Source organism: Arthrobacter sp. NPDC080082, assembly GCF_040686595.1.
Taxonomy (GTDB): Bacteria; Actinomycetota; Actinomycetes; order Actinomycetales; family Micrococcaceae; genus Arthrobacter.
In genome coordinates, this window is the sequence record NZ_JBFBKQ010000001.1 from 451,663 (window position 1) to 563,233 (window position 111,571).

Annotated in this window: 102 protein-coding genes and 1 pseudogene (1 of these 103 cut by a window edge); 37 read left to right on the forward strand and 66 right to left on the reverse strand. The window is 69.7% G+C overall.

The window, feature by feature from the left end; genetic code table 11:
• Window positions 1-9: 9 nt before the first annotated feature.
• The 5 genes from AB0O44_RS02095 to AB0O44_RS02115 form a co-directional block, all read right to left on the reverse strand.
• The gene (locus tag AB0O44_RS02095) at window positions 10-1,440 is read right to left on the reverse strand and encodes a GTP-binding protein (protein WP_364133606.1); all 1,431 of its coding nucleotides are present in this window, start codon (window positions 1,438-1,440) and stop codon (window positions 10-12) included.
• Window positions 1,440-2,351, reverse strand: a complete 912-nt coding sequence (gene cysD / locus AB0O44_RS02100; RefSeq protein WP_364134655.1) for a sulfate adenylyltransferase subunit CysD — start codon at window positions 2,349-2,351, stop codon at window positions 1,440-1,442. The genes AB0O44_RS02095 and cysD overlap by 1 nt, the downstream gene beginning before the upstream one ends.
• Window positions 2,352-2,623: 272 nt before the next feature.
• A complete protein-coding gene (locus tag AB0O44_RS02105) occupies window positions 2,624-3,448 on the reverse strand; it encodes a phosphoadenylyl-sulfate reductase (protein WP_364133609.1) in 825 nt (274 codons plus the stop codon).
• The gene (locus tag AB0O44_RS02110) at window positions 3,445-5,199 is read right to left on the reverse strand and encodes a nitrite/sulfite reductase (RefSeq protein ID WP_364133612.1); all 1,755 of its coding nucleotides are present in this window, start codon (window positions 5,197-5,199) and stop codon (window positions 3,445-3,447) included. The genes AB0O44_RS02105 and AB0O44_RS02110 overlap by 4 nt, the downstream gene beginning before the upstream one ends.
• A gap of 87 nt (window positions 5,200-5,286) precedes the next feature.
• Window positions 5,287-6,018 (reverse strand): CbiX/SirB N-terminal domain-containing protein, encoded by a 732-nt coding sequence (locus AB0O44_RS02115; RefSeq protein WP_364133615.1) that lies wholly within the window; start codon window positions 6,016-6,018, stop codon window positions 5,287-5,289.
• A 57-nt stretch (window positions 6,019-6,075) separates the two neighbouring features.
• On the opposite strand from AB0O44_RS02115, the gene AB0O44_RS02120 reads away from it, so the two are divergent.
• Window positions 6,076-6,747, forward strand: coding sequence for a trimeric intracellular cation channel family protein (locus AB0O44_RS02120; protein ID WP_290256051.1), 672 nt, complete (start codon window positions 6,076-6,078; stop codon window positions 6,745-6,747).
• 14 nt (window positions 6,748-6,761) lie between these two features.
• Window positions 6,762-7,190, forward strand: coding sequence for a hypothetical protein (locus tag AB0O44_RS02125; RefSeq protein ID WP_290256052.1), 429 nt, complete (start codon window positions 6,762-6,764; stop codon window positions 7,188-7,190).
• Window positions 7,191-7,319: 129 nt separating this feature from the next.
• Here AB0O44_RS02125 and AB0O44_RS02130 read toward each other — a convergent pair whose 3' ends face one another.
• The 4 genes from AB0O44_RS02130 to AB0O44_RS02145 form a co-directional block, all read right to left on the reverse strand.
• Window positions 7,320-8,141: a DUF559 domain-containing protein gene (locus AB0O44_RS02130; protein WP_364133619.1), complete on the reverse strand. Its 822-nt coding sequence runs from the start codon at window positions 8,139-8,141 to the stop codon at window positions 7,320-7,322.
• Between the two features lie 417 nt (window positions 8,142-8,558).
• Window positions 8,559-9,659, reverse strand: coding sequence for a polyprenyl synthetase family protein (locus AB0O44_RS02135; RefSeq protein ID WP_364133622.1), 1,101 nt, complete (start codon window positions 9,657-9,659; stop codon window positions 8,559-8,561).
• Window positions 9,656-10,996: a geranylgeranyl reductase family protein gene (locus AB0O44_RS02140; protein ID WP_364133625.1), complete on the reverse strand. Its 1,341-nt coding sequence runs from the start codon at window positions 10,994-10,996 to the stop codon at window positions 9,656-9,658. The genes AB0O44_RS02135 and AB0O44_RS02140 overlap by 4 nt, the downstream gene beginning before the upstream one ends.
• Window positions 10,997-11,008: 12 nt before the next feature.
• The gene (locus AB0O44_RS02145; RefSeq protein ID WP_364133627.1) at window positions 11,009-11,800 is read right to left on the reverse strand and encodes a demethylmenaquinone methyltransferase; all 792 of its coding nucleotides are present in this window, start codon (window positions 11,798-11,800) and stop codon (window positions 11,009-11,011) included.
• Window positions 11,801-11,886: 86 nt separating this feature from the next.
• Between AB0O44_RS02145 and AB0O44_RS02150 the strand changes: the two genes are divergently transcribed.
• From AB0O44_RS02150 to AB0O44_RS02165, 4 genes are all read left to right on the forward strand, one after another.
• On the forward strand, window positions 11,887-13,206 hold the full coding sequence (locus tag AB0O44_RS02150; protein WP_364133630.1) for an isochorismate synthase: 1,320 nt from the start codon (window positions 11,887-11,889) through the stop codon (window positions 13,204-13,206).
• Between the two features lie 297 nt (window positions 13,207-13,503).
• Window positions 13,504-14,460: an ABC transporter substrate-binding protein gene (locus AB0O44_RS02155; protein ID WP_364133632.1), complete on the forward strand. Its 957-nt coding sequence runs from the start codon at window positions 13,504-13,506 to the stop codon at window positions 14,458-14,460.
• 26 nt (window positions 14,461-14,486) lie between these two features.
• Complete coding sequence (locus tag AB0O44_RS02160) at window positions 14,487-15,452, forward strand: amino acid ABC transporter permease (RefSeq protein WP_364133635.1); 966 nt, start codon at window positions 14,487-14,489, stop codon at window positions 15,450-15,452.
• The gene (locus AB0O44_RS02165) at window positions 15,449-16,225 is read left to right on the forward strand and encodes an amino acid ABC transporter ATP-binding protein (protein WP_290256060.1); all 777 of its coding nucleotides are present in this window, start codon (window positions 15,449-15,451) and stop codon (window positions 16,223-16,225) included. Before AB0O44_RS02160 ends, AB0O44_RS02165 begins: the two co-directional genes overlap by 4 nt.
• A gap of 116 nt (window positions 16,226-16,341) precedes the next feature.
• On the opposite strand, the gene menD is transcribed toward AB0O44_RS02165, so the two are convergent.
• The 4 genes from menD to AB0O44_RS02185 form a co-directional block, all read right to left on the reverse strand.
• Window positions 16,342-18,006 carry a 2-succinyl-5-enolpyruvyl-6-hydroxy-3-cyclohexene-1-carboxylic-acid synthase gene (gene menD / locus AB0O44_RS02170; RefSeq protein ID WP_364134658.1) on the reverse strand — a complete coding sequence of 555 codons (1,665 nt, stop codon included), beginning with the start codon at window positions 18,004-18,006 and terminating at the stop codon, window positions 16,342-16,344.
• A gap of 38 nt (window positions 18,007-18,044) precedes the next feature.
• Window positions 18,045-19,790 (reverse strand): arginine--tRNA ligase, encoded by a 1,746-nt coding sequence (gene argS / locus AB0O44_RS02175; RefSeq protein ID WP_364133638.1) that lies wholly within the window; start codon window positions 19,788-19,790, stop codon window positions 18,045-18,047.
• Window positions 19,791-19,969: 179 nt separating this feature from the next.
• Window positions 19,970-22,042 carry a PhoX family phosphatase gene (locus AB0O44_RS02180; protein WP_364133640.1) on the reverse strand — a complete coding sequence of 691 codons (2,073 nt, stop codon included), beginning with the start codon at window positions 22,040-22,042 and terminating at the stop codon, window positions 19,970-19,972.
• 132 nt (window positions 22,043-22,174) lie between these two features.
• A complete protein-coding gene (locus tag AB0O44_RS02185; protein ID WP_364133643.1) occupies window positions 22,175-23,203 on the reverse strand; it encodes an o-succinylbenzoate synthase in 1,029 nt (342 codons plus the stop codon).
• A 97-nt stretch (window positions 23,204-23,300) separates the two neighbouring features.
• On the opposite strand from AB0O44_RS02185, the gene AB0O44_RS02190 reads away from it, so the two are divergent.
• On the forward strand, window positions 23,301-24,236 hold the full coding sequence (locus AB0O44_RS02190) for a phosphatase PAP2 family protein (RefSeq protein WP_364133645.1): 936 nt from the start codon (window positions 23,301-23,303) through the stop codon (window positions 24,234-24,236).
• Here AB0O44_RS02190 and AB0O44_RS02195 read toward each other — a convergent pair.
• The 7 genes from AB0O44_RS02195 to pdhA all read right to left on the reverse strand — a co-directional run bounded on the left by AB0O44_RS02195 (window position 24,230) and on the right by pdhA (window position 32,722).
• A complete protein-coding gene (locus AB0O44_RS02195) occupies window positions 24,230-25,444 on the reverse strand; it encodes an MFS transporter (protein WP_364133648.1) in 1,215 nt (404 codons plus the stop codon). The two genes, AB0O44_RS02190 and AB0O44_RS02195, sit on opposite strands and share 7 nt — an antisense overlap.
• Window positions 25,445-25,534: 90 nt before the next feature.
• The gene (locus tag AB0O44_RS02200; RefSeq protein WP_364133653.1) at window positions 25,535-26,269 is read right to left on the reverse strand and encodes a GAF and ANTAR domain-containing protein; all 735 of its coding nucleotides are present in this window, start codon (window positions 26,267-26,269) and stop codon (window positions 25,535-25,537) included.
• Between the two features lie 16 nt (window positions 26,270-26,285).
• Complete coding sequence (locus AB0O44_RS02205) at window positions 26,286-27,650, reverse strand: MinD/ParA family protein (protein WP_364133656.1); 1,365 nt, start codon at window positions 27,648-27,650, stop codon at window positions 26,286-26,288.
• Between the two features lie 264 nt (window positions 27,651-27,914).
• The gene (locus tag AB0O44_RS02210; protein ID WP_290256069.1) at window positions 27,915-28,730 is read right to left on the reverse strand and encodes an MBL fold metallo-hydrolase; all 816 of its coding nucleotides are present in this window, start codon (window positions 28,728-28,730) and stop codon (window positions 27,915-27,917) included.
• 73 nt (window positions 28,731-28,803) lie between these two features.
• Complete coding sequence (locus AB0O44_RS02215) at window positions 28,804-30,393, reverse strand: dihydrolipoamide acetyltransferase family protein (RefSeq protein ID WP_364133659.1); 1,590 nt, start codon at window positions 30,391-30,393, stop codon at window positions 28,804-28,806.
• Between the two features lie 2 nt (window positions 30,394-30,395).
• Window positions 30,396-31,508 carry an alpha-ketoacid dehydrogenase subunit beta gene (locus AB0O44_RS02220; RefSeq protein ID WP_290256071.1) on the reverse strand — a complete coding sequence of 371 codons (1,113 nt, stop codon included), beginning with the start codon at window positions 31,506-31,508 and terminating at the stop codon, window positions 30,396-30,398.
• Window positions 31,505-32,722 carry a pyruvate dehydrogenase (acetyl-transferring) E1 component subunit alpha gene (gene pdhA / locus AB0O44_RS02225; protein WP_364133662.1) on the reverse strand — a complete coding sequence of 406 codons (1,218 nt, stop codon included), beginning with the start codon at window positions 32,720-32,722 and terminating at the stop codon, window positions 31,505-31,507. Before pdhA ends, AB0O44_RS02220 begins: the two co-directional genes overlap by 4 nt.
• A gap of 159 nt (window positions 32,723-32,881) precedes the next feature.
• Between pdhA and AB0O44_RS02230 the strand changes: the two genes are divergently transcribed.
• Window positions 32,882-33,343, forward strand: a complete 462-nt coding sequence (locus AB0O44_RS02230; RefSeq protein WP_290256073.1) for an Lrp/AsnC family transcriptional regulator — start codon at window positions 32,882-32,884, stop codon at window positions 33,341-33,343.
• A gap of 34 nt (window positions 33,344-33,377) precedes the next feature.
• Here AB0O44_RS02230 and AB0O44_RS02235 read toward each other — a convergent pair whose 3' ends face one another.
• The 6 genes from AB0O44_RS02235 to paaA are packed head-to-tail and all read right to left on the reverse strand — an operon-like array spanning window position 33,378 to window position 38,326.
• A complete protein-coding gene (locus AB0O44_RS02235; protein ID WP_364133664.1) occupies window positions 33,378-34,157 on the reverse strand; it encodes an enoyl-CoA hydratase/isomerase family protein in 780 nt (259 codons plus the stop codon).
• A gap of 44 nt (window positions 34,158-34,201) precedes the next feature.
• The gene (gene paaE / locus AB0O44_RS02240; protein WP_290256075.1) at window positions 34,202-35,434 is read right to left on the reverse strand and encodes a 1,2-phenylacetyl-CoA epoxidase subunit PaaE; all 1,233 of its coding nucleotides are present in this window, start codon (window positions 35,432-35,434) and stop codon (window positions 34,202-34,204) included.
• Between the two features lie 15 nt (window positions 35,435-35,449).
• Entirely contained in the window at window positions 35,450-36,022 is a 573-nt protein-coding gene (paaD, locus tag AB0O44_RS02245) for a 1,2-phenylacetyl-CoA epoxidase subunit PaaD (RefSeq protein ID WP_290256076.1), read from the reverse strand.
• Between the two features lie 2 nt (window positions 36,023-36,024).
• The gene (paaC, locus tag AB0O44_RS02250) at window positions 36,025-36,942 is read right to left on the reverse strand and encodes a 1,2-phenylacetyl-CoA epoxidase subunit PaaC (RefSeq protein WP_364134661.1); all 918 of its coding nucleotides are present in this window, start codon (window positions 36,940-36,942) and stop codon (window positions 36,025-36,027) included.
• Between the two features lie 26 nt (window positions 36,943-36,968).
• The gene (paaB, locus tag AB0O44_RS02255; RefSeq protein ID WP_290256078.1) at window positions 36,969-37,274 is read right to left on the reverse strand and encodes a 1,2-phenylacetyl-CoA epoxidase subunit PaaB; all 306 of its coding nucleotides are present in this window, start codon (window positions 37,272-37,274) and stop codon (window positions 36,969-36,971) included.
• The gene (gene paaA / locus AB0O44_RS02260) at window positions 37,271-38,326 is read right to left on the reverse strand and encodes a 1,2-phenylacetyl-CoA epoxidase subunit PaaA (protein ID WP_364133669.1); all 1,056 of its coding nucleotides are present in this window, start codon (window positions 38,324-38,326) and stop codon (window positions 37,271-37,273) included. Before paaA ends, paaB begins: the two co-directional genes overlap by 4 nt.
• Before the next feature lie 219 nt (window positions 38,327-38,545).
• Here paaA and AB0O44_RS02265 point away from each other — a divergent pair, with 219 nt between their 5' ends.
• The 4 genes from AB0O44_RS02265 (at window position 38,546) to AB0O44_RS02280 (ending at window position 45,113) form a co-directional block, all read left to right on the forward strand.
• Window positions 38,546-39,658 (forward strand): LCP family protein, encoded by a 1,113-nt coding sequence (locus AB0O44_RS02265; protein WP_364133672.1) that lies wholly within the window; start codon window positions 38,546-38,548, stop codon window positions 39,656-39,658.
• A gap of 25 nt (window positions 39,659-39,683) precedes the next feature.
• The gene (locus tag AB0O44_RS02270; RefSeq protein ID WP_364133675.1) at window positions 39,684-41,924 is read left to right on the forward strand and encodes a S9 family peptidase; all 2,241 of its coding nucleotides are present in this window, start codon (window positions 39,684-39,686) and stop codon (window positions 41,922-41,924) included.
• A gap of 122 nt (window positions 41,925-42,046) precedes the next feature.
• A complete protein-coding gene (locus AB0O44_RS02275; RefSeq protein WP_364134664.1) occupies window positions 42,047-42,682 on the forward strand; it encodes a peptidoglycan-binding protein in 636 nt (211 codons plus the stop codon).
• Between the two features lie 7 nt (window positions 42,683-42,689).
• On the forward strand, window positions 42,690-45,113 hold the full coding sequence (locus AB0O44_RS02280; RefSeq protein WP_364133677.1) for a hypothetical protein: 2,424 nt from the start codon (window positions 42,690-42,692) through the stop codon (window positions 45,111-45,113).
• Window positions 45,114-45,241: 128 nt separating this feature from the next.
• Here AB0O44_RS02280 and AB0O44_RS02285 read toward each other — a convergent pair whose 3' ends face one another.
• Both AB0O44_RS02285 and pta read right to left on the reverse strand, forming a co-directional pair.
• On the reverse strand, window positions 45,242-46,402 hold the full coding sequence (locus tag AB0O44_RS02285; RefSeq protein WP_364133679.1) for an acetate kinase: 1,161 nt from the start codon (window positions 46,400-46,402) through the stop codon (window positions 45,242-45,244).
• 10 nt (window positions 46,403-46,412) lie between these two features.
• Window positions 46,413-48,539, reverse strand: coding sequence for a phosphate acetyltransferase (gene pta / locus AB0O44_RS02290; protein WP_364133682.1), 2,127 nt, complete (start codon window positions 48,537-48,539; stop codon window positions 46,413-46,415).
• Between the two features lie 91 nt (window positions 48,540-48,630).
• On the opposite strand from pta, the gene AB0O44_RS02295 reads away from it, so the two are divergent.
• The 3 genes from AB0O44_RS02295 to AB0O44_RS02305 all read left to right on the forward strand — a co-directional run bounded on the left by AB0O44_RS02295 (window position 48,631) and on the right by AB0O44_RS02305 (window position 51,165).
• Window positions 48,631-49,113, forward strand: a complete 483-nt coding sequence (locus AB0O44_RS02295; protein WP_364133684.1) for a hotdog fold thioesterase — start codon at window positions 48,631-48,633, stop codon at window positions 49,111-49,113.
• 15 nt (window positions 49,114-49,128) lie between these two features.
• Entirely contained in the window at window positions 49,129-50,478 is a 1,350-nt protein-coding gene (paaK, locus tag AB0O44_RS02300; protein WP_364133687.1) for a phenylacetate--CoA ligase PaaK, read from the forward strand.
• Between the two features lie 84 nt (window positions 50,479-50,562).
• A complete protein-coding gene (locus AB0O44_RS02305) occupies window positions 50,563-51,165 on the forward strand; it encodes a TetR/AcrR family transcriptional regulator (RefSeq protein WP_364133690.1) in 603 nt (200 codons plus the stop codon).
• Window positions 51,166-51,186: 21 nt separating this feature from the next.
• Here AB0O44_RS02305 and AB0O44_RS02310 read toward each other — a convergent pair whose 3' ends face one another.
• The 3 genes from AB0O44_RS02310 to paaZ all read right to left on the reverse strand — a co-directional run bounded on the left by AB0O44_RS02310 (window position 51,187) and on the right by paaZ (window position 54,489).
• Entirely contained in the window at window positions 51,187-51,498 is a 312-nt protein-coding gene (locus tag AB0O44_RS02310) for a hypothetical protein (RefSeq protein ID WP_364133693.1), read from the reverse strand.
• Between the two features lie 109 nt (window positions 51,499-51,607).
• Window positions 51,608-52,015: a VOC family protein gene (locus AB0O44_RS02315; RefSeq protein ID WP_364133696.1), complete on the reverse strand. Its 408-nt coding sequence runs from the start codon at window positions 52,013-52,015 to the stop codon at window positions 51,608-51,610.
• 362 nt (window positions 52,016-52,377) lie between these two features.
• Window positions 52,378-54,489, reverse strand: a complete 2,112-nt coding sequence (gene paaZ / locus AB0O44_RS02320) for a phenylacetic acid degradation bifunctional protein PaaZ (protein WP_364133698.1) — start codon at window positions 54,487-54,489, stop codon at window positions 52,378-52,380.
• A 186-nt stretch (window positions 54,490-54,675) separates the two neighbouring features.
• Here paaZ and AB0O44_RS02325 point away from each other — a divergent pair, with 186 nt between their 5' ends.
• Entirely contained in the window at window positions 54,676-55,092 is a 417-nt protein-coding gene (locus AB0O44_RS02325; protein WP_290256092.1) for a hotdog fold thioesterase, read from the forward strand.
• Between the two features lie 57 nt (window positions 55,093-55,149).
• Here AB0O44_RS02325 and AB0O44_RS02330 read toward each other — a convergent pair whose 3' ends face one another.
• Genes AB0O44_RS02330 through AB0O44_RS02350 form a run of 5 tightly spaced genes read right to left on the reverse strand, consistent with a single transcriptional unit; the run spans window position 55,150 to window position 60,939 of the window.
• Complete coding sequence (locus AB0O44_RS02330; protein WP_364133702.1) at window positions 55,150-56,208, reverse strand: LacI family DNA-binding transcriptional regulator; 1,059 nt, start codon at window positions 56,206-56,208, stop codon at window positions 55,150-55,152.
• Entirely contained in the window at window positions 56,208-57,704 is a 1,497-nt protein-coding gene (locus AB0O44_RS02335) for a family 1 glycosylhydrolase (RefSeq protein WP_364133705.1), read from the reverse strand. Before AB0O44_RS02335 ends, AB0O44_RS02330 begins: the two co-directional genes overlap by 1 nt.
• Window positions 57,701-58,657, reverse strand: a complete 957-nt coding sequence (locus AB0O44_RS02340; RefSeq protein WP_364133707.1) for a carbohydrate ABC transporter permease — start codon at window positions 58,655-58,657, stop codon at window positions 57,701-57,703. The genes AB0O44_RS02335 and AB0O44_RS02340 overlap by 4 nt, the downstream gene beginning before the upstream one ends.
• Complete coding sequence (locus tag AB0O44_RS02345) at window positions 58,654-59,643, reverse strand: sugar ABC transporter permease (RefSeq protein WP_364133710.1); 990 nt, start codon at window positions 59,641-59,643, stop codon at window positions 58,654-58,656. Before AB0O44_RS02345 ends, AB0O44_RS02340 begins: the two co-directional genes overlap by 4 nt.
• 3 nt (window positions 59,644-59,646) lie before the next feature.
• Window positions 59,647-60,939, reverse strand: a complete 1,293-nt coding sequence (locus tag AB0O44_RS02350; RefSeq protein ID WP_364133713.1) for an extracellular solute-binding protein — start codon at window positions 60,937-60,939, stop codon at window positions 59,647-59,649.
• Between the two features lie 264 nt (window positions 60,940-61,203).
• Between AB0O44_RS02350 and AB0O44_RS02355 the strand changes: the two genes are divergently transcribed.
• A complete protein-coding gene (locus AB0O44_RS02355; RefSeq protein WP_364133716.1) occupies window positions 61,204-63,201 on the forward strand; it encodes an adenylyl cyclase in 1,998 nt (665 codons plus the stop codon).
• Between the two features lie 146 nt (window positions 63,202-63,347).
• Here AB0O44_RS02355 and AB0O44_RS02360 read toward each other — a convergent pair whose 3' ends face one another.
• From AB0O44_RS02360 to AB0O44_RS02370, 3 genes are read right to left on the reverse strand one after another with little or no spacing between them, the layout of a single operon-like run.
• On the reverse strand, window positions 63,348-66,023 hold the full coding sequence (locus AB0O44_RS02360) for a S1 family peptidase (protein ID WP_364133719.1): 2,676 nt from the start codon (window positions 66,021-66,023) through the stop codon (window positions 63,348-63,350).
• 9 nt (window positions 66,024-66,032) lie between these two features.
• Window positions 66,033-66,743: a tyrosine-protein phosphatase gene (locus AB0O44_RS02365; RefSeq protein ID WP_364133722.1), complete on the reverse strand. Its 711-nt coding sequence runs from the start codon at window positions 66,741-66,743 to the stop codon at window positions 66,033-66,035.
• Window positions 66,740-67,369 (reverse strand): GNAT family protein, encoded by a 630-nt coding sequence (locus tag AB0O44_RS02370; RefSeq protein ID WP_364133725.1) that lies wholly within the window; start codon window positions 67,367-67,369, stop codon window positions 66,740-66,742. Before AB0O44_RS02370 ends, AB0O44_RS02365 begins: the two co-directional genes overlap by 4 nt.
• Before the next feature lie 82 nt (window positions 67,370-67,451).
• Between AB0O44_RS02370 and AB0O44_RS02375 the strand changes: the two genes are divergently transcribed.
• Window positions 67,452-67,898: an SRPBCC family protein gene (locus AB0O44_RS02375; RefSeq protein WP_364133728.1), complete on the forward strand. Its 447-nt coding sequence runs from the start codon at window positions 67,452-67,454 to the stop codon at window positions 67,896-67,898.
• Between the two features lie 47 nt (window positions 67,899-67,945).
• Here the strand turns inward: AB0O44_RS02375 and AB0O44_RS02380 are convergent, their stop codons facing one another.
• The 4 genes from AB0O44_RS02380 to AB0O44_RS02395 all read right to left on the reverse strand — a co-directional run bounded on the left by AB0O44_RS02380 (window position 67,946) and on the right by AB0O44_RS02395 (window position 71,673).
• Entirely contained in the window at window positions 67,946-68,833 is an 888-nt protein-coding gene (locus tag AB0O44_RS02380; protein WP_364133731.1) for a 3-hydroxyacyl-CoA dehydrogenase family protein, read from the reverse strand.
• A 2-nt stretch (window positions 68,834-68,835) separates the two neighbouring features.
• A complete protein-coding gene (locus AB0O44_RS02385) occupies window positions 68,836-69,666 on the reverse strand; it encodes an enoyl-CoA hydratase/isomerase family protein (protein ID WP_364133733.1) in 831 nt (276 codons plus the stop codon).
• Window positions 69,666-70,877: an acetyl-CoA C-acyltransferase gene (locus AB0O44_RS02390; RefSeq protein WP_364133736.1), complete on the reverse strand. Its 1,212-nt coding sequence runs from the start codon at window positions 70,875-70,877 to the stop codon at window positions 69,666-69,668. Before AB0O44_RS02390 ends, AB0O44_RS02385 begins: the two co-directional genes overlap by 1 nt.
• Before the next feature lie 133 nt (window positions 70,878-71,010).
• Window positions 71,011-71,673 (reverse strand): pentapeptide repeat-containing protein, encoded by a 663-nt coding sequence (locus AB0O44_RS02395; RefSeq protein ID WP_364133738.1) that lies wholly within the window; start codon window positions 71,671-71,673, stop codon window positions 71,011-71,013.
• Between the two features lie 100 nt (window positions 71,674-71,773).
• Between AB0O44_RS02395 and AB0O44_RS02400 the strand changes: the two genes are divergently transcribed.
• Both AB0O44_RS02400 and AB0O44_RS02405 read left to right on the forward strand, forming a co-directional pair.
• The gene (locus AB0O44_RS02400; RefSeq protein ID WP_364133741.1) at window positions 71,774-71,950 is read left to right on the forward strand and encodes a CsbD family protein; all 177 of its coding nucleotides are present in this window, start codon (window positions 71,774-71,776) and stop codon (window positions 71,948-71,950) included.
• A gap of 159 nt (window positions 71,951-72,109) precedes the next feature.
• Complete coding sequence (locus tag AB0O44_RS02405) at window positions 72,110-72,829, forward strand: dienelactone hydrolase family protein (RefSeq protein ID WP_364134667.1); 720 nt, start codon at window positions 72,110-72,112, stop codon at window positions 72,827-72,829.
• Between the two features lie 99 nt (window positions 72,830-72,928).
• Here AB0O44_RS02405 and AB0O44_RS02410 read toward each other — a convergent pair whose 3' ends face one another.
• Window positions 72,929-74,389 (reverse strand): amino acid permease, encoded by a 1,461-nt coding sequence (locus AB0O44_RS02410; RefSeq protein WP_364133744.1) that lies wholly within the window; start codon window positions 74,387-74,389, stop codon window positions 72,929-72,931.
• A 203-nt stretch (window positions 74,390-74,592) separates the two neighbouring features.
• Here AB0O44_RS02410 and AB0O44_RS02415 point away from each other — a divergent pair, with 203 nt between their 5' ends.
• The 5 genes from AB0O44_RS02415 to AB0O44_RS02435 all read left to right on the forward strand — a co-directional run bounded on the left by AB0O44_RS02415 (window position 74,593) and on the right by AB0O44_RS02435 (window position 78,947).
• Window positions 74,593-75,342, forward strand: a complete 750-nt coding sequence (locus tag AB0O44_RS02415) for a lysostaphin resistance A-like protein (protein ID WP_364133746.1) — start codon at window positions 74,593-74,595, stop codon at window positions 75,340-75,342.
• 60 nt (window positions 75,343-75,402) lie between these two features.
• Complete coding sequence (locus AB0O44_RS02420) at window positions 75,403-75,843, forward strand: VOC family protein (RefSeq protein ID WP_290256106.1); 441 nt, start codon at window positions 75,403-75,405, stop codon at window positions 75,841-75,843.
• Between the two features lie 21 nt (window positions 75,844-75,864).
• Entirely contained in the window at window positions 75,865-76,830 is a 966-nt protein-coding gene (locus AB0O44_RS02425; protein ID WP_364133748.1) for a 1,4-dihydroxy-2-naphthoyl-CoA synthase, read from the forward strand.
• Between the two features lie 7 nt (window positions 76,831-76,837).
• Window positions 76,838-78,001, forward strand: coding sequence for an AMP-binding protein (locus tag AB0O44_RS02430; protein WP_364133751.1), 1,164 nt, complete (start codon window positions 76,838-76,840; stop codon window positions 77,999-78,001).
• 64 nt (window positions 78,002-78,065) lie between these two features.
• Window positions 78,066-78,947 carry a 1,4-dihydroxy-2-naphthoate polyprenyltransferase gene (locus AB0O44_RS02435; RefSeq protein WP_290256109.1) on the forward strand — a complete coding sequence of 294 codons (882 nt, stop codon included), beginning with the start codon at window positions 78,066-78,068 and terminating at the stop codon, window positions 78,945-78,947.
• A gap of 72 nt (window positions 78,948-79,019) precedes the next feature.
• Here the strand turns inward: AB0O44_RS02435 and AB0O44_RS02440 are convergent, their stop codons facing one another.
• Window positions 79,020-79,334 carry a DUF4229 domain-containing protein gene (locus AB0O44_RS02440; protein ID WP_364133754.1) on the reverse strand — a complete coding sequence of 105 codons (315 nt, stop codon included), beginning with the start codon at window positions 79,332-79,334 and terminating at the stop codon, window positions 79,020-79,022.
• A 130-nt stretch (window positions 79,335-79,464) separates the two neighbouring features.
• Here AB0O44_RS02440 and AB0O44_RS02445 point away from each other — a divergent pair, with 130 nt between their 5' ends.
• Together AB0O44_RS02445 and AB0O44_RS02450 are read left to right on the forward strand one after the other, a co-directional pair.
• The gene (locus AB0O44_RS02445) at window positions 79,465-79,872 is read left to right on the forward strand and encodes a PLD nuclease N-terminal domain-containing protein (protein ID WP_364133756.1); all 408 of its coding nucleotides are present in this window, start codon (window positions 79,465-79,467) and stop codon (window positions 79,870-79,872) included.
• A 608-nt stretch (window positions 79,873-80,480) separates the two neighbouring features.
• Entirely contained in the window at window positions 80,481-81,155 is a 675-nt protein-coding gene (locus tag AB0O44_RS02450; RefSeq protein WP_364133758.1) for a hypothetical protein, read from the forward strand.
• A gap of 108 nt (window positions 81,156-81,263) precedes the next feature.
• Here the strand turns inward: AB0O44_RS02450 and ccsB are convergent, their stop codons facing one another.
• The 5 genes from ccsB to AB0O44_RS02475 are packed head-to-tail and all read right to left on the reverse strand — an operon-like array spanning window position 81,264 to window position 86,277.
• Window positions 81,264-82,373 carry a c-type cytochrome biogenesis protein CcsB gene (ccsB, locus tag AB0O44_RS02455; RefSeq protein WP_290256113.1) on the reverse strand — a complete coding sequence of 370 codons (1,110 nt, stop codon included), beginning with the start codon at window positions 82,371-82,373 and terminating at the stop codon, window positions 81,264-81,266.
• A complete protein-coding gene (locus AB0O44_RS02460) occupies window positions 82,373-84,226 on the reverse strand; it encodes a cytochrome c biogenesis protein ResB (protein ID WP_290256114.1) in 1,854 nt (617 codons plus the stop codon). Before AB0O44_RS02460 ends, ccsB begins: the two co-directional genes overlap by 1 nt.
• Window positions 84,226-84,981: a cytochrome c biogenesis protein CcdA gene (locus tag AB0O44_RS02465; RefSeq protein ID WP_290256115.1), complete on the reverse strand. Its 756-nt coding sequence runs from the start codon at window positions 84,979-84,981 to the stop codon at window positions 84,226-84,228. The genes AB0O44_RS02460 and AB0O44_RS02465 overlap by 1 nt, the downstream gene beginning before the upstream one ends.
• A gap of 16 nt (window positions 84,982-84,997) precedes the next feature.
• Window positions 84,998-85,609 carry a TlpA disulfide reductase family protein gene (locus tag AB0O44_RS02470; RefSeq protein ID WP_364133762.1) on the reverse strand — a complete coding sequence of 204 codons (612 nt, stop codon included), beginning with the start codon at window positions 85,607-85,609 and terminating at the stop codon, window positions 84,998-85,000.
• 2 nt (window positions 85,610-85,611) lie between these two features.
• Entirely contained in the window at window positions 85,612-86,277 is a 666-nt protein-coding gene (locus AB0O44_RS02475) for a histidine phosphatase family protein (RefSeq protein WP_364133764.1), read from the reverse strand.
• 213 nt (window positions 86,278-86,490) lie between these two features.
• Between AB0O44_RS02475 and AB0O44_RS02480 the strand changes: the two genes are divergently transcribed.
• From AB0O44_RS02480 to AB0O44_RS02490, 3 genes are all read left to right on the forward strand, one after another.
• Complete coding sequence (locus AB0O44_RS02480; RefSeq protein WP_290256118.1) at window positions 86,491-87,039, forward strand: YceI family protein; 549 nt, start codon at window positions 86,491-86,493, stop codon at window positions 87,037-87,039.
• Window positions 87,040-87,193: 154 nt separating this feature from the next.
• Window positions 87,194-87,715 carry a hypothetical protein gene (locus AB0O44_RS02485; RefSeq protein ID WP_364133767.1) on the forward strand — a complete coding sequence of 174 codons (522 nt, stop codon included), beginning with the start codon at window positions 87,194-87,196 and terminating at the stop codon, window positions 87,713-87,715.
• 140 nt (window positions 87,716-87,855) lie between these two features.
• The gene (locus AB0O44_RS02490) at window positions 87,856-88,608 is read left to right on the forward strand and encodes a hypothetical protein (RefSeq protein ID WP_364133770.1); all 753 of its coding nucleotides are present in this window, start codon (window positions 87,856-87,858) and stop codon (window positions 88,606-88,608) included.
• Between the two features lie 47 nt (window positions 88,609-88,655).
• On the opposite strand, the gene AB0O44_RS02495 is transcribed toward AB0O44_RS02490, so the two are convergent.
• Together AB0O44_RS02495 and AB0O44_RS02500 are read right to left on the reverse strand one after the other, a co-directional pair.
• Window positions 88,656-89,363, reverse strand: a complete 708-nt coding sequence (locus tag AB0O44_RS02495; RefSeq protein ID WP_364133773.1) for a redox-sensing transcriptional repressor Rex — start codon at window positions 89,361-89,363, stop codon at window positions 88,656-88,658.
• Between the two features lie 96 nt (window positions 89,364-89,459).
• Window positions 89,460-89,744: a glutaredoxin family protein gene (locus AB0O44_RS02500; protein WP_364133776.1), complete on the reverse strand. Its 285-nt coding sequence runs from the start codon at window positions 89,742-89,744 to the stop codon at window positions 89,460-89,462.
• Window positions 89,745-89,917: 173 nt separating this feature from the next.
• On the opposite strand from AB0O44_RS02500, the gene AB0O44_RS02505 reads away from it, so the two are divergent.
• Window positions 89,918-90,736: an HAD-IB family hydrolase gene (locus AB0O44_RS02505; protein ID WP_364133778.1), complete on the forward strand. Its 819-nt coding sequence runs from the start codon at window positions 89,918-89,920 to the stop codon at window positions 90,734-90,736.
• 283 nt (window positions 90,737-91,019) lie between these two features.
• On the opposite strand, the gene AB0O44_RS02510 is transcribed toward AB0O44_RS02505, so the two are convergent.
• The 3 genes from AB0O44_RS02510 to AB0O44_RS02520 form a co-directional block, all read right to left on the reverse strand.
• Entirely contained in the window at window positions 91,020-91,118 is a 99-nt protein-coding gene (locus tag AB0O44_RS02510; protein WP_003792170.1) for an AURKAIP1/COX24 domain-containing protein, read from the reverse strand.
• Window positions 91,119-91,311: 193 nt separating this feature from the next.
• Window positions 91,312-91,524, reverse strand: coding sequence for a helix-turn-helix domain-containing protein (locus tag AB0O44_RS02515; RefSeq protein ID WP_290256124.1), 213 nt, complete (start codon window positions 91,522-91,524; stop codon window positions 91,312-91,314).
• A gap of 148 nt (window positions 91,525-91,672) precedes the next feature.
• Entirely contained in the window at window positions 91,673-92,794 is a 1,122-nt protein-coding gene (locus AB0O44_RS02520) for a 3-deoxy-7-phosphoheptulonate synthase (RefSeq protein ID WP_364133782.1), read from the reverse strand.
• A gap of 387 nt (window positions 92,795-93,181) precedes the next feature.
• Here AB0O44_RS02520 and AB0O44_RS02525 point away from each other — a divergent pair, with 387 nt between their 5' ends.
• Window positions 93,182-94,576, forward strand: coding sequence for an alpha-hydroxy-acid oxidizing protein (locus tag AB0O44_RS02525; RefSeq protein WP_290256126.1), 1,395 nt, complete (start codon window positions 93,182-93,184; stop codon window positions 94,574-94,576).
• A gap of 101 nt (window positions 94,577-94,677) precedes the next feature.
• Here the strand turns inward: AB0O44_RS02525 and AB0O44_RS02530 are convergent, their stop codons facing one another.
• On the reverse strand, window positions 94,678-95,271 hold the full coding sequence (locus AB0O44_RS02530; RefSeq protein ID WP_364133785.1) for a metalloregulator ArsR/SmtB family transcription factor: 594 nt from the start codon (window positions 95,269-95,271) through the stop codon (window positions 94,678-94,680).
• Window positions 95,272-95,326: 55 nt separating this feature from the next.
• Window positions 95,327-96,550, reverse strand: a complete 1,224-nt coding sequence (locus AB0O44_RS02535) for an acetoin utilization protein AcuC (RefSeq protein ID WP_364133788.1) — start codon at window positions 96,548-96,550, stop codon at window positions 95,327-95,329.
• Window positions 96,551-96,648: 98 nt separating this feature from the next.
• On the opposite strand from AB0O44_RS02535, the gene AB0O44_RS02540 reads away from it, so the two are divergent.
• The gene (locus AB0O44_RS02540) at window positions 96,649-98,082 is read left to right on the forward strand and encodes a potassium transporter TrkG (protein WP_364133791.1); all 1,434 of its coding nucleotides are present in this window, start codon (window positions 96,649-96,651) and stop codon (window positions 98,080-98,082) included.
• Window positions 98,075-98,761: a TrkA family potassium uptake protein gene (locus AB0O44_RS02545; RefSeq protein ID WP_290256130.1), complete on the forward strand. Its 687-nt coding sequence runs from the start codon at window positions 98,075-98,077 to the stop codon at window positions 98,759-98,761. The genes AB0O44_RS02540 and AB0O44_RS02545 overlap by 8 nt, the downstream gene beginning before the upstream one ends.
• Before the next feature lie 61 nt (window positions 98,762-98,822).
• Here the strand turns inward: AB0O44_RS02545 and AB0O44_RS02550 are convergent, their stop codons facing one another.
• From AB0O44_RS02550 to AB0O44_RS02580, 7 genes are all read right to left on the reverse strand, one after another.
• On the reverse strand, window positions 98,823-99,404 hold the full coding sequence (locus tag AB0O44_RS02550; RefSeq protein WP_364133794.1) for an HhH-GPD-type base excision DNA repair protein: 582 nt from the start codon (window positions 99,402-99,404) through the stop codon (window positions 98,823-98,825).
• Between the two features lie 37 nt (window positions 99,405-99,441).
• Entirely contained in the window at window positions 99,442-100,275 is an 834-nt protein-coding gene (gene proC, locus AB0O44_RS02555; protein ID WP_364133797.1) for a pyrroline-5-carboxylate reductase, read from the reverse strand.
• A gap of 273 nt (window positions 100,276-100,548) precedes the next feature.
• On the reverse strand, window positions 100,549-101,679 hold the full coding sequence (locus AB0O44_RS02560) for a Ppx/GppA phosphatase family protein (protein ID WP_364133799.1): 1,131 nt from the start codon (window positions 101,677-101,679) through the stop codon (window positions 100,549-100,551).
• 90 nt (window positions 101,680-101,769) lie between these two features.
• Window positions 101,770-102,207 carry an SseB family protein gene (locus tag AB0O44_RS02565; protein ID WP_290256135.1) on the reverse strand — a complete coding sequence of 146 codons (438 nt, stop codon included), beginning with the start codon at window positions 102,205-102,207 and terminating at the stop codon, window positions 101,770-101,772.
• A 176-nt stretch (window positions 102,208-102,383) separates the two neighbouring features.
• A complete protein-coding gene (topA, locus tag AB0O44_RS02570) occupies window positions 102,384-105,119 on the reverse strand; it encodes a type I DNA topoisomerase (RefSeq protein ID WP_364133802.1) in 2,736 nt (911 codons plus the stop codon).
• A gap of 133 nt (window positions 105,120-105,252) precedes the next feature.
• A complete protein-coding gene (locus AB0O44_RS02575; RefSeq protein ID WP_364133804.1) occupies window positions 105,253-105,702 on the reverse strand; it encodes an SRPBCC domain-containing protein in 450 nt (149 codons plus the stop codon).
• A gap of 38 nt (window positions 105,703-105,740) precedes the next feature.
• A complete protein-coding gene (locus tag AB0O44_RS02580; protein WP_364133807.1) occupies window positions 105,741-106,391 on the reverse strand; it encodes a winged helix-turn-helix domain-containing protein in 651 nt (216 codons plus the stop codon).
• A gap of 77 nt (window positions 106,392-106,468) precedes the next feature.
• On the opposite strand from AB0O44_RS02580, the pseudogene AB0O44_RS02585 reads away from it, so the two are divergent.
• Window positions 106,469-107,713, forward strand: a pseudogene (locus tag AB0O44_RS02585) (MFS transporter); the annotation flags it as partial.
• A gap of 21 nt (window positions 107,714-107,734) precedes the next feature.
• Here AB0O44_RS02585 and AB0O44_RS02590 read toward each other — a convergent pair.
• Together AB0O44_RS02590 and AB0O44_RS02595 are read right to left on the reverse strand one after the other, a co-directional pair.
• Entirely contained in the window at window positions 107,735-109,372 is a 1,638-nt protein-coding gene (locus AB0O44_RS02590) for a methyltransferase (RefSeq protein WP_364133810.1), read from the reverse strand.
• Window positions 109,373-109,423: 51 nt separating this feature from the next.
• Window positions 109,424-110,182, reverse strand: a complete 759-nt coding sequence (locus AB0O44_RS02595; RefSeq protein ID WP_364133812.1) for a TipAS antibiotic-recognition domain-containing protein — start codon at window positions 110,180-110,182, stop codon at window positions 109,424-109,426.
• 135 nt (window positions 110,183-110,317) lie between these two features.
• On the opposite strand from AB0O44_RS02595, the gene AB0O44_RS02600 reads away from it, so the two are divergent.
• Both AB0O44_RS02600 and AB0O44_RS02605 read left to right on the forward strand, forming a co-directional pair.
• Complete coding sequence (locus AB0O44_RS02600; protein WP_364133815.1) at window positions 110,318-110,773, forward strand: hypothetical protein; 456 nt, start codon at window positions 110,318-110,320, stop codon at window positions 110,771-110,773.
• Between the two features lie 123 nt (window positions 110,774-110,896).
• Window positions 110,897-111,571 carry the 5' portion of an ATP-binding cassette domain-containing protein gene (locus AB0O44_RS02605; RefSeq protein ID WP_364133818.1) on the forward strand. The gene runs 267 nt beyond the window's last position, so the window shows 675 of its 942 coding nt (coding positions 1-675); its start codon is at window positions 110,897-110,899; the stop codon falls past the right edge of the window.

Here is a 111,571-nt window from a genome sequence, read left to right on the forward strand (position 1 = left end):
GATGCTGGCTCAGATGCTGTAGCGCTCGTCCTCGTGGTCGCCAGGGTGGTCCCGGACCAGTCCCGCGGCGAGGGTGTTGCCGTCCCGCGGGTCGATCACCAGGAACGCACCGGTCCGCCGGTGGTGCTGGTAGTTCTCCAGCGGCAAGGCGGCGGCAAGCCGGAGCTGGGCGTGGCCGATGTCGTTGAGTTCCAGCGTGGAGGCCGGTTCCACCCGGAAGCTGCCGAGGTCCAGCCTGCCGGTAACGTTCCGGACCAGGGCTTGGACGGTGCAGGTTCCGTGTTTGACCAGCACCTTGGCCCCCTCCCGCAGCGGCGTCGGGGACAACCAGCAGAGCGCGGCGTACAGGTCGGCGGTGGACCCGGACACCGTTCCGGCGGCCGCGATCGTGTCGCCGCGGGCGACGTCGAACTCGTCCGCCAGCCGAAGTGCCACCGACTGCGGGGCCACGGCTTCCGTGAGCTGCCGGCCGGCGAAGTCGATTCCGGTCACCGTGGTGTTCCGCGGCGCCTGCCCGGGCGTCAGGACGGTGACCGGGTCGCCGAGCTTCACGGCGCCCTCGGTGATCTGGCCGGCGTAGGCCCGGTAGTCGCGGTACGCGCCGGGGTTGAGGCCGCGGGCGAGCGCGTCGGGGGCCAGCGCCCCCTGCGGCCGGACCACCAGCTGGACCGGGAAGCGGAAGCTTTCCAGGTGGGTTTCGATTTCGTCGGCGGCCGGGAGGGTCTCGAGGATCTCGAGCAGCGCCGGTCCCCGGTACCAGGGGGTGCGTGCGGACCGGTCGACGACGTTGTCGCCGTCGAGCGCGGACACCGGAACCACCAGCAGTCCGGAACCGTCCCCGTCCCCCAGCCCCAGTTCGCGGCCCACGTGCTGCACCTCGGCCTCGATGGCGCGGAAGACGTCCTCGCTGAAGTCCACCAGGTCGATCTTGTTCACCGCCACTATCACGTGCGGCACCCGCAGCAGGTGCAGCACGGACAGGTGCCGGCGGGTCTGTTCCAGGACACCCTTGCGGGCATCGATGAGGACCACGACGGCGTCGGCGGTGGAGGCTCCGGTCACCGTGTTCCGGGTGTACTGCACGTGCCCGGGGCAGTCGGCGAGGATGAAGCTGCGCCGGTCGGTGGCGAAGTAGCGGTAGGCGACGTCGATGGTGATGCCCTGTTCCCGCTCGGCGCGCAGCCCGTCGGTCAGCAGGGCGAGGTCGATCCGCTGCCCTCCGGCCTCCCCGTCCGCCGCGCCGAAGCCGCGGTCCGCGGAGGTGCGGGCGACGGCGTCGAGCTGGTCGGCGAGGATGGCTTTCGAATCGTGCAGGAGCCGGCCCACCAGGGTGGACTTGCCGTCGTCGACCGAGCCGGCGGTGGCGAAACGGAACAGCGAGGCGGAGGCGAGACCCAGGTCTGCGGCGGCGGCATCCTGGGTGGCGGGAATGGTGCTCATTAGAAATAGCCGTCCTTCTTGCGGTCTTCCATGGCGGCCTCGGAGATGCGGTCATCGGCCCGGGTGGCGCCACGTTCGGTGATGGTGGAGGCGGCAACTTCAATCACGACGTCGCGCACGGTGGCGGCGGCGGATTCGACGGCGCCGGTGCAGGACATATCCCCGACGGTGCGGTAGCGGACCGTCTTGGTGAGGACCTGCTCGTCGGTGCGGGGTTGCGAGACCTCCCCGACGGCGCGCCACATGCCGTCGCGGGCGAAGACCTCTCGCTCGTGGGCGTAGTAGAGCCCCGGCAGGTCGATGTTCTCGCGTTCGATGTAGCGCCAGACGTCCAATTCGGTCCAGTTGCTGATCGGGAAGGCCCGGACATGTTGACCCACGGTGTGCCGGCCGTTGTACAGGTTCCAGAGTTCCGGGCGCTGGTTGCGCGGGTCCCACTGGCCGAACTCGTCGCGCAGGCTCAGGATGCGTTCCTTGGCCCGGGCCTTGTCCTCGTCCCGGCGGCCGCCACCGAAGACGGCGTCGAACCGGTTGCTGCTGATCGCGTCCAGCAGCGGGACGGTCTGCAGCGGGTTGCGGGTGCCGTCCGCGCGCTCGGCCAGCTCGCCGGAATCGATGAACTCCTGCACGGAGCCCACCACCAACCGGAGGCCCAGCCGCTCCACGGTCCGGTCCCGGAACTCGATCACCTCCGGGAAGTTGTGCCCGGTATCCACATGCAGGACCGGGAAAGGCACCTTGCCAGGCCAGAACGCCTTGGTGGCCAGGTACAGCATCACCACAGAATCCTTGCCCCCGGAAAACAGCAGCGCGGGCCGCTCAAACTCGGCAACAACCTCCCGGATGATGTGGATCGCCTCAGACTCGAGTGTGTCGAGGCTGGAAAGACGTGCCGGGGCTGCGACGCCGATTACTGCCCCCGATGCCGCCAAATTCAGGCGACCCGACCGCAGAGCCGCAGCGGCAGATGCCGCCCCGGGAGTCGCATCCAAGGCAGCGGCCGAGGGACCCGACGCGAGCTTGCGAGCGTTGGGAAGGCCGCTGCCGCTGTCGGAGCCGCCCGCATCGTCCGAAGGACGCATGCCGCGCGGCGAAGGGGCGGGGGCGGCATCTGCCGCGGAGGCGGAGGCGACAAAGGACGCGGCCTCGGAGGCGGTGGTGACCGTCGTCGTGCTCAAGTTGCTCATACGTGTAGTCCGCATTCTGTCTTGTCGGTTCCGGCCCAGCGGCCGGCGCGGGGGTCCTCGCCGGGGGCGACCTGGCGGGTGCAGGGCTGGCAACCGATGGAGGGGTAGCCCTGTGAAAGGAGCGGGTTGACGGGCAGGAGGTTCTCCTCCGAGTAGGCCACCAGTTGGTCGAAGGTCCAGGCCGCCACGGGGTTGACCTTGACCAGGCCGTTGGCTTCGTCCCAGGTCACCAGCGGGGTGTTGGTGCGGGTGGGTGCCTCGTCGCGGCGGACGCCGGTGAACCAGAGTTCGTAGCCGGCCAGGGTGCGGTGCAGCGGGGCGACCTTGCGGAGCGCGCAGCACTGGGCGGCGTCACGGGCGAAGAGGTCCTTGCCGAGGATCCGGTCCTGCTGCTCCACGGTGGTTTCCGGGAGCACGTCCACGACGGTGACGCGCAGGTTCGCGGCCACCTCGTCGCGCGTGGCGTAGGTTTCCGGGAAGTGGTAGCCGGTGTCCAGGAAGAGCACGTCGACGCCGGGGATTCGTTCCGCGACGAGGGCGGGCAGGACGGCGTCGGCCATGGAGCAGGCGACGGCGACGGCGGGCCGTTCGAAGGTGCGCGCCACCCAGCCGATCACGTCGCCGGCCGGGGCGTCCCAGCCGAGTTCGGCGGCCCCGGCCGCGGCGAGGGCCTTGAGCTCCTCGCGGCTCCGGAGGGAGGGCCCACGGCCACCGAGGTCCCCGGCCGAGGGCCCCGACTCGCGAGGGCCCCGGTCCGAGCTTGCGAGGACAGGGAGCGAGTTGGGACTTGCGAGGTTGGGTTGTGGCTGGGGAGCGGTCACTGCAGGTCCCCTTCGTCGGCGGCGAAGGCCCATTCGGCGAAGCTCTGGCCGTCGGTACGGGTGTCGGCGAATTTTCGCACCACCCGCTCCACGTAGTCGGGCAATTCGTCGGCGGTGACCTTGAGGCCCCGGACGGTGCGGCCCAGGCCCGCCTCCTCCCGGTCGGTGGAGGCGAGTCCGCCGCCGAGGTGGACCTGGAAGCCGGGCGTCGGGTCGCCGTCGGGCGTGGGAAGCATCATGCCCTTGAGGCCGATGTCCGCCGTCTGGATGCGGGCGCAGGAATTGGGGCAGCCGTTGATGTGCAGGGACAGCGACTCCGGCAGTTTCCCGGCGTCGACGAGGTCGGCGAGGCGTCGCTCCAGTTCGGCCACCGCCGTCGCCGCCGTCGCCTTCGTTTCGACGATCGCGAGCTTGCAGAATTCGATCCCGGTGCAGGCGATGGTGCCCCGGCGGAACACGGACGGGCGGGCGGAGAGGCCCAGGGCGTCGAGCTCGGCCACGAGTGGTTCCACCTGGTCGCCGGGGACGTCCAGGACCACGAGCTTCTGGTGGGGGGTGGTCCGCAGCCGCCGCGAACCGCGGGATTCGAGGGTGTCGGCTAGGGCCACGAGCTGGCTGCCGGAGAGGCGGCCGGCCACCGGAGTGGCGCCGATGAAGAACCTGCCGTCCTTTTGTTCGTGGACGCCGATGTGGTCGCCGGGGGTCGCCGGCTTGGGGGCGGCCGGGCCGTCGCTGAGCGCGTAGCCGAGGTATTCGTCCTCGAGGACCCGGCGGAACTTCTCCGGACCCCAATCGGCGAGCAGGAACTTCAGCCGGGCCTTCGTGCGCATGCGCCGGTAGCCGTAGTCGCGGAAGATGCTGGTGACTCCAAGCCAGACGTCGGCGGCCTGGTCAGGGCGGACGAAGGCGCCGAGGCGCTTGCCGAGCATCGGGTTAGTGGAGAGCGCGCCGCCCACCCAGAGATCGTAGCCGGCGCCGAGTTCAGGGTGGACCAGACCCACCAGGGCGACGTCATTGATCTCGTGCACTACGTCCTGGCTGGGGTGGCCGGTGATAGCCGTCTTGAACTTGCGCGGAAGGTTGGCCAGCTCCGGGTCGCCGATGAAGCGCTCGGCGAGCTCCCGGATGAGCGGGGTCGGGTCGATGACCTCGTCCTTGGCGATCCCGGCCACCGGGGAGCCCAGGATCACCCGGGGCACGTCGCCGCAGGCCTCCGTGGTGGACAGCCCCACCGCCTCGAGGCGGCGCCAGATCTCAGGGACGTCCTCGACCCGGATCCAGTGCAGCTGGATGTTCTGGCGGTCCGTGAGGTCGGCCGAGTCCCGGGCGAAGTCCACGGAGATGCCGCCGATGACGCGCAGCTGCTCGGTGGATAGGGCGCCGCCGTCGATCCTGACCCGGAGCATGAAGAACTTGTCCTCGAGCTCGTGCGGCTCCAGGGTGGCGGTCTTGCCGCCGTCGATCCCGGGCTTGCGCTGCGTGTAGAGACCCCACCAGCGGAACCGGCCATGCAGGTCGGTGCCGTCGATAGAGTCGAAACCGTGCTTGGCGTAGACCGTTTCGATCCGCTCCCGCACGTTCAGGCCGTTGTCTTCCTGTTTCCAGGTTTCGTTGGCGTTCAGCGGCGCGGTGCCGTCCACCTTCCACTGCCCGTGGGGCTTGGCGGCGGGCCGGCCGGGCCTGGCGGCGCGGGCCGAACGGCCGCCGGCGGTCTGGTCCTGGGGCGCTCCGGCTAGAGCTGTATCAGTCATGGCTCGACTGTAGGGGCGGCCCGAATCGGCCGACAACGGGTCAGAAACGCGGGGTCACCGTGGGCAACAATTCGTCATACGCGGACCTTAGGACGCGGCCACCGCGGCGTCGTAGCGGTCCAAGGCGATCCGGGCCAGGTCCGGGGAGGGCAGCAGCGGCGCGGTGACCAGGTCCGCCCCGGCCTTGGCGAGCTGGTTGTGGAAGAACCCGGGCGCCAGCAGGTAGGACGCGATCACCACCCGGCCACCGAGGTCGACGGCGCCGGCGGACGCCCCGGCCCCCGCTCCCCCGGCCGCCTCCTCGCGCAGCATTGCGACGGCTTCGGGAACCGACGGTTTCGCGGAGGCTCCGTAGGCGGCGACGATCCGGTTCGAGCGGAGGTCCCGGAGCTGACCCACCAGTTCTTCGACGTTGTCCGCGGCGGTGGGGTCCGAGGAGCCCGCCGCGGCGACAATCACGGCGTCGTTGTCCGTCACCCCCGCCTCCCGCAGCCGCCGGTCAAGCAGGGCGGCGAGGCGGGGATCCGGCCCCAGCGGCGCCGCCGCCACCGTGCCGGGGCGGCTGCCCACGGCGCGGGCGATGTCCACCTTGACGTGGTAGCCGATGCTGAGCAGCAGCGGCACGACGACGGCGCTCCGACCGGCGGGGAGCCCCGCGACGACGTCGGGCAGGACGGGCTCCTGGACGTCGACGTAGGCCTCAAGGACCTCCAGTCCGGGACGGAGGGCGGCGATGGCGGCGCGCAGGGCGTTGACTTCCGCGGCGCCGTCGGGGTTGGCGGTTCCGTGGGCGCAGGCGATCAGGAGGGGGCTATCCATAGCCGCTAGCGTAACCTTGGAGCCGCCCCTCCGCCCCGCCGAATAACCAGGACCGCCATGACCTTTTCCTTCAGCCTCGTCCTGGTGTGGTTGGACCTGGCCGGTGTCTTCTTCTTCGCGGTGTCCGGATCGCTGCTGGCGGCGCGGAAGGAATTCGACATTGTCGGCTCCCTGCTGCTGGCCTCGGTGGTGAGCCTGGGCGGCGGCGTCATCCGGGACATCATCATCAACAATGGCTCCCCGGCGGCGTTCACCAACCCCGCCTACCTCGCTCCCCCGCTGCTGGCGACCGTGCTGGTGTATTTCCTCTACTCAAGCGTCCAGCGGTTCACCTCCCTGCTGGTGCTCTTCGACGCCGGCGGCCTGGCCCTGTTCTGCATCACGGGCAGCCTGAAAGCCCTCGCCGCGGGGATGCACCCGGTGGCCGCGGTGCTGCTGGGTGTGACGACGGCGGTGGGCGGCGGCCTGCTGCGCGACATCACCGCCAACGAGGTACCGCAGCTATTCGACCCCGGCGACCTGTACGCCCTGCCCGCGTTCGCCGGCGCCGGACTGACGGTGGCGCTGTCCGTGACGGGCTCCTTCAACCCGGTCACCGGGCCGGTGGTGGCCGCCCTGGTTTTCGCGTTCCGGGTCACCGCGTGGCGGCGCCGCTGGCGGGTTCCACTGGCCGTGCGCGGCTGGCACCGGCTGGGCCTGGGCCGGGCGGGGAGAGGGCCCTCGGATTAGCTAGGATATGAAGCATGACTGACATGTTCCTCGAGAAGTTCCGCGCGCTTGTTCCGAAATATCTCGAAGACGAATGGCAGGAAGCGGACGGCCTGTCCGAGCAGGAGCTGGACGAGGCCCTGGCCGAGCACCAGTTCACCATCCCGCTGGTTCTCCGCGAGTTTTACCTGGCCCTCGGCGGCTGCGAGGACCTGATGGAGGCGTACCACTACTTCTGGGATCCCGAGGAACTCGAAGTCGACGACGAGGGCTTCCTGATGTTCCTCGAGGACGAGGAAGAGCAGTTCACCTGGGGCTTCCGCGTGGGCGACCTCAGCGTCCCGGACCCCATCGTGTACCGCCGCAACAACGCCCGCGGACAGTGGAAGAGCGAAGAGGGGACCTTCTCCGAGTTCGTCTTCGACATGTTCGAGTGGGCCTTCAACGACGACGACGAGGACTAGCCTCCCGCCGTCTGCGTCCCTCCGGGGGCGCATTGGCTGCCAAACCTCCCCACCTTTGGCAGCCCCCGCCGGAGTGTCGCACCGCCAGGCCGGTGTTGACGGCCAACTTCGGTCCAAACCCGGGGAATCTCAGCGGATGACGCGGCCGCGGAGCACCTGCCAGACCTCAGCGACCACCCGTTCCGGAAAGTAGACGACGTCCTGGTAGCCGTACCGGAGCACGACGTAGCCGGACAGGCTGCTGGCATTATTGCGACGGCGGTCCTTGACCACCTGCCGGGGCTCCAGGTGGGTCTTGCCATCGATTTCTATGATCAGGAAGCCTTCCAGCAGGAAGTCGACGATCCCGATGCCCGGCAGGTCCACCTGCGTCTGCGTGAAGATTCCCTCGGCGCGGAACAAGAGCCGGGCCACGACTTCGACGGCGGAGTCAGCCGTCCCGTCCACCAGCTCCAACACGGCACGGGCCGCACCGTTGCGGTTGCCCGGCAGTCGCTGGCGAAGGTAGTCCGGGGAGGTCCGGCCCTGTCGCAGCGCACTTTCCACCATCACCGCGGACTCGATAGGCGGACGGCAGCGCAGGGCATGCAGCAGGCAGTCGGTCACCCCGGCCAGAGGCAGCGGGAACTCCGCAGGAACAACGCTCCCCCGATGAATCACCACCCCGGTAGCCGAACCATGCCGGCACAGCAGATGCGGCCGGTCGGGCTCGTGCAGCCGCCACAGGCCGAGATGACCGGCCGCGGAGACGCAGGACAGCAGCCCATTGGCCATCACGGCGGCGGTCAGGTCGGGCGCGGCATCGGGAAGGGCCAGGACGCCGTGGCGCAGCCGGAGGATGTCCCCGGCCGCGACGGCGTTGCGGATCGCCCGCTCCGTGCACCCGCCGCGAAGCAGCGTCTGCGGCCTGGCCACGGAGCCGGCATACCTCAGGTAACCCACGACGTCCATGGCCACAGCAGACCGGATGGCAGGCGGACGTCGTAAGCCCCCGCATCCCCTATGTGGAAAAGACCGGGTTGGAGATGGCTCGTCCTCGGCTGCGGGTTTTCCCCGCCTTTGCGGACCGACGACGGCGGGTCGCCGCGGCTCGCTGGGCAGCCGACGCCGGGGTTGGGGAAAAGTGGGGAAACTCCGCCGGGGAGCCCGCCGCGAACCGTGACAGCCAATTTACAGAAACCCTAGACAGCTTGACAGATTTGTCATACGCTTATTCATGGGTTCACTAAATGCCTCCGGTGAATCTGATGCGAACGGAGAAATGGCCCCGGTTCCGCACAACGGACGACTCGAACGTTGTGAGGACCGGGGCCATTCCGCGTCCAAAGGGTTGCCGGCCCGGACAGGGGCCACGGCACCGCAAGGAACCTAGCTGCTGCGCTCCACCACGGCGTGCGCGAAGCTGGTCAGCGAATCCTTGACCACGCCCTCCGGAAGGGGCTCCAAGGCGGCGATCGCCTCGGCGGCCCACTCCCGCGCCACGGTCCAGGACTGGGCGGTGACAGGGTGCTCGCGCAGCCCGGCGACGGCGGCAGCCAGCGCCTCGTCGGAGCTCAGGTCCCCGTCGATCAGGGTCAGCAGGTCCACGGCGGACTGGTCGCCGTCGGCGGCGGCCTTGCGCAGCAGCAGCACGGGCAGCGTGGGCACGCCCTCGCGCAGGTCGGTGCCCGGAGACTTGCCGCTCTTGACCTTGACGCCGGTCACGTCGATCACGTCGTCGGCGAGCTGGAAGGCCACGCCCACCTTCTCGCCGTACTCGACCAGCAGGGCCTCGTAGGACTCGTCGGCCCCGGAGAAGATCGCCCCAAGCTGGCCCGAGGCCGCCACGAGGGAGCCGGTCTTGTCCGCGATCACGGACAGGTAGTGCTCCACGGGATCCTCGTCCGACCGCGGCCCGACGGTCTCGTGCAGCTGGCCGAGGCACAGCCGTTCGAAGGTGCGGGCCTGGATGCCCAGGGCCCGGGAGCCCAGCTCGGAGACCAGGATCGAGGCGCGGGCGAAGATCAGGTCGCCGGTGAGGACGGCCACGGAGTTGCCCCAGACCTCGTGGGCGGTGGGGGCCCCGCGGCGGAACGGCGCGGAGTCCATTACGTCGTCGTGGTAAAGCGTGGCCAGGTGCGTCAGTTCGACAACGACGGCGGCCTGCACCACGGCGGGTCGGGAAGCGTCCCCCAGGTGCGCGCACAGCAGGGTGAGCAGCGGCCGGATGCGCTTGCCGCCGGCCTCCACCAGGTGACGGGAGGTCGCGTCAGCCAGCGGGTCGGAGTTGGCGATCGCCTCGCGCAGCTTCTTCTCCACGCGGGCGAGGTTAGTGGTGATCGCGGGGCCCAGTTCGGCGTCGCCGGCGATCGCCGCAAACCCTGCCGGAAGCTGCAGCCCGGTGGCGATGGCGGTGGTGTTCAGGTCGGGCTCGGAGCCCTGCAGGCCGTGCCCGGCGTGCGTCCAGCTTTGGTCTGCGGAGTTGGTCACGGGTTAACCCTAACTTTTTGTTGCGGAAACCGCGGATTCGGGGCCGGAACGGTGCCGGTATTGGACGTCGCCGGGACCAGGGCCTCCAGGACCCGGATCATCCGGTCCTCGATGCCCCTGGCGGAGGGGTCGGTCAGGTTGGCCATCAGCCGGACCACGAACTTCATCAACAGCGGCAGCGGCATGCCGGTCCGCAGCGCGAGCTTCATGACCGCCGGCTTGCCGATCACGGCGGCGAAGGCGCGGCCCAGGGTGAAGTGCGAGCCCCACTGGTCCCGGACGTAGCCGGCGTACCCGGACAGGTGCGCGTCGGCGTCGTTCCGGTCCCAGCCGGCCGCCGCGGACCGGGAGGCGGTGTCGATCAGGTACTCGGCGGCGAAGCGGGCGGACTCCATCGCATAGGAGATGCCCTCGCCGTTGAACGGGGAGACCATGCCGCCGGCGTCACCGAGCAGCAGCAGGCCGGGAGCGTAGTGCGGGGTGCGGTTGAAGCCCATGGGCAACGCAGCACCGCGGATCTCGCCCACCTGGTTCTCCGGAGTGAAGCCCCACTCCGGCGGCATCCCGGCGGTCCACTCGCGCAGGACCTGCTTGTAGTCGAGCTTGCCGAATTCCTTGGAAGAGTTCAGGATGCCCAGGCCCACGTTGGAGGTGCCGTCACCGACGCCGAAGATCCAGCCGTAGCCGGGCAGCAGCTTGCCGTCGGCGCCGGGCAGTTCCAGCCAGCCCTCCATCCAGTCGTCCTCGTGGCGGGGGCTGGTGAAGTAGGTGCGCACGGCCACGCCCAGCGGCCGGTCGTCGCGTTTGCGCAGGCCCAGGGACACGGCGGTGCGGGCGGAGTTGCCGTCGGCGGCGAGGACGACGTCGGCGGTGAAGTCCCGGGTCTCCCCTGTCTTGCGGCCGGCGTCATCGAGCAGCGCGGCACGGACGCCGGTGACCCGGCCGTCGTCGTCGCGGAGTGCTTCGGTGACGCTGTGGCGTTCGAGCACGACGGCGCCCGCGGACTGGGCGTGCCGGGCGAGCTCCTCGTCGAAGCCCAGCCGGGTCCGGATCAGGCCGTACTGCGGGAAGTCGGAGACCTCGGGCCAGGGCAGTTCGATGGTGCGGCCGCCCGCGATCAGCCGCAGGCCCTTGTTCCGCCGCCAGCCCTCGGTTTCGGGGTGCGGCAGGCCGAGCTTCTGGATTTCCCGCACCGCGCGGGGCGTGAGGCCGTCGCCGCAGACCTTCTCGCGCGGGAAGCTGGTCTTCTCCAGCACCGTAACCTCAAGGCCGGCCTGCGCCAGGTAGTACGCGGCGGTGGATCCGGCGGGACCCGCGCCGACGATCAGTACTTTCACGGCATCGCCGGGCTAGCGCCCGGGCCGGGCGATGTTGCGCCGCAGCTTCGCGACCGGGCCGGTGTGGTTGGCCAGGGCCTGCGCACCGGCGGCGGGGCCGTCCGCCGGACCGGCCGGCTTCTGCGCCCGGTGCACGGCAACGATGCCGCCACTGAGGTTGCGGTAGCTGACGGACTCCCAGCCTGCTTCCTGCAGCCAGGCGGCCAGGTGGTCCTGATCCGGCCAGGCGCGGATGGATTCGGCGAGGTAGACGTAGGCGTCCGGGTTGGAGGAGACCTTGACGGCGATCGCGGGCAGCGCGCGCATCAGGTACTCGGTGTACATGGTTCGCCAGAGCGGCACCACGGGCTGGGAGAACTCGGCGATGACCAGCCGGCCGCCGGGCTTGGTGACCCTGAGCATCTCGGCGAGGGCCTTCTTGGGCTCGTTGACGTTGCGCAGGCCGAAGGAGATGGTGCTCGCGTCGAAGGTGTTGTCGGCGAACGGCAGCCGGGTGGCGTCGCCGGCGATGAAGTCGATGTCCGGGCGGCGGCGTTTGCCCACCTTCAGCATGCCCAGGGAGAAGTCGCAGGCGACGACGTCGACGCCGGCGTCCGCGTACGGCTCGCTGGAGGTGCCGGTTCCCGCGGCCAGGTCCAGCACCCGCTGGCCGGCCTTCACGTCCATGGCCTCGACGACGATCCGGCGCCAGCGCCGGGTCTGCCCCATCGACAGCACATCGTTGACGACGTCGTATTTAGGCGCGACGTCATCAAACATCGTGGCTACTTCGTCCGGACGCTTATCCAAGGATGCTCGGTTCACCCCGTCATTGTCTCAAAACTTCCACCCTCCCCCTAACCGCCGGACCGGGCAGAGGGCGGGACACGCGGGAGTAGTGTTGTCTCATCATGACGAGCGCGCCCGGCACCAGACATATCAGGACCCTGACAGTCCCCCTCGATGCTGATTCGTTCCCCGGGGGGCTGCCGTCATTTCTGGTCCGTGACGACGTGCTCTGCTGGACCCGCCGCGAGGCCGGACTGGTGGGCTTCGGCGAGGTGGACCGGTTCACGGCCACGGGCCCGGAGCGGTTCCTGGAGGCCGACATCTGGTGGCGCCACCTGGTCCTCGAGGCCGACGTTACCGACGCGGTGGAGTGCCCCGGCACCGGCCCGGTGGCCTTCGGATCCTTTGCCTTCTCCAAGGTTTCCGCGCACGAATCCCGGCTGATCATCCCCGAGGTCGTGGTGGGGCTGCGCGACGGGACGGCCTGGCTGACCCAGATCACCGCCGACGACGTCGAACTCACCGAGGCAGGCGCGCGCGCCGCCCTGAACCGCTGGCTGGACACCGCTCCGGAGCAGGAGCCGCAGGGCGACCGCGAGGCCAAGCTCAGCACCGGGGCGCTCAGCGAGACGGACTGGATGGCCGCCGTCGCCGCCGGCGTCGCCGAAATCCGCACCGGCGCCCTGGAGAAGCTGGTGCTGGCCCGGGACATCGTGGCCACCCTGCCCGACGGCGTGCACGCGGCCGCCATACTCCGCGAACTGGCCGTCCGGTACCGCGAGTGCTGGACCTACGGCGTGGACGGGCTGGTGGGCTCCACCCCCGAGATGCTGATCCAGGTGGAGGGCCGCACCGCGCAGGCCCGCGTGCTGGCCGGGACCCTGGACCGCCGGGACGCCGACGGCATCGAGGGCAGCCCGCTGGACTTCGCCGAACGGGTCCTGGCCGGGTCCGAGAAGCAGCGCCACGAGCACGACATCGCCATCGCGTCGCTGACCACCCAGCTGGCGCCGTTCTCCGAGGCCATGAACGCCCACAGCGAGCCCTTCATCCTGGAACTGCCCAACGTCTGGCACCTCGCCTCCGACGTGAAGGCCGAGCTGACCGAGGTGGAGGGCCACGTCCCCACCTGCCTGGCGCTGATCAATGCTCTGCATCCCACCGCGGCTGTCTGCGGCACCCCCACCACGGTGGCCGGGGCGCTCATCCGCGAGCTCGAGCACCTGGACCGCGGCCCGTACGCCGGTCCGGTGGGCTGGCTGGACGCGGCCGGCAACGGCGAGTGGGGCATCGCCCTGCGCGGCGCGGTGGTCGAGGGCCCGGACACGGTCCGGCTCTACGCCGGCTGCGGCGTGGTTGAGGGTTCGGTTCCGGAGATGGAGCTGGCCGAGACCTGGGCGAAGTTCCGGCCGATGCTGGAATCCCTCGGCATCGAGAGCTGAGCCCCGGTTCTTCAAGCGCACACGGGCGTAGCCGCTGGCGGCGGGAATCCGGCACACCGGCGCCGTGCACGGGAGGCCGGTGCACCGCCGTCGTATCCCTGGCTCACCAGGCGGCCGCCCGCCGCTACACCGAGAATCCGGGATTCCAGACATCTCCCCCGCGGTAATGGTTGCAAAAGCGTTCACTATAGTTATCCAATAGTGAAACTTAGTTTTCTGTGACGTACATCTCTTGTTCGGCGATACACTATGAACCGATTTAGTTCCCGGCTCCCCTGCAACAAAAGGTAAGAAAAAATGCAGATCTCCCGTTCGCTCCTGAGCGCCTCCACGCTCAAGGCCGCCACCGTCCTTGCCGTCGGTGCCCTGGCACTGTCCGCCTGCACCAACGCCTCCGAGACCGGGTCCGGCGCCGGCAGCCCCGCAGCCTCCGGCGCGTCGAAGGCCAGCTTCGACCCCACGACCGTGCAGAAGGACGATTCCCTGGCAGCTATGGTCCCCGCGGCCATCAAGTCGAAGGGCACCCTGACCATCGGCGCCGACACCAGCTACGCCCCGGCCGAATTCCTCGGCCCGGACGGCCAGACCCCGGTGGGCTACGACGTCGACATCGCCAAGGCGATCGGCGCGACCCTGGGCCTCAAGGTCCAGGTCCAGACCGCGGAATTCACCGGCATCCTCCCGGCGCTCGGCCCGAAGTACGACCTGGGCATCTCTTCCTTCACCATCAACAAGGAGCGCCTCGGCGCGGTGAACATGGTCAGCTACTTCAACGCCGGCACCGCCTGGGCAGTGAAGAAGGGCAACCCGAAGAGCTTCTCGCTCGATGACGTCTGCGGCAAGGCCATCGGCGTCCAGACCGGCACCGTGCAGGAAGACCCGGACCTCGCCGACCGCAACAAGAAGTGCACCGCCGAGGGCAAGAAGCCGATCGAAATCGTGACGCTGAAGAACCAGACCGACGTCACCACCCGCCTGGTCAACGGCAGCATCGACGCGATGGCCGCCGATTCCCCGATCATCGGCTACGCCCTGACCCAGACCAACGGCCAGCTCGAGAAGCTCGGCGACGTCTACGACGCCGCTCCGCAGGGCATCGCCGTCGCCAAGTCGGACACGGCCCTCGCGGACCTCGTCCAGAAGACCATGACCAAGCTGATCGCTGACGGGTCCTACAAGAAGATCCTCGAGGGCTGGGGCAACGCCGAAGGCGCCATCACCAAGTCCGAGCTCAACCCGGCGGCGTCGTCTTGAGCCTAACCGGCCACTCGGATGCTGCAATGAAGGACCGGAATGAGGAAGCACCGGTACTGAACAAGTCGGTACCGGTGCGCCACCCCGGCCGCTGGATCAGCGCCATCATCATCGGTGGCGCCCTGATCCTGCTGCTCCAGAGCCTCGTGACCAACCCCAACTTCCGCTGGGACGTCGTCGCCACCTACATCCTGGACGTCAAGGTGGTCCAGGGCGTGGGCTGGACCCTGCTCCTGACCGTCACCTCGATGGTCCTGGCGATCGTCCTGGCCATCCTGCTGGCGGTCATGCGGCAGTCCGACAACCCGGTGCTGCGCTACACCAGCTGGCTCTGGGTCTGGTTCTTCCGCGGCACCCCGGTCTACACCCAGCTGGTGTTCTGGGGCCTGGTCACCGTTCTCTACCCGGCCATCACCCTGGGCATCCCGTTCGGTCCGGAGCTGTTCAGCTACGCGCTCTCGGATCCCAGCAAGGGCCTGATCCCCGCGATCCTGGGCCTGGGCTTGAACGAGTCCGCGTACCTGGCCGAGATCTTCCGGGCCGGCCTGAAGTCCGTGGACCGGGGCCAGACCGAGGCCGCCGAGGCGCTCGGCATGTCCAAGGGCAAGATCATGTGGCGGATCATCCTGCCGCAGGCCATGCGGATCATCGTCCCGCCCACGGGCAACGAGACCATCGGCATGCTCAAGACCACCTCCCTGGTCCTGGCCGTGCCGTTCACCCTGGACCTGACCTTCGCCACCAACGCCCTGGCCAACCGGATCTACCTGCCGATCCCGCTGCTGATCGTCGCGGCCTTCTGGTACCTGCTGGTCACCAGCATCCTGATGGTGGGCCAGCATTACCTTGAGGCGTACTACGGCAAGGGCGTGGACAACCTGGCACCCGCCGCGGTGAATCCCGCGGCCGCCAAGGCCGCCGCGGCCGGCACGCCCGGCGCCGACGCGCAGCGGTCACTGAAAACGGACTTCCCCGAGGAGAGTGCCCGATGACGGCCATCGCCGAGAAGCCACTGGTCGAAATCCAGGGGCTGCACAAGTACTACGGCCACCATCATGTGCTGCGCGGCATCGACCTGACCGTCAACCAGGGCGAGGTCTCCGTGGTGATCGGACCGTCCGGTTCCGGCAAGTCCACCATGCTCCGCTGCGTGAACCTGCTGGAAACCATCAGCGCCGGCCGGATCTCGGTCGGCGGATCGCTGATCGGCTACCGCGAGGTCAACGGCCGCCTGCACGACCTCAAAGCCAAGGAGATCGCCGCCCAGCGCCGCGAGATCGGCATGGTCTTCCAGCGCTTCAACCTGTTCCCGCACAAGACTGCGCTGCAGAACGTGATGGAGGCTCCGGTCCAGGTCAAGGGCCAGCCGAAGGACGTCGCCAAAAAGCGGGCACTGGAGCTGCTGGACCGCGTCGGCCTGGCCGACCGGTCCGGGCACTACCCCTCGCAGCTTTCCGGCGGGCAGCAGCAGCGCGTGGCAATTGCCCGGGCGCTGGCCATGGATCCGGAGCTGATGCTCTTCGACGAGCCCACCTCGGCGCTGGACCCCGAGCTGGTGGGCGACGTGCTGAACGTGATGAAGGACCTCGCCAAGTCCGGCATGACCATGATCGTGGTGACCCACGAGATCGGTTTCGCCCGGGAGGTCGGTGACCGGCTGACGTTCATGGACGGCGGCGTCGTCGTCGAATCCGGCGACCCGCGCGAGGTGCTGTCCAACCCGCAGCACGCCCGCACCAAGGAGTTCCTGAGCCGGGTGCTCTAGGGTCCGGACGCGATTTCGCGCCGAAAAAGGACAGCCGCCCCGTGGATCCACGTGGCGGCTGTCCTTTTTCGTAGCGGAAACCGACTGCCGCAGCGGAATCCGCGGGCGGCGCGGAGCTACCCGCCGAGGGTGCCGGCGACGGCGGCGGCCACCGCCGTGCGGATGCTGCCGTGCAGGGCCCGCAGGCGCCGCCGGTCGGTCCGGACCTCGATGATGCTGCGGTCCTCCACCGGTTCGGCCAGGGCCGAGGCGAGCTCCGCCGTCGTGGTCACGGCCTTGTGCGGCACGCCGTAGGCCGCGGCGAGGGCAGACAGGTCCACGGTGTGCGGGGTGCCGAAGAGGCGTTCGACGGCGGTGCCGTAGCGGCCGGACTGGTCGATCCCGCCGTGTTCCAGCAGCCCGAAGATCGCGCCGCCGGCGTCGTTGAGGACCACGATCCGCAGCGCCGGGTCCTTCTCCCCCGCCCCGAGGAACAGGCCCCCGGCGTCGTGCAGGAACGTCACGTCGCCCAGCAGGACGGTGGTTTCCTGCCGCCCGCCGACGGCGACGCCGGTGGCGGTGGCCAGGGTGCCGTCGATCCCGGCGAGGCCGCGGTTGGCGAAGACCGTGGCCCGCGGTTCCTGCGGCGGGACACCGGCCAGGTCCACGTCGCGGATGCCGTTGGAGGAGCCCAGCACCAGCTGCCCGGAGGCGTGCTCCCAGACCTGGGCGCCGACGGCGGGACCGGTGGCCTCGGCAGTGCCGGCGAGAACGGAGTCCAGGGCGTGCTGTGCGGCGGCCCCGGCCAGCACCCAGGCGTCCAGCCAGGCGGCGGGTCCGCGGCCGGCGAACTCGGCCAGGTCCGCGAGGGTTTCCAACGGCAGCTCGGTCCGGCGGCCGGGTTCGTACCAGGCCACGGGCACCGGCTGGTAGAGGGCGGAGGGGACGTCGGCGCGGGCCAGCAACGCCGAGACCGGCCGGGACAGGGTGGGCCGGCCGAAGAGGACCACCCGTTCGATGGGCTGGGCCGCGTCCGGGCCGAAGTGCTCCAGCAAGAGCCGGTAGGGGCCAACGGCGTTGGGACCGAACCGGGCGTTGGAGGACGGTTCGGCCAGCAGCGGCAGTCCGTGGGCTCGGGCGAATGCCTCGGCGACGGGGCCGGCGTCGTGCCCGGCGAGGACCACGGTGCGCCGCTCCGGCAGGGCGGCGTCGGCGGCGGGGAAGTCCAGCGCGAGCGGGGTCCGCGGGGCGTGGTGGACCCGGCGGGCGGCGGGGTCGCCCATGCTTTCCCCCTCGGCGGGGACCAGCGGGTCCCGGAAGGCCAGGTTCAGCTGCACGGGGCCGGGCGGGATGTCCTCGAAGGCTCCGGTGGCGGCGCTGAGCGCGGTCTCCACCGCGCGGACCGGGTTGTCCCCGGCGGCCACGTCCACGGCGAACCGGACGTGCTCGCCGAACAGATCAGGCTGGATGGTGGTCTGGTTCGCGCCGGTGCCGCGCAGTTCGTCGGGCCGGTCGGCGGAGAGGACCACCAGTGGCGCGGCGGCGTGGTTGGCCTCCATGACGGCCGGCAGCAGGTTGCCGACGGCGGTCCCTGAGGTGGTGAGGACGGCGGCGGGGGCGCCGGTGGCGAGGGCCAGGCCCAGGGCGGTGAAGCCGGCGTCGCGTTCGTCGATCCGGACCAGCAGTTCCACGCGGCCGGCGGTGTCCGCCTCGGCCAGCGCGTACGCCATGGGCGCGGACCGGGAGCCGGGGGCGACGACGACGTACCGGACGCCGGCCCCGAGCAGGGCGGCCACGGCCATCCGCGCGCTCTCGACGGCGCCCAGTCCCCCGCCCTGGCTCACATGTTCTCCGGCGTCTCGATACCCAGCAGGTCCAGGCCCGCGCTCAGCCGGCGCAGCACCAGGCCGCAGAGGGCCAGCCGGGATTCCCGCACGCTGTCCTCGGCCTTGAGCACCGGGCACTGGTCGTAGAAGGAGGTGAACAGCTGTGCGAGCTCGAACAGGTAGGCGCAGAGCCGGTGTGGTTCGAGCAGCTCGGCGACCTTCCGCAGCGTGGCGTCGTACTCGAGCAGATGCAGAGCCAGGGCGCGTTCGGCGGGCTCGACGACGGCGATGGTCGCCGCCGGCACGGTCACGGCCGCGGCCTCGTGCTGCTCCAATGCCCCGGCCTTGCGGAGGATGGAGCGGATCCGGGCGGCGGCGTACTGGACGTAGGGGCCCGTGTTCCCGCTAAGGGCCAACATCCGGTCGAAGTCGAAGACGTACTCGGTGTCGTGGCCGGTGGAGAGGTCGGCGTACTTGACCGCCCCGATGCCCACCTGACGGGCGGTGACGGCGCGCTCCTCATCGCTGAGTTCCGGTCGGTTGGCGTCGATGACGGCGCGGGCCCGGTCCACGGCCTCCTGCAGCAGCGCCATCAGCTTGACCGGGTTGCCGGCGCGGGACTTCAGGATCTTGCCGTCCTCGCCCAGGACGTTGCCGATCTGGACGTGGGTGGCCTCGACGGTGTCCGGCAGCCAGCCGGCGTCGCGCGCGGTGGCCATGACCATGCGCAGGTGCACGTTCTGCGGGGCGCCGACGACGTAGAGCACCCGGTCCGCCTGCAGCTCGCGGACGCGGTAGCGAATGGTGGCCAGGTCGGTGGTGCCGTAACCGTACCCGCCGTCGGACTTGCGGATGATCAGCGGCAGCGGATCGCCCTCCCGGCCGGTGAAGCCGGCCGGGAAGGTGCAGAGCGCCCCCTCGCTGATCCGGGCGATGCCGCGTTCCTCGAGCTCCTGGCACAGCTGTGCCAGATGGGCGTCGTAGGAGCTTTCGCCGGCGATGTGGTCGTCGGTGAGGCTGATGCCCAGCATGGCGTAGATGGCATTGAAGTAGCGCTTGGACTGGGCCACGAGTCGTTCCCAGACGGCGAAAGTCTCCGGGTCCCCGCCCTGCAGGGCCACCACGCGCAGGCGTGCGCGGGTGGCGAAGCCGTCCGGTTCCTCGGTGGACGCGTCGAATTTGGCGCGCGCAGCCTGGTAGAAGGCGCTGGGGTCATCGACCAGCAGGGCGGCTTCGGGGGAATCCTCGCCCACCTCCAGCCAGTGTTCGATCAGCATGCCGAACGGGGTGCCCCAGTCGCCGATGTGGTTCTGGCGGATCACGGTGTGGCCGAGGGCCTCCATGACCCGGACCAGGCTGTCGCCCACCACGGTGGTCCGAAGGTGGCCGACGTGCATTTCCTTGGCGACGTTCGGGGAGGAGTAGTCGACGACGACGCGGTGCAGCGGACCGTGCCCGTCGCCCCCGGCGGCCTGCGCGGTGGGGGCGTTGAGCAGCTCCTCGATCCAGGTTCCGTCGAAGGTGAGGTTGATGAAGCCGGGGCCGGAGATCTCGACCAGGCTGCAGACCCCGTCCAGGTCCAGCGCGTCGACGATCCGGGCGGCGGCGTCCCGGGGCGGCAGTCCGACCTTGCGGGCCAGGGCCAGGGCGGCGTTGATCTGGATGTCCGCGAACTGCGAGGGGCGGATCACCGGGTCCGTTCCGCGGAACTCGTCGCCGAACGCGGTGGCAATCGCTGCCTGGACTCTGGGGACAACCATTTCGGCCGGATTATTCACACTGTTCAAATTATCAGTTCCGCCCCGTGCCAGACGCTCCCTCACATCCGGCCACTTCACCACCAACGCTCCCTCACATCCGGACCCGTGGGAACCGGACCTGAGGGAGCGTCCACAGGAATAGAGCCGGACGTGAGGGAGCGTCGGCAGTGGCGGAGGGGCTAGTTGCCGCCGCGGAAAACCTGGACCACCGACGGGCGGGGAATCCGGGCCTGGCCGGGCTTCGGCGACGCGCCGGCCGGCACGTAGTCCGGGAAGGCGGAGTGCTGGTCCGCGAAGGTGCCCTCCTCGCCCGGGTGCTGGACGGCGACGAAGACGCGGCGTTCGTCGTCGTGGATGACCGGCCCGCAGGTCTCGGCGTCCCGGGGCACCGCGAGGAACTGCTCCACCCGGCCGCGCTCGGGGCCGTCGAGGGTGACCTTGAACAGGCCGTCGGCGTATCCGGTGCTGGAGGGGGCGCCGTCGGTGGAGATCCACAGATTGCCGACCGAGTCGAAGGCCACGTTGTCCGGGCAGGAGATCGGTGAGACCTGGCTGGCCGGGAAGCCGGCGAAGTACGCGGACGGGTTCTTGGCGGGATCGCCGCAGACCATCAGCAGGTTCCACGTGAAGGATGTCGAGGCCTGGTCCCCGGTCTCGGAAATCTCGACGATGTGGCCGTCCCGGTTCATGGCGCGGGGGTTGACCTCGGTGGGGCCTTCCTTGCCGGCCTTTCCGCGGTCCGTGTTGTTCGTGCAGACCACGTAGACCTTGCCCGTGTGCAGGCTCGGCTGGACGTCCTCGCAGCGGTCCATCTTGGTGGGGCCCACCTTGTCCGCGGCGAGCCGGGTGTAGACGAGAACCTCTTCCACGCTCATCCCGGGGACCTTGGACTGGCCGCCCACCACCAGCGGCAGCCATTCACCGGCCCCGTCGAAGGCGCCGTCGGCCGGCAGGGCACCGGAGCCGTCGATCTCCGCCGCGGGCGAGTCGCCGGAGAACCGGGCGACGTAGAGGTCGCCCTCGGTGAGCAGGGTCATGTTGTGCGCCCGGTCGCCCTCCCGGTAGGTGTCCCGGGAGACGAACTTGTACAGGTAGTCGAAGCGTTCGTCGTCGCCCATGTAGGCGACGACGTGGCCCGAGGCGGCGACGATGACGTTGGCCCCTTCGTGCTTGAAGCGGCCCATCGCGGAGTGCTTGCGCGGCGTCGACGTCGGGTCCAGCGGGTCCACCTCGACGATCCAGCCGAAGCGGTTGGCCTCGTTCCCGAACCCGGGGTTGCGGGTGTCGAAGCGCGGGTCGTCAAGCTCCCACTGGCGGGCCGTGGGCTTGTTGGTCAGGCCGTAGCGCTTGTCCGCTGCGGACGTTCCCGCGGCGACGAAGTAGCCGTTGAAGTTCTCTTCGCCGGAGAGGATGGTCCCCCACGGGGTGGTGCCGCCGGAGCAGTTGCCCAGGGTTCCCCTGATGGTCCGTCCGGCGGGATCCGCGGCGGTGCGGACCAGGGCGGAGCCGGCGGCCGGTCCGGTCAGTGCGTACGCCGTGTCGGTCAGGAAGCGGCGGTTCCGGGGTGCGCCCTTGACGTAGGTCCAGGGTTTGGTGGTGTTCTGGCGCTCGAGTTCGACGACGGTGAGGCCGTGGGCGGCGCGGCCGATCGCCCGGGCCTCGGCGGGGTCGAAACCGGCGGGGAGCATGATGTTTTCGTTGGTGTACTCGTGGTTGGTGAAGAGCACGGCCCGGCGGTTCTTGGCGTCGATGGGCAGGATGTCCGTGTAGTCGTTGTTGTAGCCAAACTGGCGGGCCTGCGCCGCGGCGCTTTGGTGGTCCACGTCGAAGTCCGGCGCGTCGGCGAAGAGCGGATCACCCCACCGGATCACCGGCTGCCAGGTGAAACCGTCTGGGACGGTGAGGGCATCGACGGCGGCGTCCACCGGGGCGATGGCGGTGAATTGGAGTTTCGAGGGGCCGAAGCCTGCCTTCGCGGCGCCGGCCAGACTGGCACCCTTGCCCTCCGTGCCGGTGAGGGCGGCGTTGCCGAAGACGACGGCGAGCGCGCCGGCGGCCCCGAGCCCGAGGGCGGAGCGGCGGGACAGGGTGGCGGAGGCGATGTCGCGGAAGTAGGCGTTGGAGCTGGTGTTGCAGACTTCGCCGGAGCACGCGTTGTCGCACTTCAGGGCGCAGGTGACGGGGCTTCGCTTGCCCTTGGTGTGGCCGAGCATCGGCAGCAGCGGGAAGGGGCGTCCGGGACGTTCAGGCATGGCGGGCCTTTCGAGAGGGTGGGGTGCGGTACCGCCCACCCTGTCACCGGGACGCGACGTCCCGGCGGCCCGGCAGTGAAATTCCGGTGAACTTCCCCAATGAAACCTGGGAGCCTACCGAATGCTGGGAGCCTACCGGGCGCGGGTCAATTCCCCGTGCACCCGGCGGACGCGGGCCAGCCACCAGTCGCGGCGCTCCGGGGACGCCGCGTGCTCCTCCAGCAGGGCCGGGTCGGCGGCCACGTCGCGGAGGGCGATCGCGCCGTCGTCGGGCACCAGGGAGTCCCGGGCGACGTCGGCGGCCAGCAGCGACACGGTGCCCAGGCCGCACGCGTAGGGAAGCTCAGGGAGGCTGGCGGCGAGCGCCAGGCCCGCGCGGATGCCTACGGAGGTGTCAAGGGCGGAGCTGACGACGGCGGGGAGTCCCGCGGCGGCGACGATCTCGAGGGCGCGGCGCACTCCCCCGAGCGGGGCCACCTTCACCACGATCAGGTCCGCGGCACCGGCCCGGGCAACCTTGAGCGGGTCCTCTTCCTTCCGCACGCTCTCGTCGGCGGCGATCGGCACCGGCACGCCCGCGGCCCCGAGCCGGCGGCGCACCTCGGCGAGGCCGGCGATATCCGGGACGGGCTGCTCGGCGTACTCGAGGCCGACGCCGGCGAGCCGGGTCAAGGCGGCCACCGCGGAATCGACGTCCCAGCCGCCGTTGGCGTCGACCCGGACCGCGGCCTCCGGCAGGGCGGCCCGCACCGCCGCGACCCGGGCGGCGTCGTCCTCGAGCGTCTGCCCGGCCTCCGCTACCTTGATCTTGACGGCGTCCACGCGGCCGAAGCGGGCCAGGATCTCCGGGACCCGCGCCGCGGAGATGGCCGGGACCGTGGCATTGACCGGGATGCTGGTCCGCAGCGGCTCCGGGAAGCCGTGCCAGCCGGCTTCGATGGCGGCGGCGAGCCAGCGGGAGGACTCGGCGTCGCCGTACTCCGGGAACGGGGAGAACTCGGCCCAGCCGGCCGGGCCGTTGAACAGCAAGGCCTCACGGGTGGTGATCCCCCGGAACTTCACCCGCATGGGCAGGCTGACCACCCGGGCCGCGGCGAGGAGTTCGTCGAACCCGCCGGGGTTGAGCGGGAGCGGGGCGGGGTCCGGGGCGCTGGTGGGCATGGCTGTACTCTACCGGCGGCCACCACCCCGGGCCGTGCGTCACCGGGCACCTCCGCCCCTCGGCCCAGCGGAGTCAAAGGGTTCTGTGGGAACCTGTATGACGATGAGTTTTCGGTACAGGAGCACCAGCCACGCGCTGACGGCTGCCCTCTTCGTCGTCGCCACGCTCGGTTGCGCGGTGGCCCTGGCGGCCACCTATCTGTTCTTCGTGCGCACCACCACCGGGCAGTTCATTGACGAGTCCGCCCTCGTGGAGGCGGTGCAGCTCTATGGCACCGCCGGAAAGGCGGCCACCCAGTTTCTGGACTGGCTGCCCGCGCTCTCCCTGCTGATCGCCACGCTGGTGGTCCTGGTGGTCACCGTGGTGAAGCGGCGCTGGGCGGCCGCGGGAATCGCCGTCGCCGCCGCCGTGGGCGCGAACCTGACCACCCAGCTGATCAAGAATCTGGTGCCGGACCGGCCCTACCGCGGGATCGAGACGCTGGAGCTAAATTCGCTGCCGTCCGGGCACACCACGCTGGCCGCGTCCGCCGCGGCCGCGGTGTTCCTGATGTCCTCGCCGCGGTGGCGGCCGCTGGCCGGGTTCCTCGGCGGCACCTTCGCCGTCGCCACCGGGGTCTCGACGCTGATCAACCAGTGGCACCGCCCGGCCGATGTCGTGGCCGCCTTCCTGGTGGTGGGCATGTTCACCCTGCCGGCCGGGTGGCTGGTCATGCGCACCGGCCCGCGGTGGAACGGCTGGGAGGGGTACAACCGGCACTGGGCCTCGGTCCGGCTGTGGGTGGCGCTGCCGGTGCTCGCCGGGCTGGCCTCGGCTGTGGTGGCGGCGTACTCGCTGTTGAAGATCGCGCCCGGCCCGGGCCAGGAAGGCAGCACCACCAACTACTTCTGGGCCGGCACGGCGCTGATCGTCATCACCGGGTACCTCGCCACGGTGGCGGGCGTGTGGCTCTTCGGCCACGCCGCGCTCCGCCTGCGGCCGCGGCCGCAGCCGCGGCGCCAGCGCACTCCGGGACGGCGGCCCGTTCAGTAGTTCCGGCGATGCTTCAGCCGGGGGATGGTGATGGCGAAGACGACGGCGGCGGCGAAGCCCAGCACGCCCGTGGACGCCACGCCGGCGCCGAGTGAGGCCAGGGCGGTGACGCCGGAGAGCAGCACGGGCCCGCCGGTGGACCCGGCGTCGGCCATGAACCGCCAGATCCCCAGGAACTGTCCGCGGCCGTTGTCGGGTGAAAAGTCGGCGCCCAGGGTCATGTTCAGCCCGGAGCTGATGCCGTTGCCGAAGCCGATCAGCAGCGAGGACAGCAGCAACCCGACGAACCCGGCGCTCAGGGGGATCAGCAGCATCGCGGTGCCCATGATGAGCGTGGACGGGATGGCCACCCACTGCCGGCCCTTGCGGTCCATGAGCTTGCCGGCCGGGTAGAACACCAGCATGTCGATCGCACCGGAGATGCCGTAGATCAGCGACGCCTGGGTCGCATCGAGGCCCAGGTGCTCGGACCAGAGCGGGATCACCACCTGCCGGGAGGCCCGCAGCGCGCTGAGCAGCAGCACACCCATGCCCACGGTGAGGAAGACGCCGGCGTGCGAAGCCGCGACGCTGCGCATGGTGACCGCCTGCACGGGAGCGCCGTCGACGTCCGCGGCCGGGGTTTCGAGGTCGGGGATGGTCAGTGACAGTGCGGCCGCGGCGGCCATGCCGACGACGCCGGCCCAGTACGCGGCGGGGATGCCGCCGAACTGCATAACGGCGGCGCCAATGAACGGGCCGATGAAGATGCCGATCCGGTTCACGCCGCCCAGGCTCGACAGGGCGCGGGCGCGGAGGACCACCGGGACGGCCTCGGTGAGGTACTTCTGCCGGGCCAGGCTGAAGACGCTGGCGGCCATCCCGACCACCACCATCGACGCGGCCAGCAGCCAGAGTCCGTGCGGCGCGAACGGGGCCAGGGCGGCCCCCACGAGGGCGACGGCGCTGGCGGCGGCGGCGCCGACGATCGCCCAGCGTTCGCCGAAGCGGAGGGTGATCACAGATGCCGGCAGGTTGAAGAACCAGGAGCCCAACCCGATCAGCGTGACGATCAGCGCGGCGACGGCCACGGAGGCGCCGAGGTCGCGGGCGGAGAGGGCCACCACCGGCAAGATCGCCCCCTCGCCAAAGCTGAACAGCAGGGCCGGCCCGAACGCGGGAACGGCGATGCTGCGGAGGCTGAAGGGGGCGGTCTCTGTGCTGGTCATCCCCTTCATCCTAGGTCCGGGGCACCGGCCGGGAGGGTGTCCGGCGGTGTGTGACATCCGCCATGGAAGGTGTCCGGGCCCTCGGGCGCTTTACCCGTCGAAGTGGGTGTGGACCTCGTGGGAGGTGACGCTGCCGAGAATGTCCGCGGCGACCACCCGCAGTTTCTGGTTGCGGTTGCTGGAGACGCTGGTGAGGATCCGCATCGCCTCGTCCTGGGAGCAGCGGTTCTGCGCCATCACCACGCCGCAGGCCAGGTCGATGGTGGTGCGGTGTTCCATGGCGGCCTGCAGGTCCTCGGCCCGGCCCTGGGCGGTGCCGATCCGGACGGCCAGCCGCAGCGCCCGGCCGGCGATGTCGGCCAGCCCGGCGGCCTCGGAGACCACCTCGGTGGTGAAGACGCCGGTGGCGGGGGCGAAGAAGTTCAGGGCGGCGGTGGAGTCATCGCCGATTTCGAGCGGGACGCCCAGGCTGCTGCGGCAGCCGTGGGCTGCCAACTGCTTCTGGTACTCCGGCCAGCGCGGGTCCGTCACGACGTCTGCCAGCAGGATGACCTTCTTGGTCCGCAGCGCCTCGATGCAGGGTCCGTCGCCCAGGCTTTGCTCGATCTGGTCGAGGGCGACGGCGGTGCTGCTGGAGCCGGCCACGGTCATGGTTTTCCGGCGCCGCTGCAGCGTGACGCCGCATTCGATGTCGGTGCCGGCGAAGTGGGTCAGCGTCGACGCGGCGAATTCCGAAAGGCCGTCCAGGAAGTCCTCTACGGTTTCGGTTCCTGCAACAAGCTCCTGCAGGTGGGCGGTGGCGTCGTCCCCGACGTAGTTGCTCATGGCCTAAATGTAGCGGCTAAACGTACCCGTCCACGATTGCGGCCGCAATCTCCCGGTAGGCACGGCGGGTCTCGGGGCGCAGCGCGTCCAGGGTAACCAGGTCGCCGTCGGCCACGCCGCGGTCGTGCGGCACCGCGATCAGCTGCCGGCAGATGCCGGAGAGGTGGTCCTCGATGGCGTCCTTGTCCACGCGGGAGGACACCTCGTCCTTGTCCGTGATGACCACGACGGCGTTGCGCGCCAGGTCCTCGTAGCCGTGGTCGGCCAGCCAGTGGAGGGTACTGCGGGCCCGCTTGGCGCCGCTGACCGCGTAGCCGGCGGCGATGATGAGGTTGTCCGCGGACTGCAGGATCCCGCTCATGGCGTTGTGGGTGACACCGGTGCCGCAGTCCGTGAGGGCCACGGAGTAGTAGCCGGAGATCAGCTTGCGGATGCGCAGGTATTCCTCGGCGGTGAGCGAATCGGAAACTTCCGGGTCCTGCTCGCCGGCGATCAGGTGCAGCCGGCCGGCGTGGTGCATGTAGCGGGCCAGGGCGGTCAGCGAATCGATCGAGTCGACGTTGCGGAGCAGGTCGCTGATGGTCCGCGGGGTCTGCTGCTGGTAGATGCCCTCGCCCAGCGCCCGTTCCACCAGGTCGCCGGAGTCCGGGTTGGCGTCGATGGCGCAGGGCGGATCGCCCCGGTATTCGGCCAGGGTCAGCCCGACGCCCACGGTGGTGGAGGTCTTACCGATGCCGCCCTTGAGGCTCAGCACGGCGGTGTTGTAGCTGCCCTGCAGCTGGCGGGAGATGCGGCGGGCAAGCTCGTCCTCCTCGCGCTGCTTGGCGCTGGGGCCGAGGTTCAGGCTGCCGCCGGTGAGCTTATAGAGCGCACCCCGCAGGCCGCCGACGGGCCGGGGCTTCTGTTCGCGGACGAACAGGCCCGGGGAACTGATGAAGTCCGGGGCGGGTTCGCTCAGGGCCGCGGCGCGCAGCCCGGCCCTGGTGGCCCGTGCGGGCGGCGGCGGGACGGTGCCGGATTCCCTGGCGGGTTCGGCGGGGTGGAGTTCGTCCGCCTCGTCCAGGTCTGCCGGTTCCGCGGCCGGGGCTGCCGACGACGGCGGCGCGACGGGCTGGCGGGGCGTGGCAGGCTGCTGGGCGGGCTGTTCGGGTGCGAGCCGCCGGAAGGACGGCTGGCCGGCGTCCGGCTGCTGGGCGGGCTGTTCGGGGGCGGGCCGCTGGGCGGCCGGGACCTGCCGGATCACGGGGTTGGTGCCGGTGGCGGGGTTGCCGAAGCGCTCGTCGGCGGCTTCGGCGGCCTGGGCCCAGGAGCTGCTCCGGACCGGCGCCGGGCGGGCCGGCGCGGTCGCGTCGTCGGAGGCGCGGGGGTTGATGACCGGCATGGTTCCTGTCCGGGCAGCGAAGTCGTCGTTATCGCCGCGACGAAGGTCGCGGCGGCGCCGGAGTTCAGGCTGTCCTGAGTTTTCAGCAGTGGCAGCTGAGTTGTCTTCCACCGGTTCGGGCATAAGTTGGTTTCTCCCCCAGGACCCGCAGCGGTGACCGTTGCGGCGCGTGTTGGAACTTCTTTCAAGGACCCAGTCTAGGTGCAGTAGTGCGCACCCTTATCTTCTGTCACTGCAGGACGGCCCAAACCGGCGCCGCGGAGGCTAGTGGTGGGCGCGGGTTTCCTGCAGCCGGCGGATGAACCAGCGCGACTGTTCGGGGCCGTAGGGCAGGATCGGGATGGCCTTGGTGGCGTCGTTGGGAGTCTCCCGGGTGGCCTGGGTAGCCTGCCGCACCGCGGTGCTCATGGTGTTCGCCATGGTCTTCACGAACTGGTCGCTGCAGGGTTCCCCGTGGCCCGGGATCAGGAACTCGTAGCGGTGCCGCAGGGCCGAGATGTGCCGCAGAGCGTCCGCCCATTCCTCGGGGTAGGAGTCCTCGAAGGACGGGTGGGCGCCCTGTTCCACCAGGTCGCCCGCGAAGAGGGTGGTGGACGTGCCCACCAGCAGGTCGCCGTCGGTGTGGCCGCGGCCCAGGAAGAACAGGGTGGCGCTTTGGCCGCCCAGATCCACCAGAACGGGCTGGTCCTTCACGATCGCGTTCGGCACCACCAGTTCCACGGCGCCGCCCTCGGCGGCCGCCATCTCCGGTTCGGCGGCCGCGACGAGCCGGCGCTGGGCGTCCCCGTTCTCCTCGATCTCGGCCGCGCAGTTCTCGTGCGCCCAGAACTCGGTCACGCCGTCGTCCGCGAACACGGCGTTGCCGAAGAAGTGGTCGTAGTGGGCGTGCGTGTTGACCACCACCAGCGGCAGGTCCGTCTTTTCACGGACGGCGTCCAGGATTTCACGGCCCTGCCGGGGCCCGCCGCCGGTATCGATCACCATGGCACGTTCGGTGCCCACAATCAGACCCGTGTTGAGCAGCGATCCTTCGGTGGTCAGAACGTAGTTGTCCTGGCCGACTTCGAGCCATCGTGACATGAAATCTCCGTAGTCCGACGCTTGGCCGGCGTGGTTGGTGCGATGTTCAGGGCTCGATTCTACCCACCGGCGCTTAGAGATCCGCCAGCACGGCTCCCGGGTTTTCGATCGCGTCCGCGACGTAGCGCAGGAAGCCGCCCGCGGTGCCGCCGTCGCAGACCCGGTGGTCGAAGGTCAGCGTGAGCTCGGTGACCTTACGGACGGCGAGCTCCCCGTTGACCACCCAGGGCTTGTCGATAATCCGGCCCACGCCAAGGATCGCCACCTCGGGGTGGTTGATGATCGCCGCGGAGCCGTCGACGCCGAAGACGCCGTAGTTGTTCAGCGTGAAGGTGCCGCTGCCCAGTTCCGCGGGGGTGGCCTTGCCCTCGCGGACGACGGCGGTGAGCCGGCGGATCTCGGCGTCCAGCCCGCGGGCGCTGAGCTTGTCGGCGTTCCGGATGGACGGGACCATCAGGCCGCGGTCCGTCTGCGCGGCGAACCCGAGGTTGACGCCGTCGAACGCCACGATCTCCTGGCCGGTTCCGCCGTCGGCGTCGCCGGTGGTGACGATCCGGGTGTTCAGCTCCGGGTATTTCCTGAGCCCGGCGGTGACGAACCGGGCGATGAAGGCGAGGAGGCCAGGGGTGTGGTGCGGGTCGGCCTTCTTGAGGCCGGCGCGCAGCTCGACCAGCGCGGTCGCGTCCACGTCCACCCAGACGGTGGCCTCCGGGATTTCCGAACGGCTGCGGCTCATGTTCGCGGCGACGGCCTTGCGCACGCCGCGCACCGGCGTCCGGCCGGTGATGCCGAGCCCGGTCCGGGAGTCGGTCCCGCCGGCGGAGGTAGTTTCCGGTGTTGAGACCGGTGCGGTCTGCGGTGCGGTCACGGGCTGCTCTTCGGCCGGCGCAGGCTTGATGGCCGCCTCGACGTCGCGCCGCATGATCATCCCGCTGGTCCCGGAACCTTGGAGTCCCCCCAAATCAACCCCATGGTCCCGGGCCATCCGCCGCACCAGCGGGGAAATCACTGCCCCCAGCTTCCCGGGCACCCGGGTCCGCATGAGGATCAGCTCATCGGCGGCCTTCTCGGCCTCCGAAACCTGAACGGCCCCGGCATCGGCCCCGGAGGCCCGCTTCGGAGCCCGCGTCCGCCGGGCCACCCCATGCCCGCCCGGCGTCCCGTACCCAATGAGCACGTTCCCGGACCCGGCCTTCTCCTCCTCGCGGTAGGCCTCGGCGGCAGCGGCGGAAGGTGAGTCGCTTGAGGACGTCAAGGCGACGTCCCCGCCCGACCCAGCCGGCGCGGATGATGCCGCCCCGGGAGTGGCATTGGGCCTGTCGGAGCCGGGCGGCATGCTGCTTGCAGCAATGCCCCCCGGCGAAGGGGCGGGGGCGGCATCATCCGTGGCGGCCCCACGGGCCGAAACGGAAGCAGCACCCACGGGAGTCACGGAAATCAGCGGCTTCCCGACGTCGAGCGTCTGGCCGGGCTCGCCGTGCAGCACGGCGACGGTGCCGGCGTACGGCGAGGGGACCTCGACCATGGACTTGGCGGTCTCCACCTCGGCGATGGGCTGGTCGACGCGGATTTCGTCACCGACGGCGACGAGCCAGTTGACCAGTTCGGCTTCGGTGAGGCCTTCGCCGAGGTCGGGCAGGAGAAATACTTTCGGTTCGCTCATGGTCAGTCTTCCCACTGGAGGTCGTCGACGGCGTCGAGGATGCGGTCCACACCGGGCAGGTAGTAGTGCTCGAGTTTGGGCGCCGGGTAGGGAACGTCGAAACCGGTGACGCGCCGGATCGGGGCGGCGAGGTGGTGGAAGCAGCGTTCCTGGACCCGGGCCACGATCTCGGAGGCGACGGAGGCAAAGCCGTGGGCCTCGGCGATGACGACGGCGCGGCCGGTCTTGCGGACGGAGGCGGCGACGGTCTCGTCGTCGAACGGGACGATCGACCGGACATCGATCACCTCGAGGGAGCGGCCCTCTTCGGCGGCGGCCGCGGCTGCGGCGAGCGCGGTGGGGACCGAGGGGCCGTAGGCGATCAGGGTGGCGTCGGTGCCGGGGCGGGCGACGGCGGCGCGGCCCTCGGAGGAGGTGCCGCGTGCGGCGTTGGCGTCGTGTTCGGCCCGGAGCGCACCCAGATCCACCTGGTCCTTGGACCAGTAGAGCTTCTTGGGCTCCATGAACATGACCGGGTCGTCGGAGTCGATGGCCTCGCGGAGCATCCGGTAGCCGTCGGCCACCGTGGCGGGGGTGTAGACCTTGAGGCCCGCGGTGTGGGCGTAATAGGCCTCGGAGGAGTCGCAGTGGTGCTCGACGCCGCCGATGCCGCCGGCGTAGGGCACCCGGATCACGATGGGCAGCTTCAGGGCACCCTTGGTGCGGTTGTGCATCTTGGCGACGTGGCTGACGATCTGCTCAAAGGCCGGGTAGGCGAAGGCGTCGAACTGCATCTCGATGACGGGACGCATGCCGTTCATCGCCATGCCAACGGCCATGCCCACGATCCCGGATTCGGCCAGCGGGGTGTCGAAGCAGCGGTTCTGCCCGAAGGTGGCCGTCAGCCCGTCGGTGATGCGGAAGACGCCGCCGAGCATGCCGACGTCCTCGCCGAAGACCAGAACGGAGTCGTCGGCGCGCATGGCGTCGGCCATGGCGGTGTTCAGGGCCTTGGCCAGCGTGAGGGGCTGGGGCCCGGTCTGCTCCGCTTCAACCGCGGCCTTCGCGGCGGCGCGGGCGGTGGCGGCGCTGACGTTGCCGTTGGCCTCGGAGGAGGTGGTGACGGTGGGGCTCATCGTGCGGACTCCTCGGAGGTTGCTGCGGCGTCGCGGGCCAGCTCGTCGGCGAGCTGCGCGGACTGTTCCTTCAGTTGCGGGGTGGGGGTGGAGAAGACGTAGGAGAAGAGGTCCTGCGGGTTCACCGGGACGTCCTCCCCCAGGCCCTCGCGGAGCTGGGCGGCGACCGCCTCGGCGCGGTCGACGATCCGGGCGGCCCCGGCGTCGTCAAGCAGTTCGCGCTCCGTCAGGTAGGTCCGCATCCGGGTGAGCGGGTCCTTGGCCAGCCATTCGGCCACCTCACTGTCCTGGCGGTACCGGGTGGCGTCGTCGGCGTTGGTGTGGGCCTGCATGCGGTAGGTGTGGGCCTCCACCAGCAGCGGGCCGGAGCCTTCGCGGGCCAGCTTCACGGCCCGGCCCAGCACGGCGAGCAGCGCCACCAGGTCGTTGCCGTCCACGCGCTCGCCGGCCATGCCGTAGCCCACGGCCTTGTGCGCGAGCGACGGCGCCACCGACTGGTGCGCCAGCGGCACGGAGATGGCGTACTGGTTGTTCTGGACGAAGAAGATCACCGGAAGGTGGAAGACGGCGGCGAAGTTCAGGGCCTCGTGGAAGTCCCCCTCGCTGGTGGCGCCGTCGCCGCACATGGCGAGGACCACGGTGTCCTCGCCGCGCAGCTTGGCCGCGTGGGCGACGCCGACGGCGTGCAGCAACTGGGTGGTCAGCGGCGTGCACTGGATCCCGACCTTGTGCCTGGCCGGATCGTAGCCGCCGTGCCAGTCGCCGCGGAACAGCGTCATGGTCTGGACGGGGTCCACGCCGCGGGCCATCACGGCCACGGAGTCGCGGTAGGTGGGGAAGATCCAGTCGCCCTCGGCGAGGCAGAGGGCGGCTGCCACCTGGCAGGCTTCCTGGCCGTGGCTGGAGGGGTAGACGGCCATCCGGCCCTGCCGGACCAGGGCGGAGTTCTGGTCGTTGACCCGGCGTCCGACGACGAGCTCTTCGTAGGCAGCGAGCAACTCCGCATCGCCGGGGAGTCCGTATTCGTGGCCGGGCTGCGCGCCCTGTTCGGTGTGCGCGTTCGGCGTCCCGTCCGGGCTCACCATCTGGATCGGGTGCCGGGCGGGCAGCATGTAATCCTCGACCGTGATCCCGAACTTGCGTACCGCCTCGCTGGCGGCGCTGCCCTGCCGGGTCTCGGATTCCTGTGTAGCGGAGTCCGCGGAGATCGTCATTGGTCCGTCCTTCTGTAGCCACTATTCGCACCAAGTATGCTTCCAAGGGCGCTTTCGTATCCACACCCGGGCGTAATCGTGGAGACTTAATCCCAAACGGCTTACTCTTGAAGACAAATCGTAAGTGTGAGCTGGGTTACCGGCGGGAGTTGAAGACAAATGGCAGGAACCGAATCGGAGCAGGCGGTGCCGCTGGACGAGGTGGACCGGAGCATCATCGCCGAGTTGACCCGGGACGGGCGCATGTCCGTGACCCAAGTGGCCGAAAACGTGCACATTTCCCGGGCCCACGCCTATTCGCGCATCTCCCGCCTGACCGGAGAGGGCGTGCTGACCAAGTTCACGGCCCTGGTGGACCCCATCAAGGCCGGACTGAAGTCCTCCGCCTACGTGACGCTCAAGGTGCGGCAGCACTCCTGGCGGGAGCTCCGCGAGCTGCTGCGGGCCATCCCGGAGGTTCACCACATCGCGTTGGTTGGCGGGGACTTCGACGTCATCCTGCTGGTGCGGGCCGTGGACAACGTGGATTTGCGCCGGGTGATCTTCGACCAGCTGCAGTCCATGCCGGGGGTGCTGGACACCCAGACGTTCCTGGTCTTCGAGGACCTGGACACACGCTGACGCAGGAAGTGGTGGGAATCGCCGGCGGCCCGGGTCAGCCCTTGAAAACCGGGCTTCGTTTCTCCTGGAAGGCCAGGAAGCCCTCGGCGTAGTCCTCGCTCTTGCAGAGCCGGGCCTGCTCGGAATTCTCCTCCGCCATGGACTGCCAGAGACCCAGCCGCTGATCGCGGATGTGGGCCACCAGCTCCTTGCTGGCGGTGAAGGCGCCGGTGGGCCCGGCGGCGACCTTGGCAACGATGCCGCGGGTGGTTTCCAGCAGCTCCTCCGCCGGGAGCGCCCGGCTGAAGAGCCCCTGCGCCACCGCCTCGGTCCCGGAGATCAGCTCGGCGGTGTAGATCAGGTCCAGGGTGCGGTGCATCCCCAGCCGTTCGGTGAAGTACCAGTGCCCGCCGGAGTCCAGCGTGGCGCCAAGCTTGGCAAACGGCGAGCCGAACTTCGCATTCTCCGCCACGTACACCACGTCCGAGGCGAGCAGCAGTCCCAGTCCCACCCCCAGGCAGGCGCCCTGCGCTGCGGCGAAGGTGGGCGCCGGGAAGGCGCTCATCTTCTCCATCAGCGGCTGCACCAGGCCGCCGAGATAGGCCTCGGCGTCGTCGTTCGCGGGAGTAACGCCGGCGATGTCCCGGCCCGCGCAGAATGCCCGGCCCTCGCCGCGAAGCAGCAGCGCCCGCACCTCGCCGCGCGCGGCGGCGGCCGCGGCGTCGTCGTAGGCCCGGTCCAGGTCCCGCAGTGCCTGCTCGTCGAGTGAGTTCAGCTTCTGCGGGGCGTCCAGGACGATCTCGGCGACGCCGTCGGCGATGGTCAGGGAAATCATGCGGCTCCTAGGCATGGAAGGGCAGACGGGGAAATGTGGCGGGTTTAGACGTCGAAGTCGACGGTGACACTGGGGGTGGTGGGGTGCGACTGGCAGGTCAGCACGTACCCCTTATCCAGTTCGTCCTGTTCCAGCGCGTAGTTCTCGTCCATCGTGACGGACCCCGTGACCACTTTGGCCCGGCAGGTGCCGCAGACGCCGCCGGCGCAGGCGAAGGGGACATCCGGTCGGACCCGGAGCGCGGCGTTGAGGATGGACTCCCGGGCGTGGGTGGGGCTGGCCACCTCGCCCTGCAGCCCGTCGAGGGTGAAGGTGATCTTGTAGGTTTCCTGGGATTCGTCGGCCACCACCGGCCGGCCAATGTTGCCCTCAGGACGGTCCGGCTTGCCGGAGGTGAACAGCTCGAAGCGGATGTGCTCGGGCTTGACCCCGCGGGCGGCGAGGGTGTCGCGGCACAGCTGTACCAGTTCGAACGGGCCGCAGAGGAACCATTCGTCCACGTCGTCGGCGTGGATGGCGGTGCCCAGCAGCGCCTCGAGCTTCTCGGCATCAATCCGGCCACTGAGCAGCGGGGCGATCCGCTGCTCGCGGGAGAGCACGTGGTGCAGGGCCAGCCGGGACGGGTACTTGTCCTTGAGGTCCGCGAGTTCCTCCAGGAACATCACGTCCATGGCCGCCTTGTTGGCGTAGATCAGGTCGAACCGGGTGTCCGGGTGCGCGGCCAGCAGGGTCCGGGCGATAGCGATCACGGGGGTGATGCCGGAGCCGGCGGCGATCGCCACGAAGTTCCCGGCCTCGCCGGCGAGCTCGGTTTCCAGCTCCTGCGGACGGTTCATGGACGTCATGAGGTTTTGTTCTTGGCCGTCCCGGCCGTGCTTTGAGACGAACGCGCCCATCGGGCTCATCACGTCCAGCACGTCCCCGGCCTTGAGCTCGGCATTGGCCCAGGTGGAGAACAGGCCGCCCAAGTCCTTCTTGATGGCCACGCGGATCTCGCTGCTGCCGTCCGCGAAGCTGCGCGGCTCCGCGCAGATCGAGTAGCTGCGGCGGATCTCGAGCGGTTCCCCGGCGGCGTCCGGAAGTGTGGTGCGCAGGGCAACGTACTGTCCGGGCAGGTAGTCGAACTGGCCGGCGAGTTCGGCCGGGACGGCGAAGGTGACCTCGATCGCGTCGTCGGTGAGCCTGCGGACCTGGTCCACGGTCAGCGGGTGGAAGGACGCACGACGGCGGCCGGTGGCTGCCGCCGTCTCGGCGGCGGTCTGGCGGACAACGGTCATGGTTGCACCTGTTCCTTACAAGACTTTGAAGTAATCGAACGGTTCCTTACAGTCCAGGCAGACGTAGAGCGCCTTGCAGGAGGTGGAACCGAAGCGGGTGAGTTCCTTGGTGTGCAGCGAGGAACACTGCGGGCATTTCACGGCCAGGCTCAGCCGGACCGGGCCGGAGTGGCCGCCGGCGCGGGAATGGCCGGAGGGCGGGGCGATGCCATACTGCTCCAGCTTGGCCTTGCCCTCCTCGCTCATCCAGTCGGTGGTCCAGGCCGGGGACAGCACCAGGTCCACGTCGACGCGCGGGTAGCCGGCGGCGTGGAAGGCCGCGGTGAGGTCGTCACGGATGGTGTCCATGGCCGGGCAACCCGAGTAGGTGGGCGTGATGGTGACCCGTACCGCCGGGACCATGCCGCCGTCGCCCGCGTCCGGTTCCTTCGCCACTTCGACATCCCGGAGGATGCCGAGATCGGCGATGGTCAGGACGGGGATTTCGGGATCGCAGACGGTCGCGGCAAGGTCCCAGGCCTTCTGCTCCGCGGACTTCGGGCTGGGGGCAGCGTCCGCCGTCGGGTGGCTGAGGTACATCTCGGCCATGGTTACCAGCTCGCTCCGGGATGCTCGCGGGCCAGGACCTGCATCTCGGCGAGCAGGTAGCCCAGATGTTCGGAGTGCAGGCCGCGGCGGCCGCCACCGGGGGCGGGCTGGACCTTCGGGACCTCGAGCTCGGCCTCGGCCAGTACCTCTCCGGTCAGCCGGTCGAAGTCGGCGCGCAGGCTGGAGGGCTGGACGGCGACGCCGGCGTCGCTGAGCCGGCCGGTGAGTTCGTCGTCGCGGAACAGTTCGTCAACGTAGGGCCAGACCACGGCCAGGCCATGGATCATCCGGGCCCGGGATTCCTCCGTGCCGAGGGCCAGGCGCAGCACCCACTGGGCGCTGTGGTCCCGGTGGTAGTCGACTTCCTTGACCGCCTTCGCGGCGATGCCGGCGATCATGGCGTCGCTGGACTGGGCGAGCCGGCGGTAGAGCTCGAACTGGTAGTAGCTGACGGCGAACTGCCGGGCGATGGTGACGGCGAAGTCGCCGTTGGGCTGTTCGAAGAGCTGCACGGAGCGGAACTCGTGCTCGCGGCGGAAGTAGGCCAGGTCGTCCTCGCTGCGGCCGTCCAGGCCGCCGGCATAGGTCAGGAAGGAACGGGCGTGGCCCAACTGGTCCAGGGCGATGTTGCCCAGGGCGATGTCCTCTTCCAGCTCGGGAGCGCGGGAGATCCAGTGGCTCAGGCGCTGGGCGAGGATCAGGGCGTCGTCGCCCAGGCGCAGGGCCAGCTCGGCGGCATCCGCGTCCGGTGTGGCGGTGCCGCGGCTGACGGCGAGGGCGATGTCCTCGGGGCGGAGCGCGTTGCCGGGGGTGATGCGGGTCGCGCTAGCCATGCCGTCGCCGCCCGCGCCCGCACCCGCGACGCCGACGGAGATTTCTCCGTGGCCGACTGATTCTTCCGCAGGGGCGGGCGATGCCAGGGCGTTGGTGGCTGCTTCGGGGGTGCTCACAGGTGCTTCACGCCCTCGCTCTTGGTGTAGTAGGTGGCGTGCCGGTAGTCCTTGCCCTGGGGGGACTCGAAGAAGGAGCCCTTGGCGTCCGGATCGGAGGAGGCGATGGCCTCGGCCGGGACCACCCAGATGGAGACGCCCTCGTTGCGGCGGGTGTAGAGGTCGCGGGCGTTGCGCAGCGCCATCGCCGCGTCCGGGGCGTGCAGGGATCCCGCGTGGACGTGGGACAGTCCGCGGCTGGAGCGGACGAAGACTTCCCAGATCGGCCAGACGTTGCCTGCGTGGGGTTCGGGCGTTGTCATGCTGCGGCTTCCTTCTCTGCGTTCTTCTTTGCCTGCTTCTCGGCGTAGGCCGCTGCGGCCTCGCGCACCCAGGCGCCGTTCTGGTGGGCTTCGCGGCGCCGTTCCAGGCGCTGGGCGTTGCACTGGCCGCGGCCGGCGATGACCTCGTGGAATTCATCCCAGTCCAGCGGGCCGTGTTCCCATTTCTTCGTTTCCTCGTTGAAACGGATGTCCTTGTCCGGCAGGGTCAGGCCCAGGACCTTGACCTGCTCCATCATCATGCCGACGAAGCGGTTGCGGAGTTCGTCGTTGCTGAAGCGCTTGATGTTCCAGGCCATGGACTGCTTGGAGTTGGGCGAATCGTCGTCCGGCGGGCCGAACATCATCAGGGCCGGGGCGTACCAGCGGTTCACGGCGTCCTGGGCCATCTGCTTCTGCGCGGGGGTGCCGTGGGAGAGTTCCAGCAGGATCTCGAATCCCTGGCGCTGGTGGAAGGACTCCTCCTTGCAGACCCGGACCATGGCGCGGCCGTAGGGTCCGTAGGAGGCGCGGCAGAGCGGGACCTGGTTGGCGATTGCGGCGCCGTCGACCATCCAGCCGATCGCGCCCATGTCCGCCCAGGTGCGGGCGGGGTAGTTGAAGATGGAGGAGTACTTGGCCTTGCCGTCCATCAGGTCCTGCATCATCTGGTCCCGCGGCTGGCCGAGGGTCTCGGCGGCGGAGTACAGGTAGAGCCCGTGGCCGGCCTCATCCTGGACCTTGGCCATCAGGATGGACTTGCGCTTCAGGCTGGGGGCGCGGGTGATCCAGTTCGCCTCCGGCTGCATGCCGATGATTTCGGAGTGCGCGTGCTGGGAGATCTGCCGCACCAGGGTCTTGCGGTACGCCGCCGGCATCCAGTCGCGGGGCTCGATCCGGGAATCGTCCGCCATCACCTTGTCGAAGTAGGCCTGGCCTTCGGCATCACGGCGGGCCGCGTCCTCGGGGCTCATTTCGTGCCGGCTCTCGAGCCGTGAATCGTGCCGTGCCGGCGAGGGCTCGGCGGGCACTGACTGCAGGGTCTGCGATGCCATGGTTGCTCCTATGCGTTTCCGATAAATAATTACCGACCGTTCGTTCAGGATATGCGGAAGGTTCGGAGCGCGTCAAGCACCGGGCGACGCGGCGCAGGCGTGTTTCCGGGCCGGGCCGGGACCCGGTGGTAGCGTCTGCTCCACGCGGACCGGCAGTGCGCCCGGGCCGTGAGGACCACTCCGGGGCGCCGGCAACGGGCCGCGGTGGAAGGGGGCGACGTGAACGACGATGTTCAAGGCGGACAGGGAAATCGGCCCGGCAGTACAGGTGGGGCCGGCGGCGCAGCTGCGGCCGGCGCCGGAACGGATGCGGGCCTTCGACGGCGCCGCGACCTGCTGATCGCCGCCGCGGCCCTCCTGGTGGTGATAGTGGCGGTGGCCGCCATCTGGTTGGGGCGCCCCCAACCCGAGCCTGTCCGGCCCGCCGCGCAGCCGACCCCCACGCCGTCGCCGTCGGCCTCCCCCAGCCCTACCCCCTCCCCCACTCCCACGCCGGAGCCGCCGGCGACCGACCTCAACCTCCTGATCATCGGCAGCGACAGCCGGGTCAACGCCCGTGCGGACGCGGTCGCGGGCGCGCCGTCGGACCAGCGCGGCGACGCCCTGATCTTCGTCCACCTGCCCGCGGACCGGCAGCACGTCTACGGCATCTCCATCATGCGCGACCTCTGGGTGGACATCCCGGACCACGGCCAGGCCAAGGTCAACGCGGCCCTGGAACTCGGCGGCATCGGCCTGCAGACCAGGACGGTCGAGGCCCTGCTGCAGACCCACATCGACCACACCGTGATGGCCGACTTCGAAGGGTTCGCCGCCCTGGCGGACGCCGTCGGCGGCATCGACGTGGACGTGACGCTGCCGTTCACCTCCACCCTGGAATCCGGCCACACGTTCACACCCGGGATCAACCACCTCACCGGCCCGCAGGCCCTGGACTTCGTCCGCGAGCGCAAAGCCTTCGCCGACGGCGACTACCAGCGGGTCCGGGACCAGCAGACCTTCCTCAAGGCGGTCCTCGCCAAGGCGGTGGGCAGCGGCGCCCTGGCGGACCGGGCCACGGCGCGCGCCTTCGTCACAGGCGTCCTGCCGCACGTCTCGGTCACCCCGGGACTCACTCTGGACACCCTGGAACGGCTCTCCTACAGCATGCGTGGCACCTCGCCCGGGAACGCCGCCTTCTTCACGCTGCCGACGGCGGGAATAGGCACCAGCACGGACGGGCAGTCGATCGTGCTGCAGGACCCGGCGGCCACCGCCGAGGTGGCTGCCGCCCTGGCGGCCGGGACCCTGCCTGACTACATCGCCGCGCACGGTTTGCAGAACGGGAACTGACACCGGTCACGGGTAGATTGGGTCCATGACTGAGACTCCCGCCGCCGGCAGCCCGTCCGCCCCCGCCCAGGCCGCTCCGCAGCCGCCCGTCGCCCGGAAGCTTCCAACGCTCCGCACCCACCACGGGGATGTGTTCGAGGACAACTACGAGTGGCTGCGGGACAAGGAATCCGCCGAGGTCGTGGAGCTGCTGAAGGCCGAAAACGCCTACCAGGAGGCCGTCACCGCGCACCAGGAGCCGCTGCGCCAAGCCATCTTCGAGGAGATCAAGGGCCGGACCCAGGAGACGGACCTCTCGGTACCCAACCGCAAGGACGGCTGGTGGTACTACACCCGCTCGGTCGAGGGCAAGGAATACGGCATCCAGTGCCGCGTCCGCGCCCAGGACAGCGGCGACCCGGTAGCGGACTGGACGCCGCCCGCCGTCGAGGTCGGCGTCGACATCCCCGGCGAGGAGGTCCTGCTCGACGGCAACATCGAGGCCGAGGGCAAGCCGTTCTTCTCCATCGGCGGCGCCGCCGTGACCATCGACGGGAATCTCTACGCCTACGCCGTGGACAACGCCGGCGACGAACGCTTCACGCTGCGGATCAAGGACCTGCGGACCGGCGAACTGCTGCCGGACGTGATCGAGAATGTCTTCTACGGGCTCTCCTTCTCCTCCGACGGCACCCGGATCTTTTACACCGTGGTGGATGCCTCCTGGCGGCCCTACCAGGTCAAGGCCCACGTCCTCGGCACCCCCGTGGCGGAGGACGAGGTGATCTACCAAGAGGACGACGTCGCCATGTGGCTCGGTTTCGAGCTCTCCGCGGACCGCCGCCACCTGGTCCTGGGCATCGGCTGCTCCGAGTTCAGCGAGACCCGTCTGCTGCGCTTCGATGACCCCGGCGCCGGTCTCACCACCGTCATCTCCCGCGACGAGCGCATCCTCTACGAGGCCGAGCCGTTCCTGCTCGCCGACGCCTCCGGCGCCCCGCGCGAGACCATCCTGCTGACCCACAACAAGGACGCCATCAACTCCATGGTGTCCCTGGTGGACGCGGCCGAGCTCGCCAAGCCGGTCGCGGAGCAGCACTGGCAGACCGTCGTCGCCCACTCCGACGATGTCCGCGTCAACGGCGCCGGCGTCACCGCCACCCACCTGGTGCTCTCGATCCGTAAGGACACGATCGAACGCGTTCAGGTGGTGCCGCTGGCCGGGCTCGGTACGCCGGAGCAGGCGCCGGCCGTGGAACCGGCCTTCGACGAGGAGCTCTACACCGCCGGAGTCTCTGGCTCGGACTACGAGGCGCCGGTGATCCGGATGGGCTACACGTCCTACTTCACCCCCTCCCGCGTCTACGATTTCGTCCTGCCGACGCCCGAACGCCCCGCCGGCGAGCTGCTGCTGCGCAAGGAAAGCCCGGTGCTGGGCGGCTACTCCGCCGCCGACTACGTCGCCACCCGGGAATGGGCGGAGGCCTCCGACGGCACCCGGATCCCGCTCTCGGTGTTGCGGCACGCCTCCGTGGCGAGGGATTCCAGCGCGGCCGGCCTGGTGTACGGCTACGGCTCCTACGAGATGAGCATGGACCCCGGCTTCGGGATCGCCCGGCTCTCGCTCCTGGACCGCGGGATCGTGTTCGTGATTGCGCACATCCGCGGCGGCGGCGAGCTGGGGCGGCACTGGTACGACGACGGCAAGAAGTTGCACAAGAAGAACACGTTCACGGATTTCATCGCGGCCACGGATTGGCTGGCCGGCTCCGGCTGGGTGGACCCGGCCCGGATCGCGGCGATGGGCGGATCGGCCGGCGGACTACTGATGGGCGCCGTCGCGAACCTGGCGCCGGAGAAGTACGCCGCCATCGTCGCCGCCGTCCCGTTCGTGGACGCGCTGACCACCATCCTGGACCCGGAGCTGCCGCTCTCGGCCCTGGAGTGGGAGGAGTGGGGCAACCCGATCACGGACCCCGAGGTGTACGCGTACATGAAGTCGTACACGCCGTATGAGAACGTCCGTGCCGCGGCGTACCCGAAGATCGCGGCCGTGACCTCGTTCAACGACACCCGGGTGCTCTACGTTGAGCCGGCCAAGTGGGTGCAGCGGCTGCGTGAGGTGAACACCGGCAGTGAGCCGATCGTGATGAAGATCGAGATGGACGGCGGCCACGGCGGCGCGTCCGGCCGGTACGTGCAGTGGAAGGAACGGGCCTGGGACTACGCATTCGTGGCGGACTCCCTCGGCGCCACGGAACTGCTGCCGGGGGCCGGGCTGAAGTAACCCGGCCGGGGTGGTGCGTTATTTGCTAATCATGCTTACTATTGAGCGGCGTTAGGTGCCTTGGGGACACTGCCCGCTGGGGGCAGCAGAACGGGCGCCGGAAAATGGAGCCAATCGTGAGCATGGAATCTGCCGCCAACGGACTGTCCGATGAGGAACTGATGGCCGAGGGCGCCACCGCGCTGCCTGACAAGGAAGTCGCCTCCGTCCTGGACCTCAATGCCGACCTCAACCTTGGCATTAGTGCCGCGGCCCCGATCGACCTCGGCGTCGCGGCCAACGCCAACGTCGCCGCCCCGATCGACGCAGCCGCCTCCGCGAACGTCCTCTCCTTCGGCTCCGGGTCCCAGGCTCTGGCCGATCAGGGCACCCTGATTACCCAGGGCATCACCGGCGACGCCACCGCGCACTCCGTGCAGGACAGCGGGATCGACCAGGGTACCGCCACCCCCACCGACGGAACCGCCACCACGGGCACGACAGACCCCGCCGGCACCACCGCCGCCACGGACCCGACCACCACCACGACGGCCGACCCGACCGCGGCCGGCGCCCTGAACGGCAACTTGCTCAACGTCGACGTCAACCTCGACGCGAACGCCGGCATCGCCGCCCCGATCGACGCCGCTGTCGCCGCCAACATCGGCTCGATCGACAGCAACGCGACCGCCGTCGCCCAGCAGGACGCCATCATCAACCAGGACATCAACGGCAATGCCACGGCCGGGGCCGAGCAGCAGTCCACCCTGAAGCAGTAATCGGTCCATGACTAGCGTGCAGGGCGGGCCGTCCACCCAGGACGGCCCGCCGGCTCCTGCCCCCGGCCCTTCCCCTTCCGCCGGTACCCTTCCGCCGCCAGCGCTGGCCGACGGCGTACAGCTCCTGGGCGAAACCAAGGGCTCCGGATATAAGCAGGCCCCTTCCCTGGTCCGGCGTGCCGACGGCCAGACCATCCAGCTGACCAGACTCCTCTACCTGGTGCTTGAGGCCGTGGACGGCCGACGCGGTCTCGAGGAGATCGCCGCCCACGCCGGGACGGCCGCGGGCAAACCGATCAGCGCTGCCAACGTGCGGACCCTGGTCGATCAGCAACTGCTGCCGCTGGGGCTGTTGCGGCTGGCGGACGGCTCGCAGCCGGAGGTCCGCAAGGCCAACCCGCTGCTGGGCATGCGGTTCCGCTATTCGGTGACGGACCCCGAACGCACCCGGAAGATCACGGCACCCTTTGCCACCCTCTTCAACCCGCTGATCGTCGTGGCGGTGACCGCCGCCTTCCTGGCGATCTGCTGGTGGCTCCTCATGGTCAAGGGCCTCGCCTCGGCCACGCACGAGGCCTTCGCCAACCCCGGGCTGGTTCTGCTGATCTTCGTGGTCACCGTCCTGTCCGCGGGCTTCCACGAGTTCGGCCATGCGGCCGCCGCCCGGCGCGGCGGCGCCACACCCGGGGCCATGGGCACCGGGCTGTACCTAATGTGGCCGGCCTTCTACACCGACGTCACCGATTCCTACCGGCTGGGACGGGCCGGCCGGATCCGCACCGACCTCGGCGGCCTCTACTTCAACGCCATCGTCGCGGTGGCCATCATGGGCATCTGGTGGGCCACCGGCTTCGATGCCCTGCTCCTGGTGGTGGTCACCCAGATCCTGCAGATGGTCCGCCAGCTCATGCCCATGGTCCGCTTCGACGGCTACCACATCCTTGCGGACGCCACCGGTGTGCCGGACCTCTTCCAGCGGATCAAGCCCACCCTGCTGGCCCTGATTCCCTGGCGCAAAGCCGACCCGCAGGCGCAGCTGCTCAAGCCCTGGGCCCGCGCCGTCGTCACGATCTGGGTCCTCGTCACCGTCCCGTTGCTGGTCTTCAGCCTGGTCACCATGGTCCTCACGCTTCCCCGCGTGGTGGGCACTGCCTGGGACAACGGTGTCAAACAGCAGGCCGCACTCGCCCACAGTCTGGCAACCGGCGACCCCACCGACGTCGCCGTGCGGGTCCTCGCACTGGTCTGCATCGCACTGCCCGTGGCCGGCATCCTCTACATCCTGATCCGGCTGGGCCGGCAGCTCGTCACGGGGCTGTGGCAGAAGACCCGCGGCAAGGCCTGGCAGCGCGGCGTGGCCCTCGCCGCGGTCGCCGCCGTCGTGGCAGGCCTCGCCTGGGCATGGTGGCCCGCCGGGGGGACCTACCGGCCCGTCCAGCCCTACGAACGCGGGACGCTGACCGACGCCACTACCGCCATCTTCTCCACCGCCACCGGGCGCGACCTGAAGCAGGGCCAGGCGGGTCGGACCGTGGCGCTCTGGCCGCAGGGCGCCCGCAAGCCCACCCGGGAAGAACCGCAGCTGAGCATGGTGTTGGTCCCCAGGGCTTCTGCGACGTCGCCCGGGGCCGCGGGCGCCACCGCACCGGCGGCGGCGCCGTCGTGGGTGTTCCCCTTCGATAAGCCGGCCGCCCCCGACGATGGCGGCAACCAGGCCCTCGCCGTGAACACCACGGACGGATCTGTCGTCTACGACGTCGCCTTCGCTCTGGTGTGGGCCGACGACGGCGCGGACGTCCTGAACACCAACGAGGCCTACGCGTTCGCGAGCTGCAAGGACTGCGCGGCCGTGGCCGTGGGATTCCAGGTGGTCCTGATTGTGGGGCAGGCCGACGTCGTGGTGCCGCAGAACCTCTCTACCGCCGCGAACTACAACTGCGTCCGCTGCCTCACCTATGCCCTCGCAAACCAGCTGGTCCTGACCCTCGACGGACCACTGAGCGCCGATGGCACGGCCAAACTGAACGCGCTCTGGCAGCAGATCGCCGACTATGGCCGGAACCTGCAGAACGTGCCGCTCTCGGAGATCCAGGGGACGCTGGAGGGCTTCAAGAAGCAGATCATGGACGTGGTCCAGGCCGACCCCAGCGCCAAGCCGCGCGGGGCAACGGCTACGAGTACCCCCACTCCGGGTGGGACCGGAACCGCGACGGCGCCGGCAACCGCTTCCCCGGAGGCCCCGCAGACGCCAACAACCGGCGCCACGGAGCAGCCCGCTCCGGGTACGACGGCCGCGCCCGGACCGGCCGAAACGACCGTCCCGGATGCCACGGTCTCGTCCGAGCCCAGCCAGCCGGCCGGCGGCGCCGTCGCACCCGCCCCGGTTGCGACGTCGGCCGCCCCTACGGGCACAGCCGCACCGTCGCCGTAAGGGGCTGAGCACGGGACCAATTGCCAAAGATGGTCGCTATGGAACTCCCATAGCGGCCATTTCCGGCAAGTCGACGGCTTCACTTCGCGAACGTTCCAGCGGGACCTAGCCGAGAAACGCCCACGGACCTACCGGGGAGCGGAGACGACGGCGGCGGTCGCCTCGGCGATGGCGCGTTCCTCGTGCGTGGGGACCACCAGCACCGGGATGGCGGACTCCGGCGTCGAGATCACCCGCGGTTCCTTCGAGCGTTGCCGGTTCAGGGCGGTGTCCAGTTCGATGCCCAGCGCGCCGAGCCGTTCGGCCACGAGGTTCCGGAACTGGTGGGAGTTCTCGCCGATCCCGGCGGTGAAGACCAGCGCTCTCGCCCCGCCGACGGCCACGTGGTAACCGCCGATGTACTTGGCCAGCCTGTAGGAGGCCACCGCGAGCGCCATGGCGGCCTTCGCGTCCCCGGCCTCCGCGGCCTCCACCACGGAGCGCATGTCGTTGTTCCCGGCCAGGCCCTTCAGCCCGGACTGACGGTTCAGCATGGAGTCGATGTCCTCGGCGGACCAGCCGGCGCGGCCGAGGAAGACCAGGATCGAGGGGTCCAGGTCCCCGGACCGGGTGCCCATCACCAGGCCCTCGAGGGGTGTAAACCCCATCGAAGTGTCGATCGACTTTCCGCCGTGTATCGCGGTGACGGAGGCGCCGTTGCCCAGGTGGGCGATGACGGCGTCGAACTCCTCCACCGGCACGTCCAGCAGGGCCGCGGCACGGTGCGCCACGTACTCGTGCGAGGTGCCGTGGAAGCCGTACCGTCGGATGCCGTGGTTGGTGTAGAGCTCATCAGGTACCGCGTACCGCCAGGCGTGCTCCGGCAGGGTGCGGTGGAATGCGGTGTCGAACACGGCCACCTGCGGCAGATCCGGCCACTTCTTCGCGATGGCCCGGATGCCCAGGACGTTGGCCGGGTTGTGCAGCGGCGCCAGCGGGTTGAGCCGCTCGATGGCACGGGTGATCTCGTTGTTGATCAGCTCCGGCTCGGCAAACCGCTCGCCGCCGTGCACCACGCGGTGGCCCACGGCGTCCAGGGCCCGGTCCCCCAGCGCCTCGTGGATGGCACCGTCGACCAGTTCCAGCGCCTCCGCATGGTCCCGGGGACCCTCGATGGCGCCGTCGCCGCCACCGCCGTTGCCCATGCCGATCCGTTCCACCAGCCCTTCGGCCAGGACGCTGCCGGCCTCCACGTCACGGACCTGGTACTTCAGCGACGACGAACCGGAGTTGATGACGAGCACGAGCACGGGGGGCCTCCTAGGCCTGGGCGTCGACGGACTGAGCGGGCTGGGGCACTTCGTGTGATGCGGCTGCCGGCACGGACTGGGCCTGGATGGCGGTGATCGCGACGGTGTTCAGGATGTCGTCCACCGTGCAGCCGCGCGAGAGGTCGTTGACCGGCTTGCGCAGGCCCTGCAGAACCGGCCCGACGGCGACCGCCCCGGAGGACTGCTGCACCGCCTTGTAGGTGTTGTTGCCGGTGTTCAGGTCCGGGAAGATGAACACCGTCGCCTGGCCGGCCACGGTGGAACCCGGCATCTTCGACGCCGCGATGGAGGCGTCGACGGCGGCATCGTACTGGATGGGGCCTTCGACGGCCAGGTCCGGACGGCGGGCGCGGACCAGCTCGGTGGCCTTCCGGACGGCCTCCACCGCCTCGCCGGACCCGGAGCCGCCGGTGGAGTAGGACAGCATCGCCACCCGCGGTTCGACGCCGAACTGCGCGGCGGTCTCGGCCGAGGCGAGGGCAATGTCCGCGAGCTGTTCGACGTTCGGCTCCGGGTTCACGGCGCAGTCGCCGTAGACCAGGACCCGGTCCGGCATCAGCATCAGGAACACGGAGGAGACGATCTTGACGCCCTCGCGGGTCTTCACGAACTCCAGCGCCGGCCGGATGGTGTGCGCCGTGGTGTGGGCGGCGCCGGAGACCATGCCGTCCACCACGCCCAGCTGAACCATCATGGTGCCGAAGTAGCTCTCGTCCTGCATCACCTCGAGCGCCTTCGCAAGGTCCACGCCCTTGTGCGCGCGCAGCTCGGCGTACTTCTCCGCGAAGCCCTGGCGCAACTCCGAGGTGGCCGGGTCCACGATGTTGATCCCGGACAGGTCGATGCCCTGGGTGGCGGCGAGCTCGCGGACCTCGGCTTCGCGGCCCAGCACGGTCAGGTCGCAGACGTCGCGGCGGTGCAGGATCTCCGCGGCCCGCAGGATCCGCACGTCCTTGCCCTCGGGCAGCACGATGTGGCGGCGCTGGGAGCGGGCCCGTTCGATCAGGTCGTGCAGGAACCGCAGCGGCGTCATCCGCTCCGGCCGGGGCAGGTGCAGCCGCTCGAGCAGTTCGGCCTCGTCCACCTGCTTGGACCAGAGGCCCAGCGCGGAGGCCACCTTGCGGCGGTGCCCGGACCAGATCTCGCTGCGGACCTCCGAGACACGCTTGGCGGTCACGTAGGTGTCGTCCGGGGCGGCGAAAATCGGGAACGGCGCCTGCGCCAGCAACGAGTAGATGGTGGGGTCCGGGGCCAGCCCGCCGGTGAGGATGAGCGCGGACGGGACCGGGAACTCGGGCGAGAAGGAAGACGCCAGGCAGGCGACCAGCACGTCGGCGCGGTCACCCGGGACGATCACCAGGGCGCCGTCGTCGAGCACGTGCAGGAAGTTCGCCACGTTCATGGCCGCCACCTTCACAGAGTGCACGTCCCGCTCCAGATCAGGCAGGCCCGCTACCTGGCCGAGGCCCAGGGCGGAGGCAACCTCGCCGGTGGTGGGCCGGGCGATGTCCTCCAGCTCCGGGAAAACGTAGACCGGGCGGCCGGACGCGCCGGGCCGGACCGCGGCCGCGATCCCCTCCAGGTCCTCCGGCTCCGCACGGTTGACCATGATCGCCAGCAGCGTGCAGCGCTCGGCGATGAGCTCCTTGCGGGCCACCTCGACGGCGTCGGCGGTCTCCGCGACGGTGCGGCCCTTGGCCCCCACGACGGCGACGACGGGTGCCGAGAGGTTGTTGGCGAGCCGGGCGTTGAGGTCGAATTCGACGGCGGCATCCTGGCCGGTGAGGTCCGTGCCCTCGATGATGATCACGTCGCAGTGCCGGCCCATCTCGGCGAAGATCTCGACGCAGCGGGAGTCGATCTCCTCGCGCTTGCCCTCGGCGAGGAGGCTGCGCACCTCCTCGAAGGTCAGCCCGCTCCGGCACCGGGCGTCGTCTAGGTCGAAGCGGGCCTTCATCAGCGAAACCATGGGGTCGACGTCGGCGTGGCCGTGGACGACGGGTTTGAAGAAGCCGATGCGGTCCGCGTGCCGGTGCAGCGTGTCCGCGAGGCCCAGGGCGACGAGGGACTTGCCGGATCCCGGCGTGGTTGCGCTGACGTAGATTCCCTTGGCCATGTGTCCCAGCATACTTACACCCCTTGACAGCGGGGCCCGCGATGGGATTACCTAATGAACATTCGGTAAATAAAGCTGGAGGCAACGACGCATGGCTGAACTGACAATTCCGGGGAAGACCCACCCGCTCCTGAACAACGACTATGCCTCCGAGTGGATGGGCATCGAAGTCCTCGAACTCGCCGACGGCCACGCCACACTGCGGATGCCGCTGCGCCAGGAAATGCTCAACGGCTTCGGGATGGCCCACGGCGGAATGATCTTCGCCTTCGGCGATACCGCCTTCGCCTTGGCCTGCAACCCCGCCGAACCCGGGCCGCATGACGAGGGGTCCATGACGGTGGCCTCCGGCGTCGACATCAACTTCATCAAGTCCGCCTACCGCGGCCAGATCCTGACCGCCGTCGCCAACCGCCGCGCCAGCACCGGCCGCAGCGGGATCTACGACGTCCAGATCTACGCCGCCGACCCCGACGCCGTCGACCTCACCGCTGAATCCACCACCATCCCCGCCGGCGCGGGAGAACTCATCGCCGAGTTCCGCGGCCGCAGCCGCACCATCTCCAAGAAATAGAAACGTAGGACGCAGATGACCACCCCCACCGCTGAATCCGCCCTCGCCACCAGCGACGCCGTCCTGGACCGCGAAGAAACCATCTCCCGCGACGAGCTCGAGGCCCTCCAGCTCTCCCGGCTCCAGCACACCGTGGCCTACGCCTACGACCGCGTCCCGCTGTACAAGCGGAAGTTCGACGACGCCGGGGTGCACCCCACCGACCTGCGCGAGCTTTCGGACCTGGGCAAGTTCCCGTTCACCACGAAGGAAGACCTCCGCCTGGAGTACCCGTTCGGCATGTTCGCGGTGCCGCAAAACGAGGTGGCCCGGATCCACGCCAGCTCCGGCACCACCGGCCGCGCCACGGTGGTCGGCTACACCAAGCAGGACCTCGCCGACTGGGCCAAGCTCGTGGCCCGCTCGCTCCGCGCCTCCGGCGTCCGTCCGGGCATGAAGGTCCACAACGCGTACGGCTACGGCCTGTTCACCGGCGGCATGGGCGCCCACGCCGGCGCCGAGGCCCTCGGCTGCACGGTCATCCCGATCTCCGGCGGCCAGACCGAACGCCAGATCCAGCTCATCCAGGACTTCGAGCCGGACGCCATCCTGGCCACGCCCACCTACCTGCTGACCATCGCCGACGCCATGATGAAGCAGGGCATCGACCCGGCCTCCACCTCGCTGAAGTACGCGGTGCTCGGGGCCGAGCCGTGGACCGAGGAAATGCGGCACGAACTCGAGGTCACCATGAACCTCAAGGCCTGCGACATCTACGGCCTCTCCGAGGTCATGGGCCCCGGCGTCGCCGGCGAGGCCGTCGAGACCCAGGACGGCAGCCACATCTGGGAGGACCACTTCCGGCCCGAAATCATCGACCCGTTCAACCCTGCCGTCGGCGTCGAGTCCGTGCTGGGCGACGGCCAGCACGGCGAGCTGGTCTTCACCTCGCTGACCAAGCAGGCCCTGCCGATCATCCGCTACCGCACCAAGGACCTCACCCGGCTGCTGCCCGGCACGGCGCGTCCGGCGCACCGCCGCATGGGCCGGATCACGGGCCGCAGCGACGACATGATCATCCTGCGCGGCGTGAACCTCTTCCCATCCCAGATCGAAGAAATCGCGCTGCGGATCCCGGAGCTCAGCCCGCACTTCCAGCTGGAACTGACCCGTCCCGAGGGCCAGCGGATGGACCAGCTGACGGTCAAGATCGAACGACGCGATGCCGTCTCGGTGGAGAGCAGCGCGACGGCGGCGAAGGTCCTGCAGCAGCAGATCAAGATCCACGTCGGGTCCTCCTGCGCCGTCGACGTCGTCGAGCCCGGCTCCCTGGAGCGCTCCAACGGCAAACTGCGCCGGATCTACGACATGCGCCCCAAGGGCTGAGAACCGCCCGAACCACTCCGGCCGGCAGCCGCGCCGCACCCCGGCGCGGCTGCCGGGCCGGCCCGTCATGAGAAACTAGCGAGTATGCCCACAACAGCATCCACCAAGCGCGGCCGGCCCGGCTACGACCAGCAGTCCGTGCTGATGATCGCCGTCGACGTCTTCAACCGTCACGGCTACGACGCCACGTCGATGGGCATCCTCGCCGAGAACCTGGGCATCTCCAAGTCCGCGATCTACCACCACGTCCCTTCCAAGGGCGACCTGCTGAAGCTTGCGCTCGACCACGCCTTGGGCGGCCTCGAGGCCATCCTTGACCGGCCCGAGGCGCAGACCGGTTCCGCGGACGCCCGGCTGGAGTTCGTGCTTCGCGAGACCATCTCGGTGCTGGTGGAACGGCTGCCGTTCGTCACCCTCCTGCTGCGGCTGCGCGGCAACACCGAGATTGAACGGGACGCCCTGGCCCGCCGCCGCACCTTCGACCGCAAAGTCGCCGCACTGATTTCCGCCGCCCGCGACGAGGGCTCGCTCCGCCAGGACATCGACCCGCGGACCGTCACGCGCCTGCTCTTCGGCACCATCAACTCGATCGTCGAGTGGTACAAGCCCGGCGGCTCCCTCTCCCCCGAGAAGCTCGCCGACGACGTCATCACCATGGCGTTCCACGGCCTCCACGTCCCGGACTAGCCCTTCCTCCGCGAGGACCTCCTAGCCGGGGATGATTCCCGGGAACCCCCGGACGGCCGCGACCCAGCCCATGTAGGCCAGTACCCCGGACAGCGGTATCACCGCCATCACCAGCACCACGGAGCGGTCCGTCGCCAGGACCAGCGCCGCAAGGTTGGTGAGCACGGCGACGGCCACGACGGCGGCCTGGAACACGCTGTTGGCAAACACCGCCCGGGGCGATTCGAAGAGGGTCCCGGCGCCGGCGAGGTACGTCACCAGGTACCAGGACGGGACCAGCCAGAGCGGGAATCCGAGCATTACGACGTCGACGGCGAGGGCCACCCTGCCCATGCGGGTGGTGGGCCACCAGGTCCTCGTCCCGCTTCGGGCGTTCGGCGGCGTCCGTCCCGGGGCCGGTCCCGCCGTCCGGCCAGCGTTTGCCCGCACCGCCGTGGCCCGCTCAGAGCTGGTAGTCGGCCGGGCCGGGCAGGTTCTCGTGGATGCAGAGAACGTTGTGCTCGGTGTCCATGAACCAGGCGCACTTCTCTGAGTCCGTGGTGCAGATGTGGTTCTCGGTCTTGAGTCCGGGCAGGTCGTAATCCTGGAACGTGACGCCCCGGGCTTCCATGTCCTGAACCGTGCGTTCGATGCCGCTGACCTCGAAGCTCAGAGCGGTGTGCTCGGAGTGCTTTCCGTCCGTGACCGGCATGAGCTGCAGCAGCGGGCCGCCGTCCGAACCAAAGATGTCACTACCGTCCCCTGCTACGCCGCGGTGCGGGAGTCCCAGGGTGTCCGCATAGAAGTGCCGGGCACGCGCCGCATCATCGACGGGCAGGATGGTTGTGGCTTTGTTGAGTACCAGGGACATGATGCCACCTCCTACGGGCACGATGTTACGCCGGAGCGCGGCTGGAGGAACGGGCACTTCGCCCCCCACCCTCCCTCACATCCGGCGGCCCCACGCCGGACGCCCCCTCACGTCTGGTGGCCCCACGACCAACCCTCCCTCACATCCTGAGGGAGGGTTGGGTTATGACGCGCCCGACCTGAGGGAGGGTTGGGTTACGAGGCGCCGGACCTGAGGGAGCGTCGGGCAAAGGCGCCGGACCTGAGGGAGCGTCGGGCAAGAAGGCGCCGGACCTGAGGGAGCGTCGGGCAAGAAGGCGCCGGACCTGAGGGAGCGTCGGGCAAGAAGGCGCCGAATCTGAGGGAGCGCCGACAGGGGCGGGGCTACTTCTCGACCAGGGTGAGGACGTCGTACGTGGCCACGATCTCGTCGTTCTGGTTGGTCAAGACGGCATCCCATGCCACCTCGCCGTATTCGTCGGTCTCGCGCGGGGTGATCTTCTTGGCCGTGAGGGTGACCCGGATGGAATCCCCGGCGGCCACCGGCGTGATGAAGCGCAGGTTCTCCAGGCCGTAGTTGGCCAGCACCGGGCCCGGGTCGGGTTCCACGAACAGTCCGGCACCCCAGGAGAGCAGCAGGTAGCCGTGCGCCACGATGCCGGGGAAGAACGGGTTGGCTTCCGCCGCTTCCTGGTTGGTGTGGGCGTAGAAGGTGTCGCCGGTGGAGTTGGCGAACGCGGTGATGTCCTCCAGCGTCACCTCGCGCAGCCCGGAGCGGACGGCGTCGCCGATGCGCAGGGTGGCCAGCGGCTTGCGGAACGGGTGCAGCCCCTCGGTCTCGACGGTGAAGTTGCGGTCCGCGCCGGTGTGCCAGACGCCGGTGACGGCGGTGAGCAGGTTGGGTGAGCCCTGGATGGCGGTGCGCTGCATGTGGTGCATCACCGAGCGGATGCCACCGAGTTCCTCGCCGCCGCCGGCACGGCCGGGGCCGCCGTGGACCAGGTGCGGGACCGGGGAGCCGTGGCCGGTGGAGCTGCGGGCGTCCTCGCGGTTGAGCATCAGCACGCGGCCGTGGTGCGCCGCGATCCCGGTGACCAGTTCGCGGGCCACCGACGGATCGTTGGTGCAGACCGAGGCGACCAGCGAGCCGCCACCGCGGGCGGCCAGGCGGACGGCGTCGGCGATATCGCTGTAGCCGATCACGGATGACACCGGGCCGAAGGCCTCCAGCGAGTGGATTTCCTCGGCTTCGGGGTCGGCCCAGCGCAGCAGCACCGGCGACATGAAGGCTCCGCCGTCGACGACGCCGATGCTCCCGTCCGCGCTGGTGACCTTCGGGGCGTCGAGGGAGCCGTAGGCGAGCTCACCGCCGGCATCGAGCATGGACTGGACGGCGGCGCGCACATCGGCGAGCTGCTCGAGGGAGGCGAGGGCGCCCATGGTGACGCCCTCGGCACGCGGGTCGCCGACGACGACGCGTTCGGTGATCCGCTCCCCTACGGCGGCAACGACGTCCGCGACGAGCTCCTGCGGCACAATGGCGCGACGGATCGAGGTGCACTTCTGGCCGGCCTTGGCGGTCATCTCGGTGACCAGGGACTTGATGAAGGCGTCGAATTCCGGCGTGCCCTTGACGGCGTCCGGGCCCAGGATCGCGGCGTTGAGGGAGTCGGTCTCGGAGGTGAAGCGGACGCCGCCCTTGACCACGTTGGGGTGGGACTTCAGCGTGTTCGCGGTGGAGGCGGAGCCGGTGAAGGCGACCAGGTCGCGGTAGTCGAGGTGGTCCAGCAGGGCGCGGACGGAGCCGGACACCAGCTGCAGCGAGCCCTCGGGCAGGATGCCGGACTCGTCGATCGCCTTCACCACGGCCGCTGCGACGTAGCCAGTGGGGGTTGCGGGCTTGACGATGGTGGGCACGCCGGCGATGAAGGCCGGGGCAAGCTTTTCGAGCATCCCCCAGACCGGGAAGTTGAAGGCGTTGATCTGCACGGCGACGCCGGGGATTCGGGTGTAGATGTGTTCGCCGGCGAAGGAGCCGTCCTTGGACAGGATCTCCATGGGCCCGTCGACCACCACCTGGGAGTTGGGCAGCTCGCGGCGGCCCTTGGAACCGAAGGTGAAGAGCACGCCGATGCCGCCGTCGATGTCGATCATCGAGTCGACCTTGGTGGCGCCGGTCTGGGCGGAGAGGGCGTAGAACTCCTCCCGGCGGCCGTTGAGGTACTGGGCGAGTTCCTTGAGTTTGAGGGCGCGCTGGTGGAACGTCAGCTGGCCCAATGCCGCCTGCCCGGTGGTGCGGCCGTAGTCGACGACGGCGGCGAGGTCCAGGCCCTCGGTGCTGACTCTGGCGAGCAGCTCCCCCGTGCTGGCGTCCAGGACCGGGGCGGCGGAGGCGGCGGCCGCTGCTTCCGGCGTCCACCAGGAACCCCGGACGAAGCTGGGGACGATTTCGGCGGTATCCACGGCGGATGCGGGGGCTGTTGCAGTGGTGGTCATCGTTGACGGGTCCTTCCAACGCGGGGCAAGAGCAGCACGTCCGGAACATTACTGACCGGCCGTTCGGTAATATGACCACAGTACATGACTGAGGCCTGCGGCACACTAGTACCGCGGGACCATTGCGGCCCCGCCCCGGTCCCGTTCCGGTTCCGCCCCACCCCGTCCCGACCCTGAGGAGACCCGATGACCACCCAGCCCGGCGCCAACGAGCCCTGGAAGATCACCCTCGGCGAGCTCGACGAGAAGATGGGCGTGAAGATCGTCGAGGAATCGGTTCAGCGCGTGGTGGCCACCATGCCCGTGGAGGGCAACCGTCAGTCGTTCGGGCTCCTGCACGGCGGTGCCTCGCTGGCAGTGGGCGAGGCCGTCGGTTCCTGGGCCGCGGTGAAGCACGCCAGCACGCTGGGCAAGACGGCGGTCGGCGTCGACGTCTCCGCCACCCACCACAAGTCCGCCCGAGAGGGCCTTGTCACCATCACAGCGACGCCGATCCACCTGGGCGGCACCGTCACCACCCACGAAGTGGTCATCAGCAACGCCGCCGGCGAGCGGCTGTGCACGCTGCGGATCACCAACCTGCTGCTGGACCGCAAGGGCTGAGCCCGGTCCGGTGCTGGCCCGCCAGGGCTGAACCCGGCGCGCCTTTCGGGGTACCGCCTAGCCGGCGGCCGGCTCCGTGCTGGCCCGGACCACCAGGCGCGCCGGGAAGATCAGCGGCTCCCGGCCGGCCCCGGGGTTCTCGATATCTGCCAGCAGCAGGCGCCCGGCCTGCGCGGCCATGTCCACGGTGGGCTGGTTGACCGTGGTCAGGGGCAGTTCCCCCGGTCCGGACAGGTGGTCGTCAAAGCCGACGACGGCGACGTCGCCGGGCACCGTGCGGCCGGCCGCCTGCAGGGCCGTGATGGCACCCCGGGCCATCAGGTCGGACGCGGCGAAAATACCGTCGATGCCGCCGTCGCGGGCCAGCAGCCGGGCGGCGGCCTCGGTGCCGCCGGCCGCCGTGAAGTCCCCCGGCTCCTCGGGCCCGGCCGGCAGTCCGGCATCCATGAGGCCCGCCCGCCAGCCCTCGAGCCGGTCCGCCGCTGCGGTCATGTCCAGCGGACCGGTGATGGTGGCCAGCCGGCGGCGCCCGGTGGCGGCCAGGTGCAGCGCAGCCTGCCGGGCACCCTCGAAGCTGTCCACGTCCACGTAGTGGATGCCCAGGCCGGTGTCCCAGGGCCGGCCGATGAACACGGTTGGCAACCCGGAGGCCGCCAGTTCCTCCGTCCAGCCGTCCGTCTTGTGGTGCGAGACGACGATGGCGCCGTCGACGTGGCCGCCGCGGAGGTAGCGGACCGTCCGGGACGGGTCCCCGCCGGCCCGGGACATCAGCAGGACCAGCTGCATGTCCGTCTCCCGCAGCGCCTCGGTCACCCCGGTGATGACGGCGGCGAAGAACGGGTCCATCATGACCCTGGCATCGGGTTCGTTGATGACGAGCGCGATTGAGGACGTCCGGCGCGTGACCAGGCTGCGGGCCGCCCGGTTCGGGCTGTAGCCCAGGGAGATCACGGCGGCGTCGACGGCGGCCTTGGCCTCCGGGCTGACCCTGGACCCGCCGTTGATCGCCCGGGAGGCGGTGGAGCGGGACACGCCCGCCGCCGTCGCCAGGTCTTCAAGCGTGGGAGTGGGCCGGGCCGCTCCCGGCCGGGATCCGTGGTGGGTCTGTGCGCTCATCACCTTGAGAATACGGGATCCCCCGAATCCGCGGTGACGGTGACGCCGGGCGCAGCCGGTAGAGCGTTGGAGCCTGCGACGGCGGCATACCAGAGTCCGCTGGCCTTGGGGATGCGCTCCAGGGTCTCGTAGTCCACCCTTACCAGTCCGAAGCGCTGGTGGTAGCCGTAGGCCCACTCGAAGTTGTCCAGCAGTGACCAGGCCAGGTAGCCGCGGACATCCGCGCCGTCGTCGATCGCGTCCCGGACCGCGCGCAGGTGGGCGTCGAAGAACGCCAGCCGGTCCTGGTCGTTGACGAACCCGTCCGCGTCGGGCGCGTCCGGGTAGGCGGCGCCGTTCTCGGTCATGTAGAGCGGAATGCCGGCGGGGCCGGTGTACTCGCGCTGCAGCCGGGTGAGCAGCCGGTGGAGCCCCTCGGGCTGGACCTCCCAGCCCATCCCGGTGACCGGAAGCCCGCGGGCCACGGAGTGGACCCCCTCGGCGGAGACGAACGGGGTGGCCTCCGGCCGGCCGCCCTGCGCGGGAGCGGCCTGCGCTGTGGTGGTGACCGTCTCGGGCTGCGCCGTGACCGTTTCCGGCGCCTTGGTGAGCGCCTCGCCCTGGTAGTAATTGACGCCCAGCAGGTCCAGCGGCGCGGCGATGACGGCCAGGTCGCCGTCGCGGACGACGTCGTCGAAGCCCAGGCCCGCGACGTCGGCGAGCACATCCGCCGGGTATTCGCCGCGGAAGATCGGATCGAGGAAAATCCGGTTGTGCAGCCCGTCGATCCGGCGGGCCGCGTCCCGGTCCTCCGCCGAGTCCGGGTCCGCCGGGTCTGCGACGGTCAGGTTCAGGGTGATGCCGAGGCTGGCCTGCGGGTCCCGGCGGCGCAGCTCGGCCGTGGCGAGTCCGTGCCCCAGCAGCAGGTGGTGCGCGGCGGCGAGCGCGGCCGCGGGCTCCTGCCGGCCGGGGGCATGGACCCCGGCGGCATAGCCCAGGAACGCCGAGCACCAGGGCTCGTTGAGGGTGGTCCAGATCCGGACCCGGTCCCCGAGCGCCTCGTGCATGACCACGGCGTAGGCGGCGAACAACTCCGCCGTCTCCCGGTTGGCCCAGCCGCCCTTGTCCTCCAGCACCTGCGGCAGGTCCCAGTGGTAAAGGGTCAGCCAGGGGGTGATCCCCGCGGCCAGGAGCTCGTCCACCAGGCGCGAGTAGAAGGCGATGCCCTCCGGGTTGGGGGTCACGCCGTCCGGCATGCAGCGGGCCCACGACGTCGAGAAACGGTAGGCCTTGAGGTTCAGCAAGGACATCAGGGCAACGTCCTGCGCAGAGCGGTGGTAGTGATCGCAGGCGACGTCCCCGTTGTGGGCGTCCGCCACGGCGCCGGGAACCCGGGCGAAGGTGTCCCAGATGGAGTCCTGGCGGCCGCCCTCGTGGGCGGCGCCTTCGATCTGGTAGGCGGCGGTGGCCGCGCCCCAGAGGAAGCCCTCGGGGAAGGTGATCGGGGTGGTGCTCATCCTTTGACTGCTCCTTGCATGATTCCTGATACGAGTTGGCGCCCTGCCGCCATGAAGAGCAGCAGCAGCGGGACGGTGGCCAGGACAGCCCCGGCCAGCACCACTGAGTAGTCCACGAAGTGCGCCGCCTGCAGCAGCTGAAGGGCAACCGGCAAGGTGGGGTTCGAGGGGTCCAGCACAATAAAGGGCCAGAAAAAGTTGGTCCACGTGGCGACGAAGGTGAAGAGGGCCAGCATGGCCGCCGCCGGCCGGGCCGCCGGGAATCCGACGTACCAGAAGGCCTGGATCATCGACGCCCCGTCCATCCGCACGGCCTCGATCAGCTCATCGGGCAGGGCGTCCCGCAGGTACTGGGTCATCCAGAAGACGCCGAAGGCGGTGACCAGGCCGGGGATGATGACGGCCCAGAGCGAGCCGGTCCAGCCCAGCTTAGCCATGACGATGAACAGCGGCACCACGCCCAGCTGGGTGGGGACCGCCATCGTGGCGATCACGAAAACCAGCAGGGCCTTGTTGCCGCGGAACCTCAGCTTGGCGAAGGCGAAGCCGGCCAGGGTGGAGAAGACCACCACGGACGCGGCCGTGACGCTGGAGACCAGGATGCTGTTGCCCATGGCCTTCCAGAAGGGAATGCTGTCGAAGACCTTGGCCGCGTTGGCCAGGAAGTTCCCGCCGGGCAGCAGCGGGATGCCCCTGCTGAGCGCGGTGCTGTCGTGGCTGCCGACCAGAAAGGACCAGTACAGCGGGAACAGCGAGGCCAGCACGACGGCGGTGAGGGTGCCGTAGGTCAGGACCCCGGGGCGGCGGACGGCGCCGCCCCGGCCCCGCCCGCCGCCGTCGTTCCGTCTGGTGTTGTTGTTCCGCCCGGGCCTGCCCGGGCGGTTGAGGCGCCGTTCGGCGTTCCGGGCGGCGCCCGCGCCGGCGGACTGGCGGATCATGGGGATGGAGCTCATGAGCGGTCTCCTTGGTTGGCGATGCGCCGGGTGAGCAGGAAGTTCGTCAGGGCGATGAACACGATCATCAGGAACAGCAGCCAGGCCACGGCCGAGGCCCGCCCGAAGTTGCGCTGGCCCCAGCCGAGTTCCCAGATGTACATGGTCAGCGTCTGCCACTGCCGGTCCGCGCCGCCGAGCCCGGACTGGTCGAAGACCCGGGGCTCGTCGAAGATCTGCAGCCCGCCGATCGTGGACGTGATGGCCACGAAGATCACGGTGGGGCGCAGCATGGGGACCGTCACCGAAAGGAACTGCCGGAGCCGCCCGGCGCCGTCGATGGTGGCCGCCTCGTAGACGTCCCGCGGGATGGCCTGCATGGCTGCCAGGAAGATCAGCGCGTTGTAGCCCAGCCAGCGGAAGTTGACCATGGTGGCAATGGCCAGGTGGCTGGCCAGCTGGTCGGAATGCCAACGGACCGGGTCGAGGCCCACAGCCTGCAGCACGTTGTTGACCAGGCCGAACTGGTCCGCGAACAGGTTGTTGAAGATCAGGCCCACCGCCACGGGTGCGACGACGAAGGGCACCAGCACCCCCATCCGCCAGAACGTCCCGGCCCGGAGGTTGGCGTCCAGCACCGCCGCGATCAGCAGCGCCAGGACCACCTGGGTCACCGAGGAGAGCAGGAAGATGCTCACGGTGTTGCCCACGGCGTTCCAGAAGTAGGGCTGTCCGAGGACGAAACCGAAGTTATCGAAGCCGATGAACTTGCCCTGGCCGCCGATCAGGTTCCAGTTGTGGAGTGAAACCCAGCCCGTGTACAGCAGCGGGAACAGTCCCGTGAGGGCGAACAGCAGGAAGAACGGCGAGATGTAGAGGTAGGGCGAGACCTTGACGTCCCACCGCGAGAGCCGCTGCGAGAACGCCAGCCGGCGCACGCCCCGGCCGCCGTCGTCCGTGCTGCCCCCCGTGGGCCCCTGAAGCCTGACCCGGTCCGTTACTGCCATGGCTTAGAGGGACTTCACGGCCGCGAGGAACTTGGTCCAGGAGGAAGCCGCGTCGTCGGACTTGTCCACGTCCACCCGGGTGAGGGCCTGCTGCATGGCGTCATTGATGGCGAAGAACTTCGGGCCCTTGAACGGGGAGGCGCCCACGGCCTTGGCCCGCTCGGCAAAGATCTTGCCGGTCGGGGCGTTGTTGAAGAAGGCGTTGGTCTGGCTCAGCAGGGCGTCGCTGGAAAGGGCCTGGACCTGGCTGGGGAACGTGCCCTTGGCGGTGAAGGCCTTCACCTGCTGCTCCGGAGCGGTCAGCCAGGCGGCCAGCTTCTTGGCCTCGGCCTGGTGCTTGCTCTGGGTCGGGACGGTCAGGTAGGAGCCGCCCCAGTTTCCGCCGCCGCCCGGGAAGACGTTGGCGACGTCCCAGCCCTTGACGCCGGCCGCGTTGCCCTCGATCACGCCGAGCATCCAGCCCGGGCAGAGGGTGGTGGCGAACTTCTGCGACTGGAAGCCGGCCACCCAGTCGTTGCTCCACTGGCTCAGGTGGGCGGAGAGATTGTCCTTGGTGGAGGCGTTGAGGACCTTGGTGTACGTGTCCTTGACGGCGGGGTTGTCCGCGGCGATGACCGTGCCGTCCTCGTTCTCGTAGGCCTTGTCCAGCTGGTTGCTCATGGCCTGGTAGACGGATCCGGCGGAGTCGAACCAGGCCGGGCCGGTCTTCGCGCCGACGAACTTCTTGCCCGCGTCGAAGTAGCTGTCCCAGGTGGTGCCAAGCATCTTGGCCACCGACTCACGGTCGGTGGGGAGGCCGGCGGCCTTGAGCAGGGAGGAGTTGTAGCAGACGGCCTCGGGGCCCGAGTCCGTGCCGTAGCCGATCAGGTGGCCGTCGTCGGTGGTGGCGGCCTTGGCCTTCCAGTCCAGCCAGCGGCCTTCCACGGCGGGATCCTTGAGGTCCACGAACTTGTCCGGGTACTGCTTGAGCTCCGAAAGCCAGTCCACCTCGATCGCCTCGATATCGGAGAGCCCGGACCCGGCAGCCAGGCGGGTGGTGAGGTTATCGCGGGCCTCGTTGGTGGTGGCGGCCTTCTTGTGCTGGATCGTCACGTTCGGGTTGAGGGTCTGGTACTCCTTGATCAGATCCTCGTAGCCGAATTCGTTGAAGGTGGCGATGGTGAGGGTCACCGGTTCCTTGCCGGTCTCGCCCGAGGGGCCGGAACTCTTCGGGGCGTCGGCGCCGCAGCCGCTGAGGGCAAGGGTAAGGCAGGCGGCCGACGCCGACAGCGCGGCGAGTTTGCGGGGGAATTTCACGCGGGGACTCCTTCGTCAAGGTGGGTGATGGGGCGGGTGCGGACTCATGGCGTCCCGTCACCCTCATGGGAACGCTCCCACATTCGTGGTGGGAGCGCTCTCACGAGGATGGTGTCGCACATCACAGCGGCTTGTCAACCCGCCCTCATCGGAGGCTGAGAATCCCTTGCCGTCACCTGGAGCCGGTGTTACGCTTCCCGGCGGGAGCGCTCCCACAACCTTCCGCACGGAGCCCCGCCACCCCCACAGAGAGCAGGCCGAGCAATGCCGCTAGCCCACTTCCCGTTCCGCCCGGCGTCCCCGCCGGGCCTCCGCACCTCCCCGCACGGCGCAGGCCGGCTGATCGTCGGAGGCGTCGTCGCCCTCGCCGCTGCCCTGGCCGGCAGCACCGCGGCCACCGCCGCCGTACCCGCCGGGACCGGCCCCGCGCCGGCCGCCGTCGTCGTCCCGGCAGCCCCCGCCACCCCCCCTGGGCAGCCCGCTCCTGCGCAGCCCGCTCCGGCGCAGCCCGCCTTAGCGGCCAAGCCGGCACCCGGCGCCGCGTCCGCGTTCGGCCCCAACGTCCGGGTCTTCGACCCGAGCATGCCGGTGGCGCAGATCCAGGCCACCGTCGACGCCATCGCCGCCCAGCAGGTCGACGACGAGATGGGCACCAACCGGTACTCGCTGCTCTTCAAGCCAGGCACCTACGGCACCGCGGAGACGCCGCTAATCATCCAGGTGGGCTACTCCACCGAAGTGGCGGGCCTGGGCAACTCCCCCACCGACGTGACCATCAACGGCCACGTGGACACCTACAACCGCTGCCTGACCGCGGATAACTGCATCGCCCTGAACAACTTCTGGCGGTCGGTCTCCAACCTCACCATCAACGTCACCGGCCTGGATGGCTGCCGGTCCTCGGCCAACTTCTGGGCCGCCTCGCAGGCCTCGCCGATGCGGCGGGTCAACGTCACCGGCGGGAACCTCACCCTGATGGATTACTGCACCGCCGGCCCGCAGTACGCCAGCGGCGGCTTCATCGCCGACTCCAAGACCGGGTTCGTGATCAACGGCTCCCAGCAGCAGTACTACGTCCGTGACAGCACCCTCGGCGGCTGGTCCAACGCCGTCTGGAACCAGGTCTTCTCCGGCGTCAACGGCGCACCCGCGCAGTCCTTCCCGGACCCGCCGTACACCACACTGGCCAGCACCCCGGTCAGCCGCGAAAAGCCGTACCTGACCATCGACGGCGCCGGCAGCTACAGCGTGTTCGTTCCCTCCGCGCGGCAGAACTCCTCCGGCACCACCTGGGAGAACGGCCCGACGGCGGGACGCAGCGTGCCGCTCTCCGACTTCTACGTGGCCACGCCTGCCGATTCGGCCAAGGACATCAACGTCCAGCTGGCCCGCGGCAAGAACCTGCTCTTCACCCCGGGCGTGTACAACATCGACCGCACCCTCGAGGTCAAGCGTGCGGACACCGTGGTCCTTGGACTCGGCATGACCACCCTGACCGCCGTCGGCGGCGCCGTTCCAATGGAGGTCGCCGACGTCTCCGGCGTCCAGGTCGCCGGGCTCACCATCGACGCCGGCACCGTGAACTCCCCGGCGCTGATGCGGCTGGGCAAGGCCAAGGGCAACGCCTCCCACACGGATGCCTCCGGCAAGCACGGGGACCCAGCCAACCCCACGGCCCTGCACGACGTGTTCTTCCGCATCGGCGGCCCGCACGTGGGCAAGGCCTCCGTCAGCCTCGAGGTCAACAGCGACGGCGTGCTCCTGGACCACATCTGGGCCTGGCGCGCGGACCACGGCAACGGCGTGGGCTGGGACACCAACACAGCCGACAACGGCGTTACCATCAACGGCGACGACGTCACCGCCACCGGCCTGTTCGTGGAGCATTACCAGCAGTACAACGTGACCTGGAACGGTGAGCGCGGACGGACGGTCTTCTTCCAGAACGAGCTGCCCTACGACGCTCCGAACCAGGCCGCCTGGCAGCACGACGGCGTCCTCGGCTGGGCCGGGTACAAGGTTGCCGATTCGGTCCGGTCCCACGAGCTCTGGGGCGGCGGCAGCTACGTCTACACCAACGTGGATCCCTCGATCCATGCCAGCCGCGGCTTCGAGGTCCCGGTCACCCCGGGCGTGAAGCTGCACGGGCTGCTGACCGTGAACCTGGGCGCGGGAACGCTGGACCACGTGGTCAACGACACCGGCGCCCCGGTGACCACCGCCGAGGTGGGCAAGCCAAGCTACGTCGCGAACTTCGGCTAAAAGCAAAGCCCGGCCGGACCGGCCCCCGGATGATGTCCATGGGGCCCGTCCCGCCGGGCTTTGTTGTGCCTTCTTGGTATTTCCGTGGGCCGACTACCGGAACGTTTCGCCGGTCCGATGTGCCGGGGGCGCTTTGGCCGTCCGATTTACCGGGCGGTTCCCTGCGCCGCCGGCTTCCGGCGGCGACCCAGGACCAGCATGCCGGCGCCCAGCAGGAACGCGGCCGCGGCGGCTCCGGCAGCGGGCACCAGTCCGCCGGCTCCGGTGCTGGCGAGGACGGGAGTCCCGGCGGAACGGTCCGGGGACACGGCCGCGGCGGCGGCCGCCACCGGTGCGCTGATCGAGAACGTGGAGGACAGCGGCGCGGAGGCGATGCCGTCCAGGGACTGGGACACGGTCAGGGTGTGCAGTCCCGTCGTCAGCCCCGTGGGGAACGGCACGGACCAGTGCCCTCCGGTGGCGAGAACCGCCAGGGCCAGTGAGCCGGAGACGGCCTTGCTGCCGACGCCGGGGCCGCCGGCCTGGCCGGCATCCAGCGGGACGCCGTCGATGCTCACGCTGACCGAGGCGCCCTCCACACCGGTCCCCGAGATGGTCTTGGGCAGCGCGTCCTGCCGGAACGTGGACCCGTCGAGGGACAGTGCCAGGGCGGGGACCGGTGGCTGGACCAGGTACACCGCGGTGGCCGCGGGACCGTCCTCGTGGCCCGGGGAGGTCTGCACCGCCGAGACCGCGAGCTTGCCGTACAGCGGGCCGCTCCCGAAAGGGACGCTCCAGCGGCCGTCGGCGGCGACCGTGGCCGAGCCGGTGACGGCGCCGGTCACCGCGACGGTGTTGCCGGGCGTTCCGGTGCCCTCGATCATGGCGGGTGCCAAGGCGGTGGGGACCGCGGCGGGGGTGGTGATGGCGGGGGCGGTCAGCGCGGAGGCCGTCAGGGCGAACGCGGTGGTCTCCGAGTGGCTGAAGCCGTTGACGGTGGCCGCGGTGTAGGCGTATTTCCCCTCGGTCGCAGGCAATGCGAAGGACCAGGTGCCGTCGGACTGCACGGGTACATCAGTGGGGGCGCCGCCGTCGCGGGTCAGGCGGACCGAGGAGCCGGCGGCGACGGCGGACGCGGGGGCGGCCGCGACACGGCCGCGGATCGTGGTGCCCGGCTGAAGGGTGGCGCCGCTGGCGGTCCCGTCGAGTTGCGGTGCGTTGAGGAAGAGTTGCAGCTGGACGTTGGGAACCGTGGCCATGGCATCCTGCAGGGTGGCGGCGATGGCGCGCAGCTGGGTCCCGTTCTGGGTCTCGGCCCCGGTGTGGGTGCCCACGGCGAAGTTGCCGCTGATCCAAGGCCCGCCCGAGTCGCCGCCGGCGGACTTCACCGTGGTCGAGTCGAAGGCGCGGACGGCGCGCAGATCGTTGTCGTAGTTCGGCGCAACGCTGGTCCGGCCCGGGATGAGCATGATGCCCACGGTGTCGACAGTGCCGCACTTCCAGCCGCTGGTCCGGCCCGAGTGGCAGACCGCCTGGCCCTGGACGGGAGCGAGTGTGCCGATGATCTTGACCGACGACGGCGCCGGGTTGGCCACGTTGTCCCAGATGGTGGCAGCGGGCCGGGGCGTGACGCCGGCGGCGAGGCCCTGGATAACGGCGATATCCGTGCCGATATTGCCCGGGCTGTCCTGCGTTCCCGTGATGGCGGTGTTGCCGGGGCCGCCGAACTGGCTGAAGCCAAAGGTGCCCAGCGGGTCTCGGGTGGTCGGAAGGGGCATGGTCGCTCCGCCTGCCGTCGCCGCGGCGGGCGGCTCCACGGTGGTGGTCTTGCTGATGCCGTCTTCGGCGCAGTGGCCGGCGGTCAGGATCAGGGGGAGCCCGGTCGGATCATAGGCGCCGAACCCGGCGGAGCAGATGGTGCTCACATCCGTGACGTAGCCCTGGCCGCCGAAGTAGTCGGTGCTGGCCTCGGTGGTGATCGGGGCGGACTTCTCCAGCTGGACGTTCTTGTAGCGGGCCACGAACGCGGCCGGGGAGATCTTGCCGGGGGCGGCCGTGGTCAGGGCCGGGCTGGTGCCCGCCGGGACGTTCGTCGCTCCCACGGTGGGAGCGGGCGTCGCCGTCGCCGCGGGAGCCGGGGCGGGGGTGGCGGGGGCGGCGGGGGTTTCCTCGGCGGCGGTCACGCCGCCGGTCCGGATGACGAAGTGGCCGCCGGCGTAGGCCACGGCCTGCAGTCCTGCGGGACCGACGTCGCGGACGTAGGCGGCGAAGAGCTGGTCAGTGCTGGCCGCGATGAGGTCGGCGGCGCTCGGTGCCGGGGCCGGCGCGGCCGGGGCTGCGAGCGTGAACACGGCCGTGAGGCCGGCCGCGTTGAGGGCATCCACCCGGGCCTGCAGCTCGGCGCCCTGTCCGTCGACGATGATCCTGCCGTTGCTGATGCTGATGCCGACGTAGCCGGGCAGTCTGGACAGGGAGGGCAGTGCGTCGGCGGCGCGGCGGGCGAGCTCGCCGGCGGCGTTGAACTGCTCGAGGGTCATGCCGAGGTCGCGGAGGGTCGCCTCGGCGAGGCCGTCCTCGCTGATGCCGGGGGCCGGGGCGGCGGCGGGGGCGGGCGCGGCGGGCGACGTAGGTGAAGGAGAAGCAGTCGCGGGCGAGCCCGGCGTGGGCGACGTCGTCGGCGCGGCCGTTGCCCCGGAAGAGGCGGAGGGGCTGGAGGTGGCGGCGGGTGTCGGCTGGACGGAGCCCGTTTCGGCGAGCGCGGGAACGGCCAGGGACGCTCCGGCGAGCGCAACGGCCACGGCGGCCGTCATCCGCAGCGCAGGAACGCTTTTTGCTATCTTCACCCGGTCACTTTAGCGTCCGAGTTTGGCCCGGATGGCCGCCAGCTCCCCTTCCGTTACGCCATTGTGGCCCAAAAATGTGGAAGTCCTGAGGTTGCGCAGGAATCCCAGGAGGCTGGCCTGCCGGGTGGCGAGCAGCGGCCCCAGTTCGGCCTCGGTCAGGTAGCGCTCGTGCGGGTGCTTGACCGGGGAGACGCGGTGGTGTTCGTTGATGCCGCGCATGGCCCGTTCGTAGGCCAGGGCGATGGCGTCCTCCCCCGCCCCGGCGAGGTCCTGGAGCATCGCGGCGATCATTCCGCTGCGGTCCCGGCCGGCGGAGCAGTGCAGCACGACGCCGGCGGGTGCGGCCGCGATGGCCCGGAAGACCCGGGCCATCCGGTCCGGGAAGAGCCGGACGTTGTCCGGGTAGGACGCGGGGTCATTCAGGTAGGGAACGCAAAGGGCCCGGAACTCCTCGTTGGCGGGGTCCTCGGTGGGGGCATGGACGACGTCGAACGGCGCCAGGGCCGCCTCCGGCACCCGCGGATCAGTCTCGCGGGGGCGGATCTCCTCCGGGTTGCGCAGGTCGATAACGGTGCGGATCCCGGCGTCGTACGCCTGCCGCCAGCCCGTCTCGGTGAGCCACTCGCGGCGGCCCATCCGGTAAACCTCGCCACCGACGTGCCAGGCGTTCACCGCCCCGTCCCAGGTGACCGCTCCGCCCACGGCTCCGTTCCTGCTCATCGGGCAGGTTCCCGTTCGGTCCGTTGCCTGGCGAGGCGGTATTCGAGGTTGTTCCGGACCATGGGCCATTCGTGTTCCAGGATCGAGAACACCACGGTGTCCCGCAGGGCGCCGTCGGCGCTCCTGGTGTGGCTGCGCAGCACCCCGTCCTGTTTGGCGCCGAGCCGGGCGATCGCTTCACGGGACTGGTGGTTGAGCCAGTGCGTGCGGAACTCGACGGCGGGGCAGCCCAGGGTCTCGAAGGCGTGCCGGAGCAGCAGCAGCTTGGAGTCGGGGTTGCTGCCGGTGCCGTGCGCGGAGGCGGCGTTCCAGGTGGAGCCGATCTCCACCCGGGGCACGGCGGCGTCGATGTTCATGTAGGTGGTCATCCCGATGATCCGGCCGGGTTCGCCGGTGGCGGGGTCAAGCAGCCGGGTGGTGAACGGCAGCATGGAGCCGGCCGCCTGCAGCGTCATCCGCCGGTCGATCTCGGCGCCCATGGCCTCCGGGGCGGGGACGGCGGTGTACCAGAGCTTCCATAGCTCCCCGTCCCGGACCGCGTCCACCAGCCCGTCGTGGTGGCTGTGGTCCAGGGGTTCGAGGGCAACGTAGCGGCCGGTCAGCGTGAGCGGCTGGAAGGGGTTCACGGCACCATCCTAGGCCCGCGGCAGCGGCGGACCCCTGGGCATTCCCGTCCGGGGGGCTGGACGCCGTGGGTAGGCTGGGCCCATGATCACAGTCACCGGCACGGTCCGCACCCCGCTGGAGGCCGGCAAGGCCTTCGCCTACCTCTCCGCCTTCGAGCACACGCCCGAGTGGGACCCCGGCACGCCGGTGGTCAGGAAGCTCACCGACGGCCCGGTCGCGGTGGGCCACCGGTACCACGCGGAGGCAGAGTTCCGCGGCAAGCGCCAGAGCCTGACCTACGAGGTGGTCAAGCTCTCCGATTCGGAGATCGTGCTCCGCGGCGAGAACAAGAGCGTGATCTCGGTGGACACCATTGAGGTCCGGCCCGCGGGCTCCGGCAGCGAGGTCAACTACACCGCGGAATTCCAGCTCAAGGGCTGGATGAAGCTGGCCGAGCCGATCGCCCGGCCCATGTTCCAGAAGCTCGCGGACCCCGCCATGGACGGGATGAAGCGGACGCTGGACTCACTGGCCACGCACTCCGGCTAGGCGCTGCGGCCTCAAGAGGGCCGGGAAGACGGCCCGCTGGGGCCGGTTCAGCCGTTCCAGTCGAAGAATCCCTTGCCGGTCTTCCGGCCGAGCTCGCCCCGGGCCACCTTGTCGCGCAGGATCTGCGGCGGTGCGAAGCGGTCGCCCAGGGTCGAGGCGAGGTATTCGGCGATGCCCAGGCGGACGTCCAGGCCCACAATGTCCGTGGTCCGGAGCGGGCCGGTGGGGTGTTTGTAGCCCAGGACCATGGCGTTGTCGATGTCCTCGGCGGACGCGACCCCCTCCTCGACCATGCGCATCGCCTCCAGCGCGATCGCTACCCCCAGCCGGGAGGACGCGAAGCCGGGAGCGTCGTTGACGACGACGGCCGTCTTGCCCAGCGCCTCGACCCAGCCGCGGGCCGCAGCGGCCACAGCATCCGAGGTCTGCTCGCCCAGGACCACCTCGATCAGGGTGGAGGCCGGCACCGGGTTGAAGAAGTGCAGTCCCAGGAAGTTCTGCGGCCGCGCCAGCTCGCGCGCCAACCCGTTCACGGAGAGCGAGGAGGTGTTGGAGGCGAGGTACGCGTCGTCGGCCAGGCGCTCCTCGATGCCGCGCAGCGAGGCGACCTTGAGGTCCCAGTCCTCGGGGACGGCCTCGACCACCAGCTGACGGTCCTTGAAGTCGTCGTAATCCACGGAGACGGCGAGTCGGGAGACCATCTCGTCCAGGTTGCCGTCGACGGCGCCGCGCTCGATGCTCTTGGCGGCGGCTGACTCCACCCGCTCGCGGGCGGCCTCGGCCGACTGCTCGTCGCGTTCGACCACCAGCACATCCGCGCCCTTGATCAGGAAAGCGTGGGCAATGCCGGCGCCCATGCGGCCGCCGCCGAGCACACCGACGAACCGGGGAAGAACGCCGTCGGACGTGGGGGCGGACTGTGCGGAATTGCTCATGGTTACTTCGTCCCGTCGTGCTGGTCTTGAGGTGTGGCGGTTGCGGTGGCGCTCTTCTTGGCGTTTTTCTTGGCGTTCTTTTTGTCCAGGAACGCCTGCATCCGGTCGAACTTGGCCTGGGATTCGAAGAGGATGCCCTGGGCCAGCTGGTCGATCAGCGGGTGCGCCTCGGCGGGGGCGTGGAAGACGGACTTGGTGATCCGCACCGCCAGCGGGTCCTGCCGGCCGATCCTGTCCGCGAGATCGTGAGCGGCATCCATGAGCCGGTCCGCGTCGTGGACTTCGGTGATGAGGCCGACGGCGAGGGCCCGGTCGGCGCGCAGGACGGTCCCGGCCAGCAGGATTTCCTTCGCCACGGGCTCGCCGACGAGTTCCTTGAGCCGCCAGCTGGCCCCGGCCGCGGCCAGGATGCCCAGGCCGGTTTCGGGGTTGCCGATCCGGACCCCGGGCGTGCCGATGCGGAAGTCGGCGGCGTAGGCCAGCTCCGCGCCGCCGCCGAGGCAGAAGCCGTCGAGGGCCGCAATGACCGGCATGGGCAGCTTGGCGATCCGGACGAAGATCGTCGAGTTGATGCCCTGCAGTGCGTCGTCGCGGCGGCGTTCGCGCAGCTGCGCGATGTCCGCGCCGGAGGCGAACACGCCGTTGGTCCCTGCGATGATCAGCACCTTGGGGGTCTGTTCCAGGTAGGCGCAGACCCGGTGAAGCTCGTCGACCATCTGCTGGTCGATGGCGTTGCGGGCCTCGGGCCGGTTGAGCAGCACCACCAGCCGGTCGGGCCGCTCCTCCACCAGGAGCGTCGCGAAGCCCGTGGCGTCCAGGCCGCCGGCGGCCATTAGACGCGCTCCAGGAGCATCGCGGTGCCCTGGCCCACGCCCACGCACATGGTGGCGAGGCCCACCTTGGCGTTCTCGCGCTCCATCCGGCCCAGGAGGGTGATGGCGATCCGCGAGCCGGAGGAGCCCAGCGGGTGGCCCAGGGAGATCGCGCCGCCGTCGCGGTTCACGATCTCCGGGTCCAGGTCCAGCCGGCGCATGCTGGCCAGCGACTGGGTGGCGAAGGCTTCGTTGAGCTCGACGGCGCCGAGGTCGCCGACGCCGAGCCCTGCGCTGGCCAGGGCCTTGCGGGTGGCGGGGACCGGGCCGATGCCCATGATCTCGGGCTCGCAGCCGGCGGAGGCGCCGGCGATGATGCGGGCGCGGGCGGTCAGGCCCAGCTTCCGGATGGCGGCCTCGGAGGCGACGATGATCGCGGAGGCGCCGTCGTTGAGGGTGGAGGAGTTGCCGGCGGTGACCACCGAGCCGCCCGCGACGACGGGTCGCAGCCCAGCAAGCACCTCGGCGGTGGTGCCGGGGCGGGGGCCCTCGTCGGTGTCCACCACGGTCTCACCCTTGCGGGTCTTGACGGTGACGGGAACGATTTCCTCAGCGAACCGGCCCGCTGCGATCGCGGCGAGTGCCCGTTCGTGCGACCGGACGGCGAACGCGTCGGCGTCGTCGCGGGTGATCCCGTCGACCCGGGCCACCTCCTCCGCGGTTTCGGGCATGGAGTAGGTCATCTTCCCGTCGCGGGAGAGCTCACCCTTCTGGAACAGCGGGTTGGTGAAGCGCCAGCCAATGGAGGTGTCGAAGATCTGGCCGGGCTTGGCGAAGGCTGTCTGCGGCTTCTCCTGCACCCAGGGCGCCCGGCTCATGGATTCGACGCCGCCGGCGATCACGATGTCCGCGGCGCCGGCCTTGATCATGTGGCTGGCCATGATGATGGCGCTCAAGCCGGAGGCGCAGAGCCGGTTGACGGTGATTCCGGGGATGTGGAGCGGCAGGCCGGCCAGCAGCGTGGCCATCCGGGCGACGTTGCGGTTTTCCTCACCGGCCCCGTTGGCGTTGCCGAGGATGACCTCCTCCACCGCGTCCGGGTCGACGCCGGCGCGGGCGACGGCCTCACGGACCACCAGCGCCGCCAGGTCGTCGGGACGGACCGCGGACAGGGCTCCCCCGTACCGGCCAACCGCGGTGCGGGCACCGCCAACGAGAAAAGCCTCGACCATGAGAACATCCTTCACCAGAGAGGGGGCCGGCAGTAGAATAAATTACCGACCGTTCGTTCTATAAAGATTACACGGCGGGTCAAGAGGGTCAACCGGGGACGCCTGCATGACGTTCCGGCATATCCCCAACGGCTCAGGCGACGGTGACCCCCAGATGCGCGGCAAGCAGCGGGGCGAGCAGGTCCAACTGGCGCTCGTCAACCACCAGCCCGGACACGCTGCCCAGGCCGCTGACCGCCCGGAAGGCGCTCCCACGCAGGTCCACGTCCTTGAGCCGGGCGCCGGTGAAGTCCAAGGCGCCGATGGTGCAGTCCTTCAGGACCACCCGGGTGGCCGTAGCCGCGCCGAGGTCCAACTCCCCGATGATGCAGTCGCTGATCTGTACGTCCACCAGCGTGGCGCCGCGGAGGTTGACGTAGTCGAGCTTTCCGCCATCGATCCGCACCGACTGCCAGCGCCCCTCGTAGAGCTCGGCGGAACCCCAGCGCGGATTGCGGATCTCCACCTCCGTCAGCCCCGCCCGGGCGGCGGTAAGCACGGGGGCGTTCGGGTCGGACAGGACGCAGTCCCGGAACCCGGCGCCGCGCAGCTGCGTCTCGTGGAAGGAAATCCCGGCGAACGAGCACTCGACGAAGTCCGTACCGGCGAGGTCCAGCCCGTCGGCGATGGCCTGCCGGTAGGAGCGGCCCTCGTAGCGTTCCCCGCGGCGGAACTCGGGGTCCGCGTCCTCCTGGAGATCATCCAGCCGGAGGTCCGGGAGGCGCGGGGCGGTGATTCGGGGCTTGCCGGGTTTCATGACATCGAGCCTAGCGCCGACCGGAAAAGACTTGAACTAGTAAGCATGCTTTGCTTATGCTGGGACCGAAGCAGCCAACCAGAGAAAAAGGCGGTTCCCCATGGGTCTCGGCGACAAGATTCAGCACGAGGCGCAGCACTTTGGTGGCAAGGCCAAGGAGGCTGCCGGGACCGCCACCGGCAACGACCGTCTGAAGGCCGAAGGCCAGAAGGACCAGGTGGTCTCCGATGCCAAGAAGGTTGGCGAGAACGTCAAGGATGCGGTCCGGCGCGACTAGCCGCCCCGCCGCGATGGCCGACGACGCCGGGCGCTCCTTTGGGGGCGTGCCCGGCGTCGTTTTTTCACCCCTCACCCAGCGACTCCACCATCCCGCCCGACGAACCGAGGAGCCCCCGTGGCCAGCACCGCCAACCGCCCCACCGCCGGCAGCACCGACCTGCACAACGTCGACCTCGGCCCGGCCGGGCCGGACGGGTCCCGGACGCTTCGGGGCTACCTGGCCACCCCGGACGGGGAGGGCCCCTTCCCGGCGGTGCTGATGATCCACGAGGTCTTCGGGCTGGACGACATCACGGTCCGCCACGCGGACCGGATGGCCGCCGCCGGCTACCTCACCCTGGCCGTCGACCTCTTCAGCGACGGGGGCGCGCGCCGCTGCCTGGTCTCCACCATGCGCTCCCTGGCCTCGGGCCAGGGCAAGGCGTTCGCCGACCTTGAGGCGGCGCGGCGGTGGCTGCTCGACTCGGGCCGGACCAACGGGAAGGTAGGGGTCATCGGCTTCTGCATGGGCGGCGGGTTTGCCCTGTTGCTGGCCAACGACGGCTTCGACGCGGCCGCGGTGAACTACGGCAAGCTGCCCTCCAACCCGGAACGGGAGCTGGCCGGGGCGTGTCCGATCGTGGCCAACTACGGCGGCCGGGACCGGGGACTGCCGGGAGCCGCCGAGAAGCTCACCGATGTGCTGGAGCGGCTCAACGTCAGCCACGACGTGAAGGAGTTCCCGACGGCGGGGCACGCCTTCCTCAACGACGTCGAGGCGGGGCCGCGGCCGCTGCGCCCGCTGCTGCGGGTGATGGGAGTGGGTCCGGACCCGACGTCGGCTCCGGAGGCCTGGCGGCGCATCGAGGACCACTTCGCCCGGCACCTCAAGGGCTAACGGCGACGGCGGTCACCCGCGCCGCAGCGCGGGTGACCGCCGTCGTCCGTGGGTGGCTGAACCCTGTACAGCGAACCGAACGTGTCCGAACAGGAGGAACTAGCTGTAGAGCTCGCTCTTGGGGGCGTTGTGCTTGACCTTCTGCCAGCCCAGCCACAGCACCACCGCGAAGAACGGGATGGTGGCCAGCGTCCAGAGGCCCAGCTGGAAGACCTCGCCGGTCTTGCTGGTCATCGTGTCGAAGCCGATCAGCACGGTGATGGCCAGCAGCGCCACCAGGCCGGCCCAGCTGGTCCACGGGGAGCCCGGCATGGGCAGCGAGGAGGCGTCGTTGCCCTTGATCCTGCGCAGCGCGATCTGGCTGGCGAAGATCGAGCCCCAGGTGAAGATGACGCCGATCGAGGCCGTGTTCAGGGCCAGATCGAAGGCGTGCGAGCCGCCCAGCCAGATGTTCAGCAGGATGCCGACCAGGTAAACCGCGCCGATCGCCAGGATGGCGGCGTAGGGCACGTGGCTCTTGGACATCCGGGTCAGCCACTGCGGGGCGTGGCCGTTGTTGGCCATGGTGCGGAAGATCCGGCCGATCGAGTACAGGCCCGAGTTGCAGGACGAGAGCGCAGCGGTGATGACGATCATGTTCATCACGTTGCCCATCCAGGGCAGGCCCATCTGGCCGAAGACGGTGACGAACGGCGAGGTGCCGGCCTTGTACTGGTCCGAGGGCAGCAGCATGGCCAGCAGGGTCACGGAGCCGACGTAGAAGACCACGATGCGGATGACAACGGCGCGGATGGCCTTGGGGACCTCCTTGGCCGGGTCCTCCATCTCGCCGGCGGTGATGCCGACCAGTTCGATGGCGTTGTAGGCGAAGATCACGGCGTTGAGCACCAGGATCATCACCAGGGCGCCCTTGGGGAACATGCCGCCGTCGCCGGCGAAGAGGTTGGTGACGGAGGCGTGGCCCTCGCCCACCTTGGCATTGGTGACCACCATGAAGGTGCCCACGGCCAGGAAGATCACGATGGCCCCGACCTTCAGGACGGAGGCCCAGAATTCGAATTCGCCGAACGCCTTCACACTGAGCAGGTTGACGCCCACCAGGAGGAGCAACGCGGCCACCGCGGTCAGTTCGACCGGGACGTTGGGGAAGAAGAACTGGAAGTAGAGGCCGATCGCGATCAGCTCGGCGATGCCGGTCATGGCCCAGTTGATGAAGTACATCCAACCGGAGAGGTAGGCGCCCTTGCGGCCGAACATCTCGCCCGCGTAGCTAACGAAGGAGCCGGAGGTCTGGCGGTACATGATGAGCTCGCCGAGGGCCCGCATCAGCAGGTAGGCGATGACGCCGGCGATGGCGTAGGAGAAAACCAGGGCGGGGCCGGTGGAGGCGAGGCGCCCGCCGGCCCCCATGAAGAGGCCGACGCCGATGGCGCCGCCCATGGCGATCATGGTGACCTGGCGGCCGCTCAGCGACTTCTTGTAGCCCTCGGCGCTGAGGGAGGAGTCGACGGCGGTGGGGGCGGCCGCGGTTTGCTTGTCTGTGGACGTACTTTGAGGCACAGCTGTTCCTTGCGGTTGGGGATCTGGCCGGGACAGGGCGGCGTTTTCCGGGCGTTCGGCAGCAGGGGCGCCCGGCGAACGGGGCAGCCGGTGGTACCGGAGCCGACTGCGGCTCGGCGTCGCGCGGCTCGTCTATAGTACTAGCTGGGCCGGGCCTGCCGTGACGCGGGCAACACCGGGCCGACGCCGGATAGTCTGTTTCCATGGGCACCGATCTCCGCCGCATCCCGGCACCGCGACCGGATTTCTACGTGTTTTCCCGGCTGGATTTCACCGCCGCCGGCATCTATGTGGCGGTTGCCGCGTTCTTCGCCACCGCCGCGGATCTGTTGACGCCGGTGGTGCTGCAGCTCTCCCCCAACCCCGCCGCCGCGTCATACGCGATCAACCTGGTCTTCTACGGCGTGATTGGTGCGCTGGCGCTGACCGCAGCACGCCGCGTGGTGCGGCGGGACCTGCAGGTCCTGGCCACCCGGCCGTGGTTCACCCTGCTCATGGTGCCGGCGTCCGTTGTGGCCGCGATGATTCTGACCGCCGTCCTGGTGGCGCTGACCGGCCCGCCGCAGACCTCCGCGAACCAGGCCGGGCTGCAGGCACTGATGCAGCAGGTGCCGGCCTGGCTGATGGTTCCGCTACTGGTGGTGGTGGGTCCGTTCGTGGAGGAGTACATCTTCCGGCACCTGCTGATCGGCAAACTCAGCCGCAAGATCAACATCTGGGTCTGCAGCGCGCTCTCCGTGGTGCTCTTCGCGGGGCTGCACATCGTGGGCCAGGAGGCGTTGACGCTTCCGGTGCTGATGCCCTACATCGCGATGGGCGCCGTCCTGGTGTTCGTGTACGTCTGGACGGGGCGGAACCTGATGTTCTCCTACTTCGTGCACGCGGCCAAGAACCTGCTGGCCGTGATCTTCATCTACGCGATCCCGCCGGACGCCCTGGACCGGCTGCAGTAACCAACTGGTTGCCGGCACCAGCCTCTGGCGCCCCGCGGGCCGCCGTCGTAGGTTTCTGCCATGACACTGAACATCCAGATCGCCGTCGACTGCACGGATCCGCACGCCCTCGCCGACTGGTGGGCCGAGACCCTGGACTGGGCCGTGGAGCCGCAGGACGAGGACTTCATCCGGTCCATGATCGAGCAGGGCTTCGCGACCGAGGCGGACACCCTCCGGCACGGCGGGAAACTGGTCTGGCGGACCGGCGCCGCCATCCGGCCTCCCGAGGACCTGGCCAGCAGGCCGGCCACTCGGAGAATCCTGTTCCAGACCGCCCCCGAGCCCAAGACCGTCAAGAACCGCGTGCACTGGGACGTGAACCTGGCCGGCGGCGACAAGGACGAGGTCCGCGCCGCCCTCGAGGCCCGCGGCGCCACCTACCTCTGGACCGCCAACGAGGGACCGCATTCCTGGTACACGATGGCCGACCCCGAGGGGAACGAGTTCTGCATCAGCTGAGCCGATTACTAGACTCGGTGTGTGAGCAACGAAATCCCCGCCAAGGTATCCGACGTCTTCGACCCCTCCCGGTGGCGCACCGTGTCCGGGTTCGACCTGCAGGACATGACCTACCACCGGCAGGTGGAGCGCGCCGCGGACGGCACCGTGGTCCGGGACCTCCCGACGGTGCGGATCGCGTTCAACCGGCCTGAGGTGCGCAACGCGTTCCGGCCCGGCACCGTCGACGAGCTCTACCGCGTGATGGACCACGCCCGGATGACCCCGGACGTGGCCACGGTGCTCCTGACCGGCAACGGCCCCTCCCCCAAGGACGGCGGCCACTCGTTCTGCTCCGGCGGTGACCAGCGGATCCGCGGCAGGGACGGGTACCGGTACGTAGTACAGAACACAGCCGACGGCGAGACCCAGGAGAGCATCGACCCGGCGCGCGCCGGCCGGCTGCACATCCTGGAGGTCCAGCGGCTGATGCGGACCATGCCCAAGGTGGTCATCGCCGTCGTCAACGGCTGGGCGGCCGGCGGCGGGCACTCGCTGCACGTCGTCTCCGACCTCACCATCGCCTCCCGCCAGCACGGCAAATTCAAGCAGACCGACGCCACGGTCGGCAGCTTCGACGCCGGCTACGGTTCGGCGCTGCTGGCGCGCCAGATCGGGCAGAAGGCCGCCCGCGAGATCTTCTTCCTGGCCCGCGAATATTCAGCCGAGGACATGGTCCGGATGGGCGCCGTGAACGAGGCCGTGGACCACGAGCGGCTCGAGGAGGTGGCGCTGGAGTACGCAGCGGATATCGCCCGGCAGTCCCCGCAGGCCATCCGGATGCTCAAGTTCGCCTTCAACCTCGCCGACGACGGCCTGGCCGGCCAGCAGGTGTTCGCCGGCGAGGCCACCCGCCTGGCCTACATGACCGACGAGGCCGTGGAGGGCAAGGAAGCCTTCCTGGAGAAGCGCGACCCGGACTGGTCCCAGTTCCCCTACTACTTCTAGGCCAGCCATGACAGCCGCCCCGCCAAATCTGGACCAGGTCCTGACCGCCCTCGCCGCCGCGCTCGGCGGGGAGGGCCCCGCCGTCGAACTCTCGGCCGGCCCGGACGGCTCACCCGTGGCCAGCCCGGTGGACGTCCCCGGAGTAGAGGGCGCCGCCGTCGTGGTCCGCACCTCCGGGTCCACCGGTACCCCCAAGGCCACGGTCCTGACCGTCGACGCACTCGCCGCCTCCTCGATGGCGACGGCGATCGCGCTCCGCGGCGAGGGCCAGTGGCTGCTGGCCCTGCCGGTGCAGTTCGTGGCGGGAGTGCAGGTGCTGGTCCGCTCGCTGTTCGCCGGGACCCGGCCCTGGGCCATGGACCTCTCCGGCGGATTCACCCCCGAGGCCTTCACCGCGGCCGCCGGGGAGCTGACCGACACCCTCCGCTACACCTCCCTGGTGCCCACCCAGCTGCAGCGGCTGCTCGATGACCCGTCGGCCGAAACGCTGGCAGCGCTGCGCCGCTTCAACGCCGTGCTGCTCGGCGGCGCACCGGCATCGGCGGAGCTGCTGGCCGCTGCCCGGGAGGCCGGCGTCCGCGTGGTCACCACCTACGGCTCGGCCGAAACCAGCGGCGGCTGCGTCTACGACGGCGTCCCGCTGGAGGGCGTCGAGGTGGCGGTCGACGCCGACGGGCGGATCCTGCTCGGCGGCGCCACGGTGGCCGCCGGGTACCTGGGAGAGCCCGACCTGACGGCGGCGGCCTTCGTAGAAAGCGACGGCCTTCGCTGGTACCGCACCAGCGACCTCGGCACCCTGGCCCCCGACGGGACCCTCACGGTGCAGGGTCGCGCGGACGACGTCGTCATCACCGGCGGCGTCAAGGTTTCGGCCGCGCACGTGCAGGCAGAGCTCGAACGGCTCGACGGCGTGCGCGCCGCGTTCGTGACCGGTGTGCCCTCCGCCGAATGGGGGCGGGCCCTGGCCGCGTACGTGGTCCTGACCGACGGATCCGAGGACGCCGCGGCGGATTTCCGCGCCCTTCTGGACTCCGGCCCGGCGGGTCCGCTGACGGGCGCGCTGGCACCCAAGACCGTCCACCTCGCCGATGAACTGCTGATGCTCCCCAACGGGAAACCGGACCGGCTGGGCATGGCCGTTCGGCTGGACGCCCTGCATCAGGGAAAATAGTAAAAGCTTCCACCAGGCCTGTTCCCCAGCAGGCCGCCACCCCCCAAGCAACGAGGTACTGAACGTGGCCACAGCCGCACAATGGATCCAAGGCGCCCGTCCCCGCACCCTCCCGGCCGCGATCGCGCCGGTGCTGATCGGGTCGGCCGCCGCCTACGAGATGGACGCGTTCCGTCCGGTAAACGCCCTGCTGGCGGCCCTGGTGGCGCTGTTCCTGCAGATCGGCGTGAACTTCGCGAACGACTACTCCGATGGCATTCGCGGCACCGACGAGGACCGGGTGGGCCCGCTCCGGCTGGTGGGATCCGGCGCCGCGGAACCGTCGCTGGTGAAGCGGGCGGCCTTCGGGGCCTTCGGACTGGCCATGCTGTTCGGGCTGGTGCTCGTGATCATCACGCAGGCGTGGTGGCTGATCCTGGTGGGCGTGGGCTGCGTCCTGGCCGCCTGGGGCTACACCGGCGGCAAGAACCCCTACGGGTACCTGGGTCTCGGCGACCTGTTCGTCTTCGTCTTCTTCGGCCTGGTGGCCACCCTCGGCACCACCTACACGCAGGCCGGTCAGGTCAGCCTCGCGGCGGTCATCGGCGCGATCGGCACCGGCCTGATCGCCTGCGCGCTGCTGATGGCCAACAACGTCCGGGACATCCCCACGGACACGGTGGCGGGCAAGAAGACCCTCGCCGTGCGTCTGGGCGACAAGCACGCCCGGGAAAGCTACGTGCTGATGCTGGCCGTCGCCATCCTGCTGGTGATTGTGCTGGCGCCGGCGAAGCCGTGGATGCTGATCGTGCTGCTGCTGATCCCGGCCAGCCTGATGCCGTCCTGGCTGATGATCGCCGGCCGGCGCCGCAAGAGCCTGATCCCGGTCCTGAAGCAGACCGGCCTGATCAACCTCGGCTACGCGGCGCTGTTCTCCATCGGACTGGTCCTCAGCCACGGTTTCTAGGCGGCGCCACTGGGGCGGCCGGTCCTCCCGGCTGCCGGTCCGCTCACGAGGATTGCGGGCCGGCTCAATGGGTCAGGACTCCTCGGAGTCCTTGTGGCGCTCGGTGCGGACCGTGACGTCCGGGTGGGCCTCGACCAGGCGGTCCTCGGCCTCGGCGTCGTCAACCTCGCCCGCGGTGCGCAGCGGCTTGGCCTTGCCGGAGAACCGGTTGTGCAGCGACGCGGTGGCCTGGTCGCGCTGCTTCTGGAAGAACAGGAAGCTGATCGCGAACGCCATCATCCCGGCGCAGAGCGCGGCCAGCAGCCAGCCAAGCTGCAGGTAGACGAAGAGCGCAAAGAGCGGCGCGAACAGCACCAGGCGGATCAGGGAGTATTTCAGGAAAGCCACGGTCCCAGTTTAGCCGTCCCGGACCCGTCGGTCCGCGGCCGGTTGTTCCACTGGAGGGCCGCGGCAGAGTGTTATTGCTCCGTGCCCTGGCCCCGCCGCCGAACGGCCGGGCGGCGGCTAGACTGAAAGTATGCTCCGCGTGGTGGTACCAATCATTGTTTTGGTGGTCTTTGTCTACGGACTGATCGACCTGATCCGCACGGACGCCCGCGACGTGAAGGGTATTTCCAAGCCCGCGTGGATCGCGGTCCAGATCGTCCTCCCGGTGCTCGGTGCCGTGCTCTGGTTCCTGATCGGGCGTCCCCGCGGCAACGCCGGGCCGGCTCCCGCGACGTACCGCCACCCCACCGCCCCGGATGACGACCCCGAGTTCCTCCGCAACCTGGAGGTGCGCCGGCGCAACCAGGCGGAGGCGGACCGGCTGAAGAAGCTCAAGGACGACCTTGAGGCCCGGGAACGGGACCTGCGCGGCGACTCCGGGTCCGGAGAGGCCCACGGCAGCGGTGATCCCGCCTCGGGCACGGACGAGGTCAAGTAGCTCCTCCCCGCTGAATCGCCCCCTCTGTACCCCGCTCCTCGCCCCCCGCACGAACTTGCTGACGTCCGCCAGGGCCACCTGCCGCGGCCACTTGCCGCAAACGGTCGCTCAAGCAGCCTCAGAACAGCCATCTCTGGCAAACCGGCGCCGCCAGGAGCGTCTCCGGCCTAGCGTCTCGGCCCCGGATCCGCCGGTCCTGCTACCGGCCCCCTCGGCCGGTCCGACGCGGACCACTCCTCCCCCACACCCCGGGTCACCTGTGGACAACCCACCTGCCCCGCTCCAACCGGCGCAGAATGACCTTCATGCGCCCACCCAGCGAGCTCCCCCCGCAGCTACTACACCGGCCCTTCAGCACGGCCGAGGCCCGGGCGGCGGCGGTAAGCCGCGGCCGGACCCGGGCACGGGATCTTGTCAGCCCCTGTCACGGCGTTCGGAAGGACAGCACCGACCCGGACACGCTCCTCAGCCGGGCCCGCGCTCTGGCCACGGTCACCGACGCCGTCGTGAGCCATCTCTCGGCGGCACTCCTGTGGGGGTTCCCTCTGCCGTTAGCGTCCGCCGGCACCGCCGTCGTCCATCTGACGAGCCAGCCCGGGCGTCGGGCAGTGCGGCGCAGGAACGTCGTAGGCCATCAGCAACTTCTGGCGCCCGACAAAATTGTCACGGGCGCGCACATCCGCTGCACCTCACCACTGCGGACCTGGTTCGACCTCGCCGGCAGCCTGAGCCTCGACGACCTGGTGATCGCCGGGGACTTTCTGCTTAGGCGCCGCAACCCGCTGTCCACCCTGCAGGCCGTGGACGCCTACCTTCAGACGCGGGCCGGGAAGGCCGGCTACCGGAAAGCCACCCGGGCGAGGGCACTGATGCGGCAAGGCACGGACTCCCCCAAGGAAACGGAGCTCCGGCTCCTGTTGCTCAGCTATGGGCTGCCGGAGCCCGGAATCAACGTCCCGATGCTGGACGAGACGGGCGGCTGGATCCAAGACCCTGACATGTCTTACGAACGGGAGAAGGTGGCGGTCCAGTACGACGGCGGACACCATGCCGGACCCCGCCAATGCCGCAGCGATATCTTCCGGGACGAGCGGGCCCGGGACGCCGGCTGGCGGGTGGTGGTGCTGACCCAGTGGGACCTGACCCCGTTCGCTCCGGGGCTGGAGCCGACGGCGGTCACCCGCGTGCGGGCGGCCCTGCTGGACCGCGGATGGACGCCGCACCCCCCGAGGAGCAGAGCACGTCCGGGGAGAGGCCGCCCAGCTGACAGACCGCCCATCTGACAGAAATGGCCGCTAAGCGCTGTGGCTTAGCGGCCATTTCTGGCAAACGGATAGATTAGCGGGTCGGCCCGAGAGACCGGGACCAGCGCCCCAAAGTTGGCCCCGGCCTTACAGTCCCGAGTAGGAGTGCAGGCCGTTGAAGAACTGGTTCACGATGGTGAAGTTGAAGACCACGCACAGGTAGCCGACGATCGAGAGCCAGGCCGCGCGGGTACCGGTCCAGCCGCGGGTGGCGCGGGCGTGCAGGTATCCGGCGTAGACCACCCAGATCACAAAGGTCCAGACTTCCTTGGTGTCCCAGCCCCAGAACCGGCCCCAGGCCTTCTCGGCCCAGATCGCGCCGAACATCAGGGTGAAGGTCCAGCCGACGAAGGCGATGGCGTTGATCCGGTAGGAGAGGTTCTCCAGGGAAAGGGCGTTCGGGACCAGCCGCATGAAGCCCAGCTTGTCCTTGCCGCCGGCAGCCACGGTCTTCTGCCGGTGCGACTGCACCAGCTGCAGGGCGGACATCGCGAAGGTCAGGGTGAACAGCGCCGAGGACAGCACCGCGATGGACACGTGGATCAGCAGCCAGTAGCTCTGCAGTGCCGGCACCAGGTGTCCCACGGGGGTCCAGAAGGCCACGGAGGCGGCCACCAGCATGATGATGGCCAGGCCGATCACGAAGGTACCCAGGAAGCGCAGGTCGCGGCGGATAAGCACCAGCAGGAACACTGCCACGGCCACGAACGCACCGGTGGTGAGGAATTCGTACATGTTGCCCCACGGCACTCGGCCGGCGCCGAAGCCGCGGGTGATGACGCCGGCGGCGTGGATGGCTGCACCGAGCACGGCCAGGGCGACGGCGACGCGGGCGGGCACCCGGCGCTCGGAGCCGTAACGCATGCCGCCGTCGGCGGTCAGACCGGCACCGTCGGCGGCGGCTCCCGCGGCGGAGGACGTCGGCCGCTCCGCCCGGTCGGCGGGACCGGCCAGGCGGGGGGCGTCAGAGCTGCCACCGGCGGCACCGACCCCGGCGCCGACCGGGACGCGCGCGGACTCGGCCGTTGAGCGCTCGGCAGCGGACAGCTCGGCCGCTTTCTGGTCCACGGCACGGAGCATCTTGCTGCTCTTAGCCAGGTCCCAGGCGAAGGCGATGAACGCGACCGTGTACGTACCGGCCGCCAGGAGCATGAAGAGCTCGCTGTACTGGCCCATGGTTTCGTTGATGGGGAACATTACTGATCCTTCTTTGACTCGGTAGAGCCGGGTGTGGGCTGGGTGGCGTCTGCGGCGGCGTCCTCCGGGGCTTGTTCGCCCTCGGCGCCGGGCAGCACGGTCTCCGCCCGGCCATTATCCGCCATGGTGCTGGGAGCGGGCTGGGAGGCCGTGGCCCCGTCGCCGGGACCCTTCGCGGAGTCAGGTTCCTCGTCCAGCGGCCAGGCGGCGGCGAGCATGGCGCGGATCGCGGCAGCTTCGCCGGCCAGGCGGTGGTCCTCGCCGCGGGCCAGCAGGCCGTATTCGACCATGGTCCGGCCGTCCGGGTGCGTTCCGGTGCGGACCCAGGCCCGGCGCCGGTTGACGTAGAGCGAGGTCACCAGGCCGGCGACAGCGATCAGGGCGAACGCCAGGGCGGAGGCCTGACCGGGGTTGTGGTGGATGTCGACGCCGACGTAGCGCTTGACGCCGTCGAACGTGATGGAGCCCTTGCCGTCCGGGAGGGTCTGCGTGGCCCCGGGGGTCAGCACGATGCCCTTGGTGGGCAGGTTGCGGGCGTTCAGCGGGGTCAGTTTCTTGACGTCGAGCTCGAAGACGTTCTGCGGGGCGCCGTCGTTCAGGCCCAGGTCGCCGTAGTAGGAGTTCAGCGTCAATTGCGGGTTGAACAGCTCAGGGTCCCCACTGAAGGAGACGCCCTCGGGGGTGATGAAGGCGGTGGGCAGGAAGAACCCGGCGAACGCGAGCTGGTCCGGCTTGGCGTCCGGGACCTTGATGACCACGGAGGAGTAGTAGTTGTCGCCCTGCAGCTTGGCCACTACCGGGCCCTGCATGGCGATGTTGCCGGCACCGTCGCGGACGGTGACCACGGGGGCGTAGCCGTTACCGGTGAGGTAGACGCTGGTGCCGCCGAGGCTGAGCGGGTCGTTGACCTTCAGCACCTCCTGCTTGGCCGGCGAGTCCGGGGTTTCCTTGGTGGTGACGTCGGCCTTGAAGTCGATCGGCTGGCCGAACTTGCCCTTGGACTCGCGGTCGAAGGTGATCTGGAACTTGTCCAGCTGGATCGAGTACGGCTGCAGCTGGCTGGACTGGAAGTTGGTACCGGGGCTGAACTGGTCGTAGCCCACCAGGGTGTTGACGAAGGTATCGCCCTCCACCAGGATCCGCTGGCCGCTGTAGCCGAAGAGGCCGCCGGCCGCGACGGAAACCAGCACGCCGATCAGGGCGGTGTGGAAGACCAGGTTGCCGACTTCCTTGAACAGGCCGCGTTCGGCCCCAACGGAGGGCCGTTCGCCGTCGCGGTCCCTGACCTCCACGCGGTAGCCGCGCTTCTTCAGGAGCGCCGCGGCATCCTCGATGGCCCGCGACGCCGGGATCCCGGCGTCGGCGGGGATGATCAGGGTGCCGTATTCGGGCAGTCGGGACAGCCGGGCCGGGGTGCGCGGGGGCTGGGAGCGCATCGCCTTGTAGTGGACGATGGCGCGCGGCACCACGCAGCCGATCAGCGAGATGAACAGCAGCAGGTAGATCGCGGAGAACCAGGCCGAGGAGTACACGTCGTAGAGCTGCAGCGAGTCGAGCAGCTTGCCGTAGTCGGGGTGGTCCTTGATGTACTGCGTGACGATCGCGGGGTTGGCCGGCCGCTGCGGGAAGAGGGACCCGGGGACGGCGGCGACGGCGAGGAGCAGCAGCAGGAACAGCGCGGTGCGCATGCTGGTCAGCTGGGTCCAGGCCCAGCGGAGCATGCCCAGCGGGCCCAGCGTGGGCAGCACCGCCTCGGACTTGGCCGAGGAGACGGCCTTCTTCCGGGGCTTGGTGGTGGTGCCGCTCTTGCCGTCCGGCGTGGTTTTCGTTTGTTCGTTCACTCGCTCGCTCATCAGATCGGCAACTTCACATCGGTTTGGAACCAGTACTGCAGGCCGGACACCCAGGCACCCCACACGCCGGTGGCCATCAGCAGCCCCAGCGCTATCAGGATGCCGCCCCCGGTGCGCTGGATGGCGAGCCGGTGCTTGCGGAAAAAGGACATGACGCCGACGCCGCGGCGCACGGCCAGGGCGATCAGCAGGAACGGGATGCCCAGGCCCAGGCTGTAGACGAAGGCCAGCAGGGCGCCCTTGGCAGCGGAGGAACCGCCGGAGAGGCTCAGGAGCTGGACGGCGGAGTAGGTGGGGCCAATGCACGGTGCCCAGCCGAGGCCGAAGGTGACGCCCAGGAGCGGCGCTCCCCAGAGCCCGGCCGGCGGCTTGGCGTGGATCTTGGCGTCACGCTGCAGCCAGGAGAATCCGCCCAGGAAGACCACGCCCATGATGATCACCAGGATGCCGAGCAGCTGGGTGATCCAGCCGTTCTGGGATCCGGTGATCAACGTGCCGAGCTGGCCGAACGCCCCGCCGAGCAGGACAAAGATGACCGAGAAGCCCAGCACGAAGAGCCCGATCCCGGCCAGCATCCTTCCCCGGCGCTGTTTCTGCAGGTCGACGCCGGTCAGCCCGGTCACGTAACCGAGGTAGCCGGGCACCAGCGGCAGCACGCAGGGGGACAGAAAGGACACGAACCCGGCCAGCAGGGCCACCGGGATGGCAAGCAGGAGGGATCCGTTGAGGATGGCTTCGGCGAAGGGACTGTTCACGGCGGCAGCTCCCGGCTCACTCGGCCACGGCCGCGGCGATGAGGGACTTCAGGGTGCCCTTCTCGATTTCTCCGAGCACGCGGGAGGCCACCCGGCCCTGCTTGTCGAGAACCAGGGTGGTGGGGACGGCGCCGGGCGGAACCAGGCCGGAGACGGCCAGCAGGACCGCCCCGTCCTTGTCGTTGAAGCTCGGGTAGGTCAGGTTGAAGGTCTTGTCGAACGCGTCCGCCGTCGCCTTCTCGTCGCGGAGGTTGACGCCGTAGAACTGCACGCCCTGGTCCTTGAACTCCTGGTGCAGGGCCTCCAGCGAGGGTGCCTCCACCCGGCAGGGGGCGCAGGCGGCGAACCAGAAGTTCAGGACGGTGACCTTGCCCTGGAACTGCGCGGCGGTGACGGTGGTGCCGTCGAAGAGGGTGCCCTTGAGGTCCACCGGCTTCTTGCGGTCCGCGGCTGCGAATTCGGTGACGGAGCCGTCGCCGGCAACGTAGTTCTTGTTGTCCCCGGCTTTGGCCTGCTTGGCCAGGTCGTCTTCCTGGGCGCAGCCGGTCAGGCCCAGTACCGTAGCCAGGCCCGCACCGCCGGCGGCGAGGAGGCCGCGCCGGGTGACGCGGACGTTCGTCGTCTCCATGCTCAGGCTCCCGGCGTGCTCGACGCGCCCGGAAGCAGGGCGGCGGCGGGTTCGCTGTAGTCCACGCGCAGCAGCGTGCCGTCGTCGTTGAACACGAGGGAGGTCACGGACGTCAGGGTGCATTCGCGCTTGCGGGGATCGTGCCACAAGCGGCGGCCTTCGGCACTCAGGCGCGTGGCCCAGATGGGCAGCTGGTGGCTGACCAGGATGGCCTGGGCGTCCTCACCGCCGAGTTCTATGGCCTTGAGCCGGGCGTCCTGGACGGCGGCGCGGACGCGGGTGGCCTGCTCCTGGTATGGCTCTCCCCAGGAGGGGCGGAGCGGGTTGCGGAGCATGGGCCAGTGCCGGGGCTTGAGGATCTCGGAGCGGGACACCTGCATCCCCTCGAAGTAATTGGCCGCCTCGATAATGCGTCCCTCGGTGGCGATCGGCAGGCCCAGTGCCTGCGAGATCGGCTGCGCCGTCTCCTGCGCCCGGGTCAGCGGCGACGCCGCCAGGTGCACGATGTTGGCGCCCTCGGCGACGCGGCGGCTGAAGTGGTCCGCGACGGTCTGCGCCATCTCCCGGCCCAGCTGGGAGAGGTGGAATTCCGGGAGCCTGCCGTAGAGGACGCCGTCGGGATTATGGACCTCGCCATGGCGGAGCAGATGAACAGTCGCGTGGGGCATGTGTACCAGTTTCTCAAAGGGCAGGGGCAATGACGAAATCTTCTACGAGGAGTAGAACTCAAGTTTTTTCCGAAATGTTCCCCGCAGGTGGAATAAAAGATGCAAATGCATGTTTATACTGGGTGAAGCAGTTAGTTGAGACTTCAACCAATGAGGCCGCGACCGACGATCAGACAACGATCCGAACGAATCACTTACTCAAGGAGAACCACCATGGCACTTCCCGCTAACCTCACCGCCGGCACCTGGACCCTCGACAACTCGCACAGCGAGATCGGCTTCACCGTCCGCCACGCGGGCATCAGCAAGGTCCGCGGCCAGTTCAAGGAAGCCGACGCCACTCTCGACCTCTCCGAGAACGTCGCCGACTCCAAGGTCAACGCCACCATCAAGACCGCCAGCTTCGACTCCGGCGACGCCAACCGCGACGGCCACGTCCGCGGCGAAGACTTCTTCGACGTCGAGAAGTTCCCGGAGATCTCCTTCGTCTCCAACGGCATTGTCGAGAAAGGCGACGCCTACGAGCTGCAGGGCGACCTGACCATCAAGGGCATCACCCGCCCCGTCACCCTCGAGACCGAGCTCAACGGCGTGGCCGTCGATCCCTTCGGCAACACCCGCGCCGGCCTGACCGCCGAGACGACCATCAGCCGCAAGGACTTCGGCCTGACCTGGAACGCCGTGCTCGAAGCCGGCGGCGTGCTGGTCAGCGACAAGGTCGCCATCAACCTGGAACTGGCCTTCATCGCCCCCGCAGCCTAGTCTGCACACCCCGGCAGCGCCGGGCACTTCCGGCCACCGCGGCCGGCCCCTCGAATGCCCCGCACCTCTTAGGATGATGCGGGGCATTCGCTCATTGGGGCGGCCCCCGGGTGGCGGCTCGAAACCGTCAGCGGGTCCGTCTACAGTGAAATTCATGAGCACCACCGGCGACCTTCCCGAGCCACCCAAGCCAGGCGCCAACCGGTTCGCGTGGCCTGCAGACCATCCCCGGAACTTCCGTGAGGTTCTGCCGGTGGGCGGTTACGCGGGAATGTTCATGGTCCCGCCGATGCCCGTTCCACTGAGGATTTCGTACTGGATTTGGGTGGCCGGCGGCCTCCTCGGGCTGCTGGCCGGCGTCGTCGGGCTCTTTGGCGGGTTGGTCCTCTTCGTCGTCTCCCCCGGTCCCGGCATCCTGCTGCTGCTTCTGGTGCTGATCGCCCTCGCCCTCGCGGCGGCCCAGGTGACGCTGGCCATGAAGATGAAGGAGGGCCGGGAGTGGGCCCGGTACGCCCTGACCGTCGCCGCCGGTGTGAGCCTCCTGCTGGCCGCCGTCAGTACCGGGTTGGCCGGGGGCGGGAGCTGGCCCAGCTTCGTCATCTGCCTCGCTGCCACGGTGCTGATGTGGCTGCCGGCGGCCCAGGCCTGGTTCGAAGCCGGCAAGTCCCGGACCTGAGGCCGCCGTATTTCACGGGAAGTGCGCGGCATCCGTTCCCCCACAACGGCGCGCGGTCGGGGTACGGTGGGACTATCCACGCTGGGGGCAGGGTCTAGGCGCTGATCCCGGCAGTTCGCCTTCAAATGCAGAGGACCGCCATGACCAACCCGCCAGTCGAGCCCTCCAGCCCTGACGGGCACGAGTCCGGCACACCCCAGTACGGGCAGCAGCCGCAGTACGGCCAGAACGCGCCGCAGTATGGCCAGCAGGCACCCCAGTATGGCCAGAATGCGCCGCAGTATGGCCAGCAGGCACCCCAGTACGGCCAGCAGGCGCCTCAGTATGGGCAGAACGGCTCCCAGTACGGCCAGCCGCAGTATGGCCAGCAGCCCCCGGCATACACCCAGGGCCCCTCGCCGTACGGGTACCCGTCCGAGCAGCCGCAGCAGTCAGCCGCGGGCCAGCCGCAGCTGCTCAACACCGCCTTCTGGCTGCTGGTGGCCTCCGGCGTCGTCTGGGTGATCTCGCTGCTCCTGGCGCTCGGTACCCTGGACAACCCCGCGATGCGTAGCACGGTCGAGCAGCAGATGGCCGCCGGCGGCGCGGACATCAGCTACGACAGCATCAAGGGCGCGGTGATGGTCAGCATCATCGTCTTCGCCGTGATCAGCGCCGGCCTGTACGCCCTGGTGGCCCTGAACGTCCGGAAGGGCCGGAACTGGGCCCGCATCCTCGGCACCGTGCTGGCGGCCCTGTCGCTGCTGAGCCTGTTCCCGCTCAGCCTCGGCACGCTGGCCGTGGTCCTCGGCGTCGCCGGCATCGTCATCCTGTACATGCCCGCCGTCGCCCCGTACTTCAAGAAGCAGCAGCCGTTCGCCAACCCGTACGGCCAGAACCCGTACGGCCGCTAGACGCCGCGTTCACGCGCCGGGCGCGGGACCCGGACGACGCCGACTGATCAGTCGGCGTCGTCCGGGTCCTGCGCCCTTTGTGCGTGATAGGCGAGGATCTGCAGTTCGGTGGCCATGTCCACCTTCCGCAGGTTCACCCCGTCCGGGACCTGAAGCATCACCGGGGCAAAGCTGAGAATGCTGCGTACCCCGGCGGCCACCACCCGGTCACAGACGCTTTGGGCGACGGCGGCGGGCAGCGCCAGGACCACCATGTTGGCGCCGGTGCGGTGCAGGACCGCTTCGAGGTCGGCGGCGTCGCTGACCCGCAGCCAGCCCACCTCGCTGCCGATCACCATCTGGTCGGCGTCGAGGATGGCGACGATGTCGAAGCCGCGGGATTCGAACCCGCCGTACCGGGCCAGCGCCTTGCCCAGGTTGCCGGCGCCGACGATCGCGACCTTCCAGTCCCGGGTCAGTCCCAGAGCCGCGGCAATGTGCTGGTTCAGGTACTGCACCTCATAGCCGACGCCGCGGGTGCCGTAGGAGCCGACGTAGGACAGGTCCTTGCGGAGGGTGGAGGAGCTGACCCCGGAGGCCTCGGCGAGCGATTCGGACGAGACCCGGTCCACTCCCTCGGACAGGAGCGTGGTGAGGGCGCGCAGATAGAGGGTCAGCCGCGCCACGGCCGCGGGCGGGATTTGCTTGGCGGCTGCGCCGGCACCCGCGGCCAGGGCGCCGGGTGCGGGGTCCAGCGAGGTCACTATCTGCTCCATCGAGTTCTGTTGTCTTCCCACTCTAGGGCCGGGCGACTTCGGCCCACAAAGCAGCGGCGGCCGGCCGGCTTATCAGTGCCAGGCTGAATGACCTGCTCAGTGGCCGGTGCCGAGCGCGCGGGTAAGGGTCCGCGTCAGCCGCGCCTCATCGATCCGCCAGAAGTCGCGCTGCACCCCGTCCACCAGCACCACCGGAATCTCCTCGGCGAAACGCTCACGCAGGGCCGCGTCGTCGTCGATCGACTGCTCGGACCACTCCAGGCCCAGCGCGGCGGTCACCCGGGTCACGGCGTCGCGCGCGTCCTCGCACAGGTGGCAGTTCGGCTTGGTGATGAGGACGACGGCGGGACTGGGCGCCTGGTGCGGGTCGGTGCTGGCCATGGTTTAACGGTAGCCGGGCGCCGGCGCCGTCGTCGACGCAGCCCTGGTCCGGCCCGACGAAGGTGCCGTGCCCCTCTCTCCCGCAAGGTTTGCAGGGCTTTTCGGCCCGCTCCTACGGTGCGGCGGACGGCTCCGATCACGGGGATGCCTGCCGCATTGACTAGACTCGTGGCATGTCCGAGGAGAAGATCGTCGCCGTCGCCGCGCGGACGGCAGCGTCACCGAAGCACGGCGAAGCTGCCTTCTTCGACGTCGACAACACGCTGATGCGCGGCGCCAGCCTCTTCCACGTGGCACGCAAAATGCACCAGCGCGGGGCGTTCACCCTCCGCCAGGCCGCAGGGTTTGGCTGGAAACAGCTGATGTTCGTCTGCCGCGGTGAGAACCTCGAGGACGTCCATGCCGTCCGCGATACCGCCCTCAGCCTGGCCTCCGGCTTCACCGTCAAGGACATCGAGGCCCTCGGCGAAGAGGTCTACGACGAGATGATCGAGTCCCGGATCTGGCCCGGCACCAAGGCCCTCGCCGAACAGCACCTGCGGATGGACCGCCCGGTCTGGCTCGTCACCGCGACGCCGATCGAGGTGGCCACGGTGATCTCCACCCGGCTGGGCCTCACCGGCGCACTCGGCACCGTGGGCGAGATCCACGAGGGCTCCTACACCGGGCGGCTGGTGGGCGACATCCTGCACGGTCCGGCCAAGGCCGTCGCCGTCCGCCGCGTCGCCGAGGAGCAGGACCTGGACCTGTCCCGCTGCTGGGCTTACAGCGACTCGCACAACGACATTCCCCTGCTGAGCATGGTGGGCCACCCGGTGGCGATCAATCCTGACGCCCGGCTGCGCCGCCACGCCCGCGAGAACAACTGGCCGGTCTACGATTTCCGGTCCGGCCGCCGGGCCGCGACCCTGGGCCTGAAGGCGGCCACGGTCGGCGGCGCCATCTACGGCCTCTGGCGCAGCTACTCCCGCTTCCGCGGCCCCACCGCCTAAGCTCGCCCGGTTTCCGCTGCGGTTGCGGACCGAGGCGGCGCTCCCCCGGATGGGACAGCCCCGGCGTCACCGTTTCCGCTACGGTTCCGGACGGAGGCGGCGGATTCGGACCGGCGCACCCCGGGTCCGGTATGCGCTGGTCCGAAATCGGTGCGGATTTCCCCGAGCGCCGCGGATTCCGCGCCCCAGCCTCAAAGCACACCGCCCCGGTTGACCCTCGTCCGGGCAAAGAAAATGCCCGCTGCCGGAAGGCAACGGGCATTTCACGCTGAACGAAGTATCTCTACTTCTTGTTGCGGCGCTGGTGGCGGGTCTTGCGAAGCAGCTTGCGGTGCTTCTTCTTGGCCATACGCTTGCGACGCTTCTTAATAACTGAACCCACGAAAGTTCCTTACCGGCTAGATGCAGTACCTGCCCGTTGGGAAGTGTCCGCGGGCTTAGCAGCAGACTGAAACAACTGACAGGTTCTTACAATGACGTTAAACGTTCCTTAACAGGGTACCGCCTCCGCGGCCCGCACCACGACCGCGGCCCGGGCAGGGGTGAAGCGCGGCCCGGGCTGAACGGCGGCGGGCTCAGGCCGTTTCGGTGTGCCCGTCGACCACAGCACCCTTGAGGTACTGTTCGACGGCGCTTTCCGGAACCCGGTAGGAGCGGCCAAAACGCACCGCCGGCATTTCACCGGAGTGCACCAGGCGATACACGGTCATCTTGGATACGCGCATGACCTCCGCGACCTCGGCCACAGTGAGAAAGCGCGCGTTGGAGAAGTTGGCCTCCGAAGACATTTCCCTTATTCCTTTTGCTCAAGCGAACGGCTGCCCCGTCTGAACGACATGGCGGTGTGCCGATGCTGAGCCATCAAACAACCATGTGCTAGATACTCTAGGGGTTTCTGGTGCCAATGTGAAAGAGTTCCTCAGGAATTGGACAGGACTATTCCGCCGTAAGCCGGTCCCGGCGGGCCCGGGCCGAAGCCGCCAGCTGGTCCAGCACGGACGCCGTGACGTCCCAGTCCATGCAGGCGTCCGTCACGCTCTGGCCGTAGGTCAGGTCGTCGGTCCCGGCGGCGTGCGCGTCGACGTCGAGCGCCTGCGCCCCGCCCACCAGGAAGCTCTCCAGCATCACGCCGCCGATCGCCGCCGCGGACGCCCCGCCGTTTTCCAGCTGCGCGCCGATTTCCATGGCCACCTCGGCCTGCCGGTGGTGGTTCTTGCCGCTGTTGGCGTGGCTGGCGTCCACGATCAGGCGCGGGTTCAGCTGCCGTCCGGCCAGCTTGGCGGAGGCGTCCGCGACGTCGGCGGCTGCGTAGTTCGGGCCGCCGCTGCCGCCGCGCAGAATGACATGCGTGTCCGGGTTGCCGGCGGTGCTGACCATGGAGGCCCGGCCCTCGCCGTCAATGCCGAGGAACGCCTGGGCGGCACCGCCCGCGCTGCACGCGTCGAGCGCCACCTGCAGGCCGCCGTCGGTGCCGTTCTTGAACCCGATCGGCATGGACAGGCCCGAGGCGAGCTGGCGGTGGATCTGGCTCTCGGTGGTGCGGGCGCCGATGGCACCCCAGGACACCAGGTCGGCCATGTACTGCGGGCTGATCGGCTCCAGGAACTCCGTGGCGGTGGGCAGTCCCAGGGCGGTGACCTGGCGCAGGAACTGCCGCGCGGCCCGCAGGCCGCCCGCGATGTCGTGGCCGCCGTCGAGCCCCGGATCGTTGATCAGGCCCTTCCAGCCCACCGTGGTCCGCGGCTTCTCGAAGTAGGTGCGCATCACGATCAGCAGGTCCCCGCGGTGCTTCTCGGCCTGGCTGACCAGCCGGCGGGCGTATTCCAGGCCGGCCTTGGGGTCGTGGATCGAGCAGGGGCCCACGATCACCAGGAGCCGGTCGTCGACGCCGTCCATCACCGCGCGTACCTCGTCCCGGCCGCGGGCGACGACGTCGGCGCAGCGCTCGTCGAGCGGCAGGTCGGCAATCATCGCCTGCGGGGTGGGCAGCGGGGTGAAGTCGTTGATCCGCAGGTCAGAGGTGGACTGCTGGCGGGCCGGGGCTGCTTCGATGCTCATGATGGGTCCTGTTCCGGATGGGGAGCGGGCCCTGATCAGAACCCGCCGGAGAAATGGCGAAGGGCAGAGAATGATCTCTGCCCTGTTGGCTCTGAAGGAAAGTTGGATGCGTGTCAGTTAGACGCGGGCCCCTCCAGAGCCAACGAAAAATACGCATACCAACGGTTAGTCATGGCAATGACCATAGCGCCGCGGCCGGACTCCCCGCAAAAGCAGCCCGTAACATTCGCCCGGGCGGACGATGGTTGAACCGTAAGCCCCGCTGTCCTACAGTGTGGTTAGACCACATGATCCCGGGCCTGCTTCCCGTGATCCATGGACCATGGCATGCAGCGAATTCCAACGACCGACACCGCAATCCACAGCCTGACAGACCCGGAGGCAGCAATGACGCAACCCGTAGGGACCACCAACCCCGAGGCGCCGACCACCCCGCAGGACACCGGAGCGGATGACGCTTCGGGCACCTTCCACGACGGTGTTGGCGCGGGCTCCGGCGCACCGGCCGCCCAGCCGGCGGGCCCCCAGGCACCCGCCCTGCCTGACGCGCTGCCGGATGCCCTGCGGCGCAGGATCCCGAAATACGCGGACCTGGCGCCGCTGATGCAGTTCAAGAAGCCGGAACTCGGCCGTGCCGCCCGCCTCCGCCGCGCCAGCACCATTTGGGACCTCCGCGCCATCGCCAAGCGGCGGACGCCCAAGGCCCCGTTCGACTACACGGACGGCGCCGCCGAGGCCGAGATCACCCTGAACCGCGCCCGGCAGGCATTTCAGGACATCGAGTTCCGTCCGGGCGTTCTCCGTAATGTCTCGGCCGTTGACCTGGGCACGGACATCCTGGGCAAGGCCTCGAGGCTGCCGTTCGGCATCGCCCCCACCGGCTTCACCCGGATGATGCAGTCCGAGGGCGAGTACGCCGGTTCCCGGGCGGCCGCCGCGGCAGGCATCCCGTACACTCTCTCCACCATGGGCACCGCCTCCATCGAGGACGTTGCGGCCGCCGCGCCGGAGGGCCGCAACTGGTTCCAGCTCTACCTCTGGACGGACCGGGACCGCTCACTCGAACTGATCGAACGAGCGGCGAAGGCCGGGAACGACACCCTCATGGTCACCGTGGACACAGCCGTCGCCGGGGCCCGGCTGCGCGACGTCCGCAACGGCATGACCATCCCGCCGGCCCTGACGCTGAAGACGGTCCTGGACGCCTCCTACCGGCCGGAATGGTGGTTCAACTTCCTCACCCACGAGCCGCTCACGTTTGCCTCGCTTTCGCGGTACACCGGCACGGTGGCCGACCTGATCAACTCGATGTTCGACCCCACCCTGACCTTCGAGGACCTGGACTGGCTCCGGGAAACCTGGAAGGGCAAGCTGGTGGTCAAGGGCATCCAGACCGTCGACGACGCCCGCAAGGTCGTGGACCACGGGGCCGACGGCGTCGTGCTCTCCAACCACGGCGGCCGGCAGCTGGACCGCGCCCCGATCCCCTTCCACCTCCTGCCGGAGGTCACTGCGGCGCTCCGTTCCGACAACAGTGACGCGGCCGTCATCCTGGACACCGGCATCATGAGCGGCGCGGACATCATCGCGGCACTGGCGATGGGGGCGGACTTCACGCTGATCGGACGGGCCTACCTCTACGGGCTGATGGCGGGCGGCCAGGCCGGCGTGGAGCGGGCGATCGAGATTCTGGCCACCGACATGCGCCGCACCATGGCGCTCCTGGGCGTGAGCCGGATCGCGGACCTGACCCCGGACCACGTGCACCTGCTGCAGCGGTAGGAGCGGCCCCCAGAGGAGACACACATCAGGCCGCCATGAACATTCATGGCGGCCTGAGTCGTGCTGTCGGAGTCCTGCGGCCCGAGTCGTGCGGTCGCGGGTTACTTCTTGCGGCCGAACTTCGGCAGGTTGGCCAGCAGGTCCGCGGCGCGGGTTGCGGCGCGGCCCACGGTCCGGCCGATCTGCTGCGGCCGCCGGTCCTCGGCCACGGCTCCCGGAGCTAGTGTTCCGTCGGGCAGGGTGCCGACCGGGAGCGCGACGGCGGGGCTCAGCGAGCTCTCCGCGGGGAGTTCCGTGGGACGGCCGCTGCCGGCCGGGGTTCCGGTGACGGCCTCGGCCAGGGTCCCGGGTGCCTCGGCCGGCGACGCGGCGGACGCGGCATCGACCGGCGCGGCGGAGAACGCGGGCGCGGTAACTGCGGGTTCGGCGGGAGCAACGCCGTCGAACGTGCCCAGCCACGAGGCGACGTCGGCGAGGGGCCCGGGGTTAAGCGCGTAGTAGCGCTTCTGGCCCTGCGCCCGCATGCTGACCAGGTCGGCCTCGCGCAGGACCTTGAGGTGCTTGGTGATGGTGGGCTGGCTGGCCTCGAGTTCCTGCACCAGCTCCCCCACGGCCTTGTCCCCGTCGCGGAGGGCCATCAGGATCTCCCGGCGGGTGGACTCTGCAATGACGGCAAATACGTCGTCTGTCACCATGCCCTCCACCCTAGCGACATATACGCCGGATGGCATCCACCGGGCGGGGCCGGGTTCAGTCGAACCAGGGGTCCAGGCCGTAGAGCGGGAAAACTTCCTTACGGGTGGCCATGACGGTGCGGTCAACGGCGTCGTTGGGATCGAAGCCGACCTCCCAGGAGCGCCACCAGAGATCGACGTCGTCGCCCATCACCGTGGGCGGCTCCACGCCGTACTTCGCCCCGTACGTGTCCCTGACGTGCTGGCGCCAGTCCTCCGGAACGGGGGTGCGTAGCGGCACCGGGCGGCCGGCGGCGATCGCCACCAGGTGGCTCCAGGAACGGGGCACCACGGTGATGACGTTGTACCCGCCGCCGCCGGTGGCGATCCACCGATTGTCGCAGTAGCGGGCGGCGAGGCCGGCGACGGCGGAGGCCGCCTCCCGCTGGCCGTCCACGCTGATGTTCAGGTGCGTCAGCGGGTCCAGCCTGTGCGAGTCGCAGCCGTGCTGGCTGACGATCACCTCGGGTTCGAACGCCCCGACCAGCTGCGGCACGACGGCGTGGAAGGCGCGCAGCCAGCCGGCGTCGCCCGTCCCGGCCGGGAGGGCCACGTTCACGGCGCTGCCCTGGGCGTTGGGGCCGCCGATCTCGTTGGCGAACCCGGTGCCGGGGAACAAGGTCAGCCCGGTCTCGTGCAGCGAAATGGTGAGTACCCGCGGGTCGTCCCAGAAGATGCTCTGGGTCCCGTCGCCGTGGTGGGCGTCGACGTCGACGTACGCCACCCGTTGCACGCCGCCGTCAAGCAGCCGCTGGATGGCGAGGGCTGCGTCGTTGTAAATGCAGAAGCCGCTGGCCCGCTCACGGGACGCGTGGTGCATGCCGCCGCCGAAGTTCACAGCACGGACCGCGCTGCCGTCCAGAATGGCGCCGGCCGCCAGCAGCGATCCGCCCGCCAGGCGCGCGCTCGCCTCGTGCATCCCGGCGAAGGCGGGGTCGTCCTCGGTTCCGAGGCCGCGCTTCTCATCCGGCGTGGCGGGATCGGCGCTGACGCGGCGGACGGCGGCGATGTAGTCCTCACTGTGAACGGCGGCGAGCTCGGCGTCGGTGGCGACCTCCGGGGCGGCCACCGTGACGTGGTCGAGGTCCAGCAGGCCGAGGCTCCGGGACAGCCGGGCAGTCAGTTCCATCCGCTCCGGCGCCATCGGGTGACTGTGGCCGAAGTTGTACGCCGTCATAGCGGAGTCCCACACCACCGTCGTTGGTAATGCGGCCTGGGCGAGTCCGGGCAGGAAAGTCATCCCTCACAGGCTACCGGAGCGCACCCCCTCCCCCGTCCGACCGCGGAATATAGTGGTTTACTACTGTGGACGCCGTTTCAACCGAGGACAAACCGCACATGAAGCAAAGCCAGTCGAGGTCACCCCACCCGGCCAGCTGGCACCCCGGCCAGCCGGAGCGGGAAGGGTTGTGGATCCTCACCCGGCTGCGCGACTTCGTGGACGACATCGCGAACACGTCCCCGGCACGGCTGGCGGTCACCGCGTTCGCCGTCGTCGTCCTCGTCTTCACCGCCCTGCTCTCGCTGCCCGTTTCCTCCGCCACAGGCCAGGCCACCCCGCTGCACCAAGCCCTATTCACGGCCGTCTCCGCGGTCTGCGTGACCGGCCTGACCGTGGTGTCCACGGCCGTGCACTGGTCCTTTTTCGGGCAGCTCGTGATCCTGGTGGGGATCTTCGTCGGCGGCCTCGGCACACTGACCCTCGCGTCCCTGCTCGCCCTGGTGGTGAGCAAGAAACTCGGCGTCCGCGGCAAGCTCATCGCCCAGGAGGCCATGAACAACGCCGGCCGGCTCGGTGAGGTGGGCACCCTGCTGCGGATCGTGATCGTCACCTCCGTGGTGATCGAGGCGGTCCTCGCCGCCGCGCTGGTGCCGCGGTTCCTGTCCCTGGGCGAGAGCTTCGGACAGTCCCTCTGGCACGGGATCTTCTACTCCATTTCCGCCTTCAACAACGCCGGGTTCACGCCGCACTCGGACGGGATCGTGCCCTACGAGACGGACCTGTGGATCCTGGTTCCGCTGATGCTGGGCGTCTTCCTGGGCAGCCTGGGCTTCCCGGTGGTGATGGTGCTCCAGCAGAACGGCCTGAACTGGAAGAAATGGAACCTGCACACCAAGCTGACCATCCAGGTCTCGCTGATCCTCCTGGCCGCCGGCGCCGTCCTGTGGGGCCTGCTGGAGTGGAACAACGTCCGCACCATCGGCAGCATGAGCGTGGGCGACAAGATCACGCACTCGCTGTTCGCCTCCGTCATGACCCGCTCCGGCGGCTTCAACCTGGTGGACCAGAACCACATGGATTCGGCCACCATGCTGCTCAGCGACGCCCTGATGTTCGCCGGCGGCGGCTCGGCGTCGACGGCGGGCGGCATCAAGGTCACCACCATCGCCGTGATGTTCCTGGCCATCGTGGCCGAGGCCCGCGGTGACGCCGACGTGAAGATTTACGGCCGCACCATCCCGGAGGGCACCATGCGGGTGGCCATCTCGGTGATCGTCGCCGGCGCCACCCTGGTGGCCGTGTCCGCGCTCCTGCTGCTGCAGATCAGCGGTGCCACCCTGGACCGGGTCCTGTTCGAAACGATTTCCGCCTTCGCCACGGTGGGCCTGAGCACCAACCTCAGCGCCGAACTGCCGCCGGCCGGCGTCTATGTCCTCACCGTGCTGATGTTCGCCGGCCGCGTCGGGACCGTCACGCTCGCGGCCGGGCTGGCACTGCGCCAGCGAAGCCAGCTGTACCACTACCCGGAAGAGAGACCGATCATTGGCTAGTTCCTCAGGCGCCGTCAACCGCCCCGCCCACAATGCCCCGGTCCTGGTGATCGGACTGGGCCGCTTCGGCGCGTCCACCGCCGAACAGCTCGTCAAGCAGGGCCGCGAGGTGCTGGCGATCGAACGCGACCGCACCCTGGTGCAGAAGTGGTCCAGCGTCCTCACCCACGTGGTGGAGGCCGACGCCACCAACATCGACGCCCTCCGCCAGCTCGGCGCGCAGGAGTTCAGCTCCGCCGTCGTCGGCGTGGGCACCTCGATCGAATCGTCCGTGCTGATCACCGTCAACCTGGTGGACCTCGGGATCGAGCACCTCTGGGTCAAGGCGATCACGCCCTCGCACGGCAAGATCCTCACCCGGATCGGCGCCAACCACGTGATCTACCCGGAGGCCGACGCCGGCGTCCGTGCGGCGCACCTGGTCTCCGGCCGGATGCTGGACTTCATCGAGTTCGACGACGACTTCGCGATCGTCAAGATGTACCCGCCGCGGGAGACCGTGGGCTTCACCCTGGAGGAATCCAAGGTCCGGTCCAAGTACGGCGTGACGATCGTGGGCGTGAAGTCCCCCGGCGAGGACTTCACCTACGCCCGGCCGGAGACCAAGGTTTCCGCCCGGGACATGCTGATCGTCTCCGGCCACGTGGACCTGCTGGAACGGTTCGCCGCCCGGCCGTGAGGGCCGGCGGCGGACGATTGCGGCGGCATTCGACGACGGCGGGACGGGCGAGGCGCGCCCGTCATTCCGCGCCCTTGGCCGCCTTCGCCGCGGCCTTCGCGGCCTGCTTGCTGGCCCGAACCTTGACCAGGGAGTCGGGGTCGACGATGTCCGCCACGGACAGGTAGGCGTCCGCCTGACCGTAGTGCCCGGCGGCCTCGCGCCAGCCTTCGGCCTTGAGGCCGCACTGCTTGCCCAGCAGCGCCAGGAAGATCTTCGCCTTCTGTTCGCCGAAACCCGGGAGGGCCTTGAGCCGGCGGAGCACCTCGGCGCCGTCGGGCTCGCCCTGGGTCCAGATCGCGGTGGCGTCCCCGCCCCACTCCTTGTCCACGGTCTCGGCCAGCGCCTGGACCCGGCCGGCCATGGAGCCGGGGAACCGGTGCACGGCGGGCTTTTCCTTGAAGACCTCGACGAAGTCTTGCGGGTCGTAGCCTGCGATGGTGCCGGGCTCCAACGATCCGATCCGGGTGCGGATCTTCTCCGGCCCGGCGAAGGCGGACTCCATGGTCACCTGCTGGTCCAGCAGCATGCCAGTGAGCAGGGCGAAGGCGTCGTCGCTGAGGAGCTTGTCCGCGGCGGCGTCGCCGGTGATGTGCAGTTCCATGCGTGCTGTCCTGTCCGTGTGCGGGTGGGGTGGGGTGTCAGCCCAGCTGTTTGGTGATCTCGGCGGCGCGCTCCGCGGCCGCACGGGCGCCGGCGGCGATGATGCCGGGCAGCCCCTGCTCGTCGAAGGTAGCGATCGCGCGTTCGGTCGTCCCGTTCGGGCTGGTCACCGCGATCCGCAGGGCAGTGGGGTCGGCGCCGGGTTCGGCGAGCATCAGGCCGGCACCGGCCACGGTCTCCCTGGCCAACAGCTTGGAGAGCTCCGGGTCCAGGCCGAGCTCGACGCCGGCGGCGGCCATCGCCTCGGCAAGGTAGAAGGCGTACGCCGGGCCGGAGCCGCTGACCGCGGAGAGCGCGTCCACCTGGGATTCCGGGATCTCGACGACGGTGCCGACCGCGGCGAAGATGTCCTTGGCCTGCTGCAGCTGTTCCGCCGAGCAGTGCGTCCCGCCGGAGAGGGAGACGACGCCGCGGCCCAGGCGGGCGGGCGTGTTGGGCATGGTGCGGATCACCGGCTGCCCGGCCGGCAGCGCCGCCTCCAGCTGCTCCAGGGACACGGCCGCGGCGACGCTGACCACCAGCGTGTCCGGGGAGAGCGCGCCGCTGATCTCCCGGGCCAGCGCCGCGGTTCCCACGGGCTTGACGCCAAGGATCACGACGTCGGCACCGGTGGCGGCCTGCACATTGTTCTCGGGTTCCTCTTCACCGGCGATCGCGGTGATGCCGGTGTGCCGTTCGGCCAGTTCCGCGGCCCGCCCGGCCCTCCGCACGGTGGCGACGATGTCCGCGGGATCGGTCCCGCCGGCGATCAGTCCGCCCAGGATTGCCTCGTTCATTGACCCACAGCCCAGGAAGGCGATTCGGTTGCTCATGCCCCCATCATTGCAGTCGGCCCCGATTCACAGCCAGCTCACAACTCCGGGCCAGCTTGCTCCCATCCTCGGCCCCTACCGTAGTGAGTACCTCATCAAGAGGGTGCGAGTGATGCAGCAGGCATGCGGATGCCTGCCCCGGCACCGGTCGTCAGCAGCGGGTTTCCCCCATTTTCCCGCGAGCGACGGCCGGTGCTTTCGCGTTAACGAACGGTTCGGGGCGGGGCGTTCGACGACGGCGTCCCGGCGCCCTCCCGGGCGGGGACAGCCCGGCTAGTGTTTCTTGTCTTTCTTGCCGTTGCCCTTTTTGTGGCCGTCCTTCTTCTCGCCGTCGTGCTCCTTGTCCTTCTTGCCGCTGTCCTTCTCGTCGTCGTCGTTCGAGTCGTCGTCCTCGTCCTTCTCGTCGTCGTCCGGGGCCTGCAACTCGGCGGGCTGGCTGGCCAGGGCCACGTGGGGCGGGGGCTCCAGGGGCCCCTCGGTGACCAGCTGGTCCAGCCGGCGAAGGATCAGGCCCTCGCGCAGCGCCCAGGGGCAGATCTCCAGGCTGGGGAACTCGAACATTTCCAGGGCGGCCTCCGCCACGAGCGCGCCGGCGAGCAGCTGGGGTGCCCGGGCCTCGGAGACGGCGGGCAGGTGCAGGCGGTCCTCGATCTCCATGGCCGAGATGCGCTGCGCCCAAAGCCCCAGGTCCGTGGCGTAGAGCTCGCGTTTGACGTAGGGACCGGCGCCGCTCGGGGCCGCGCCGGCGATTCGGGCCAGCGACCGGAAGGTCTTGGAGGTGCCGGCCACGTGGTTGGCCCGGCCCAGGCTCTGGAACTCCTTGACGACGGGTTTCAGGGTCTCCCGGATGTAACCGCGCAGGTCCTTGACGCTCTTGGCGGAGGGCGGGTCCTCGGGCAGCCAGTCGCGGGTCAGGCGGCTGGCGCCGAGCGGGACGGACATGGCCAGCTCCGGCAGCTCGTCCTCGCCGTAGGCCATTTCGAAGGAGCCGCCGCCGATGTCCAGGTTGAGCATGGGCCCGGCACCCCAGCCGTACCAGCGGCGCACGGCGAAGAAGGTCATGGACGCTTCCTCGCTGCCGCTGAGTTCGCGCAGCGTCACGGTGGTCTCGTGCTTGACGCGGGCCAGGACCTCGCTGCCGTTGGTGGCCTCGCGGATGGCGGAGGTACAGAAGGCCAGCAGGTCCTCGGCCTTGTGCTTGGCGGCGAATTCCCAGGCCTCGAGGACGAACTCCACGAGCTCGTTCTGGCCGTCGTCGCTGATGTTGCCGTCGCCATCCAGATGCTGGACCAGGGAGAGGGAGCGCTTGTGCGAGGCGAAGGCCACCGGCCGGGCGCCGGGATGGGCGTCCACGAGGAGAAGGTGGACGGTGTTGGACCCTATGTCGAGTACGCCTAGTCGCATAGGCACATTATTGCCCGGCGGGTACCGGCGGCCTAAAGAGCCGCGCCCGCGGACCACTGGTGGTCCGCGGGCGCTGGTGGGTGCCGGGTCTTAGGCCTCGGTGCCGGCCTCGTCCTCGTCGGCGGGCTTGAAGTCGCGGCGAATGTTGGCCACACCCTCCGGGTCGATCTCGAAGCCGTAGGCGGCGCCGGGGTTGATGACCATGCCGAGCTCGTCGCCGAGGTTGCCGAGGATCGCGGCGCCCTGGGTTCCCAGGATGTTCGGCGCGGCGGCGAGGTACTGCTCGGTGACGCGGCTGGGGTGGGAGAAGACGGCCAGCACGGGGTTGCCGGAGGCGTTGGCCAGCACCAGCGGCTCCACCTGCGAGTCGGGGCCCTCCAGAGTGTCCGAGCTGACGATGTAGACCTCATTGTTGAGGAAAGACAGGATGACATCCACCGGGTTGGCATCCGGCTGTTCCCCCCGGGCGAGCTTCTCCTCGAGGTCGTTGAGCGGCTGTGAATCCATGGGTGTGGGCTGTTCAGTCATTGTCCCACTCGATCACTTTGCGGCCCGGGGCGCAATTCCCGACGACGGCGGCCACGGTCCCGGCAAGCCCCGCCGGGGCCTGCGTTCCGCTCGCGGGTTCGGCCCGCCGTCGCTGTTTCCAGACGGCGGGCCTGCACCGAACCCGCGCGCCGGACGCCGGACGCGACGCCCGGGACCTACTTCTTGGCTGCGGCCTTCCGGGCCGGTGCCTTGCGGGCGGCGGGCTTGCGCTTGACCGGGCCCTTGGCGCGCTTCTCGGCCAGCAGTTCCACGGCCTGTTCCCGGGTGAGCTCCTCGACGGAGGTGCTCCGCGGGACGGTGATGTTGGTGACGCCGTCGGTGATGTACGGGCCGAACCGGCCTTCCTTCACCACGATGTTCTTCTCCGAGACCGGGTCCGGGCCGAACTCGGCCAGCGGCGGCACCGCGGCACGGGCGCCGCGCTGCTTGGGCTGGGAGTAGATCTCCAGCGCCTGCTCGAGGGTGATCGTGAAGATCTCCTCCTCGGAGCCGATCGAGCGGGAGTCCGTGCCCTTCTTCAGGTATGGGCCGAACCGGCCGTTCTGCACCGTGATGGGGGTGCCCTCGGCGTCCTGGCCCACGACGCGCGGCAGGCTCATCAGCTGCAGCGCCTCGTCCAGGGTCACGGAGTCCACGGTCATCGAGGCGAAGAGGGAGCCGGTGCGCGGCTTGGCCTTGACCGGCTTCTTCGGCGGCTTGGGCTTGCCGTTCTTGTAGTACTCCACCGGCAGGCTGGCCAGCTGTTCCTCGGTCATCTCCGGGATGATCTCGGTGACGTAGGCGCCGTACCGGCCGTTCTTGGCCACCACCGTGTGTCCGGTGTGCGGGTCAACGCCGAGGACGCGTTCCTCGGGGGCGGCGGTCTCCATCAGTTCCACGGCCTTGGCGGCGGTGAGCTCGTCCGGGGCGAGGTCCTCGGGGACGTTGGCCCGGGCCGACTCGACGACCTCGCCGGTCTTCGGGTCCACGGTGGGGACGGAGCTCTCCAGGTACGGTCCGAACTTGCCCACGCGCAGGGTGATGCCGTCCGTGATCGGAATGGAGTTGATCTCCCGGGCGTCGATCTCGCCGAGGTTGTTAACGATGCTCAGCAGGCCCGGCTTGCCGTCGGCGCCGAAGTAGAAGTGCTTCAGCCACGACGGGCCGGCCTCCTGGCCGTTGGCGATCTTGTCCAGGTCCGCTTCCATGTCGGCGGTGAAGTCGTAGTCCACGTAGTCATGGAAGTGCTGCTCCAGCAGCCGGACCACGGAGAACGCGATCCAGCTCGGAACCAGCGCGGAGCCCTGCTTCCGGACGTAGCCGCGGTCCTGGATGGTGGAGATGGTGGAGGCGTAGGTCGACGGGCGGCCGATGCCCTTCTTCTCCAGCTCGGCAGTCAGCGAAGCTTCGGTGAAGCGCGGCGGCGGCGAGGTCTCGTGGCCGACGGCGGTGATGTCCGCTGCGGTGAGGACGTCGTCCTTGGCCACATTCGGCAACCGGCGGGCCTCGTCCGAGTCGTCGTCGCCGCGGCTCTCGTCCTTGCCTTCCTCGTAGGCGGCGAGGAAGCCGGGAAAGGTGATGACGGTGCCGGAGGCGGAGAATTCGGCATCCCGGCCGTCGGTGGCGATCGCGCCGAGGCGGATGGTCGCCGTCGAACCTTTGGCGTCGGCCATCTGGGAGGCGACGGTGCGCTTCCAGATCAGCTCGTAGAGGCGGAACTCGTCGCCGGAGAGCTGCTTGGCCACCTGCGCCGGGGTGCGGAAGGAGTCGCCGGCGGGGCGGATGGCCTCGTGCGCCTCCTGGGCGTTGGCGGCTTTGCCGCTGTACACGCGGGGCGAGGCCGGGACGTACTCGGGGCCGTACAGTTCGGACGCCTGGCGCCGCGCGGCCGTGATGGCCTCGTTGCTCAGCGCGTTCGAGTCGGTACGCATATAGGTGATGTAGCCGTTTTCGTACAGCCGCTGGGCCACCTGCATGGTGCTCTTCGAGGAGAAGCGCAGCTTACGGCCGGCCTCCTGCTGCAGGGTGGAGGTGGTGAACGGCGCGGTGGGGCGGCGGGTGTAGGGCTTGGTGTCGACGGAGCGGACGCGGAATTCCGCCTCCTGCAGGCCGGAGGCCAGGGACAGGGCGAGTTCCTGGTTCAGGTGGACGACGCCGCGGGCGGTGAGTTCGCCGTCGTCGTTGAAGTCCCGGCCGCTGGCGACCTTCGAGCCGTCCACGGACGCGAGCTTTGCTTTGAACGAGGAAGCCGTTCCGGCGTCGGTGCCGAACTGGCCGGTCAGGTCCCAGTAGGAGGCGGCCTTGAAGGCCATCCGCTCGCGTTCCCGGTCCACCACCATGCGGGTCACGACGGACTGCACGCGGCCGGCGGAGAGCCCGCGGGCCACCTTGCGCCAGAGCACCGGGGAGATCTCGTAGCCGTAGAGCCGGTCCAGCACGCGGCGGGTTTCCTGGGCATCCACCAGGTCCTGGTCCACGTCGCGCAGGTTGTCCATGGCGCGGTGGATGGCTTCCTTGGTGATTTCACCGAAGGTCATCCGGTACACCGGGACCTTGGGCTTGAGGACCTCCAGCAGGTGCCACGCGATGGCCTCGCCCTCGCGGTCCCCATCGGTTGCGAGGTAGAGCGCGTCGGCGCCCTTGAGCTGGGCCTTGAGTTCGGCGACCTTTTTCTTCTTGTCCGGGGAGACCACGTAGTAGGGCTTGAAGTCGTGGTCGACGTCGACGGCGAACTTGCCCACCGAGGTCTTTTTCAGTTCCGCGGGGAGCTCCGAGGGCTGCGGGAGGTCACGGATGTGACCGATGGAGGCCTCGACAATGAAGCCCTCGCCCAGGTACTTGGCGATGGTCTTGCTCTTGGCCGGAGACTCCACAATCACGAGTTTCTTGCCGGTGGGGGCCTTGCTTGGCACGGTGCTCCTACAGAAAAAAGGTTGCTCGGGCAGAACCGCCCATATCCGCCTAGTTCACCATATTTTGCGGAATACCGCGCATTGATGCACAAATGCGCGGCGGCTTCGGACCCGTGCCGCCGCTGCTGTGAGGCTAGGCTGCGATGCGGCCGAGGGTCTCCTTCAGCCGTGTCAGCAGGTGGCCCTGCCAGCCTCCGGCCATGATGCGGTGGGCGACGGCGTGGCTGGGCTCCGCGGGGTCGAATCCCTCGTGGACCATAGCCAGCCGCGTCCCCGTTCCCTCCGGGGCGAGGGTCCAGGTGACGGTGCTTTGCAGGTCGTTCCCCGCTTCAGCGTCCCGCCATGAGATCCGGAGCAGGCGCCCGTCCCGGACGTCCAGGACACGGCTGGCGACCAGGCCGCTGAAGCCGACGGCCGGGACCGGGGTCCCGCGCATGATGTAGTCGTGCCCGACGACCGGTTCGAAATTGTTGTCCATGAGCCAGTCGGCGATCAGGGGCGGCTCGGTCAGGGCGCGCCAGACGGCCGCCGGCGGGTGCGGCAGGTATTCGTCCACGTGGATGGGGGCAAGCGGTGCGGTCACGGACACTCTTCCGTTCGTTGGGGGCTTTCAGGGAGTTTTCAAATGGCCGCGGGGCCGCCGCGGTCGTCGGGAATCATCGACCACATGGTGGCCATCCGGACGGCCCCGTCCGGGATCGCGTCCGGCGCCTCGAGTTCGTAGTCGCGCAGCAGCCCGAAGATGCGCTCCGTCAGCTCGGCACGCTGGGCCGGCGTGAGATAGAGCAAGTTGCTGGCCAGCACCACCGAGGCGGGCGGTTCCCCGGATTCGCCGCGCCGCCGCTGCTCATCCCGGGCCTCGGCGTGCGCCTTGACCCGTCGGCGGTAGGCGTCCAGTTCCAGATCCAGGACGGCGAATTCCGGGCTAGCCGGTCCGCCGCCGGATTTGATGGTGAAGTCCGTTCCGGCGGCCTTCCAGCGGCGCTCGCGTGCGTCCCCGGCGGTGGCCGCGGGCACCACGATCCCCCACTTCTGCAGGGCCCGCAGGTGGTAGCTCATGGCGCTGGGGGTCAGACCGGTCTGTGCCGCAAGCTCCGTGGCGGTGCGGCTGACCTGGGTGGAGTACAGCTCCGAGATCACTTCCAGCCGCGCGGCGTGGGCCAGGGCCCGGATGGCCTTGGGGTCGGTGATCTCCACCTTCTGTTCCGGGCGCGGCCTGCGCTTGCCGGCCGGCGCCTCGGCGGAATCCGCCGGCGGGTTCTCTGTCTTCACTCCCCCAGTCTAGCGACGGTTTCCAAACTATGAAAGGAATGCTTGACACTTACCCAGCGCGGATCTATGGTCCAGTTATGAAAGAAACACTTCATAAAGCCTCCGGGCCGGCCGGCCCCTTGTGGCGCAACCACGACTTCCTGCTCGCCAGTGGCTCCCGCTTCTTCGCCGCCGTCGGCATGGGCGCCGTCGTCGTCACCGTCATGCTTCGGCTCCAGGCGGAGTCCGCGGGCAACGGTCCCGGCGCCGGGCCGTGGCTGGTGGCCGCCTACCTGGCCTGCTCGGCCCTGCCCCTGGTCCTCCTGGCCCCCTGGGCCGGGCGGCTCGCAGACACCCGGGATTCACGCACGCTGGCGACGGCGGCATCCCTGGCCAGCGCCGCGGCGGTGGCGGGGATGGCCTTCGGGCTGCGGGAGGGTGCCCTGAACCTTCCGCTGCTGTTTGCCATGACCTTCCTGCTGGACGCGGCTCAGGCCGTGGCGGGCCCCACCTGGCAGGCCCTATTGCCCCGGATTGTTGGCGAGGAGCGCACGCCCAAGGCCGTGGGCACCATGCAGGCCACCACCATGATCGCCGGCATGGCGGGGCCGGCCGCGGGCGGCCTGCTGACCGGCTGGGGCGGCCCCGGGCTGGTGGTGGCGGTGGCCGGCGGCTGCTACCTCGCAATGGGAGCCGGTGCCCTACTGATCCGCACCCGGCGCGGCACGGCCGCCGAACGCGCGGGGCGGCCTGCCCCGGCGCTGCTCGACGGGTTGCGCCTGCTCCGGCGGGACGTCCTGGTGTGGGCGCTGGTGCTCGGCGCCATGTTCTTCATCGTCGCCGGCGAGGCCACCAACGTCCTCGAAGTGTTCCTGGCCCGCGGCGAACTGGGCGCCAGCGAGGCGGAGTACGGGCTGCTGGCCGCGGCCTTCGGGCTGGGCATGGCCGCCGGCGCGGCCGTCGCCGGCCGGATCGGGAACGGACGGAACCGGCTCCGGGCGCTGCTGGCGGCGATGGTGCTGACCTCGGCCCTCCTTGGGGCGACGGCCCTGGTGCCCACGGTGGCGTGGCTGTTTGCCGCCTACACCGCGACCGGCGCGGCGTGCGGCGTCCTGAACGCCTGCTTCGGGGCGATCACCATCCTCCGGATTCCGGAGACCGGGCGCGGTCAGGCGATGGCGATCCTTGGCGGGATGACGCGGGCAGTGTCAATTGCGGCGCTGGCCCTCGGCGGCCTCCTCGGTGCGGCGCTGCCGGTCCGCACCAACTTCTTCGCCACGGGCACCGCGGGAGTGCTGGTCGCGGCGGCCGTGGCGGTGGTGGTCCTGCGGATCCCGGGCACGGAACAATCAGTCGGGACCCAATCAGGCAGGAATCAGGAAGCCGTCCCGGACCAGGTTGGCGACGTCGTCGAGCAGCCCCTGCCGGAAGGTGCCGCTGTCGTGGCCCTCGTGCCCGCCCAGGAGGGCATCGAGCGCCCCGGCGATCTGCCCGGCGGTGAGCTCGCCGTCGCACGCTGAGACGAAGCCGGCCAGTTCCGTGCTCAACAGGTTGGTGCGGCGGAGGCCGGCACCCTGGCGCAGCAGGATCACGCCGGGGTGCTCGGCGCCGGGCCGCTGGTGCCGTTCCTCCGTGACGTCGTCGGCCACGAGCAGGTGCGCCGCCTCGACGTCGTGGCCGGCGAGCCAGTCGGCACGTTCCACCGCCGCCCCGAGGTGCGGCCCCACGGGCTGCTCGATCGGGTAGGTGATCTCCTCGAAGCGGCGCAGCACCGGTCCTGCTTCCGCGGCAGGGCGGCGCAGGAAGATCATGCCGAAGCCGATCGCGGTGACGCCGCGGGAGGCGAAGTCGTCCAGGTAGGCGGCGTAGGAACGGCGGTACAGGTCCCGGTCCCGGCCCTCGGAGGCATCCTGCAGCCAGGTTTCGGCGTACTGCTCGGGACCCACCTGCTCGCGCTGGATGAACCACACATCGGCGTCCTCCGGGGCCCACTGCTGCGGCCGGGCGGACCAATCCTGGCCGGCCGGGACTTCCCAGTTGCCCAGCATCTGCGCGGTGCCTCCGGGCGCCAGGACGGAGGGGAGGTCCCGGACCAGGGCGGCGACGATCTCGTCGCCGGGCAGGCCACCGTCGCGGTAGGTGAACTGGTCCGCCGTCGATTCCCCCGCGGTGCGCGGGGTAATCACGAACGGCGGGTTGGAGACCACCAGGTCGAACTCCTCCCCAACGACCGGTTCCAGCAGCGACCCGCGCCGCAGGGTGACGCGGCCGCCGAGGTCCTCTGGGTCCAGGTGCAGCTCCCGGGCATTGAGGACCAGGTTGAAGCGGGTGAAGGCTAGTGCGCGGTCGGAAATGTCCGTGGCGGTGACGTGCTCGGCGTGGTGGAGCAGGTGGAAAGTCTGGACGCCGCAGCCGGTACCGAGGTCCAGGGCCCGGGCCACGTGCCGCCGGGCGGTGACCTGGACCAGGGTGGTGGATGCCTGGCCGATTCCGAGCACATGGTCGCGGCGCAGCACGCCGGGGCTCTGGTGCGCGGCCAGGTCGCTGGCTACCCAGAGGTCGGCGCCCCCGTTCGGCTGCCCTTCCTCATCCGTCGCCGGGTCCCAGCCGTAGGGCCGCAGGTCCACACGGGCCCGGACCAGGTCATCCTCCGCCCCTTCCACGAGGCCGAGTTCGCCGAGGCCGGCGGCGCCCACCGAGGGCAGGGCGGCGTCGAGGGCGGCAGCGGTCTGCGGTTCGGCCAGTAGCCAGAGGCGGACGACGGCGGCGAGCGCGGCGGCGGCCGGGTCGGCAGCGACGGCGTCGTCGACGGCGATCAGGGCCGGGATGAGCTGGTCCCGGGCCAGGGCGGCGTGGGCGGCCTCACCGAGGAACGCGGCGACCCCGTCGACGGTGTAGCCGATGGCCAGCAGGTCGCGGGCGAGGGCCTCGGTCAGGTCCGGGAGGTCGCTGCGCGGGGCATCGGGGGTGTTGCCGGCGGTGAAAAGAGTCGAGGAGGTCACCGGTCAAGTTTAGGCGCGGCCCGGGACCTCCGGCTTAGCTCACCGGCCGGGCTAAGGCTGCCCCTCGACGAACACCCGCAGCGCATCCCGGACGAAGGCCGCACCGGCCGCACCGCCGTAGTTCGCGGCGAACCGCGGATCCGCCACGTACAGCTCCCCCAGGCCCCGGATGTAGGCCTTCAGCCCGGCGCCGCCGTCCGCCGCCGGGGTTCCGGGGATGGCGGCAAGCCAGCGGACGTGGCGGGCGGCCAAGTCCTGGGCCGCCGGGCTGTCCGGGGCCCCGCCGGACTCCGCCGCGGCCTGCCAGTCGGCGCTGAGCTGTTCGGCGGCCCGCTTCCACGCGTCCTGGTCCGTGCCGCCCATTCCCCGCCACCAGGCGTCCGCCCGGCCGTAGGCCTCCTTGCCCCAGCGTTCCTCGACCTCGGCCCGGTGGCGGGTGTGATCGAATCCGTCGAACATTGCCTCTGCCATGATGTCCTCTCCTTTTGTCACTGCCTCGAGGGTGCGCCGGACCGAGGCGATCTGGCGGGCCAGGCGGTCCTGTTCCTGGACCAGCCAGCGCAGATGCCCGGCGAGCGCGCGTTCGGCCTGCTGTTCGTGGGCCAGCGCGTCGGCGATCGCCCGCAGTCCGAGCCCCAGTTCCCGCAGAAGCAGGATCCGTTGCAACCGGAGCAGCGCGGCGTGGTTGTAGTAGCGGTAGCCGTTGGCGCCGGTGCGGCTGGGCTTGAGCAGGCCGACAGCGTCATAGTGCCGAAGCGTCCTGCTGGTGGTGCCGGCCAGCCTGGCCAGCTGCTGCACGGACCATTCCATGCCGGTTCCCTCCACTTGGTCCCTCCCGACGGCCCTGCCGGGCCGTTTCTTCGAGGATAAATCTTGACGCCGCGTCAAGTTCAAGGGTGCGGTCGGCGGCCATCGGTCCTGCTGCGGACCCGGTAAGTTGGAATCATGCCCACTGCTTCCCCGATGCCTGTCCCGCGCCGCCTGCTCCACGGGGCGTACGCCGCGGCAGCCGGCGCCGCCGTCGTCCTCGGCGCCTCCGCCTGCGCGCCCGTCACGTCGGTGGAATCAACGGATGCGAACGCATGGAAGGCCACGGCACTGCCCTCCGCCAGCGGGATCGTCCTCTCGGACGCGGGGAAGATCCTCAACCGCACCCCCGTGGTGCAGAGCGCCACCCTGGGGGCCGGCACCTACACCTTGACCATGAGCTGCGACGGCGGCGGCAAGGAATTCTTCGCCGTCAGCCTGGACGGCAAACAGCTGGCGGAGGCGGGAGCGGCCTGCAACGGCAGTCGCGAGGCCGCCACCATCAAGGTCCCGGCCGCCGGGACCGTGGCGATCAGCGCCTCCAGCGTCGACGCGCCGCTGATCTACGCGTACCAGCTGACCCCCGCGGCCTGACCCCCGGCCTGACCCTAGGGCGGCCGGGCCGGCCTGCCGTGCTTGGGCCTGCAAGGCTCGCGCGGGCCACGCCGGGGGAACCTACGGCACCTCACGTCGGCTGCCGGCGGCTAAAATGGCCGCATGACGTTGGGGGGCGCGGCACCGGAGCCGCTGGTACATATTCAAGACTTCCGCATGGACTTTGGCGAGAAGACGGTCATCCGTGACCTGTCCTTCGACGTCCGGGCCGGGGAAACATTCGGCTTTCTAGGCAGCAACGGCAGTGGGAAGACCACCACGCTGCGGGCCCTACTGGGCATCTACCAGCCCACCGCCGGCACCTTGCACATCGGCGGGAAACCCTTCAGCCCTCGCGACGGCGCCCGGCTGGGGTACCTGCCGGAGGAACGCGGCCTCTATAAAAAGGAATCCGTGCTGGACGTCATGGTGTACTTCGGCCGGCTCAAGGGCCTGGACAAGTCCCGCGCCCGGGCGTGGTCCCGCGAGTACCTGGACCGGGTGGACCTCGGCGACAAGGCCGCCACCCGGCTGGACAAGCTCTCCGGCGGCCAGCAGCAGAAGGTCCAGCTGGGCGTCACCATCATGAACGACCCCGAGCTGCTGATCCTGGACGAACCCACCAAGGGCTTCGACCCGGTGAACCGGCGGCTGCTGATGGACATCATCGACGAACAAAAACTCTCCGGCGCCACCGTCATCATGGTCACCCACCAGATGGAGGAGGTGGAGCGGCTCTGCGACCGGGTCATCCTGCTCAAGGACGGCACGGCCCGCGCCTACGGCACCGTCTCCGAG

Excerpts from the sequence above, each read along its gene's own strand:
- AB0O44_RS02270 (WP_364133675.1), top strand. The coding sequence starts at position 39,684 with ATGACTGAGACTCCCGCCGCCGGCAGCCCGTCCGCCCCCGCCCAGGCC.
- AB0O44_RS02150 (WP_364133630.1), top strand. The coding sequence starts at position 11,887 with ATGACGAGCGCGCCCGGCACCAGACATATCAGGACCCTGACAGTCCCC.
- AB0O44_RS02115 (WP_364133615.1), bottom strand. The coding sequence starts at position 6,018 with ATGGATAGCCCCCTCCTGATCGCCTGCGCCCACGGAACCGCCAACCCC.
- AB0O44_RS02130 (WP_364133619.1), bottom strand. The coding sequence starts at position 8,141 with ATGGACGTCGTGGGTTACCTGAGGTATGCCGGCTCCGTGGCCAGGCCG.
- AB0O44_RS02525 (WP_290256126.1), top strand. The coding sequence starts at position 93,182 with ATGACGCAACCCGTAGGGACCACCAACCCCGAGGCGCCGACCACCCCG.
- AB0O44_RS02540 (WP_364133791.1), top strand. The coding sequence starts at position 96,649 with ATGAAGCAAAGCCAGTCGAGGTCACCCCACCCGGCCAGCTGGCACCCC.
- paaB (WP_290256078.1), bottom strand. The coding sequence starts at position 37,274 with ATGACAACGCCCGAACCCCACGCAGGCAACGTCTGGCCGATCTGGGAA.
- AB0O44_RS02305 (WP_364133690.1), top strand. The coding sequence starts at position 50,563 with ATGCCCACAACAGCATCCACCAAGCGCGGCCGGCCCGGCTACGACCAG.
- ccsB (WP_290256113.1), bottom strand. The coding sequence starts at position 82,373 with ATGTTCCCCATCAACGAAACCATGGGCCAGTACAGCGAGCTCTTCATG.
- AB0O44_RS02325 (WP_290256092.1), top strand. The coding sequence starts at position 54,676 with ATGACCACCCAGCCCGGCGCCAACGAGCCCTGGAAGATCACCCTCGGC.
- AB0O44_RS02560 (WP_364133799.1), bottom strand. The coding sequence starts at position 101,679 with ATGCGACTAGGCGTACTCGACATAGGGTCCAACACCGTCCACCTTCTC.
- AB0O44_RS02195 (WP_364133648.1), bottom strand. The coding sequence starts at position 25,444 with ATGACCAGCACAGAGACCGCCCCCTTCAGCCTCCGCAGCATCGCCGTT.
- AB0O44_RS02420 (WP_290256106.1), top strand. The coding sequence starts at position 75,403 with ATGACACTGAACATCCAGATCGCCGTCGACTGCACGGATCCGCACGCC.
- paaK (WP_364133687.1), top strand. The coding sequence starts at position 49,129 with ATGACCACCCCCACCGCTGAATCCGCCCTCGCCACCAGCGACGCCGTC.
- AB0O44_RS02530 (WP_364133785.1), bottom strand. The coding sequence starts at position 95,271 with ATGGTGACAGACGACGTATTTGCCGTCATTGCAGAGTCCACCCGCCGG.
- AB0O44_RS02495 (WP_364133773.1), bottom strand. The coding sequence starts at position 89,363 with ATGGAGCAGATAGTGACCTCGCTGGACCCCGCACCCGGCGCCCTGGCC.
- argS (WP_364133638.1), bottom strand. The coding sequence starts at position 19,790 with ATGGTTGTCCCCAGAGTCCAGGCAGCGATTGCCACCGCGTTCGGCGAC.
- AB0O44_RS02095 (WP_364133606.1), bottom strand. The coding sequence starts at position 1,440 with ATGAGCACCATTCCCGCCACCCAGGATGCCGCCGCCGCAGACCTGGGT.
- AB0O44_RS02460 (WP_290256114.1), bottom strand. The coding sequence starts at position 84,226 with ATGAGCGAGCGAGTGAACGAACAAACGAAAACCACGCCGGACGGCAAG.
- AB0O44_RS02125 (WP_290256052.1), top strand. The coding sequence starts at position 6,762 with ATGACTGACATGTTCCTCGAGAAGTTCCGCGCGCTTGTTCCGAAATAT.
- paaA (WP_364133669.1), bottom strand. The coding sequence starts at position 38,326 with ATGGCATCGCAGACCCTGCAGTCAGTGCCCGCCGAGCCCTCGCCGGCA.
- AB0O44_RS02215 (WP_364133659.1), bottom strand. The coding sequence starts at position 30,393 with ATGAGCGAACCGAAAGTATTTCTCCTGCCCGACCTCGGCGAAGGCCTC.
- AB0O44_RS02490 (WP_364133770.1), top strand. The coding sequence starts at position 87,856 with ATGACCAACCCGCCAGTCGAGCCCTCCAGCCCTGACGGGCACGAGTCC.
- AB0O44_RS02220 (WP_290256071.1), bottom strand. The coding sequence starts at position 31,508 with ATGAGCCCCACCGTCACCACCTCCTCCGAGGCCAACGGCAACGTCAGC.
- paaZ (WP_364133698.1), bottom strand. The coding sequence starts at position 54,489 with ATGACCACCACTGCAACAGCCCCCGCATCCGCCGTGGATACCGCCGAA.
- AB0O44_RS02275 (WP_364134664.1), top strand. The coding sequence starts at position 42,047 with ATGGAATCTGCCGCCAACGGACTGTCCGATGAGGAACTGATGGCCGAG.
- AB0O44_RS02295 (WP_364133684.1), top strand. The coding sequence starts at position 48,631 with ATGGCTGAACTGACAATTCCGGGGAAGACCCACCCGCTCCTGAACAAC.
- AB0O44_RS02565 (WP_290256135.1), bottom strand. The coding sequence starts at position 102,207 with ATGACTGAACAGCCCACACCCATGGATTCACAGCCGCTCAACGACCTC.
- paaE (WP_290256075.1), bottom strand. The coding sequence starts at position 35,434 with ATGACCGTTGTCCGCCAGACCGCCGCCGAGACGGCGGCAGCCACCGGC.
- AB0O44_RS02535 (WP_364133788.1), bottom strand. The coding sequence starts at position 96,550 with ATGACTTTCCTGCCCGGACTCGCCCAGGCCGCATTACCAACGACGGTG.
- AB0O44_RS02365 (WP_364133722.1), bottom strand. The coding sequence starts at position 66,743 with ATGAGCAGGAACGGAGCCGTGGGCGGAGCGGTCACCTGGGACGGGGCG.
- AB0O44_RS02475 (WP_364133764.1), bottom strand. The coding sequence starts at position 86,277 with ATGCCCCACGCGACTGTTCATCTGCTCCGCCATGGCGAGGTCCATAAT.
- AB0O44_RS02480 (WP_290256118.1), top strand. The coding sequence starts at position 86,491 with ATGGCACTTCCCGCTAACCTCACCGCCGGCACCTGGACCCTCGACAAC.
- proC (WP_364133797.1), bottom strand. The coding sequence starts at position 100,275 with ATGAGCAACCGAATCGCCTTCCTGGGCTGTGGGTCAATGAACGAGGCA.
- AB0O44_RS02430 (WP_364133751.1), top strand. The coding sequence starts at position 76,838 with ATGACAGCCGCCCCGCCAAATCTGGACCAGGTCCTGACCGCCCTCGCC.
- AB0O44_RS02180 (WP_364133640.1), bottom strand. The coding sequence starts at position 22,042 with ATGCCTGAACGTCCCGGACGCCCCTTCCCGCTGCTGCCGATGCTCGGC.
- AB0O44_RS02110 (WP_364133612.1), bottom strand. The coding sequence starts at position 5,199 with ATGACTGATACAGCTCTAGCCGGAGCGCCCCAGGACCAGACCGCCGGC.
- AB0O44_RS02415 (WP_364133746.1), top strand. The coding sequence starts at position 74,593 with ATGGGCACCGATCTCCGCCGCATCCCGGCACCGCGACCGGATTTCTAC.
- pdhA (WP_364133662.1), bottom strand. The coding sequence starts at position 32,722 with ATGACGATCTCCGCGGACTCCGCTACACAGGAATCCGAGACCCGGCAG.
- AB0O44_RS02600 (WP_364133815.1), top strand. The coding sequence starts at position 110,318 with ATGCCCACTGCTTCCCCGATGCCTGTCCCGCGCCGCCTGCTCCACGGG.
- AB0O44_RS02120 (WP_290256051.1), top strand. The coding sequence starts at position 6,076 with ATGACCTTTTCCTTCAGCCTCGTCCTGGTGTGGTTGGACCTGGCCGGT.
- AB0O44_RS02380 (WP_364133731.1), bottom strand. The coding sequence starts at position 68,833 with ATGAGCAATTCCGCACAGTCCGCCCCCACGTCCGACGGCGTTCTTCCC.
- AB0O44_RS02550 (WP_364133794.1), bottom strand. The coding sequence starts at position 99,404 with ATGGAACTGCACATCACCGGCGACGCCGCCGCGGACAAGCTCCTCAGC.
- AB0O44_RS02340 (WP_364133707.1), bottom strand. The coding sequence starts at position 58,657 with ATGAGCTCCATCCCCATGATCCGCCAGTCCGCCGGCGCGGGCGCCGCC.
- AB0O44_RS02185 (WP_364133643.1), bottom strand. The coding sequence starts at position 23,203 with ATGCCCACCAGCGCCCCGGACCCCGCCCCGCTCCCGCTCAACCCCGGC.
- AB0O44_RS02520 (WP_364133782.1), bottom strand. The coding sequence starts at position 92,794 with ATGAGCATCGAAGCAGCCCCGGCCCGCCAGCAGTCCACCTCTGACCTG.
- AB0O44_RS02210 (WP_290256069.1), bottom strand. The coding sequence starts at position 28,730 with ATGTCACGATGGCTCGAAGTCGGCCAGGACAACTACGTTCTGACCACC.
- AB0O44_RS02445 (WP_364133756.1), top strand. The coding sequence starts at position 79,465 with ATGCTCCGCGTGGTGGTACCAATCATTGTTTTGGTGGTCTTTGTCTAC.
- AB0O44_RS02155 (WP_364133632.1), top strand. The coding sequence starts at position 13,504 with ATGCAGATCTCCCGTTCGCTCCTGAGCGCCTCCACGCTCAAGGCCGCC.
- AB0O44_RS02595 (WP_364133812.1), bottom strand. The coding sequence starts at position 110,182 with ATGGAATGGTCCGTGCAGCAGCTGGCCAGGCTGGCCGGCACCACCAGC.
- AB0O44_RS02315 (WP_364133696.1), bottom strand. The coding sequence starts at position 52,015 with ATGTCCCTGGTACTCAACAAAGCCACAACCATCCTGCCCGTCGATGAT.
- AB0O44_RS02470 (WP_364133762.1), bottom strand. The coding sequence starts at position 85,609 with ATGGAGACGACGAACGTCCGCGTCACCCGGCGCGGCCTCCTCGCCGCC.
- AB0O44_RS02400 (WP_364133741.1), top strand. The coding sequence starts at position 71,774 with ATGGGTCTCGGCGACAAGATTCAGCACGAGGCGCAGCACTTTGGTGGC.
- AB0O44_RS02390 (WP_364133736.1), bottom strand. The coding sequence starts at position 70,877 with ATGGTCGAGGCTTTTCTCGTTGGCGGTGCCCGCACCGCGGTTGGCCGG.
- AB0O44_RS02485 (WP_364133767.1), top strand. The coding sequence starts at position 87,194 with ATGAGCACCACCGGCGACCTTCCCGAGCCACCCAAGCCAGGCGCCAAC.
- AB0O44_RS02375 (WP_364133728.1), top strand. The coding sequence starts at position 67,452 with ATGATCACAGTCACCGGCACGGTCCGCACCCCGCTGGAGGCCGGCAAG.
- menD (WP_364134658.1), bottom strand. The coding sequence starts at position 18,006 with ATGGCCGTGGCCGCCCTGCTCGGGGCCGGCGTCCGGTACGTCGTCGTC.
- AB0O44_RS02355 (WP_364133716.1), top strand. The coding sequence starts at position 61,204 with ATGCCGCTAGCCCACTTCCCGTTCCGCCCGGCGTCCCCGCCGGGCCTC.
- paaD (WP_290256076.1), bottom strand. The coding sequence starts at position 36,022 with ATGGCCGAGATGTACCTCAGCCACCCGACGGCGGACGCTGCCCCCAGC.
- AB0O44_RS02395 (WP_364133738.1), bottom strand. The coding sequence starts at position 71,673 with ATGAAACCCGGCAAGCCCCGAATCACCGCCCCGCGCCTCCCGGACCTC.
- AB0O44_RS02160 (WP_364133635.1), top strand. The coding sequence starts at position 14,487 with ATGAAGGACCGGAATGAGGAAGCACCGGTACTGAACAAGTCGGTACCG.
- AB0O44_RS02505 (WP_364133778.1), top strand. The coding sequence starts at position 89,918 with ATGTCCGAGGAGAAGATCGTCGCCGTCGCCGCGCGGACGGCAGCGTCA.
- AB0O44_RS02515 (WP_290256124.1), bottom strand. The coding sequence starts at position 91,524 with ATGTCTTCGGAGGCCAACTTCTCCAACGCGCGCTTTCTCACTGTGGCC.
- AB0O44_RS02280 (WP_364133677.1), top strand. The coding sequence starts at position 42,690 with ATGACTAGCGTGCAGGGCGGGCCGTCCACCCAGGACGGCCCGCCGGCT.
- AB0O44_RS02500 (WP_364133776.1), bottom strand. The coding sequence starts at position 89,744 with ATGGCCAGCACCGACCCGCACCAGGCGCCCAGTCCCGCCGTCGTCCTC.
- AB0O44_RS02205 (WP_364133656.1), bottom strand. The coding sequence starts at position 27,650 with ATGCCGGTCATCAACCCCCGCGCCTCCGACGACGCGACCGCGCCGGCC.
- AB0O44_RS02165 (WP_290256060.1), top strand. The coding sequence starts at position 15,449 with ATGACGGCCATCGCCGAGAAGCCACTGGTCGAAATCCAGGGGCTGCAC.
- AB0O44_RS02345 (WP_364133710.1), bottom strand. The coding sequence starts at position 59,643 with ATGGCAGTAACGGACCGGGTCAGGCTTCAGGGGCCCACGGGGGGCAGC.
- pta (WP_364133682.1), bottom strand. The coding sequence starts at position 48,539 with ATGGCCAAGGGAATCTACGTCAGCGCAACCACGCCGGGATCCGGCAAG.
- AB0O44_RS02190 (WP_364133645.1), top strand. The coding sequence starts at position 23,301 with ATGACGATGAGTTTTCGGTACAGGAGCACCAGCCACGCGCTGACGGCT.
- AB0O44_RS02235 (WP_364133664.1), bottom strand. The coding sequence starts at position 34,157 with ATGATTTCCCTGACCATCGCCGACGGCGTCGCCGAGATCGTCCTGGAC.
- AB0O44_RS02310 (WP_364133693.1), bottom strand. The coding sequence starts at position 51,498 with ATGGGCAGGGTGGCCCTCGCCGTCGACGTCGTAATGCTCGGATTCCCG.
- AB0O44_RS02230 (WP_290256073.1), top strand. The coding sequence starts at position 32,882 with ATGGCAGGAACCGAATCGGAGCAGGCGGTGCCGCTGGACGAGGTGGAC.
- AB0O44_RS02335 (WP_364133705.1), bottom strand. The coding sequence starts at position 57,704 with ATGAGCACCACCCCGATCACCTTCCCCGAGGGCTTCCTCTGGGGCGCG.
- AB0O44_RS02200 (WP_364133653.1), bottom strand. The coding sequence starts at position 26,269 with ATGAGCAACTACGTCGGGGACGACGCCACCGCCCACCTGCAGGAGCTT.
- AB0O44_RS02330 (WP_364133702.1), bottom strand. The coding sequence starts at position 56,208 with ATGAGCGCACAGACCCACCACGGATCCCGGCCGGGAGCGGCCCGGCCC.
- AB0O44_RS02385 (WP_364133733.1), bottom strand. The coding sequence starts at position 69,666 with ATGGCCGCCGGCGGCCTGGACGCCACGGGCTTCGCGACGCTCCTGGTG.